The organism is Citrobacter sp. MGH106 (assembly GCF_001037495.1).
Lineage (GTDB): Bacteria > Pseudomonadota > Gammaproteobacteria > Enterobacterales > Enterobacteriaceae > Citrobacter > Citrobacter murliniae.
Genome location: NZ_KQ089822.1, coordinates 1 through 115343, shown reverse-complemented (window position 1 = coordinate 115343; position 115343 = coordinate 1). Strand labels below are relative to the sequence as shown.

Here is a 115343-nt window from a genome sequence, read left to right as displayed (position 1 = left end):
TATTTTACTTTACGCTTTTAAACCGTAAGGCTTATGCGTCACCACCGAAACGACGACGGCCAGCAGAGTCATCACGGCGCGGCGCAGAAGAATCATCGCGGCGCGGACCACGGTTACCTTCACGACGCTCACCGCTGAAACGACGACCATCGCCACGGCCGCCTTCACGACGCTCACCGCTGAAACTACGACCTTCACCACGACCGCCTTCACGACGTTCGCCGCTGAAGCGACCACCGCCACGACGCTCACCACCGGTGTGCGGTACTGCATCGCCAACCAGTTGCATGTTCATCGGTTTGTTCAGGATACGGGTACGGGTAAAGTGCTGCAGCACGTCGCCCGGCATGCCTTTCGGCAGTTCGATGGTGGAGTGGGAAGCAAACAGCTTGATGTTACCAATGTAACGGCTGCTGATATCGCCTTCGTTAGCAATCGCGCCAACGATATGACGAACTTCAACACCGTCGTCACGGCCCACTTCAATGCGGTACAGCTGCATATCACCAACGTCACGACGTTCACGACGTGGACGATCTTCACCACCACGTTCTGGACGGTCGCCACGCGGGCCACGATCGTTGCGGTCACGCGGACCACGATCATCGCGGTCGCGGAATTCGCGTTTCGGACGCATCGGAGCATCTGGCGGCAGGATCAGCGGACGTTCGCCCTGAGCCATTTTCAGCAGTGCTGCGGCCAGAGTTTCGATATCCAGTTCTTCTTCCGGCTGCATTTTTGCCAGCAGAGCACGGTACTGATCCAGATCGCTGCTTTCCAGCTGTTGCTGTACTTTCGCGGCGAATTTTTCCAGACGGCGTTTGCCCAGCAGGTCTGCGTTCGGCAGTTCTACTTCCGGAATGGTCAGCTTCATGGTGCGTTCGATGTTACGCAGCAGACGACGCTCGCGGTTCTCAACGAACAGCAGCGCACGACCCGCACGACCCGCACGACCAGTACGACCAATACGGTGAACGTAAGACTCAGAGTCCATCGGGATGTCGTAGTTAACAACCAGGCTGATACGCTCAACGTCCAGGCCACGAGCAGCAACGTCGGTCGCAATCAGAATATCCAGACGGCCATCTTTCAGACGCTCCAGAGTCTGCTCACGCAGAGACTGGTTCATGTCGCCATTCAGTGCAGCGCTGCTATAACCGCTACGCTCCAGTGCTTCAGCGACTTCCAGGGTCGCATTTTTGGTACGTACGAAGATAATCGCCGCATCAAAGTCTTCTGCTTCCAGGAAACGTACCAGAGCTTCATTTTTACGCATGCCCCACACAGTCCAGTAGCTCTGGCTGATGTCAGGACGCGTGGTTACGCTGGACTGAATACGAACTTCCTGCGGCTCTTTCATAAAGCGGCGGGTAATACGACGAATCGCTTCCGGCATAGTTGCAGAGAACAGAGCGGTCTGATGACCTTCCGGGATCTGCGCCATAATCGTTTCAACGTCTTCGATGAAGCCCATACGCAGCATTTCATCAGCTTCGTCCAGCACCAGACCGCTCAGTTTGGAGAGATCCAGAGTACCGCGCTTCAGGTGATCCAGCAGACGTCCCGGCGTACCGACAACGATCTGCGGGCCCTGGCGCAGGGCACGTAATTGCACGTCATAACGCTGGCCGCCGTACAGGGCAACCACATTCACGCCGCGCATATGTTTAGAGAAATCCGTCATGGCTTCTGCAACCTGAACCGCCAGTTCGCGGGTCGGTGCCAGCACCAGAATCTGAGGTGCCTTCAGCTCAGGATCAAGATTGTTGAGCAGCGGTAAAGAGAACGCTGCAGTTTTGCCGCTACCGGTCTGGGCCATACCCAGAACATCGCGACCGCCCAGCAGATGCGGAATGCACTCTGCCTGGATTGGAGATGGTTTTTCGTAACCCAGATCGGTAAGGGCTTCAAGGATAGGAGCCTTCAGGCCCAGATCTGCAAAAGTGGTTTCGAATTCAGCCATGTAGTACGTGTGCCTCAAAATTAATGGCGGCCAGTCTACATAACTCATCATGAAATTGATCTGCAATTTTCATTGAAAAGTGTGAACCGGCTCAAAGTAGGTGTATTAACGAACAACAACGCCCTCACCCGCGAAGGTGATGGCAATCAAAAAGATTACGGGCTGATGTGTACGTCAGCTATTGCTGGTCCGATTCTGCCAGGTCATCTTGGTCCTGGCCCAGGAGCGATAATTCCAACAATGCGTATCGGTGCTCAACAAAGTTATGAACGTTGTTAGCCACCGCCAGTTTGAACAATGCCGTAGCGTTGTCCAAATCCCCCAGACTTAGGTAGTACTTACCTAAATAGAAGTTGGTTTCACTGAGATGCTCAGCGAGCGAGGTGTTATCCGTTGCGTCCGCCTTCAGGCGTTCCATCAGCGTTGCTTCGCTAATGTTGCCCAGGTAGAACTCGACAATGTTCCATCCCCATTGTTCTTTATCCGATTTCTCGAAGCGCTGCTTTAACGCTTCTTTAGCCTGCTTCTCATCGAGCTTCTGCTCAGCGAGATAAAGCCACAGACTGCGGAAAGGATCATTGGGATCGTCTTGATAAAACGCCAGCAGATCATCTTGCGCTAACTTATCACGACCGCCGTAATACAATGCGATACCGCGATTTAAGTGCGCGTAGTTGTAAGTTGGATCAAGCTCAAGTACAGAATCAAACGCTTCATAGGCAGCATCAAAATTGCCTGCCTGCGTTAAATATATACCTAAGTAATTGAATACTTCAGGCATATCTGGTCGGATTGCCAGCGCTTGTGAAAAATCATTTCGCGCCAGTGCCCTCAGACCGAGACTATCATACAACACTCCGCGCTCATATAAAAGCTGTGCGCGTTCGTCATCGGTTAAAGCCCGACTGGCAAGAATTTGTTCCATACGTGCCAGAATCACTTCCTGCTGTAAAGTCGGTTGCAGTGGTACTGCGAGGACTTCACTCTTACGCCAGGTGGAATTACTGCATCCAGCCAGCGTGAGTGCTGTCGCAACGAAACACCAGCGCAAAAAAGGCTTCATTTCCCACTCCCGAAGACAACGATTGAATGAACGTCCAGTTCCCCGGTTGCTAACAAGGCGTCCTGCCGGGTTAAAGGCCCTCCGCTCACACGGAGGGCAATGGCAACCTTACTCGCCCTGCTGGCTCACCGGTGCTTCCGGTGCAGCTGCGGGTTGAGATTGCTCAGTTGCTTCTTTAATGCTCAGACGTACGCGGCCCTGGCGATCAACTTCCAGAACTTTAACCGGTACTTCCTGGCCCATCTGCAGGTAATCGGTCACTTTCTCTACGCGCTTGTCGGCGATCTGAGAGATGTGTACCAGACCTTCTTTACCGCCACCGATGGCAACGAATGCGCCAAAGTCAACGATACGGGTCACTTTACCGTTGTAGATACGGCCTACTTCGATTTCTGCGGTGATCTCTTCGATACGACGGATAGCATATTTTGCTTTTTCACCGTCGGTCGCCGCGATCTTCACAGTACCATCATCTTCAATTTCGATGGTGGTGCCGGTCTCTTCGGTCAGAGCACGGATAACAGAACCGCCTTTACCGATAACGTCTTTGATCTTGTCCGGGCTGATCTTGATAGTATGGATACGCGGAGCGAACTGAGAAATGTCGCCGCGCGGCGCGTTGATCGCCTGTTCCATCACTCCCAGGATGTGCAGACGCGCACCTTTAGCCTGGTTCAGAGCAACCTGCATGATCTCTTTGGTGATACCTTCAATTTTGATATCCATCTGCAGTGCAGAGATACCGTCGCGGGAACCCGCCACTTTGAAGTCCATATCGCCCAAATGGTCTTCGTCACCCAGGATGTCAGACAGAACAACAAAGTTGTCGCCTTCTTTCACCAGACCCATCGCGATACCCGCAACAGCGGCTTTGATTGGCACACCTGCATCCATCAGCGCCAGGGAAGCACCACACACGGAAGCCATGGAAGAAGAACCGTTAGATTCAGTGATTTCAGACACAACACGTACGGTGTACGGGAATTTGTCCAGGTCCGGCATTACTGCCAGCACGCCGCGTTTCGCCAGACGACCGTGACCAATTTCACGACGTTTCGGAGAACCGACCATGCCAGTTTCGCCTACGCAGTACGGAGGGAAGTTGTAATGGAACAGGAAGTTGTCAGTACGCTCGCCCATCAGTTCATCAAGGTTCTGCGCATCACGCGTGGTTCCGAGGGTCGCAGTAACCAACGCCTGAGTTTCACCACGGGTGAACAGTGCGGAACCGTGAGTACGCGGCAGAACGCCAGTACGCACGTCCAGACCACGGATCATATCTTTTTCACGACCGTCGATACGCGGCTCACCTGCCAGTACGCGGCTACGAACAACGTTTTTCTCGATAGCGTGCAGGATTTCACCCAGTTCGTTAGCGTCCAGGGTTTCGTCTTCTGCAACCAGCGTAGCGATGGTTTCAGATTTGATCACGTCAACCTGAGCATAACGCTCTTGTTTGTCGGTGATGCGGTAAGCATCGCTCAGACGAGATTCTGCCAGCGCTGCAACGCGCGCATTCAGCGCTTCGTTGACGGCTTCTGGCTGCCAGTCCCAACGCGGTTTTCCAGCTTCTTTTACCAGCTCATTGATCGCCTGAATAACAACCTGCTGCTGCTCGTGACCGAACACTACAGCGCCCAGCATCTGGTCTTCGCTCAGCAGTTCAGCTTCGGATTCAACCATCAGTACGGCAGCTTCAGTACCCGCTACAACCAGGTCCAGTTTACTTTCTTTCAGTTCGTCCTGGGTCGGGTTCAGTACGTACTGGTCATTGATGTAACCAACGCGTGCTGCGCCAATCGGGCCGTTGAACGGAATGCCGGACAGAGACAGCGCAGCGGATGCACCGATCATTGCCACGATATCCGGGTTAACCTGCGGGTTAACGGAAACAACAGTCGCGATAACCTGTACTTCGTTTACGAAGCCTTCCGGGAACAGCGGGCGAACCGGGCGGTCAATCAGACGCGCGATCAGGGTTTCACCTTCGCTCGGACGACCTTCACGACGGAAGAAGCTACCTGGGATACGACCAGCAGCGTAAGTACGCTCCTGATAGTTAACAGTCAGCGGGAAGAAATCCTGGCCTGGTTTCGCTTTTTTCTGACCAACAACGGTAACGAATACCGCAGTGTCATCCATGCTAACCATAACGGCGGCAGTCGCCTGACGCGCCATCATGCCGGTTTCCAGCGTTACGGTGTGTTGACCGTACTGGAATTTACGAACGATCGGATTAAGCAAAATAATATCCTTTCTCTATTTTTTTTGACGACACAAATGCGCCATCGTTAATACCCGATCTTCTGCGCATCCTCGCGACTAATGACAACCCTAACCCACGCTTATTGGGTAAAGCCTCTCATTAGCCGCGCGAACCTCTGCAACGGAAGATCATACTTAGCAACAATACATTAGTTTCCAGCGAATTGCTGCCATCTGCTGGAAAAAAGGGGCCATGAAGGCCCCCTCTTTCTGAAACTCGAAAGAATTAGCGACGCAGGCCCAGACGCTCGATCAGCGCGGTGTAGCGTGCAACATCTTTACGTTTCAGGTAGTCGAGCAGTTTACGACGCTGAGAAACCATGCGCAGCAGACCACGACGGCTGTGGTGATCTTTTTTGTGCTCTGCAAAGTGGCCCTGCAGGTGGTTAATCTGTGCAGTCAACAGAGCAACCTGAACATCGGTAGAACCGGTGTCGTTTGCATCACGACCAAACTCAGAAACGATTTTAGCTGTAGCTTCAGTACTTAGAGACATTTTAAAACTCCAAAGTGTTAAGAATGAAAGGACGCCGATCTCTAATTCAGCGATCCCAGTGTATACACTTCATCCTTCAAACTGACTCTGCGTTGGCTGCGTCCGCTCACCTCAGTCACTTACTTAAGTAAGCCCCTGAGGATTCTCAGACTTGCCGCCTTGATGCAGCTCGAATGATTTTGTGTACACGTCGCGCAAACTGTTAAATAATTTGCGCGACGTTAAGCGGCAGTATTCTACTCGCAGCGCCCTTTTATCGCAAGACAGAGAGCGCTACGCAGGATACTCAACCACCAGTCGACGGGGGGCGACACGACCTTCATCGTCTATCTCCCCCATGCCGATAAATTTGCCTTCGTCACCTTCCGTCACGCGAACCAGTCCTTCCAGAGGCACGCCCGTCGTACGCACAGGATTACCATTTTTAAAGTAAACCGATGACGTTAAAGGAAGATTAACAACAGGATAGTCAGACGCCGGGCTGTCCATTGGCATCAGCAGCGGATCAAGCAACTGCGCAGGCGGAATGTTCTGCTGTTCGGCTTGTTCAACCAGACTGCGTAAATGCTCCAGCGTGACCATACGATCTACCGGATATTTGCTGACCGTCAGACGGCGCAGATACGTAACATGCGCGCCGCATCCCAGTTTTTCGCCCAGATCGTCAATAATAGTTCGAATGTAAGTTCCTTTGGAGCAATGCACTTCCAGCTCCAGATCGTTACCTTCATGACGAATAAATAGCAGCTCATAAACAGTAATCGGACGTGCTTCACGCGGTACTTCAATGCCTTGACGTGCATATTCGTACAGTTTTTTACCCTGATACTTCAGCGCCGAATACATCGAAGGTATTTGTTCGATATCGCCGCGAAAAGTGTCCAGCGCATTCGCAAGCTGTTCCGGGGTAAACGTCACCGGACGCTCCTGCACGATTTGCCCATCAGCATCGGAAGTGTCTGTGCGCTGTCCCAAACGGGCAACCACACGATAGCGTTTGTCAGAATCCAGCAGGTACTGCGAAAACTTTGTCGCTTCCCCGAGGCAGATAGGCAACATGCCTGTAGCCAGCGGATCCAGCGCACCAGTGTGACCGGCACGGTTGGCATTGTAGATGCGTTTTACTTTTTGCAGTACGTCATTGCTGGACATGCCCTGTGGCTTATCCAGCAATAGAACACCATGAATGTCGCGACCACGACGACGAGGACGACTCATCAGTCCTCCTTGCTGTCGTCCGCAGGATTCACACGACGTTCATCGTCATGTTTCACCACGCTGGTCACCAGGTTAGACATGCGCATCCCTTCGACCAGTGAGTTGTCGTAAAAGAAAGTCAGCTCAGGCACGATACGCAGGCGCATGGCTTTACCCAGCAGCGAGCGGATAAAACCGGAGGCTTCTTGCAATGCTTTGATTCCGGCTTTAACAGCCGCTTCATCTTTGTCGTTCAGGAAGGTGACAAATACTTTGGCATACGCCAGGTCACGGGACATTTCGACACCTGAAACAGTTGTCATCATACCCAGACGCGGATCTTTAATTTCGCGCTGCAGGATGATTGCGATCTCTTTTTGCATCTCCTGGGCCACGCGTTGCGGGCGACCAAATTCTTTCGCCATAATAAATTCTCCAGAATAAAGACAAAAAAGGGGCCATTAGCCCCTTTTTAAATTTCATTGCCGGGTGGCGCTTCGCTTACCCGGCCTACCTCAAATAAGCTTCTATGGATTGGGCTGTCACAACACATCAACAGCCCAAAAGACGACGAAGATTATGCGATGGTACGTTTGATTTCGATGATTTCGAATACTTCGATCATATCGCCGGTACGTACGTCGTTGTAGTTCTTAACGCCGATACCACATTCCATACCGTTACGGACTTCGTTGACATCATCTTTGAAGCGACGCAGGGATTCCAGCTCGCCTTCATAGATAACCACGTTGTCGCGCAGGACGCGGATTGGGTTGTGACGTTTAACCACACCTTCGGTAACCATACAGCCTGCGATAGCGCCGAATTTCGGTGATTTGAACACATCACGGACTTCAGCCAGACCGATGATCTGCTGTTTCAGTTCCGGAGACAGCATACCGCTCATCGCTGCTTTCACTTCGTCGATCAGGTGATAGATGACGGAGTAGTAACGCAGATCCAGACTTTCAGATTCAATCACTTTACGTGCAGAGGCATCAGCACGTACGTTGAAGCCAACCAGAATCGCGTTGGATGCAGCAGCCAGAGTTGCGTCGGTTTCGGTGATACCACCAACCCCAGAACCGATGATCTTCACTTTTACTTCGTCGGTAGACAGTTTCAGTAAAGAGTCGGAGATCGCTTCTACAGAACCCTGAACGTCTGCTTTCAGTACGATGTTCACTTCGTGAACTTCGCCTTCGGTCATGTTAGCGAACATGTTCTCGAGTTTAGATTTCTGCTGACGAGCCAGTTTAACTTCACGGAATTTGCCCTGACGATACAGTGCAACTTCACGCGCTTTCTTCTCGTCACGTACGACGGTAACTTCGTCACCGGCAGCCGGAACACCGGACAGACCCAGAATTTCCACCGGAATGGATGGACCTGCTTCCAGTACTTCCTGACCCAGTTCGTTACGCATTGCACGAACGCGGCCATACTCGAAACCACACAGAACGATATCGCCTTTGTTCAGCGTACCTTCACGAACCAGAACCGTTGCTACCGGACCACGACCTTTATCCAGGAAGGATTCGATAACCGCACCGCTCGCCATACCTTTACGAACAGCTTTCAGTTCCAGAACTTCGGCCTGCAGCAGGATTGCATCCAGCAGCTCGTCGATACCGGTACCCGCTTTCGCAGATACGTGTACGAACTGGCTTTCGCCGCCCCACTCTTCCGGCATGATACCGTACTGGGACAGTTCATTTTTAACGCGATCTGGATCCGCTTCTGGCTTATCGATTTTGTTGACCGCTACCACAACCGGCACCTGCGCCGCTTTCGCGTGCTGGATAGCTTCGATGGTCTGCGGCATCACGCCGTCGTCTGCAGCGACAACCAGTACAACGATATCCGTTGCCTGAGCACCACGAGCACGCATAGAAGTAAACGCGGCGTGACCCGGGGTATCCAGGAAGGTGATCATACCGTTGTCAGTTTCAACGTGGTACGCACCGATATGCTGAGTAATGCCGCCCGCTTCGCCTGAGGCCACTTTCGTTGAACGAATGTAGTCCAGCAGAGAGGTTTTACCGTGGTCAACGTGGCCCATGATGGTCACTACCGGTGCGCGAGCTTCAGCTGCAGCACCTGTATCACGGTCGCTCATTACCGCTTCTTCCAGCTCGTTTTCACGACGCAGGATAACTTTGTGGCCCATCTCTTCGGCAACCAGCTGCGCGGTTTCCTGGTCAATAACCTGGTTAATAGTGGCCATTGCGCCCAGCTTCATCATCGCTTTGATAACCTGAGAGCCTTTAACCGCCATCTTGTTCGCCAGATCGCCAACAGTGATGGTTTCGCCAATCACAACGTCACGGTTAACAGCCTGAGCCGGCTTCTGGAAGCCCTGCTGCAGAGAAGAACCTTTACGCTGTTTACCACCTTTACCGCCGCGAACTGCTGCACGAGCTTCTTCACGGTCAGCTTTAGATTCAGCGTGTTTGTTGCCTTTTTTCGCCGGACGCGCTGCTTTCGTGCTGCGAGTACGGCCACGGCCGCCTTCTACTTCACGATCGTTCTCGTCTTCTGCCTGGCGAGCATGCTGAGAAGTGGTGACGTGATAATCACTCTTATCTTCTTCCACTTTCTCTTGCTCTGCCCAAACACCGGCATTCTCTTCCGCCATACGACGGGCCTCTTCAGCCACACGACGCGCTTCTTCTTCAAGCTTACGGCGCGCTTCTTCTTCCGCTTTACGCTTCAGTTCAGCGGCTTCATTTTCACGGCGGGCTTTTTCGGCCTGGGCGGTTTTAGTCATATCGTCGGTCTGTTGATTGCTCACTTTGTCTTTTTCCGCAGCTTCACGTTTCGCTTTATCAGCGGCTTCACGTTTAGCTTGTTCTGCGGCCTCACGTTCGGCTTTTTGTTGCGCCTCGCGTTTGGCAGCTTCTTCTGCCTCACGACGGGCTTGCTCTTCCGCTTCACGCTGCGCCTGCTCTTCCGCGGCAAGGCGTTCAGCCTCTTGCGGATCGCGTTTCACAAAGGTGCGTGTCTTGCGGACTTCGATTTGTACCGATTTACTTTTTCCACCGGTACCAGGAATATTGAGAGTACTGCGCGTTTTACGCTGCAATGTTAACTTATCCGGCGCCGATCCATTTTCACGGTTCAGGTGCGCCAGTAAGGTTTGTTTCTCTTGTGCGGACACAGAATCATCAGCAGACTTCGGGATACCAGCATCAGCAAATTGCTGAACCAGGCGATCCACGGAGGTCTGAATCTCTGCAGCCAGCGTTTTTACGGTTACATCTGTCATACTGTTCCTTCCTGCTACAGTTTATTACGCTTCGTCGCCGAACCAGCAAATATTACGGGCAGCCATAATCAGCTCACCGGCTTTTTCGTCGGTCAACCCTTCGATATCAGCCAGATCATCAATGCCCTGTTCAGCGAGATCTTCCAGCGTACAAACACCACGGGCAGCCAGTTTGAATGCCATTTCGCGATCTAATCCTTCCAGATTCAGCAGATCGTCAGCCGGTTTGTTATCACCGAGGCTTTCTTCCTGGGCCAGTGCCAGAGTGGTCAGTGCGTTTTTAGCACGCTCGCGCAGCGCTTCAACGGTCTGCTCATCAAGGCCGTCAATTTCCAGCAGTTCTTTCATTGGCACATAGGCCAACTCTTCCAGCGTAGCAAAACCTTCTTCCACCAGAACCGTCGCGAAATCTTCATCGATATCGAGATACTTGGTGAAGGTATCAATGGCTGCATGCGCTTCAGCCTGATGCTTAGCCTGCAGGTCATCAACGGTCATGACGTTGAGTTCCCAACCGCTCAGTTGTGAAGCCAGGCGGACGTTCTGACCATTACGTCCAATCGCCTGAGCCAGGTTACCGGCTTCAACCGCGATATCCATGGTGTGTTTATCTTCATCCACCACGATAGAAGCGACGTCTGCTGGCGCCATTGCGTTGATCACGAACTGTGCCGGGTTATCATCCCACAGGACGATATCGATACGCTCGCCACCCAGTTCGGTAGAAACCGCCTGAACACGCGCACCGCGCATACCCACACAAGCACCAACCGGATCAATGCGCTTATCGTTGGTTTTCACCGCGATTTTCGCACGAGAACCCGGATCGCGAGCTGCCGCTTTAATTTCGATCACTTCTTCGCCAATTTCTGGCACTTCAATGCGGAACAGTTCAATCAGCATTTCCGGCTTGGAACGCGTAACAAACAGTTGCGCACCACGCGCTTCCGGGCGAACAGAATACAGAACGCCACGAATACGGTCTCCCGGGCGGAAGTTTTCACGCGGCAGCATGTCTTCACGCAGGATCACAGCTTCAGCGTTACTGCCGAGGTCCAGAGAGATGTTGTCGCGGTTTACTTTCTTCACCACACCAGTGACGATTTCGCCTTCGTGTTCACGGAATTGATCAACAACCATCGCACGTTCAGCTTCACGTACTTTCTGCACGATAACCTGTTTCGCGGTCTGGGTAGTGATACGGTCAAAGGTTACAGATTCAATCTGATCTTCAACATATTCACCCACGTTCAGACTTTCGTCTTCGTAACGTGCAGCTTCCAGCGTAATTTCTTTGGTTGGCTGAGTGACTTCTTCCACAATTACCCAACGGCGGAAGGTATCGAAGTCACCGCTTTTACGATCGATCTCTACGCGAACGTCGATCTCTTGTTCATATTTTTTCTTTGTTGCTGTAGCCAGCGCACTTTCCAGCGCTTCAAAAATTTTCTCGCGTGGCAGCGCTTTTTCGTTGGATACGGCTTCAACAACAGCCAAAATTTCTTTGTTCATCGCGGGCTTTTCACCTCAATCCAGACTGTTAAAAGTGGGGAACCAGGTTCGCCTTCTGGATATTACTCAGCGCGAACACTTCATCTTTACCTTCGACTGTGACAGTGATCATTTCACCATCCACCGCTTTGATAACGCCCTGCCATTTACGACGGTTTTGCACCGCCATACGAAGAACCAGCGTGACTTCTTCACCCAGGAAACGCACGTAGTGTTCAGCCGTGAACATAGGACGGTCGAGACCCGGTGAGGAGACTTCCAGGTTATAAGCTACCGTGATCGGATCTTCGACATCCATCACAGCACTTACCTGGTGGCTCACATCAGCACAATCATCAACATTGATGCCATCTTCACTATCAATATAGATGCGCAGTGTGGATGTGCGACCGCGAATAAATTCGATGCCGACCAGCTCGTACCCCAAGGCTTCAACTGGCGCTTTAATCATCTCTGTTAATTTTTGCTCTAATGTGGACAAGCCCACCCCCAAGACATAAAAAAAGGGCCTAAAGCCCAGTTATTCTGTAGTCAGATAACAAAAAACCCCGATAAATCGGGGCTTTAGATAACTGAACCCTATAACCGCACCTGCGGTTCGGAGAACCTTCCGAAAGAATTTTTTTCAAATCCAGCTACGAAGGCTTAAGTCTTCACAGTATATTTGAAAAAGAACTCTAAGGGAAAGTGGTTGCGGGGGCCGGATTTGAACCGACGACCTTCGGGTTATGAGCCCGACGAGCTACCAGGCTGCTCCACCCCGCGCCTGAAACGTGGCAAATTTTACTCGTTTTGGGTAAAAAATGCAAATACTGCTGGGATTTGGTACCGAGGACGGGACGTAAAATCTGCGCACAGTATATTGATTCTTTATACGTTATGTCAACCTTGATACTACTATGCAAATGGATGAATGCTGACGGATGCATAATAAACAGAACGCAATAGCAATAAAATCGCCGTCTACGCCGTTATTTAACGAAATTATCACTAAACTCTTCCTGTCATCCTTAAAAGATGATTAAATGAAAACTCACTTATTTTGCATAAAAATGCAATCAACATAAAAAACCGACCTCTTCACCAGTCTATCAAGCAGGGTTTTATTTTATGACGACGATTCTCAAGCATCTCCCGGTAGGTCAACGTATTGGTATCGCTTTTTCTGGCGGCCTGGACACCAGTGCAGCACTGCTGTGGATGCGACAAAAAGGGGCTGTCCCATATGCATATACTGCGAATTTGGGCCAGCCAGATGAGGATGACTATGACGCCATTCCTCGCCGTGCAATGGAGTATGGTGCTGAGAATGCTCGCCTGGTAGATTGCCGTAAGCAGTTGGTTGCTGAGGGGATCGCCGCAATTCAGTGTGGTGCATTCCACAACACCACGGGTGGACTGACCTACTTCAACACCACTCCACTGGGTCGTGCCGTGACCGGTACTATGCTGGTAGCCGCCATGAAAGAAGATGGTGTGAATATCTGGGGCGACGGCAGCACCTATAAAGGAAACGACATTGAGCGTTTCTATCGTTACGGTTTGTTGACCAACGCGGAACTTCAAATCTACAAACCGTGGCTGGATACCGATTTCATCGACGAACTCGGCGGTCGCCATGAGATGTCCGAATTTATGATCGCCTGTGGTTTCGACTACAAAATGTCTGTCGAAAAAGCCTATTCCACTGACTCTAATATGCTCGGCGCGACCCACGAAGCGAAAGATCTGGAATTCCTGAACTCCAGCGTCAAAATCGTCAACCCGATTATGGGCGTCAAGTTCTGGGATGAAAGTGTGAAGATCCCGGCTGAAGAAGTGATTGTCCGTTTTGAGCAGGGGCATCCGGTTGCACTGAACGGCAAAACCTTCAGCGATGACGTAGAGATGATGCTGGAAGCCAACCGCATCGGTGGCCGTCACGGTTTGGGCATGAGCGATCAAATTGAAAACCGTATTATCGAGGCGAAAAGCCGTGGCATCTATGAAGCCCCGGGAATGGCGCTTCTGCATATCGCTTACGAGCGTCTGCTGACTGGTATTCATAACGAAGATACCATTGAACAATACCACGCTCACGGTCGCCAGCTTGGCCGTCTGCTGTATCAGGGCCGCTGGTTCGACTCTCAGGCGCTGATGCTTCGTGATGGTTTACAACGTTGGGTAGCAAGCCAGATCACCGGCGAAGTGACGCTGGAGCTGCGTCGCGGTAACGATTATTCGATTCTCAATACTGTGTCCGACAATCTGACCTACAAACCAGAACGTCTGACCATGGAAAAAGGTGATTCAGTGTTCTCACCGGACGATCGTATTGGACAACTGACCATGCGTAACCTGGACATCACCGATACCCGCGAGAAACTGTTCGGCTACGCCCAGTCTGGTTTGCTGATTGCATCTTCCACAACTGGCCTGCCACAGGTAGAGAATCTGGAAAACAAAGCGAAGTAATCGCGTTACAAAAATGACAAAAGCCGCGCAAGCGGCTTTTTTATGCGCTGAATTTAAAGTGAGTATCATGCAGGCTGGATAAAGACTTCACCGCCCTTCTTTAGAGAGGAAACCTGTGTTTACACAAACTTCAAATGCAAAAATGGACGCTAATTAGCGTCCATTTTCTTTGGAATTTGGTACCGAGGACGGGACTTGAACCCGTAAGCCCTATTGGGCACTACCACCTCAAGGTAGCGTGTCTACCAATTCCACCACCTCGGCACTGAAATCTTAGCGTGGGATATCGCTGGTCGGCTGAGCCGGAGCAGCTGGCTGAGTTTGCTCGGTTTTCGCCGGTGCACTCAGATTTTCCCACTCACTTCCTTTATTGGTCTTATTGCTGTTCATGTTACCCAGCACCAGACTGATGATGAAGAACAAGGTTCCCAATACAGCTGTCATTCGGGTCATGAAGTTACCAGAACCACTTGAACCAAACAGTGTACCAGAAGCGCCTGCGCCAAAAGAGGCTCCCATATCAGCGCCTTTACCTTGCTGCAGCATGATCAAGCCAACCAGGCCAATTGCCACAATAAGGAAAACTACTAAAAGAGCTTCGTGCATAATCAACCTGTTCCTTGCGGAGTTGCCGCGTACCAATGCTTCGACCAATAAAGCGGGACCGTTATACTGTTTCCCACTGAAGCGGGTGTGAATACTAACCAAAGCGAATAACCTTCGCAAGGGCAATTTGTTTGCATTGTATCAACTGCGGAAAAAATCGCCATATCAATCAAAAACGCAGCAACTTATCCCAGCATCTCTGCATAACTGACCGCTGATCCTCAAGATTAGCCCAGACAACAACCGGGATTTCACTTATCAGCTCTGAATTCTCTGGCCAACAGTGGATAATATCCTGATTCACCAACTCCTCAGCCACCATCGATTCCGGTAACCATGCCATCCCCATATGGCGCAGCACCATTTCTCGTATCGTTTCGCTTAAACCACTCTCAAACACCTTTTTCAACCGTGGTCGCACACACTGTTCTAACGGGTCAATAATACGCCTGACAAAGGTGTAGTCGCTGTAGCATAGCCAAGGGATGTGTACGCCTGGATCATCAAGACTGTCCGCCAGCTGTGCAGAAATTACCGGGATAAAACGCTCATACCGCCACAAGGCTCGTTTTAACCCTCCGGCAATCTCCAGCCCCGGCTGCGACGAGGGCAAATCATAGGTTACCAGTAGATCAATTTGGCGGTTTATCAAAGCATTAAAGTGGTTATCAATCCCCTGAATGCAGGCATTTACCGTAAAATTTAATTGTGGTTCGCTTTGTCGCAGATAGTTGATCATGTCAGGCAGGATATTCACCGACAACGTATGCAAACTGACCATTACCAGCGTGTTATCTGTTGCTGGCATCATTGCGGACAGCTCATGGCGCGCTTCCGTCAATGTACTCAGAACATGCCGGGCATAAGGTTCAAAACGCTCGCCATAGGAGGTCAACGTAACGGGAGTCGTGGTGCGATCGAACAGCGGGACACCCAGCACCTCCTCCAGCGCCTTAATACGCCGGCTTAGTGCTGGTTGAGTGATATGCCGCTGTGTAGCGGCCTGGGAGTAATTCCCATGCTGACTTAAAGCCAGAAAATCTTCTAACCACTTACAATCCACTTCAAACTCTCCGTCATGCCATAACAGTATCCACCGATAACAAATCGGAAATAGTCACAGTTATAGTAATGGCTTTAATGTGGACATCATAACAACAATATTCTGTTTCACCTGCCGAGTCTCCTTCCCCTTGACGTTTGACAGGACTGATATGTTTACTTTACTGACCAATGCCCGTGTATTTTCCCCTGAAGATTTAGGCCTCTGCTCCCTGCTCATACATGCCGATCGTATTGTGGCAGTAGAAAAAGATATTTCACTCTTTGATGGCGTCAAAGACGTCATCGATTGCCGGGGTAAGTGGGTTATCCCTGGTATTATCGATCAGCACGTCCATCTTACCGGCGGTGGTGGTGAAGCAGGGTTTGCCAGCCGAACACCTGCCGTCAAATTGCGCGATCTGATTCTGGCCGGTATTACAACGGTCGTCGGTGTGCTTGGCACCGATGCTATCTCTCGTTCCCCCAAAGATCTCTACGCAAAAATGCAGTCTCTTAACCTGGAGGGACTACGTGCGTTTATGCATACCGGAGCCTATGCGGTACCCAGCCCGACGATTACGCAATCCATTCGCGATGATATGGCATTTATCCCGGCGATTCTCGGTGTGAAAATCGCTCTTGCCGATCACCGTGGCTCATATCCCTCTTTCCAGGAGTTGTTGAGAATAGTCAGCGATATCCGGGTCGCCTCACTGCTGGCAGGTAAAAAAGGGTTACTGCATGTCCACCTCGGCAACCTGCCGGAAGGAATGTCGCAACTTGTGGAGCTTTGTGATGCAGGGATCCCGATCCACCATATTTCGCCAACCCATGTTGCAAGAACAGAGGCGTTGTTCGAACAGGCTACCAATTTCGCGCGTCGCGGTGGCCATATTGACGTGACGTCTGGCGGTAGTCGATTTATGCCTCAGGAAGAAGCTATTCTCCACGCACTGGAAGCTCAGGTTCCAGCCGATCGCATTACCATTAGCTCTGACGGCAACGGCAGTGTGCCACGCTTTAACGCTCAAGGAATTGTTGAAGGATTAAGTGCAGCCCCGGTAGCCGGTAACCTCAATTTGCTTCCTCGCCTGATCGATGTCGGTATTCCAGTATCTCAGGCGGTCGCGATGATGACGGCGAACGTCGCACGATCGTTGGGGATTTCCGGCGGCATGCTTTGCGCTGGAGAACGGGCCGATATTTGCGTACTCAATAACGATCTCTCACTGGCGCATCTGTTTGCCGCTGGCAAGCCGTTACTGCGTGATGGTGAATGCCTGGTTAACGGCAATTTTGAGTGAGGATGTAAAAATGTCATTATTGCTGGCGCTAGTCGCCATTATTTTTGCCGGACGCCTGATCCTGAAAAAGTATCACCCACAATCGGTGCTACTGTTGACCGGGATTGTGCTGCTGCTCATCGCACATTTTAGCGGGCTGACCACGCTCAGTAGTCTGGTGAAAAAAAGCACCGGGTTTGGCCCCTTTGATGCCTTTGAGTTTATACGCGATACCCTGAGCGTTCGCCTCGGCGGTCTCGGACTGCAAATTATGCTGATTGGCGGCTTTGCCACCTATATGTCGGCAATTGGTGCAAGCCAGGTACTGGTTCGTGTCACTTCCCGGCCTTTACAGCGTCTGAACTCCCCTTATCTGCTGCTTGGGCTTGCATTATTGCTGGGGCAATTCCTGTCGCTGTTTATCAGCAGCGCCACGGGCCTGGGATTACTACTGATGGCAACGCTTTACCCATTACTGACTCGTCTGGGTTGTAGTCGTGCTGCGGTAGCAGCCGTGATCGCCAGTACTTGCGCGGTTGAGTTTGGGCCCGGTTCAGGCAACTCTGTGCTGGCGGCTAAAACTGCGGGTATCGAGGTCGTGAACTATTTTGTCCAGGACCAGCTTCCCATCGTCGTACCCGTTATTCTCTTCATCGCCCTGCTCCATATCGTTGTTCAGCGTTTTTTCGATCGCCGGGAAAGTGGGGACCATGTGACTCAGCAGATGCAAACATTAACATCAACCGAAGAAACCAACGCACCGATAGCATGGCTGTTCCTGCCAATGCTACCGCTGGTATTGATGTTGTTATGTAGCGACCTGCTGTTCAGTTCACTAAAAATCACCCTGGATACAGCCGTACTGATAAGCCTGGCCATTACGTTGATTTGCGAGTATTGCCGCCACCGAAAAGCGCGTGATGTAATGGCAGGTGTGCAAAAAGTTTTCGACAACATGGGCAGCGTTTTTGCCACCGTCGTCACGCTGATTATCGCTGGTGAAGTTTTTTCTGCCGGGCTGAAAGCAATTGGCGCAGTCGATGCGCTCCTGTCACTCTCCGGTGAATTTGGTCTCAGTGCCGCTTCGATTATCTTGCTGATGACACTGATCACCTTCGCAATTTCGGCACTAATGGGTTCCGGAAACGCGGCGTTTTTCTCTTTCGCACCGATGGTGCCGGATATCAGTCGCCATATTGGGAGCGACATTGCGGTGATGATGCTGCCTATTCAGATATCAGCGGGCATTGGTCGAACGTTATCGCCGATTGCCGGCGTTATCATTGCCATTGCGGGGATCGCTGGCGTATCACCGGTGGATATTGTTAAACGTACCGCAATTCCGATGCTGGGAGGATGGTTGTTAATGATTGTGCTGACATTTGCACGTTCAGGGCATTTGCTGGCGGTTCTGCCGTGGTTGGCGGGTCTTGTGCTAATAATGGCCGGGGGCTACTTCTGGCAACATCGACGCAAACAGGCACTTTCAGCACAGTAAAAAAAAAGCCGGAGTCCTGTCCTGGACTCCGGCGCTGATTCTTTACAAGCGTTAAACCGCTTTCACAGCATCCGCAATACGGTGAGCGAACTCTGTTACCTGCGCTTCATCTTCACCTTCCACCATCACTCGTATTAATGGCTCAGTGCCTGATTTACGCAGCAGCACACGCCCACGGCTGCCCAATGCTGCTTCAACATCTGCCATCACCGCTTTCACGTTTTCATTTTCCAGCGGATCGCCGCTGCCAGCAGTAAAGCGAACATTAACCAGCAACTGCGGGAACATTTTCATTCCACTGCACAGGTCGTGCAGACTCATATGGTTACGAACCATCGCTGCCAGCACCTGCAGACCCGCCACAATACCGTCACCAGTGGTAGTTTTATCCAGCAGGATCACGTGACCCGAGTTTTCAGCCCCGATGCGCCAGCCTTTTTCCTGCATTTTTTCCAGCACATAGCGGTCACCCACTTTTGCACGGGCAAACGGGATCCCCAGCTGTTTCAGTGCCAGTTCCAGCCCCATGTTACTCATCAGCGTACCGACAGCACCGCCACGCAATTGCCCCTGACGCAAAGCCTCACGGGCAATGATATACATGATTTGATCGCCATCGACCTTGTTACCTTCATGGTCAACCATGATCACGCGATCACCATCACCGTCCAGCGCAATACCCAAATCGGCTTTTTCAGCTATCACGCGAGCCTGCAGCGCACGGACATCGGTAGCACCAACTTCTTCATTGATGTTAACGCCATTCGGCTCACAGCCAATCGCAATCACGTTAGCACCGAGTTCACGCAGTACATTTGGAGCAATGTGATACGTTGCACCGTTAGCGCAATCCACCACGATTTTTAACTCATTCAGACTCAGTTCATTCGGGAATGTGCCTTTGCAGAACTCAATATAACGACCGGCAGCATCGACAATACGGGTCGCTTTACCCAGTTCAGCCGAGTCCACACAGGTAATCGCTTTTTCCATCTCGGCTTCAATAGCCTCTTCAACCGCATCTGGCAGTTTGGTCCCATCGGTGGAGAAGAATTTAATCCCGTTATCATAAAATGGGTTGTGCGAGGCAGAAATAACAATTCCGGCTTCAGCGCGGAAAGCGCGAGTCAGATAAGCGACGGCAGGCGTAGGCATGGGGCCGGTGAAAGAGGCAGACAGACCAGCAGCAGCCAGGCCCGCTTCCAGCGCAGACTCCAGCATATAGCCGGAAATACGCGTATCTTTACCGATAATGATTTTGCGAGAACCATGACGTGCCAGCACTTTTCCTGCCGCCCAACCCAGTTTGAGCACGAAGTCAGGGGTGATTGGAGCATCACCTACGCGGCCGCGGATCCCATCAGTGCCAAAATATTTACGATTACTCATAGCGTTTGTTTTCCTTTGCAGACAATGTGGCTTCCACCACACGCATCGCTTCTACGGTTTCTTTGACGTCATGGACACGAATAATCTGCGCCCCCTGCATTGCGGCAATCACCGCGCATGCGAGGCTACCACTCAGACGCTCAGATGGACCCACATTGAGCAACTGGCCAACCATTGATTTTCGTGACATTCCTACCAGCAGCGGCAGATTAAAATGATGAAACTCTGCCAGGCGTGCCAGTAATGTGTAGTTGTGAGCAAGATTTTTACCGAATCCGAATCCAGGGTCGAGCAGCAATTTATCTTTTGTGATTCCGGCCCTTTCACAACGCGCTATTTGCTCAATAAAGTAACGATTTACCTCAACAAAGACATCTTCATACTTTGGCGCTTCCTGCATAGTTTTCGGCTGTCCCTGCATATGCATCAGGCAAACCGGCAATCCGGTTTCCGCCGCCGCTTCCAGCGCCCCCGGTTCAGAAAGCGAGCGAATGTCATTAATGATATGTGCGCCAACTCTGGTACATTCGCGAATGACTTCCGGTTTCGAAGTATCTACTGAAATCCACACTTCAAAACGTTGAGCAATGGCCTCAACGACCGGGATCACACGCTCCAGCTCTTCTTCCACGCTCACGTCTGCGGCACCTGGACGAGTGGACTCGCCCCCCACATCAATGATAGTCGCCCCTGCGTTAATCATCAGATTTGCGTGTTTCACTGCTTCAACCAGCGTATTGTGTGCCCCGCCATCGGAAAAGGAGTCTGGCGTAACGTTTAAAATTCCCATTACGTGGGGATGACTGAGATCCAGTGAAGAACCCTGAGCAAAGAGTTTCATAGTTTTATCCCTGGTAAAATCTTGAGTAAGCAGATAAGAAAAACCCCGGAGCAAGCCCCAGGGTTTTCAATTAAAACATGGTCATCAACAGCGATAACTTATTTGTCGCCTAACTGCTCTGACATGTTGCCCGCATTCGGCGTACGCGGCTCTTCAGTCGGACGCGGCGCACTCGGGGTGCCATTGTTGCCAGAGTTGTTAGAAGTACCAGACTCTTCCCAGCCAGCTGGCGGGCGCACATCACGACGAGCCATCAGGTCATCAATCTGTGGTGCATCGATAGTCTCATATTTCATGAGCGCATCTTTCATCGAGTGCAGAATATCCAGGTTATCGTTCAGAAGACGACGAGCGCGGTCATAGTTACGTTCAATCAGCAATTTAACTTCCTGATCGATGATGCGCGCAGTTTCATCGGACATATGTTTTGCTTTCGCAACAGAACGTCCCAGGAACACTTCGCCTTCTTCTTCCGCATACAGCAACGGACCCAGTTTTTCAGAGAAGCCCCACTGCGTCACCATGTTACGCGCCAGGTTAGTCGCGACTTTAATGTCGTTCGACGCACCGGTAGAAACATGTTCTGCACCGTAGATGATCTCTTCAGCCAGACGACCGCCGTACAGCGTAGAGATCTGGCTTTCCAGTTTCTGACGGCTGGCGCTGATTGCGTCGCCTTCAGGCAGGAAGAAGGTAACACCCAGCGCACGACCGCGCGGAATAATCGTCACTTTATGCACCGGATCGTGTTCCGGTACCAGGCGACCGATAATCGCGTGGCCCGCTTCGTGATACGCGGTGGATTCTTTCTGCGCTTCCGTCATCACCATGGAGCGACGTTCCGCACCCATCATGATTTTGTCTTTCGCTTTCTCGAATTCAACCATCGACACAACGCGCTTGTTGCCACGGGCAGCAAACAGTGCCGCTTCGTTCACCAGGTTCGCCAGGTCTGCACCGGAGAAGCCAGGGGTACCACGGGCAATGATTGCCGCATCGATGTCCGGAGACAGCGGTACGCGACGCATATGCACTTTCAGGATCTGTTCACGACCACGAACATCCGGCAGACCAACAACAACCTGACGGTCAAAACGGCCTGGACGCAACAGCGCAGGGTCAAGAACGTCCGGACGGTTAGTTGCCGCGATAACGATGATACCTTCGTTACCTTCGAAACCATCCATCTCAACCAGCATCTGGTTCAGCGTTTGCTCACGTTCATCATGACCACCACCCAGACCTGCGCCACGCTGGCGACCTACGGCGTCGATTTCATCGATGAAGATGATGCACGGTGCAGCTTTCTTGGCCTGTTCGAACATGTCACGCACACGAGATGCACCGACACCCACGAACATTTCCACGAAATCAGAACCGGAAATAGTGAAGAATGGAACCTTTGCTTCACCCGCGATGGCTTTCGCCAACAGGGTTTTACCCGTACCCGGAGGACCGACCATCAGGACGCCTTTCGGGATTTTACCGCCCAACTTCTGGAAACGGCTAGGTTCGCGCAGGTATTCAACCAGTTCAGCCACCTCTTCTTTCGCTTCGTCACAACCTGCAACGTCAGCAAAAGTGGTTTTGATCTGATCTTCCGTCAGCATGCGCGCTTTACTCTTACCGAACGACATGGCGCCTTTGCCACCACCGCCCTGCATCTGACGCATAAAGAAGATCCAGACACCAATCAGCAGCAGCATTGGGAACCAGGAAATGAAGATAGAAGCCAGCAGGCTCGGCTCTTCAGGCGGCTCGCCAACAACCTTGACGTTTTTGGTCAGCAGGTTATCAAGCAGCTTCGGATCGTTAACCGGGATGTAGGTCGTGTAACGGTTACTATCTTTCTTGGTAACGTTAATCTCACGTCCGTTGATACGCGCTTCACGAACCTGGTCCTGATTGACCTCTTGCAGGAAGGTAGAGTAATCAACCTTACGGCCATTAGACTCGCTGGGCCCAAAGCTCTGGAATACTGACATCAGCACAACGGCAATGACCAGCCAGAGTATTAGGTTTTTCGCCATGTCACTCAAGGGATTAACCTCATATTACAACTGTGTTAAAAACAGCGTCAGGATACTCTATATCCAGCGTCTTTCAAACTTCCGTTTGAAATCTACCGGTTATGGTTTACGCCCGGTCGCTACAATGTACACTTCACGCGAACGGGCGCGAGAAGAGTCCGGCTTACGAACTTTGACCTTCGTAAACAGGGAGCGAATCTCTCTTAGATACTCATCGAAACCTTCGCCCTGGAACACCTTCACTACAAAACTACCACCTGGCGCTAATACATCACGAGCCATTCCAAGCGCCAGCTCTACCAGATACATGGCCCGGGGAATATCCACCGCCGGTGTTCCACACATATTTGGCGCCATATCAGACATGACAACTTGTACTTTACTGTCACCTACGCGCTCAAGTAACGCTTTCAGGACTAATTCATCACGAAAGTCGCCCTGAAGGAAGTCCACACCAACGATTGGATCCATAGGTAAAAGATCACAAGCGATAATGCGGCCGCTGTTCCCGATCTGCGTAACCGCATATTGCGACCAGCCACCGGGTGCAGCGCCGAGGTCAACAATCGTCATCCCCGGCTTAAAAATCTTGTCACTCTGCTGTATTTCATCAAGTTTAAACCAGGCACGGGAACGTAACCCCTTTTTCTGTGCCTGTTGAACATATTTATCGCTAAAGTGTTCCTGAAGCCAGCGGCTTGAGCTGGCAGAACGCTTTTTACCTGTCATTTCACTTTCCCATCGGGCAGTTCATCGTAACCAATGGTGTAAATTTCTACACAGCTATTTGGCGATATAAGGGAGATGGCGGTAGAATGACCCGTTTTCAATCCCAACGTAAGCAAAAATATACGATGAATCTGAGTACTAAACAAAAACAGCACCTGAAAGGTCTGGCACATCCGCTCAAGCCTGTAGTTATGCTTGGCAATAATGGTTTGACCGAAGGGGTACTGGCCGAGATTGAACAAGCGTTAGAGCACCATGAACTTATCAAGGTGAAAATCGCCTCGGAAGATCGCGATACTAAAACCTTGATCGTGGAAGCTATCGTACGCGAAACCGGCGCCTGTAATGTACAGGTCATCGGCAAAACGCTGGTACTGTATCGCCCGACTAAAGAACGTAAAATCTCGCTGCCACGCTAAGAATATCCCAAAATTGAACACGAAGTTTGTGTAAAACGCGGGAGTTTCTGCTAGCAGGAGAGCAAAATGCCACGCTCTCTTCGTTGATAAAAGGCCGCTATGCGGCCTTTTTCCTTTCTTTACAATACATCAACATCTTGAGTATTGGGTAATTCTTACAGGTATTCTACCTTAATCACTTCATATTCCACTTCACCGCCCGGCGTTTTGATAACCACCACATCATCCTGCTCTTTACCGACCAGGCCACGCGCGATAGGGGAATTCACAGAAATCAGGTTCTGTTTAAAATCAGCTTCATCATCGCCCACGATGCGCCAGGTCTGCTCTTCGTCGTTATCGAGATTCAGCACTGTTACCGTTGCACCGAAAACGACGCGGCCATTGTTTGGCATTTTAGTGACATCGATAACCTGCGCGTTGGACAGCTTAGCTTCGATATCTTTAATGCGCCCTTCGCAGAATCCCTGCTGTTCACGGGCCGCGTGATACTCCGCGTTCTCTTTAAGATCACCGTGCTCACGAGCATCGGCGATAGCGGCGATAATTTCAGGGCGGCGCACAGATTTCAGAAAATCCAGCTCTTCGCGCAGTTTTTCAGCACCACGTAAGGTCATAGGGATAGCTTGCATTTGTTATACCTCTTGAACATTCCTGTAGGGGGCGCTTGTCTTCACCCCGGCTGCTAAGCCCACCCTGGCATACGCCATGCCAGAGTCAGAAGCAAAAAAATACCGACCCGGGGCACAAAGCTCCAGGTCAGCTACGATTTTCTATTTGATGATCATTTTACCCTGGAGTTCCCTATGGGTCATCGTTTACTTTTTGGGGCGTTGCGCCGTAGTATGACGGCCTGTTTCCAGGTTGTTAGCGCGAGATTATGCGATTTTCCAGATTTACCATTGGATTGACTGCCACTATAGCGGCGTTCAGCGTTCAGGCTGCGAATGTTGACGAGTACATCAACCAGCTTCCTGCTGGGGCCAACCTCGCCCTTATGGTACAGAAGGTCGGGGCCCCTGCACCCGCGATTGATTACCATAGCCAGCAGATGGCGCTACCCGCCAGTACCCAAAAAGTTATCACCGCCCTCGCGGCATTGATTCAGCTTGGGCCTGACTTTCGTTTTACCACGACGCTTGAGACAAAAGGCAATGTGGAAGGCGGGATATTGAAGGGTGACTTAGTAGCGCGATTTGGTGCCGATCCGACGCTAAAACGCCAGGATATTCGCAATATGGTGGCGACCCTGAAAAAAGCAGGCGTAACGCAAATTGACGGAAATGTCCTTATTGATACGTCCATTTTTGCCAGCCATGATAAAGCGCCAGGCTGGCCCTGGAACGACATGACGCAGTGTTTCAGCGCCCCGCCTGCAGCAGCAATTGTCGATCGTAACTGTTTCTCTGTTTCGCTTTACAGCGCACAAAAACCAAACGACCTCGCCTTTATTCGCGTAGCATCTTACTACCCGGTCACCATGTTCAGTCAGGTACGCACGCTGGCACGTGGTTCTGCGGAAGCCCAATATTGTGAACTGGATGTGGTTCCTGGCGATCTGAACCGCTTCACGCTGACTGGTTGTCTGCCTCAGCGCGCCGAACCTCTGCCTCTCGCGTTTGCCATTCAGGATGGTGCCAGCTATGCCGGAGCCATTATCAAAGATGAGCTGAAACAAGCAGGTATAACCTACAGCGGTACACTGCTGCGCCAGACGCTGGTCAACGAGCCAGGCACTGTTGTTGCCAGCAAACAGTCAGCACCTTTGCACGATCTGCTTAAGATTATGCTGAAAAAATCGGACAACATGATTGCCGACACCGTTTTTCGTATGATTGGCCACGCACGATTTAATGTGCCGGGAACCTGGCGTGCAGGCTCCGATGCCGTACGCCAGATCCTGCGCCAGCAAGCAGGTGTTGATATTGGCAACACCATCATTGCTGATGGTTCAGGACTGTCGCGTCATAACCTGATTGCGCCCGCCACCATGATGCAGGTGCTGCAATATATTGCGCAGCATGATAATGAGCTGAACTTTATCACGATGCTGCCGCTGGCAGGCCATGATGGCTCTCTGCAATACCGTGCTGGTCTGCATCAGGCAGGCGTCGATGGCAAAGTCTCTGCGAAGACAGGCTCTTTACAAGGGGTTTATAACCTCGCCGGGTTCATTACCACGGCAAGTGGGCAACGGATGGCGTTTGTGCAATACCTGTCTGGCTATGCGGTTGAGCCGGCAGACCAGCGCAACCGCCGTATTCCTTTGGTACGCTTCGAGAGTCGGCTGTATAAAGACATTTATCAGAACAACTAAGAACATTTCTTGCCGGATAGCGGCTCACGCCCTATCCAGCCTACGGAAAAAAAACGGGCCGCATAAGCGGCCCGTTAGCTATTCATCGGATGACAAAATTAACGCTTGTAGATGAACTCAACGCCTTCTTCGTCGTCTTCGTCCCAGTCGTCATCCCAGTCATCTTCCGCTTCGTCTTCGACCTCTGCGAGCTGCTGACGGTGATAATCGTCCCACATGAACTCCACTTTCTCCGGCTGTTTCGCTTCTTCAGCCTGAACAATCGGGTTCTCAATGATGAAGGTCATCACATCCCAGCAAAGATCTTTCACACCCAACTGACTGGCGGCAGAGATCAGATAATATTTACCTTCCCAACCCAGCGCTTGCGCGATCGCTTTCGCTTTTTCTTCCGCTTCAGTCTTGTCCATCAAATCAATTTTGTTAAACACTAACCAACGCGGCTTAGAAGCCAGATCCTGACTGTATTTTTCCAGTTCACCGATAATGATACGGGCGTTTTCTACCGGATCTGAACCGTCAATTGGATCGATATCGATGAGGTGCAGCAGCACGCGACAACGTTCCAGATGTTTCAGGAAGCGGATCCCCAAACCTGCGCCTTCAGCAGCCCCTTCAATCAAACCCGGGATGTCGGCAACCACAAAGCTCTTTTCGTTGTCCATACGCACAACACCCAGGCTAGGAACCAGGGTGGTGAACGGATAATCCGCGACTTTCGGCTTCGCTGCAGATACCGCACGAATAAACGTCGATTTACCGGCGTTTGGCATGCCCAGCATACCCACATCCGCTAACAGCATCAGCTCCAGCATTAGATCGCGCTTATCTCCCGGTGTACCCATCGTTTTCTGACGTGGAGTACGGTTAACCGAGGATTTAAAACGGGTGTTACCCAGGCCGTGCCAGCCGCCTTTCGCGACCATCAGACGTTGCCCGTGTTTGGTCATGTCACCCATGGTTTCGCCCGTACCCTGATCGATAACGCGCGTACCTACAGGGACTTTGATGGTGACGTCTTTACCACGCTTACCGGTGCAATCACGGCTCGCGCCATTCTGACCACGTTCCGCACGGAACGATTTTTCAAAGCGATAATCGATCAGCGTGTTCAGGTTTTCGTCGGCTTCCAGCCATACGTCACCACCATCACCGCCATCGCCGCCATCCGGGCCGCCTTTCGGGATATACTTTTCGCGGCGGAAGCTGACGCAACCATTACCGCCATCACCTGCAACGACCAGGATCGATGCTTCATCAACAAACTTCATTTTACTCTCCGTAAATCATTCGCCTGAGCGGGGTTGCGAAACCACCGTTTCATGCTTACGTAAACCGCCCCAAATACGATGACCAATGGCGGAATACATCGCGCCCGCAACCACGATAAACGCACCGAGATAACCTAAAAGGTTTAGCATCGGTCTGGCGAAGAAATCGGGCCAGGCCAGTGATAATAAATCTGAAAATAACAGCGTAAACAGCGGCGTGAGCGTAATAATGGCGCTCACCTGCGCCGCCTGCCAGCGTGCCATCGCTTCCGCGAGGGCGCCGTATCCTACCAGCGTATTCAGGCCGCAGAACACCAGACAGGCAAGCTGCCAGTCGCTAAGCTGCGCTATTACACCGGGTTTAGCCAAGGGCAATAGCGCCATCGTACATAAAGTGTACAGTAAAAACAGGATCTGCGGTGAAGCCAGGCGACGCAATAACACCTTTTGCGCAACCCCATAGCTCACCCAAACCATCGCCGCGCCGACACCAAAAATCACACCCCAGGTGTAATCGGTCAGCTTGGTGAAAATTTCGATCAGACTGGTATTAAAAAACAACACCAGCCCGCTCAGAAGCATAATGGCGCCAATAACCTGCGTACCACGCATCTTTTCTTTCAGAATAAAGACGCTGGCGATCATCATGCCAACCGGTGACAGTTGACCGATAACCTGCGAAGCCGTTGGGCTCAAATATTGCAAAGAAGAACTAAACAGAATGAAGTTACCGAACAGCCCACCCGTGGCGATAGCCAGTAGTACCAGCCAACGCGCTTTACGAAAAATACGCAAAGGTGGGAGCTTTTTTTTAACCGCAAGAATAGCTCCAAGGCCAATGCTTGCCATTAAAAAACGGTAGAACACCACGGTAGGAGGCTCCATCACCTCCAGCACTTGCTTCATCGCTATTGGTAAAGCACCCCAACAGACTGCGGTCGTGAGTGCCAAAAGAATACCAATACCTGCCTGCTGCTTCATGCCGTATTCCCTGCAAGGGCTCGTTCCGGATTGCGACGGTACAACGAGCATATTTACCGGTCGTCGAATGTAAAAAGCCCCGCAACGTGTTGCGGGGCTTTTATCCGTTACCGGGACGCGAAAAACTTATTCAGCAACAATGCTGATGAATTTACGGTTTTTCGGGCCTTTCACTTCAAATTTCACTTTACCGTCTGCTTTAGCAAACAGAGTGTGGTCTTTGCCGCAACCAACGTTAGAGCCAGCGTGGAATTTAGTACCACGTTGACGAACGATGATGCTACCAGCCAAAACTGTTTCGCCGCCGAAGCGTTTTACGCCCAGACGTTTAGCTTCTGAATCGCGACCGTTACGAGTCGAGCCGCCAGCCTTTTTATGTGCCATTTAACCTGCTCCCCTTAACTTAAGCGCTGATGCCAGTGATTTTCACATCAGTGAACCACTGACGATGGCCCTGCTGCTTACGATAGTGTTTACGACGACGAAACTTAACAATCTTAACTTTCTCGCCACGACCGTGAGCAACAACTTCAGCTTTGATAACGCCGCCATCAACGAAAGGAACGCCGATTTTGACTTCTTCACCGTTTGCGATCATCAGAACTTCTGCGAATTCAACAGATTCGCCAGTTGCGATGTCCAGCTTTTCCAGGCGAACGGTCTGACCTTCGCTTACTCGGTGTTGTTTACCACCACTTTGGAAAACCGCGTACATAAAAAACTCCGCTTCCACGCACACCTTTTTGATGATTCAGAGTGCGCTATAAATATTCACAATAGGGCGCGAATATTACGCAAAACGCGAGCCTTTGACAAGTGCTACCGTCAATACATGAAGAAAAAAAACACAACACGTACGGCAACGTTTATCTGTGGCGTTTTTTCAGTACAATCAGCATATATTTCTAACCCTAAACCCGACGTTACCTTGTCATACTGTGAGGTAATCGGGGCGAGAAGCCCGGCTTTTGCGATGAATTTAGAAAAAATCAATGAGTTAACCGCGCAAGATATGGCGGGTGTCAATGCAACAATCCTTGAACAGCTCAATTCCGACGTTCAGTTGATCAATCAGTTGGGGTACTACATCGTTAGCGGTGGCGGAAAACGTATTCGCCCGATGATCGCCGTACTCGCTGCTCGCGCCGTTGGCTATCAGGATAATGCACACGTTACGATCGCGGCCCTAATCGAGTTTATCCACACCGCGACTCTGCTTCATGACGATGTTGTGGATGAATCCGATATGCGCCGAGGCAAAGCAACGGCGAATGCCGCATTTGGTAATGCGGCCAGCGTGCTGGTCGGCGATTTTATCTATACTCGCGCCTTTCAAATGATGACCAGCCTCGGTTCACTGAAGGTGTTGGAGGTTATGTCGAAAGCGGTAAACGTCATTGCCGAAGGTGAAGTTCTGCAGTTGATGAACGTAAACGACCCGGACATTACCGAAGAAAACTATATGCGCGTTATCTACAGCAAGACTGCGCGTCTGTTTGAAGCAGCGGCCCAATGTTCTGGCATTCTGGCCGGTTGTAACGCTGAGCAGGAAAAAGGGTTGCAGGATTATGGCCGCTATCTCGGCACCGCTTTCCAGCTAATTGACGATTTACTGGATTACAGCGCAGATGGCGAACAGTTGGGTAAAAACGTCGGCGATGACCTCAATGAGGGTAAACCTACACTTCCGCTGCTACATGCCATGCGTCATGGTACTCCAGAACAGGCGCTGATGATTCGCCAGGCTATTGAGCAAGGGAATGGTCGTCACCTTCTGGAGCCCGTTCTTGAAGCTATGAATGCCTGCGGTTCACTGGAGTGGACTCGCCAGCGTGCAGAAGAAGAAGCCGATAAGGCCATTGCCGCACTTCAGGTTCTTCCTGATACGCCGTGGAGAGAAGCCCTGATCGGCCTGGCACATATCGCGGTTCAGCGCGACCGTTAATCCCCCCTGAATCATACATTATCCCGTGCCACGCACGGGATAATCCTATAAGTTCCAATAAACACCTTTTGCACTATCCCTCTGACAGAACCAACGCTAGCCCTCCTGGCATATTCTGAATATTCTCAAACATTACACGAACATTTTAGAGCATTCATTCTCTGAGCGTATAGTGTTTAGACAGGATTATTGTGACAGCGTAAGTGGTTAACCAAAGGAGTGATGGATTTATGGAAAGCAAACTCATTGACTGGCATCCGGCAGACATCATCGCAGGGCTACGCAAAAAAGGAACGTCAATGGCAGCAGAGTCGCGAAAAAACGGATTAAGCTCATCGACACTGGCGAATGCGTTAACACGACCATGGCCAAAAGGAGAAGTGATTATTGCGAACGCGCTAGGAACGGATCCCTGGGTTATTTGGCCATCGCGTTATCACGATGCAAAGACACATGAATTCATCGACAGAACGCGCATGATGAGAACCCGCAAAGAGAAAAAGAGTCTCGAGTGAGTCGGGCAGTCCCCTCCATATCAAAGATATGGGGGGACAAGAAGCGTTAACGATTACTCGCCTTTCACACGCTCAATGTTTGCGCCCAGCGCACGCAGTTTATCTTCGATGCGCTCATAGCCGCGATCGATGTGATAAATACGATCGACAACCGTCGTACCTTCTGCAATACATCCAGCCAGTACCAGACTTGCTGACGCACGTAAATCTGTTGCCATAACTTGCGCACCAGAGAGTGTTTCAACGCCGTGGCAAATAACGGTATTGCTTTCGATTTCCGCGTGAGCGCCCATACGGCTCAGCTCCGGCACGTGCATAAAGCGGTTTTCAAACACCGTTTCCGTGATGAAGCCAGTCCCTTCCGCAACCAGGTTCAACAGCGTGAACTGAGCCTGCATATCGGTAGGGAACGCCGGATGCGGCGCAGTACGCACGTTAACCGCTTTCGGACGCTTACCGTGCATGTCGAGACTAATCCAGTCTGCACCAACTTCAATATCGGCGCCCGCATCACGCAGCTTAGCCAGAACAGCATCCAGCGTGTCCGGCTGAGCGTTACGGCAGATAATTTTGCCACGAGAAATCGCCGCTGCAACCAGGAAGGTCCCGGTTTCAATACGGTCAGGTAGAACGCGATACACGCCGCCACCAAGGCGTTCAACACCCTCAATGGTAATACGATCGGTACCCTGACCACTTACCTTCGCGCCCAGTGCAATCAGGAAATTAGCGGTATCCACAATTTCCGGTTCGCGTGCGGCGTTTTCGATGATGGTGGTACCTTCTGCAAGCGTTGCCGCACACATGATGGTTACCGTCGCACCGACGCTAACTTTGTCCATCACGATGTGCGCGCCTTTCAGACGACCATCAACGGACGCTTTCACATAACCCTCTTCCAGCTTGATGGTTGCACCCAATTGCTCAAGGCCAGTAATGTGCAGATCAACCGGACGCGCACCAATAGTACAGCCACCCGGCAGTGAAACCTGGCCCTGACCAAAGCGGGCTACCAGCGGCCCCAACGCCCAGATGGACGCACGCATAGTTTTAACCAGGTCATATGGCGCGCAGAAGACGTTTACGTCACGAGCATCAATGTGCACGGAACCATTGCGTTCAACTTTCGCACCCAACTGGCTCAGCAACTTCATTGAGGTGTCAACGTCTTTCAGTTTTGGGACGTTTTGGATCTCTACAGGTTCTTCTGCCAGCAACGCCGCAAACAGGATCGGCAGTGCAGCGTTTTTAGCGCCTGAAATGGTGACTTCGCCCTGGAGCTTAGTTGGCCCCTGAACACGGAATTTATCCATTATTCTGTTCTCTGTTAAGAATTCATATTCGCTACCGGTGCAGCACCCGTAGCTCAAAAACCGTTAAGTTTGCGATCGCGCGCCCATTCCGCTGGGGTAAATGCTTTGATCGACACAGCATGAATGCGGTTATCCGCAATGTATTCCATCAACGGGCCATAGACTGATTGCTGCTTCTTGACCCGGCTCATGCCTTCAAACATCTCACCCACGGCAATAACCTGAAAGTGACTGCCATCGCCAGAAACGTGGACTTCCTGGAGGGAGAGTGCATTCATCAGCACGCTCTGAATTTCATTATTTTCCATGGGATCTTCATTCGTCAGATAGTGAAAACAGCCCAACATCTTAGAGCAAAGTTGCGCTGTCATAAATAAGCAAAAGGCCTGGCTGGTGGATCATGACCGCAAAATTACCGGATGGCGACGCTAACGGGTCTTATCAGGCCTACAGGATCAACGTGAATATGTAGGCCGGATAGGCGCTTACGCCACCATCCGGCATTGATTACAGGCGGGGAAGGACATCGTCGGGCAGATTGTAAAGCTGCGCCAGTGTGTAAACCTTTTCGTTAACACCGCTGAGCGAAACGCTATTTCCCTGCTGCTTGCCCTGGTCAATCAGGTGTAGCAATAATGCCAGTCCACCGGTATCAACCCGGGAAACCTGGCTCAGGTCAATGCAGGTTACCCCTTTCATCGCTTCAACACGCGCATCCCAGAGCGGATTTAGCACGTCCTGATCCAGTTCTCCCTTGAGTACCAGCTTGTCACCTTCACGCGCCCAGGTGAGTGACTGCGTCATTATTTTTTCTCTTCCAGAGTGATTTTCTGCTGAGAAATAGATTTCAGCTGCGCTGTCAGGCCATCGATACCTTTGGTACGCAACAGGTCACTCCACTCATTCTGTTTCGTGGTGATCATGCTGACGCCTTCGGCGATCATGTCATATGCCTGCCAGTTACCGGTCTGGGAATTTTTACGCCACTGGAAATCCAGGCGCACAGGAGGGCGGCCATTTGGATCGTTGATGGTCACGCGGATCGGCACGATGGTCGCATCGCCCAGTGGTTGTTCCGGGGCGATCTGATAGGTCTGGCCGTGATACATTGCCAGCGCCTGGCCATAGGCTTGCTTCAGGTACTCACGAAATGCAGTGAAATACGCGTCACGCTGCGCTGGCGTCGCATCTTTGTAATAACGGCCCAGTACCAGTGCTCCGGCATATTTTACCTGAACGTACGGCAGCAGTTCCTGATCGACGATAACGCGCAAGTATTCCGGATTAGAACGAATTTTTGGTTGCTCGTTTTTCAGACGGTCAAAAGTTTTCTGCGCCGCCTCATTCATCTGTTTGTAAGGATTAGTCTGATCCGCTGCATTTGCGGCGCTAAGTGGGGCAATAACCAGCATAGCCACCATCATCAATCGTTTAAACATACGTCGATTCTCCTGAGATTACTTCGTTGCGCCCGCAGGCGTAGTGGCTTCATTATTGCCTTCTGCCGCAGATGACGCATCGCCAGAATTCTTATTGTCATCACCTTTACTGTTGCTGTTGTAAAGGAACTGACCAATCATATCTTCCAGCACCATCGCGGATTTGGTGTCCTGAATCGTACCGCCATCTTTCAGGATAGACGTTCCCAGCTCAGGATCTTCAAAACCAACGTTCAGGGCCAGATACTGCTCACCCAACAGGCCGGAGGTACGGATACTCAGTGAACTGGTATCGGGAATATGGTTAAAGCGCTCTTCAATTTCCAGCGTTACACGTGGCAGGTACGTTTTCGGATCTAACGAAATGTCTGCAACGCGTCCAACCACTACCCCGCCAATCCGTACCGGAGAACGCTCTCTCAAGCCGCCGATATTATCAAAGGTCGCATAAATCGTGTAGGTCGGCTCGGTACGCATGGAAGTGACATTGGCTGCTTTCAGACAAACAAACAACGCCGCCAGCAGCGCAACCAGCAGGAATAACCCGACCCAAATCTCATTTTTTTTCGTTTGCATGAACTCAATTCCCAAACATCAATGCGGTCAGCACAAAATCCAGCCCCAAAACGGCAAGAGATGCGTGCACAACGGTGCGTGTCGTTGCCCGGCTAATGCCGGCAGAGGTCGGAATAGCATCATAACCATTGAACAATGCAATCCATGTGACCGTAATGGCGAACACCACGCTCTTAATCAAACAGTTGACCAGATCCAGACGCCAGTCGACGGCATTCTGCATCGCAGACCAGAAAAAGCCTGCGTCAATCCCCTTCCAGCTTACGCCAACCAGTGAGCCGCCCCAGATACCCACTGCGACAAAAATAATCGTCAGCAGCGGCAGCGAAATGACTCCAGCCCAAAAACGCGGAGAGATCACGCGGCGCAGTGGATCGACCGCCATCATTTCCATACTGGAAAGCTGCTCGGTCGCCCGCATCAGGCCGATTTCTGCGGTTAAGGCAGAGCCAGCTCGTCCGGCGAAAAGCAACGCCGCAACGACCGGCCCCAGCTCGCGCAGCAATGAAAGCGCCACGAGCATACCAAGGCTGGTTTCCGCGCTGTAAGTCGTCAGTACCAGATATCCCTGCAACCCCAGCACCATACCGATGAACACGCCAGAAACAATAATGATAAGCATCGATAAGACGCCGACATTATAGAGCTGACGGATCAGCAGCGGCGCATGTTTGCGAAACTCCGGCTTGCCGACTACCGCATTGAACAACATTAATCCGGCGCGCCCGAACGTCCGGAGGGTTTTTATCCCTCGATGCCCGAGTGATGCCAGCGCATTTAACAGCATGGGTGGCTTAACTCCCTGTTTTGAGTAAATCAGTGTGGTAATCGCCCGCCGGGTAGCGGAATGGAACCGGCCCATCGGCAATACCGTCAAGGAACTGGCGCACCCGCGGATCGGCATTTTCTTGTAGTGCCTGAGCACTACCGTAGGCCACTATTTTTTTGTCCGCCATAATATAGGCGTAATCCGCAATACTCAGTACCTCTGGCACATCATGAGACACCACTACACAGGTAACGCCCAGTACGCTGTTCAGCTCTGAAATCAGCTTCACCAACACGCCCATGGTAATGGGATCCTGACCGACAAACGGTTCATCAAACATGATGAGGTCTGGCTCCAGCGCGATAGCGCGTGCTAATGCCGCACGCCGCGCCATCCCACCAGATAATTCAGAAGGCATTAATTTTGCCGCACCGCGCAGGCCGACAGCCTCCAGTTTCATCATCACCGTGCTTCTCAGCAACGGCGCGGGTAACGTTGTATGCTCACGCAGGGGATAGGCAACGTTATCAAACACATTCATGTCGGTAAACAACGCACCTGACTGAAACAGCATGCTCATACGCTTACGCACGGTGTACAAACGCGAACGAGACATAGCAGGGACGTTCTCGCCATCAAAAAGTATCTCGCCGTTATCCGGGGGGATCTGTCCGCCAATCAAACGCAACAGCGTTGTTTTACCGATGCCTGATGGCCCCATGATCGCCGTTACCTTTCCGCGCGGCACCGTCAGGGAAATATTATCAAAAATGCAGCGATCGCCTCGGGAAAAGCTGACATCGCGCATATCGACTAGATTCGCCACAGACTGACCCATTGATTCATCCTTTACTATTGCCTCGTTGTTCGAAGAGTTTGGCGCTCAATTTAGCCCTGAACCCAACATATTTACAGATTATTACCCACCCTGGTTAGCGAAAGCTGGCATTTGTTTTACTTTTTAGCCGCATAAAGTCAAAATTAAGAATTCGTCACGGCTTCCAGAAGATCCTTCAGTGGACCGGCGAGTATACCTGAAGAAAGGACTTTAGATGCTTTTAGCGACGGCGCTGTTAATAATTGGTTTACTTCTGGTGGTCTACGGTGCCGACCGTATGGTGTTTGCCGCATCCATTTTATGCCGAACGTTTGGCATTCCCCCGATCATCATTGGGATGACAGTCGTCAGCATTGGTACATCATTACCTGAGATTATTGTCTCCGTTGCCGCATCGATGAATGGGCAGCTCGACTTAGCCGTCGGTACAGCTATCGGCTCCAACATCACCAACATTCTTCTCATTTTAGGCCTGTCAGCACTGATTCACCCTTTTACCGTGCATTCTGATGTTCTGCGTCGGGAATTACCGCTAATGTTGCTGGTGAGCATACTCGCTGCATCCGTACTGTATGACGGGCAACTAAGTCGCAGCGATGGTTTTTTTCTGCTGCTTCTTGCCGTGCTATGGCTGCTATTCATTGTTAAAATCGCGCGTCTGGCAGAGCGGCAAGGAAATGACAGCCTTACCCGGGAGCAAGTGGCGGAGCTGCCTCGCGAAGGCGGACTGCCCGTCGCATTTTTATGGTTGGGTATTGCGCTGATTATTATGCCGATGGCAACACGTATGGTGGTGGATAACGCCACTGTGCTGGCGAATTACTTTGCCATGAGCGAACTCACTATCGGTTTGACGGTGGTGGCCATTGGCACCAGCCTGCCTGAACTGGCAACGGCAATCGCAGGTCTGCGCAAGGGTGAAAACGATATCGCCGTTGGCAATATCATCGGCGCGAACATTTTTAATATTGTAATCGTCCTCGGACTGCCCGCACTGATCACACCGGGCGAGGTCAATCCGATGGCCTTCAGCCGTGATTATAGCGTCATGTTGCTGGTGAGCGTTATTTTTGCATTACTCTGCTGGCGACGTCCGCGCCAGATAAGTCGAGGCGCTGGTGCGCTATTGACTGGCGGTTTTATCATATGGCTGGCGATGCTGTATTGGTTATCGCCACTTCTCGTTGGATAACTGGAAACGCATTATGTCGCACTTAGAGTTGCAACCGGGTTTTGACTTTCAGCAAGCAGGTAAGGAAGTCCTGGCAATTGAACGTGAAGGCCTGGCGGAGCTTGATCAGTATATCAACCAGAATTTTACCCTCGCATGTGAAAAAATATTCGGTTGCCCGGGCAAAGTTGTGGTCATGGGGATGGGAAAATCTGGGCATATCGGGCGGAAAATGGCCGCCACTTTTGCCAGCACTGGCACCCCGTCATTTTTCGTACATCCTGGCGAAGCCGCGCATGGCGATCTGGGTATGGTATCGCCGCAAGACGTCGTGATCGCCATTTCTAACTCAGGCGAATCAAATGAGATTGCAGCGTTAATCCCGGTTCTAAAACGCCTTCACGTGCCGCTTATCTGCATGACCGGTCGTCCGGAAAGCAGCATGGCACGTGCGGCAGATGTGCATCTATGTGTTAAAGTGCCTAAGGAGGCCTGCCCGTTAGGTCTGGCACCGACCAGTAGTACAACCGCGACGCTGGTGATGGGTGATGCACTTGCTGTTGCATTATTAAAAGCTCGCGGCTTTACCGCAGAAGATTTTGCGTTATCTCACCCGGGTGGCGCATTGGGTCGTAAGCTTTTATTACGCGTTAACGATATTATGCATACGGGCGACGAGATCCCGCATGTGAACAAGCGCGCCAGCCTGCGTGATGCCTTACTTGAGATCACTCGTAAGAATCTCGGTATGACCGTCATCTGCGATGACAAAATGAAGATTGACGGCATCTTCACGGATGGCGACTTACGCCGTGTTTTTGATATGGGTGTCGATGTACGTCAGTTAGGCATTGCTGATGTCATGACACCTGGAGGCATTCGTGTGCGTCCAGGCATTCTTGCCGTTGATGCCCTGAACTTAATGCAGTCCCGCCATATCACTTCGGTAATGGTTGCTGATGGCGACCAGTTACTCGGTGTGTTACATATGCATGATCTGCTGCGTGCAGGCGTAGTGTAGAAATTCAAGGATAAAAGAAATGAGTAAAGCAGGTGCGTCGCTTGCGACCTGTTATGGACCCGTCAGCACTGAAGTCATCACCAGGGCAGAAAATATTCGTCTGCTCATCCTTGACGTGGATGGCGTTCTGTCTGACGGTCTGATTTATATGGGCAACAATGGCGAAGAGCTGAAAGCATTTAACGTTCGTGATGGCTACGGAATTCGTTGTGCGCTCACTTCAGGTATTGAGGTTGCCATTATTACCGGACGAAAGGCTAAACTTGTAGAAGATCGTTGTGCCACTCTGGGGATCGCTCATCTCTACCAGGGGCAATCTGACAAACTGGTCGCCTTTGACGACCTACTCAAGAAACTGGCGATTGCACCTGAAAATGTAGCGTACGTTGGCGACGATCTGATCGACTGGCCGGTGATGGAAAAAGTGGGATTAAGCGTAGCGGTAGCGGATGCACATCCTTTGCTGATCCCGCGTGCCGACTATGTCACCCACATCGACGGGGGGCGTGGCGCTGTACGTGAAGTCTGCGATTTATTACTCCTGGCGCAGGGCAAACTGGATGAGGCCAAAGGGCAATCGATATGAGCAAAACCAGACGTTGGGTTATCATTCTACTGTCGCTGGCTATCCTTGTGCTGATTGGTATTAACCTGGCAGACAAAGACGACACCACTGAAGTAGTGGTGAATAGCAATGAGCCAACCTATAAGAGCGAACATACCGATACCGTTGTATATAGCCCGGAAGGCGCACTAAGCTATCGCTTGATCGCTCAACACGTTGAATATTATTCAGATCAGGCTGTTTCGTGGTTTACTCAACCAGTATTAACCACATTTGATAAGGATAAAGTACCGACCTGGTCAATCAAGGCCGATAAAGCCAAATTAACCAATGATCGTATGCTCTATCTGTATGGCCACGTTGAAGTCAACGCGCTGGTTCCTGACTCTCAACTACGCAGAATTACTACCGATAACGCGCAGATTAACCTGGTGACGCAAGATGTTACTTCGGATGATCTGGTTACGTTGTACGGAACAACATTTAACTCCAGCGGACTGAAGATGCGCGGCAACTTACGCAGCAAGAACGCCGAGCTGATTGAAAAGGTTAGAACCTCATATGAAATTCAAAACAAACAAACTCAGCCTTAACCTTGTGCTTGCCAGCTCACTTCTGGCCGCCAGCATTCCGGCATTTGCCGTAACCGGCGATACCGAGCAACCGATCCACATTGAATCGGATCAACAATCCCTGGATATGCAGGGCAACGTGGTAACGTTTACCGGTAATGTGGTCGTGACCCAGGGCACCATCAAAATTAATGCCGATAAAGTCGTCGTGACCCGCCCCGGCGGTGAAGACGGTAAAGAAGTGATCGATGGTTATGGTAACCCGGCAACGTTTTACCAGATGCAGGATAACGGTAAACCCGTTAACGGCCACGCGTCACAAATGCACTATGAACTGGCAAAAGATTTCGTCGTGCTGACTGGCAAAGCTTATCTGGAGCAGGTAGACAGCAATATCTCCGGCGACAAAATAACCTATCTGGTTAAAGAGCAGAAAATGCAGGCCTTCAGTGATAAAGGCAAACGCGTCACCACTGTACTGGTGCCGTCACAACTGCAGGATAAAGGCAAAACCAAGGCTCCGGCAGAGAAAAAAGGTAACTGATTCGTTATGGCAACATTAACTGCAAAGAATCTTGCAAAAGCCTACAAAGGCCGCCGCGTAGTGGAAGATGTCAGTTTGACCGTCAACTCCGGGGAGATCGTTGGTCTGCTCGGCCCTAACGGTGCGGGTAAAACAACGACCTTTTACATGGTTGTCGGCATTGTGCCGCGCGATGCTGGCAACATCATCATTGATGATGAAGACATCAGCCTGCTGCCGCTGCATGCGCGCGCACGTCGCGGCATCGGCTACTTACCGCAGGAAGCCTCTATTTTTCGTCGCCTGAGCGTATTTGATAACCTGATGGCAGTGCTGCAAATTCGTGACGATCTTTCCAGTGAACAACGTGAAGATCGCGCCAACGAACTGATGGAAGAATTCCATATCGAACATCTGCGCGACAGCCTGGGGCAATCGCTGTCCGGCGGTGAACGGCGCCGTGTGGAAATCGCCCGTGCGCTGGCTGCAAATCCGAAATTTATCCTGCTGGATGAACCCTTTGCCGGCGTTGACCCGATTTCCGTTATTGATATCAAACGCATCATTGAACACCTGCGAGATAGCGGACTGGGCGTGCTGATTACCGACCATAACGTTCGCGAAACGCTGGCGGTCTGTGAGCGAGCCTACATTGTGAGCCAGGGGCATCTGATCGCACACGGTACGCCTACCGAAATACTGCAAGACGAACACGTTAAGCGCGTATACCTTGGGGAAGACTTCAGACTCTGATAGGGTAGAAGACTTCACGTTACCGCGGGAGAAAACAACTCTGAACATGAAGCAAGGTTTGCAACTCAGGCTTAGCCAACAACTGGCGATGACGCCTCAGCTTCAACAGGCTATCCGTCTGTTGCAGCTGTCCACGCTGGAACTTCAGCAAGAACTTCAGCAAGCGCTGGAAAGTAACCCACTGCTCGAGCAAACCGATCTTCACGACGAAATTGACACCCAGGAAAAACAGGACAGCGAATCTCTCGATACTGCAGATGCACTCGAACAAAAAGAGATGCCGGAAGAGCTACCGCTAGACACCAGTTGGGATGAAATTTACACCGCGGGTACGCCGTCTGGGGCCAGCGGGGATTACATTGACGACGAACTGCCGGTGTATCAGGGTGAAACCACGCAATCGCTACAAGATTATCTAATGTGGCAAGTGGAGCTGACTCCATTTTCGGATACCGATCGCGCCATTGCGACGTCAATTGTAGACGCGGTGGATGATACAGGGTATCTCACGGTTTCTCTGGACGAAATTCTCGAAAGCATGGGCGATGATGACATCGGTATGGATGAAATCGAGGCCGTGCTTAAACGCGTTCAACGTTTTGATCCTGTTGGTGTTGCGGCAAAAGATCTCCGTGACTGCTTACTGATCCAACTTTCGCAGTTTGACAAAGCCACACCATGGCTGGAAGAAACTCGCCTGATCATCAGCGATCATCTTGATCTGCTCGCCAATCACGACTTCCGCACGCTGATGCGCGTGACCCGACTGAAAGAAGATGTACTGAAAGAGGCTGTAAATCTTATCCAGTCGCTCGACCCAAGACCCGGACAGTCGATCCAGACGGGTGAACCGGAATACGTGATCCCGGATGTGCTGGTACGTAAGCATAACGATCGCTGGGTCGTCGAACTGAACAGCGACAGCATTCCGCGCTTACAAATCAACCAGCACTACGCCGCCATGTGTAACGGTGCGCGTAACGATGCAGACAGCCAGTTTATCCGTAGTAATCTGCAGGATGCGAAGTGGCTGATAAAAAGCCTGGAAAGCCGTAATGACACACTGTTGCGCGTCAGTCGCTGTATTGTTGAGCAACAGCAAGCCTTCTTTGAACAAGGCGAAGAGTTTATGAAACCGATGGTGCTGGCGGATATCGCCCAGGCCGTCGAGATGCACGAATCGACCATTTCCCGAGTGACCACGCAAAAATACCTGCACAGTCCGCGCGGCATTTTTGAATTGAAGTATTTCTTCTCCAGTCACGTAAATACTGAAGGTGGAGGCGAAGCCTCTTCTACAGCGATACGCGCGCTGGTGAAGAAATTAATTGCTGCGGAGAACCCTGCGAAACCGCTGAGTGACAGCAAGTTAACCTCTATGCTGTCAGAACAGGGTATCATGGTGGCGCGCCGCACCGTTGCGAAGTACCGAGAGTCTTTATCCATTCCGCCGTCTAACCAGCGCAAACAACTGGTCTGACCCAACCGATAAGGAAGACACTATGCAGCTCAACATCACTGGAAATAACGTCGAAATTACTGAAGCCCTGCGCGACTTTGTTACCACAAAGTTCGCCAAACTTGAGCAATATTTCGACAGGATTAATCAGGTTTATATTGTGTTGAAAGTGGAGAAGGTTACACACATCTCGGATGCAACACTGCATGTGAACGGTGGCGAAATTCATGCCAGCGCGGAAGGTCAGGATATGTACGCCGCCATTGACGGTTTAATTGATAAACTGGCTCGGCAGCTAACAAAACATAAAGATAAACTGAAACAGCACTAACTTGTCCGGGCAGTTAGCGGGTGCAGGACGGCCTGTTGTGAAGCACAACAGGCCATTTGTACAGTTAGCGCTTAGGTGAAATTATGACAAATAACGATACGACTCTACAACTGAGCAATGTTCTTAACCAGGAATGTACACGCGCGGCCGTTCACTGCCAAAGTAAGAAACGCGCACTGGAAATCATTAGCGAACTGGCGGCAAAGCAGCTCAGCTTGCCTCCTCAGGTGGTGTTTGAAGCCATTCTGACGCGTGAGAAAATGGGCAGTACCGGCATCGGCAATGGTATTGCAATTCCGCACGGTAAGCTGGAAGAAGATACGTTACGTGCGGTCGGCGTGTTTGTTCAACTCGAAACCCCCATCGCTTTCGACGCCATTGATAATCAGCCTGTTGATCTGCTTTTCGCTCTGCTGGTCCCTGCCGATCAAACCAAAACGCATTTGCATACGCTGTCACTGGTTGCAAAACGCCTGGCAGATAAAACCATCTGTCGTCGCCTGCGCGCCGCACAAAGCGACCAGGAGTTGTATCAAATCATCACGGACACCGAAGGTGAACAGGATGAAGCATAATAACCCAATGGCATCTTTTTCTGTCGTTGTGAGGAGAAACAGTACATGGTACTGATGATCGTCAGCGGTCGCTCAGGGTCGGGAAAATCTGTCGCCCTGCGAGCGCTGGAAGATATGGGTTTTTACTGCGTGGATAACCTCCCCGTCGTGTTGTTGCCCGATCTGGCTAGAACGCTTGCCGATCGCCAAATTTCTGCGGCTGTCAGCATTGATGTGCGTAACATGCCTGAGTCACCAGAGATTTTCGAACAGGCGATGAATAACCTGCCAGAGGGCTTCTCACCGCAGCTGTTGTTCCTTGATGCTGACCGTAACACGCTGATTCGCCGCTACAGCGATACGCGACGTCTGCACCCGCTCTCCAGCAAAAACTTATCTCTGGAAAGCGCGATTGATAAAGAAAGTGATTTACTGGAACCACTGCGTTCCCGCGCAGACTTGATCGTTGATACCTCGGAAATGTCCGTGCACGAACTGGCGGAAATGTTACGTACCCGACTGTTGGGTAAACGTGAACGTGAACTGACGATGGTATTCGAGTCCTTTGGTTTCAAACACGGTATCCCAATAGATGCGGATTACGTCTTTGATGTGCGATTCCTGCCTAACCCACACTGGGATCCAAAACTACGTCCGATGACCGGTCTTGACAGGCCTGTCGCCGCCTTCCTCGATCGACACACAGAAGTACACAATTTTATCTACCAGACTCGCAGCTATCTTGAGCTATGGTTACCCATGCTGGAGACGAACAACCGCAGCTACCTCACCGTAGCCATCGGCTGTACCGGCGGGAAGCACCGTTCGGTGTATATTGCAGAGCAACTGGCAGACTACTTCCGCTCACGCGGTAAAAACGTACAGTCACGCCATCGTACGCTGGAAAAACGTAAATCATGACCGTGAAGCAAACTGTTGAAATCACGAATAAGCTGGGCATGCATGCCCGGCCCGCAATGAAACTGTTTGAATTAATGCAGGGTTTTGAAGCAGAAGTACTGCTACGTAATGATGAAGGAACGGAAGCCGAAGCAAACAGCGTTATCGCATTGCTAATGCTGGATTCCGCCAAAGGCCGTCAGATAGAGATTGAAGCCTCTGGCCCACAGGAAGTTGAAGCCCTTGCAGCGGTTATTGCGTTGTTTAATTCAGGGTTTGACGAAGAGTAGTCCGGAAGGTCGGATAAGGCGTTTACACCACCATCCGACACCACCGATTAATACAGCTTATTTTCCCGCATAAACGACTCACCGCCAAGCTGGCGCATTTGACGCATGATCCACGCCTGACGGCTACGAACATAGCCTGACGGTGCATTCGCCTTAAAACGCAGAGGATTTGGCAATACCGCCGCCAGTAATGCCGCTTCTGACAGACTCAACCGGCTGGCGGGCTTATGGAAATACCGCTGCGCCGCCGCTTCCACGCCAAATACACCATCGCCAAACTCAGCAATATTCAGATAGACGGTCAGAATACGTTTCTTGCTCCAGACTGTTTCCATACCCAGCGTCAGACCAGCCTCCAGACCTTTACGCACCCAGCTACGCCCATCCCACAGAAAAAGATTTTTTGCCGTCTGCTGCGACAACGTCGACGCGCCGCGAATACGCTTTTCGTTACGTTCGTTGTGCTCCAGCGCTTTCTCTATGGCGGAGACATCAAATCCCCAGTGTTCGGGAAATTTTTGGTCCTCGGCTGCAATCACCGCCAGCCCCATCAGTGGCGATATATCGTCCATGCTGACCCAGTCTGAATGCGCCACATAGCTGAAATGTCCCTGTAACCATGCTCCAAGCTGCCGCTCGACCATCACTGCCGAGAAAGGCACTGGCACCACGCTAAATAGCGCGATGCCGCCGCCCCAAAAAACGGCGAGGACAACAACCACCCGCAGAAAAATACGCCGCAAAAAGGCGGCGACCCCTTTTCTCATTCAGCCAGCACCAGCACACGCGCCACCAGCTTATCGATACCGCTTGCGGCCTGGGCTATATCCTGCGCCAGCATATAAGCCGGTGTAGTGACGATTTTGTTGTCTTCATCGACCACGATATCATCAACCGGACAAGGCACATGTTCGCCCCCCATATCTTCCAGCACTTCCGCGGTGTCAATATCGGTGCCAATTGTCAGACGCAGTGGGAAATCAAAGATTTTTGGCAGCATCGCCGGAGCAATACACATAAATCCCAGCGGTTTTCCTGACTGATGCATAGCGACCGCCAGCGCGGCCAAATCGCTATCAACCCGACATTCGCTGCCCTGGCTGGCAAAATTACTCAGATTCTTCGCCGCGCCAAACCCACCAGGAACAATCAGCGCATCAAGTTCAGCAGAAACAGCCTGGGCCAGAGGACGGATATCACCCCGCGCAATACGTGCTGCTTCAATCAGGACGTTGCGTGCTTCCTGCATCGGCTCACCCGTCAGATGATTAATGACATCCACCTGCTGTTTATCCGGTGCAAAACAGATAGCCTGAGCACCGCTGCGAGCTATCGCCAGAAGGGTTAGCACGGCTTCATGGATCTCTGAACCGTCATATACACCACATCCACTGAGCACAACGCCAACTTTTTTCATCGAGATACTCCTTTCGCAACTGACTGAAGCATATTAATAATTCTTATTAAAATGCTACGCTTCACACATTTAACTGATTCATGTAACAAATTATTTAAGATTTGCTATCTTAACTGCGTGTGGCCTGAAATTTAGGGCTGCGCCCTTGTAAACAATGATAATAATTTACGGCGCAGCCACGATTTCCCTGGTGTTGGCGCAGTATTCGCGCACCCCGGTTAAGCCGGGGTCATTTTTTTTCCACGCTCGCTACCCAGGCTCTTAATACCGCCACGTCGTGTTGCCACTCTTGCTTCATCTCTTCAATCCATTCAGCCACGTTATCTTCCCAGGCAGGAAGATCTGGTGATTGAATTTGCTGTCCCAGTTGCTGCAGATGTCGCAGGCCAACCGATCCCGCAGCACCTTTGATTTTGTGGCCTTCTTCAACAACGCCTTTTTTATCACGCGCAGTCAGATTGGACTCCAGGACGCTCAAATATCCCGGCATCATCTTCTCAAACACCGCCAGCCCATCGGTAATCAACTTCGGTCCCACCAGCTCGAGGTATTGTTCCAACATGGGAATATCTAACAGCGCTTGCGATTTACTGCTTTCTTCAGATGTCACAGTGCTCTCCTCTTTGTTTCGGGTATCCCAGTATTTTTTGATCATGGCGGTTAACGCCGGAACCGATAATGGCTTACTCAGCACGTCATCCATTCCCGCATCAAGATATTCTTTCTTATCCTTCAGTACGTTGGCAGTAAGCGCCACCAGCGGCGGCAGGTCTTCACGCGCGTATTTTTGGGTAAGCTCTCTGGAGATATCCAGCCCCGTCATATCCGGCAACTGAATATCCAGCAGTACCAGGTCGTATTCCCCCGGCTTGAACATTTCCAGCGCAGCTTTCCCGGTCATCGCGACATCCACGCTGTTGCCTAGTTTTTCCAGCACTGAACGCGCAACAATCACATTCAGTTCAATATCCTCTACCAGCAACACATTCAGAGCTGGCAACGGCATATCATCCTCTTCAAAGGCGTCTTCAATCTCTTCCGCTACGGCAGGCGCATGAACGGTTAGCGTAAAGACTGAACCTTTTCCTGGCTGGCTGGAGACCGTGATATCCCCCCCCATATTCTTCGCCAGACGGCGGGATACCGCGAGACCAATCCCGGTACCTGTTGCCGGTTTACCACCGTTACTGTCTTTCACCTGATAATACATGGCGAAGATCTTATCCTGCTCATCCTGCGGAATACCGATCCCGGAATCTTCAACTTCAAAATGCAGAATACTTCCTTCGTCATAACGCGCCCGAACGGTGACCTGTCCTTGCTGGGTGAACTTCACGGCATTACTGATCAGGTTCCACAGGATCTGACGTAAACGCGTCCCGTCTGTGATGACCTTATGCGGCAGAGGCAACGTCGGTTCCAGGACAAAGCGTAGCCCTTTTTGTTGCGCCTGAAGGCCTGACAGGTTTTCCAGATCCGCCATAAAGCTGGTGAAATCAATCGGCTGGTTATCCAGTTGGACTTTACGCCGTTCCATCTTATCCATGTCGATAATATCGTTGAAAATATTACCCAACGTGACGGCAGAAACGTGGATGGTTTTGAGGTATTTTTCCTGCTCGGCGGTCAGATCTGTATCCAGCAGGATCCGGCTTAAACCGACAATGCCGTTCAGTGGTGTTCTCAGCTCGTGGCTGATAGTCGAAATGAAGGTGGTCTTATCGCGACTGGCACGCTCAAGTGCGTCCTGATAACGCTTACGCTCGGTAATATCGCGCCCAAAGCCCATCAGACCATGTCGCTTACCAACTCGGTCGTAATAAGGCACTTTACGAATTTCAAAGCAGGCTTTACGTCCGTCCGGATAATCCAGCCATTGTTCATAAGTGAGCGAAACATTATGGCGGAACACTTTCTCATCAGTTTCGATAACCTTCTCTGCCGCCTCAGGGGAATAAACGTCAGCCGGTTTTAAATTTACCAGTTGCTTTTCACTCTTGCCGGTCAGCAATTCCATCGCACGGTTACAGCCGGAAAATTCTTTATCCTCATTGCGATAAAAAACCAGATCCGGCGACGCATCGAGGAAAGAACGCAGAAAAGAGGACTGTTGTTCAAGCTGGATCTGCGCTTCTTCGCGCTCTTTAATTTCCACCTTAAGCTGCTCAAACGTTTCCTGGCGCTCCGCTTCTGCCTTTTCACGTTCTACGATCTGCTGATTGAGCTGAGCAATATTGTCCTTCAGTTGTACATTAAGCTTGAGATCGCGCTCACGCATCTCTTCCAGCTTCTGTACCAGTCGTGACAGGCGCTGTCGGGACTCCTCCAGTTGTTCCACTACCACTGACAGGAAATAGACGGCCCACGGGGTAATTAACAGACCAAAAAAGATTGAACGGATAACATCAATACTTTCTACCTGACCATGCAGCACCATGGTGACAGCCATCTGCACCACAATTGCCAACACGACCAAAGCCAGCGCCAATAGCAGCGAAAAGCGCACCAGACCTAACTTCATCATCAGGTCGACATAATATTGCGCCAGCATACGAATTTGCTTCATAGAGGGTTCCTTCACGACAACTTGGCACAATAATACTCAATTCTCAGCGCGACGTTTAAGATTGTGCCAAAAATGCGTAGTTTCCCTCATCGCGCTACACTGCCGGCGGGTTCCAGGGCCGTCCCAGAGCTGACCCCTGTACGCCATATTCGTTAAGGTACTTATCCAGTTCGACCATCCCGGTCCAGCGATTTTCACACCATAATGGGGCTAATAACGTCGGGCGACGGGCGCTGGCAGAAATTCGGTGATAGATAACCTCTGGCGGAGTGTGGCGAATCATCTCTCCCGCCGTCACTGTGTAATCACCCAGCTCAATACCGCTCAGGCGCCCGGCCTCCCAGGCTTTCGCCATAATGCTGCCCTTCACGATATGCAGGGGATGCAGCTTAATTCCATCGACTCCGGTATCCACCACGCGTTCCAGCGTTTGCAGACATTCCATTTGCCCTTCTCCCGGCAGACCGACAATAAGGTGCGAACACACTTTCAACCCACGTTCACGCGCTAACTGAGTGGTTCGCTGATAGCAGGAAAAATCATGTCCACGATTGATGCGGTGCAGGGTTTTATCATGCGCAGTTTGCAACCCCAGCTCCAGCCACACCTCATATCCCTGATCGTTATATTCGCAAAGCAGATCAAGCACCGCTTCCGGAACACAATCGGGGCGCGTCCCAACGCACAGACCAACAATATTGGCCTGACTGACCGCCTGCTGATACATAGAACGCAGCACCTGCACTTCCGCAAAGGTGCTGGTATAGGCCTGGAAATAGGCCAGATAGCGATTAGCGCGATTCACCAGGTGCGCCTGATGTTCAAGCTGTTCGGCAATGGAATGATGCTGTTGGGCCTCATCGGCAAAAGAGGCCACATTACAGAAAGTACATCCACCGCGTCCGATGGTACCATCGCGATTTGGGCAGCTAAACCCACCGTGCAGCGTGAGTTTATGAACTTTTTGCCCATAACGACGAGAAAGATCCCCACCAAACATATTGACTAATTTCTGTAACTGCATAATCTGATAGACCGCGCCTTGAAAAGAGGCCAAAGCCTGCCATTTTTAGCCCCCGTTGGCGATGACCTGGATCAATCGCCCTGGCGTGCCTTTATTTATTGCATAACAAATCAAAATAACCGAAATTTCATTCAATCCAAATGTAATTATTTTTCCTTATATCCCGCTATTTTTTTTATGTTCTTTTAGCTCTTGTATAAAAAAAGTATCTTTAAGACGCCAAAACTCTAAAATCCAGCATAAAATGCCAGTCATCACGATAAACAAAGGGAGGACGAGGGATAACAGGCCTTTCTGACAGTGAGACAGATCACACTTCACCATCCATTCCACACACGTTAAATCAATGTAAAAACGCCTTTAATTTCAATATATTCATAAAGTTAATCTTCCTATAGCACATTTTTGTATAAATAAGATTGCCATTTGACCTGTGTGTGGATTCCCGATAACTTGGAAATCCGCTGGAAGCTTTCTGGATGAGCAGTCTGCTCATCATATTTATGCAGTAATTGAGATTCCCTCTGAAGCAAGTCCTCAAACTTGTTTGACCTGTGCGAAAAGGATAAAGAGGGCGAATGCGAGGTAAGCGTATGACACGCAAACCCCGTCGCCATGCTCTTGGTGTGCCCGTGCGCAACGGTTCAGATGGGGATCTCGCAGAGCCTGGGGAGGTTCACTGATATGTTGTACGATAAATCCCTTGAGAAGGATAACTGTGGTTTCGGCCTGATCGCCCACATAGAAGGCGAACCTAGCCACAAGGTAGTGCGTACCGCCATACACGCGCTGGCCCGTATGCAGCACCGTGGCGCAATTCTTGCCGATGGTAAAACCGGCGATGGTTGCGGCCTGCTGTTACAAAAACCTGACCGTTTTTTTCGTATCGTTGCTCAGGAGCGCGGCTGGCGTTTAGCCAAAAACTACGCCGTCGGCATGATCTTTTTAAATAAAGACGCTGAACTGGCGGCTGCATCTCGTCGCATTGTTGAAGAAGAATTACAGCAGGAAACCTTGTCGATTGTTGGTTGGCGCGAAGTACCCACCAACGAAGGTGTCCTCGGTGAAATCGCCCTCTCCTCCCTGCCTCGAATTGAGCAAATTTTTGTTAACGCCCCTGCGGGCTGGCGACCACGTGATATGGAACGCCGCCTGTTCATCGCGCGTCGCCGTATCGAAAAACGCCTCCAGGAAGATAAAGACTTCTACGTCTGCAGCTTGTCTAACCTGGTCAACATCTACAAAGGTCTGTGTATGCCGGCGGACCTGCCGCGCTTTTACCTGGACCTGGCGGACCTGCGTCTGGAATCAGCTATCTGTCTGTTCCATCAGCGCTTCTCCACCAACACCGTACCACGCTGGCCGCTGGCGCAACCGTTCCGCTACCTGGCGCACAACGGTGAGATCAACACCATCACCGGTAACCGTCAGTGGGCCCGCGCACGTACCTATAAATTTCAGACGCCGCTGATCCCTGATCTCCATGATGCCGCTCCTTTCGTCAACGAAACCGGCTCCGACTCCAGCTCAATGGACAACATGCTGGAGCTGCTTCTGGCAGGCGGCATGGACATTATCCGGGCCATGCGCCTGCTGGTGCCACCAGCCTGGCAGAACAACCCTGACATGGACCCGGAACTGCGCGCATTCTTTGACTTTAACTCCATGCACATGGAGCCATGGGATGGTCCGGCAGGTATTGTTATGTCTGACGGCCGCTTTGCCGCATGTAACCTGGACCGTAACGGCCTGCGCCCGGCACGCTACGTGATCACCAAAGACAAGCTCATCACCTGCGCCTCTGAAGTGGGGATTTGGGACTATCAGCCGGATGAAGTTGTCGAGAAAGGCCGCGTCGGTCCGGGCGAACTAATGGTTATCGATACCCGCAGTGGGCGCATTCTGCACTCAGCCGAAACCGATGACGATCTAAAAAGCCGCCACCCGTACAAAGAGTGGATGGAGAAAAATGTCCGCCGTCTGGTACCGTTTGAAGATCTGGCTGACGATCAGGTCGGTAGCCGCGAGCTGGACGATGACACCCTTGCCAGCTACCAGAAGCAGTTTAATTACAACGCTGAAGAGCTGGATTCCGTCATCCGCGTGCTGGGTGAAAATGGTCAGGAAGCGGTTGGCTCAATGGGTGACGATACCCCGTTTGCTGTACTCTCCAGTCAGCCACGCATTATTTATGACTACTTCCGCCAGCAGTTTGCGCAGGTGACTAACCCGCCTATCGATCCGCTGCGTGAAGCGCATGTGATGTCACTGGCCACCAGCATCGGTCGTGAGATGAACGTCTTCTGCGAAGCGGAAGGCCAGGCTCACCGTCTGAGTTTCAAATCGCCGATCCTGCTGTACTCCGATTTCAAACAGCTCACCACTATGAAAGAGGAACACTATCGCGCGGATACGCTGGACATAACCTTTGACGTGACTGAAACCACGCTTGAAGAGACCGTCAAAGCACTGTGCGACAAGGCCGAGCAGATGGTGCGTAACGGCACGGTGCTGCTGGTACTTTCCGACCGTAACATTGCCAAAAACCGCTTGCCAGTCCCGGCACCAATGGCGGTCGGCGCAGTGCAAACGCGTCTGGTAGAACAAAGCCTGCGCTGTGACGCCAACATCATCGTTGAAACTGCCAGCGTACGCGATCCGCACCACTTTGCAGTCCTGTTGGGCTTTGGCGCGACGGCGGTCTATCCATACCTCGCGTATGAGACGCTGGGGCGCCTGATCGATACGCAGGCGATAGCCAAAGATTACCGGACCGTGATGCAGAACTACCGTAACGGCATCAACAAAGGCCTGTACAAAATCATGTCCAAAATGGGCATTTCGACGATCGCCTCTTACCGCTGCTCTAAGCTGTTTGAAGCCGTTGGTCTGCATGATGACGTCGTTGCGCTCTGCTTCCAGGGCGTAGTCAGTCGCATCAGCGGTGCTGGATTTGCCGATTTCCAGCAGGATCTGCTGAATCTCTCCAAGCATGCCTGGCTGGCACGTAAACCGATTAGTCAGGGCGGCCTGCTGAAGTACGTTCACGGCGGTGAATACCACGCTTACAACCCAGACGTGGTACGTACTCTGCAACAGGCGGTACAAAGCGGGGAATATAGCGACTATCAGGAATATGCAAAACTTGTAAATGAGCGCCCGGCGGCAACGCTGCGCGACCTGCTGGCAATCACGCCTGGTGATGAAGCCATAAGCATTAACGACGTAGAACCAGCAACAGAACTGTTTAAACGCTTTGATACCGCAGCGATGTCTATCGGCGCATTAAGTCCGGAAGCGCACGAAGCGTTGGCCGAAGCAATGAACAGCATCGGCGGCAACTCTAACTCCGGTGAAGGCGGTGAAGATCCGGCGCGTTACGGCACCAACAAGGTGTCACGCATTAAGCAGGTCGCTTCCGGCCGCTTCGGAGTTACCCCGGCGTATCTGGTTAACGCCGATGTGATTCAGATTAAAGTCGCACAGGGCGCGAAGCCGGGTGAAGGTGGTCAGTTGCCGGGTGATAAAGTGACTCCGTACATCGCCAAACTGCGTTATTCGGTACCGGGCGTGACGTTGATCTCCCCGCCGCCGCACCACGATATCTACTCAATCGAGGACTTAGCGCAGCTGATTTTCGACCTGAAACAGGTCAACCCGAAAGCGATGATCTCCGTCAAACTGGTTTCCGAACCTGGCGTCGGCACCATCGCTACCGGTGTGGCAAAAGCGTATGCGGATCTCATCACCATCGCAGGCTATGACGGCGGCACCGGAGCCAGCCCACTCTCGTCAGTAAAATATGCGGGTTGTCCGTGGGAACTGGGTCTGGTTGAAACCCAACAGGCACTGGTGGCTAACGGTCTGCGCCATAAGATTCGTTTGCAGGTTGATGGCGGACTGAAAACTGGCGTCGATATCATCAAAGCGGCAATTCTGGGAGCGGAAAGCTTCGGCTTCGGTACCGGTCCGATGGTGGCGCTGGGCTGTAAATATCTGCGTATTTGCCACCTGAACAACTGCGCAACTGGCGTGGCGACTCAGGACGAAAAACTGCGTAAGAATCACTATCATGGTCTGCCGTTCAAAGTCACCAACTACTTTGAATTTGTTGCCCGTGAAACCCGAGAGCTGATGGCGCAACTGGGCGTGAAACGCCTGGTAGACCTGATTGGCCGTACCGATCTGCTCACCGAGCTGGAAGGATACACCGCCAAACAGCAGAAACTGGAGCTGTCCCGGCTGCTGGAAACCGCCGAGCCGCATCCGGGTAAAGCGCTGTTCTGCACCGAGAACAACCCGCCGTTTGATAACGGCGTGCTGAACGCACAATTACTGCAGCAGGCGAAACCGTTTGTCGATGATCGCCAGAGTAAAACTTTCTGGTTCGATATCCGCAACACCGATCGTTCTGTCGGCGCATCATTGTCTGGCTATATCGCACAAACGCACGGCGATCAGGGGCTGGCCTCCGATCCTATCAAAGCGCATTTCAGCGGTACTGCAGGACAAAGCTTCGGTGTATGGAACGCAGGTGGCGTTGAGTTGTATCTGACCGGCGATGCCAATGACTATGTCGGTAAAGGTATGGCGGGTGGCTTGCTGGCTGTGCGCCCACCGGTGGGGTCTGCCTTCCGTAGCCATGAAGCAAGTATCATCGGCAACACCTGTCTGTACGGTGCTACCGGTGGTCGTTTATTCGCCGCGGGTCGAGCAGGTGAACGATTCGCCGTACGTAACTCAGGCGCGATTACCGTAGTAGAAGGCATTGGTGACAACGGTTGCGAATATATGACCGGCGGCATCGTCTGTATTCTTGGGAAAACAGGCGTCAACTTCGGTGCGGGTATGACGGGCGGGTTCGCCTACGTGCTGGACGAAGACGGCGAATTCCGCAAACGCGTAAACCCTGAACTGGTCGAAGTGTTGAGTGTGGACTCTCTGGCTATCCATGAAGAGCATCTGCGCGGGCTTATTACCGAACACGTACAGCATACCGGTTCTTCACACGGCGAAGAGATCCTGGCCAACTGGCCGGCATTCTCGGCGAAATTCGCGCTGGTTAAACCAAAATCCAGTGATGTGAAAGCACTGTTGGGTCACCGTAGTCGTAGCGCAGCTGAGCTGCGTGTGCAGGCGCAGTAAGGGGTAGCAGCAATGAGTCAGAACGTATACCAATTTATCGACCTGCAGCGCGTTGATCCGCCGAAGAAACCGCTGAAGATCCGCAAGATCGAGTTTATCGAAATTTACGAGCCATTTTCCGAAGGTCAGGCCAAGGCGCAGGCGGATCGCTGCCTGTCCTGCGGTAACCCATACTGCGAATGGAAATGCCCGGTACATAACTACATTCCGAACTGGCTGAAGCTCGCCAACGAGGGACGTATTTTTGAAGCAGCGGAGCTGTCTCACCAGACTAACACGCTGCCGGAAGTCTGCGGCCGTGTCTGCCCACAGGACCGTTTGTGCGAGGGTTCCTGTACGCTGAACGACGAGTTTGGCGCGGTAACTATCGGCAACATTGAACGTTATATCAACGATAAAGCGTTTGAGATGGGCTGGCGTCCGGATATGACTGGCGTTCGCCAGACCGACAAACGCGTGGCGATTATCGGCGCCGGTCCGGCTGGTCTGGCCTGTGCTGACGTGCTGACCCGTAACGGCGTGAAGGCCGTGGTGTTTGACCGCCATCCAGAGATCGGCGGCCTGCTAACCTTCGGTATTCCGGCCTTCAAGCTGGAGAAAGAGGTCATGACCCGCCGCCGTGAAATTTTCACCGGCATGGGCATAGAGTTCAAACTCAACGTTGAAGTCGGTCGCGACGTACAACTCGACGATTTGCTGAAGGATTACGACGCCGTGTTCCTTGGCGTAGGCACCTATCAGTCGATGCGCGGCGGACTGGAAAACGAAGACGCCGATGGCGTGTTTGACGCCCTGCCGTTCCTGATTGCCAATACCAAGCAACTGATGGGCTTTGGCGAAAGCAGCGACGAACCATACATCAGCATGGAAGGCAAACGCGTGGTTGTGCTGGGCGGTGGTGATACGGCGATGGACTGTGTGCGTACTTCTGTTCGTCAAAACGCGTCACACGTTGTCTGCGCCTATCGTCGCGACGAAGAAAACATGCCGGGTTCTAAACGCGAAGTGAAAAATGCGCGTGAAGAGGGCGTGGAATTCCAGTTCAACGTCCAGCCATTAGGTGTTGAAGTCAACGCCAACGGTAAAGTCTGCGGCGTAAAAATGGCGCGTACTGAGATGGGCGCACCGGATGCCAAAGGTCGCCGTCGCGCGGAGATCGTCGCGGGTTCCGAGCACGTTGTTCCTGCTGATGCGGTTGTTATGGCGTTTGGTTTCCGCCCGCACAGCATGGAGTGGCTGGCTAAACACAGCGTCGAACTCGATTCGCAGGGGCGTATTATTGCTCCGGAACGCAGTGACAACGCCTTCCAGACCAGCAACCCAAAAATCTTCGCCGGTGGTGACATCGTGCGCGGTTCGGATTTGGTGGTAACGGCGATAGCCGAAGGCCGTAAAGCTGCTGACGGGATTATGAATTACCTGGAAGTGTAATCCAGCTTCTTCTGGTATCTCATCTGCATCCGTGGATGAGATACCAAACTCCTGCCGCAATACCATCAAGCACTGTCATGTAAGCCAGCATGACAACACGATTTTCAACGGGAAAAACTCTCCGAATCAATCCCCCAACACATCAATACCGCGAATGAAAACAAAGTAATAATTAGACGGAAACGTTTGCTTTACTCTGGAAACTGTATATTATGCGGCGGATTTTTTGGTCCAAATTCAAGGAGGCGTTGTGTCGCAAGATAACAATTATAGCCAGGGCCCCGTCCCTCTGGCGGCGCGAAAAGGCGTGGTTCCACTGACGTTTGTGATGTTGGGGTTAACGTTCTTTTCAGCAAGTATGTGGACCGGAGGCACACTCGGTACCGGTCTTTCCTATAATGATTTCTTCCTGGCAGTTCTCTTCGGTAATCTCCTCCTCGGTATTTACACTGCATTTCTCGGTTACATTGGCGCAAAAACAGGGTTATCCACCCACCTCCTCGCACGTTACTCATTTGGTATAAAAGGTTCCTGGCTTCCCTCGATGCTACTGGGCGGTACGCAGGTGGGCTGGTTTGGCGTTGGCGTGGCAATGTTCGCCATCCCGGTTGGCAAAGCGACGGGAATTGACGTCAATATCCTGATTGCCGTTTCCGGCCTGTTGATGACAATGACCATCTTTTTTGGCATCTCGGCATTGACGGTGTTATCTGTCATCGCCGTACCCGCTATCGTTATTCTTGGCAGCTACTCGGTCTGGCTGGCGGTGAGCGACGTAGGTGGTTTGGATCATTTAAAAACGATTGTGCCGCAAACGCCGCTGAATTTTTCAACCGCACTGGCGCTGGTGGTAGGCTCGTTTGTCAGCGCAGGTACACTGACCGCCGACTTCGTCCGCTTTGGCCGTAATGCCAAAGGCGCGGTGCTCATTGCCATGGTGGCATTCTTCCTTGGCAACTCATTAATGTTTATCTTCGGTGCAGCAGGCGCCGCCGCCGTAGGGCAGGCGGATATCTCTGACGTGATGATCGCCCAGGGGCTGCTGCTGCCAGCAATTGTGGTTCTCGGCCTGAATATCTGGACGACTAATGACAACGCGTTATACGCATCCGGTTTAGGTTTTGCCAATATTACCGGTCTTTCCAGCCGTACGCTTTCGGTAGTAAACGGCATTATTGGTACACTGTGCGCGCTGTGGCTTTACAATAACTTTGTCGGCTGGCTGACCTTTCTGTCGGCGGCGATCCCCCCTATTGGTGGGGTGATTATCGCCGATTATCTGTTGAACCATCGCCGGTATGCCGATTTCAACAACGCGCGGTTTATTCCCGTAAACTGGGTGGCTATTCTGTCCGTTGCACTGGGCATTGCCGCCGGACACTATATCCCCGGCGTTGTGCCGGTCAACGCCGTACTCGGCGGCGTATTCAGCTACATCCTGCTGAATCCACTTTTCAATCGCAGCCTTGCTAAATCCCCGGAGGTCAGCCATGCAGAATAATACCCTCACCATTCGTCAGGCGCGTTTACAAGGACGCGAAGGATTGTGGCAACTCACCATTGAAAACGGGCGTTTTAGCCGTATTGAACCTCAGGACGCTGCATCTTTACCGCAGAGTGAAGTTCTTGATGCTGAAGGCGGTCTGGCCATTCCGCCGTTCGTTGAGCCGCATATCCATCTGGACACCACGCAAACCGCAGGTGAACCAAACTGGAACCTGTCGGGTACGTTGTTTGAGGGTATTGAGCGCTGGGCTGAACGTAAGGCGATGCTCACTCACGAAGATGTGAAGACCCGCGCAATGCAGACCCTGAAGTGGCAGATGGCCAATGGCATCCAGTATGTTCGTACTCACGTTGATGTTTCAGACCCCACGCTCACGGCACTGAAAGCCATGCTGGAGGTGAAACAAGAGGTCGCGCCATGGGTGGAACTGCAAATCGTTGCGTTCCCGCAGGAAGGCATCCTTTCTTACCCCAACGGTGAAGCGCTGTTAGAAGAAGCCGTGCGTCTGGGGGCCGACGTCATTGGCGCAATCCCCCACTTTGAGTTTACGCGTGAATATGGCGTTGAGTCGTTGCATAAAATTTTCGCCCTGGCGCAAAAGTACGACCGACTCATCGATGTGCACTGTGACGAAATTGATGACGAGCAATCACGCTTTGTTGAAACCGTAGCGGCACTGGCACATCGCGACGGAATGGGAGAACACGTGACCGCCAGCCATACCACGGCAATGCACTCCTATAACGGCGCGTATGCTTCCCGCCTTTTCCGCCTGCTGAAAATGTCGGGCATTAACTTCGTTGCTAATCCGCTAGTGAATATTCACCTGCAAGGGCGTTTTGATACTTATCCGAAGCGCCGTGGTGTAACTCGCGTCAAAGAGATGCTGGAGGCGGATATCAATGTCTGCTTTGGTCATGATGACGTCTTCGATCCGTGGTATCCGTTGGGAACCGCGAATATGCTGCAAGTGCTGCATATGGGATTACACGTGTGCCAGTTGATGGGATACGGACAAATTAATGATGGGCTGAACCTCGTCACTACCCATAGCGCGAAAACCCTGCATTTGCAGGACTACGGCCTGAGCGTGGGAAATTCCGCTAACCTGGTGATTTTACCTGCTGAAAACGGGTTTGATGCGGTTCGTCGCCAAACGCCGGCACGTTATTCAATTCGCCACGGGCGAGTCATTGCCGAGACGAAACCAAGCCAGACAACGTTACATCTGACACAGCCGGAAGCGGTAACGTTTAAACGGTAGGTTGTTGTTTCAAATATTGCCGCAGGCGCTCAGACTGCGGCCCCCCATATACAACTGTTTCCTATCAAACATGTAATAAGCTGGCACGTACCTTAATCACGACCTTTTTGATTTCCGCAGGAGTCTCGACCGCGCAGCCCGGTTTATGAGGCTCGCCCGGCATAAAAATCGCAAACATCCCGGGTTTCAACGTGATCATTTGCTCATCGATAATCTGATTGCAAAGTTGATAATCCTCTTCAACATGAATCGCCTCACACTGACGAGCAGAATCTGTCGTACCAAACAGAATGCGCTCTTTACCCTCCAGCAACACCTGGATATCAATGTATTGCTGATGCAGCTCCGCTTTCTTTTGTTCTGGATGCTGCGTGACGAACTGCATGACATTCATAAAAATATCATCACCCTGCAGCTCATAGCTTCCGGGCGCTTTTTCCTGCGGTATTGCCGCAACGGCCAGCATTAATGCCTCATGTAATACCGGGTGTAATCCGGCAGAAGGTAGCGTACGCAAATCACCTGACATCATAATCATTCTCCCTGGGCCAACAATGCAGCCCCCAGTAATCCAGCGTCATGGCGGTAATGTGCCGCCTGTAATTTCACGTGATAGGCCAGGGGAGCTTGTGCCAGATAAGACTCCACCAGCACCAGATACCCTTCAGCCAGCCCGACACTGCCGCCAATGACCACGCACTGGCAGTCGGTTGTCGCTTTCACATCGGCTATCAATCGCGCGACAACCGCTGCAGAATGCGCAACCAACCGCATAGCCTGCTCATGCCTCTGGGCTGCACGCACAAAAATAGTTTTCGCATCACATCCGGCGAGATCATCCCGAGCGGCGGCGGCAATCCCGCGACCTGAGGCAATAGCCTCCACGCAGCCCACGCGTCCACAACCGCAGAGCGGCCCGTGCGGATCGGCCAGCGTATGCCCCAGGTGCCCGGCCAGGCCACCGGACCCGGTAAGTAATTTACCGTTGCTGACTACACCGCCACCAACGCCGGTCGAAACGGTGATAAACGCCATATCACTTATTTCATCAGCAAGAGCGCGATATTCCGCCCACGCAGCTGCCTGTGCATCATTAACCGCCATCGTCGGCAAACCAGTCAGATCATTTAACGTCTGCACCAGTGGAAAGTGCACCAGCCCACCAAGATTTAACGGATTAATCGCCAGCAGTACCCCATCACGGATAATGCCAGTCGAGGCAATGGCTACGTGCGTTGCCTGCGTCTGCAGCGGCTCAACCAGCGCTTTTAGTGCGGCCCGCAGCGCATCCGGTGTTTTACTGGCTGGCGTAGGTAATTCACGGCGATCGCGGATTTGCAGGTCGCTATCCACCAGCGCGGCAGCCAGTTTAGTGCCGCCGATATCAATCGCCAGCGTAGTCATAACATCGCCTTCTTCATTGCTGTGATGTACCACTGGCAAATGTGTTCCAGTCGGGTAATGGCAGAGCCGACCGTGACGGCCCATGCACCATGTTGCACCGCTTCAGCAGCCTGTGCAGGAGAGTTGTAACGCCCTTCAGCAATCACCCGGCAACCAGAATCACTCAACGCTTTCACCAGTGCCAGGTCTGGTTCTTCCGGTGTTTCTGCCGTTGTATAACCAGAAAGCGTGGTACCGATAATTTCAGCCCCGAGTTTTTGGCATGTCAGACCATCTTCCAGCGAGGAGCAGTCTGTCATCGCCAGCCTTTGATGCTGATGGATGCGTGCCAGCAGCGTTGCAACAGGTACAGGCCGCACACGATCGGTACCATCAATGGCAATAATGTCCGCGCCAGCCAGCACCAGCGCATCAACATCCTCTAAAAAAGCGGTAATACGTACCGGGGAATCATCCAGATCGCGTTTAAGAATGCCAATAATCGGCAGCGAAACCACTGCGCGAGTAGCACGCAGGTTTTCCACACCTTCGATACGCAGTGCCACTGCGCCGGCCTGCTCTGCCGCCAGCGCCATGGCAGCAACGATTTCAGGTTTATCCAGCGGGCTGTCAGGAACAGGTTGGCAAGAAACAATCAGTCCGCCGTTAGCGGCAATTTTTTTATCCAGTTGTTCAAGTAACGACATACTTCTTCCCTTACGAAAATTGCCCGGCTCAGGACCGGGCAAACGGATTAACCTTTTGATTTCACGAAAGCACTTTTATCACCGCCAAACGGCACAGCTCCACTGAACGGTTTACCATCAATGGCATCATGCGTGCGCAGCGCTTCCGGTCGCAGCCAGCGCTGCACGCGGGACGGCATATCGAGGCCTATCAGCAGGATCACCACAAAGGTCAGGCTAAACGAAAGCGATCCCAGCGCAGTCCCTAGATCCAGACGTTGTGCAATCAGCGCCCCGATGATCGGTGCCAGCGCTCCACCCAATGCACCGACGTTATAGGTAAAGCCCAAACCCGCCGCACGCTGATCGGTATCGAAATAACCGCCAATCAGTTTCGGTAAGATCCCGGAGATCCCTTGCCCAAGCATTTGCTGGAAAAACAGTAGCAACCCCAGTACCCAGACGTTTGTACCACCAATCGCAAACACCGGAATAATCAGCAATTGCGATGCCAGCAGACTACAGACATAGGCTTTTCGGGTCCCCAGCCAGTCACCAAGAAAGCCGCCGACGCAACAGCCAACCGCCGCGCCAAAGCCGCTAAAGAACAGCACCCTGGCAACCGTTGAAGGGTCGTACATCAGTTCAGTTTTAAGATAGGTTGGCAACAGCGCCTGAATCGGCCACGAATAGAGGAAGGCAAACAGCACAACCACCATCAACATCACGCCCGTTGGCCAGCGCTTACCGCTGCTTTGCACCATAAAGCTAATGAAGATGACGGCGCATATCAGCCCGAGGATCGCCACGATTGCCGCGTTTTGCAGGTTACCCGCGAAGCAGAACCACAGCGCGGTCGCAGCAGCGAGGGTCATCAGTATATTGATAACCCGATGTTCACCCCGATAGAGAATGTCCACCATTGTGCGCACTGGCGCTTTGCCTTCGTGTTTTTCTTTCCAGTCTTCAGCTTCCGGAATATTTTTGCGCAACCAGAGGGCGAAGATAATCGGTACGATGCCAATGAAGAACAGCGCGCGCCATCCCCAGACCGGAACCACCAGGCTGTAAACCTGAGCGGCTATCACCGCCCCCACAGAAAAACCAGAAATCAGGAAACCGCTGGCTTTGTTGCGTAGGTGTTTAGGCCAGCTTTCAATAACATAGGTCGCGCTGGAGCCATATTCACCCGCCATCCCCATACCGATAACCAGACGAGCGATAAACATAGTGGTGTAACCCGGCGCAAAACCACAGGCCAGTGTTCCCACAGAGAAGAGAATAATACTGGTGACCATTGCCAGACGACGCCCGTAACGGTCGCCCATCGCCCCCAGCATCAGTCCACCAAACCAGCGAGAAATAAAGGCTGCTGAAATCAGGCTGGCAGCCTGCACCGTCGTCAGCCCGAATTCACCTTGTACTTCCGTCAGCACAAGGGCGATTAACACAAAATCAAAACCATCCAGCAAATATCCCAGCCATGCAGCTGAGAATGCCCGCCATTGCGCACGGTTGAGATGGCGATACCACGGGATGCTCTGGGTAGAAGTACTCATTTTACTCTCCCGACGATTTTTGTTGTTGTGCCGGATGACGGCGTTGCCTTATACGGCCTACGATCGACATATGTAGGCCGGGCAAACGAAGCGCCCCCGGCTATACACTGTTACGCCTTTTCCGCCAGCAGTTGGTTAGCCAATGCTTTCAGTTCTGGCAGGTATTTTTCATCTACAGGAGCAAACGGTTTACGGCACAGCGGTACGGAGACCACGTCCATAAAGTGCAGGACCGTTTTCAGACCACGGAATACGCCGACTTTAATGAGCAGATCGATAACCTTATTGCACTCGGTTTGCAGCTTTTGTGCAGTCCGGACGTCGCCTTCTTTGAGCGCTTTCACAATTCCCTGGTAACGCCATCCCATGATGTTGTAGGTACTGCCGATTCCGCCATCAGCGCCAGCCAGCAGGCCAGAAGCGAAAATTTCGTCATAACCGTTGTAAAGCACCAGATCAGGATGCGCACGACGGATCTGCTCCATCTGATAGAGATCGCCAGAGGTTTGCTTCAGTGCGCCAACACCCGGCAGCGTCACCAGTGTGTTGATCTGATCCAGCGTCAGTTTGACGCCACTCAGTGCTGGAATGTTATACACCACCATTGGTAAGCCATCAGCGGAATCAATGATTGCGCGATAGTGATCGCAATGTTCTTCGAAGCTGAACGGATAGTAAAACGGAGTGACTGCGGAGACTGCATCAAAGCCGTAGCGATGCGCGGCGCTCGCCAGTTGTTGACTCTCTTCGGTACTGATTGTGCCAACGTGCGCGATTAAAGTGACTTTACCTTTCGCTTCTTCAGCAACAATTTCCAGCACCTGCTCTCTTTCAGCACGGCTCTGTACAAAGGCTTCACCGGTAGAACCACCGACATAAAGCCCATCAATACCCTGCTCAATGTTGAAGCGCACCAGACGACGCAAACTCTCAGTGTCCAGTCGCTGTTGGTTGTCGAACGGAGTCAACAACGCCGGCATTACGCCTTTTAAATCTCTTGCCATAACTACCTCTGTCGATGATTAGTGTTATCTGACTGCATACCTTTATACCTGTTATACCAGATCAAATAAGCAGCAATACAATACAGAACGCTTATAGTGCGATCTGCCTCACTAAACGATCGTCAGGATCGCGATCACTTTCGCAATTTTTTATTTTTACCGAAAGCGTGCCAGGTGGCGGATACGCTGTTGAGGTGTTCTTGTAAGGCGCGGTCAGCTTCATCAGGATTGTGCTGGCGAATGGCCTCGACAATAGCAATATGCTGCTGATAACTCACGCTATTGTGTTCATGCAATTCCTGATCGGCAACGGTTGGACGAGCCGCAATCAGCCAGTCCAGCAGCGCGACATGGATCGCCATAAAGATAGGATTACCAGGGATCTCCGCCAGTACTCGGTGAAAATCAACGTCCGAACGAATGAACAACGTATTGTCATCCAGCGACTGGCTGTTGATCTCCAGCGCTTTCGCCAGCCGATCGATTTGCTCGTCAGTGGCATGTTCCGCAGCGTAACGCACCAGGCTGGATTCAAAGAACAACCGTAGCTGTTCAAAGTGAGCGATGCCTCCCGGATGCGAGAGGAAATCTTTCGCCATCCCGGACAGTTCACTGATGATAGTATCTGCAGAGGGGCGCGAAACGCGGGCACGTTCGCCATTGTTGATTTGCACCAGACCTTTACGCTTTAACGCAGCAAGCGCTTCCCGCACGGAAGGACGACCCACGTTGAAGAAAGCCATCAGCTCTCGTTCCGACGGCAACTGCTCACCTTCGCCAAATTCCCGGCGACGAATCATCTGTTCCAGCTCTTCTTCAACCATTTCAGACAGTTTTTTACGCGCCAGTGGACGGTTACGTAAGCTACGGCCAATGGTCGATGGAGAGTCTTCAGCTTGCGAATCAAATGCGTTCATAGGGTCCATTCCGCTAAGTCGAGGTGACAAACAACAGCGAGTTCATCCTAACACAGGATCGAAAGCAGGGTGTAATGATGGTCGCCCGGCAAAGCTGGCACATTGTGAATATACAAAATAGAAATATTATTTATCATAAAAACATTCAGGTTAAATTTAATTACAGAACACTATATTTTATTTATGAAATTAGCGAACATGATCGTGAAAAATTATCATAACCATCTATTTTAAAACGAAAAATATTTTAAACTCTGAATAAAAAATAAGATATCCACTCCATAAAAAGGCGCAGAAAAAATATAACATCCGCATTTATAACAATGTAATTACCGGATTTATGTTCTTCTCTGCCATGGAGTGAAAAAATGTTCGGCACCATTATCTCTGTCATCGTTTTATTAACGATGGGTTATCTGATCCTCAAAAACTACAAACCACAAGTGGTACTGGCAGCTGCCGGGATCTTTCTAATGATCTGCGGGGTCTGGCTGGGCTACGGTGCGTTGGTCGCGCCTGATAAAAGCAGCGGCTATTTGCTGGTCGATATTTATAACGAAATTCTGCGTATGCTCTCAAGCCGGGCCGCAGGACTTGGACTGTCAATCATGGCGGTGGGCGGTTATGCCCGCTATATGGACAGGATGGGAGCCAGTAGAGCCATGGTTAGCCTGTTAAGTCGACCTCTTAAGGTTATCCGATCACCTTACATCGTTCTGGCCGCCACCTATGTGATCGGCCAGATCATGGCACAGTTCATAACCAGCGCCTCCGGGTTAGGCATGCTACTGATGGTCACGCTCTTCCCGACATTAGTCAGCCTTGGTGTGAGCCGTTTGTCTGCGGTGGCAGTTATTGCCACTTCAATGTCGATTGAATGGGGCATTCTGGAAACCAACTCAATTTTTGCCGCACAAGTGGCAGGAATGAAAATCGCCACCTACTTCTTCCATTACCAGTTACCAGTGGCTTCCTGCGTAATTATCGCCGTTGCCATTGCGCATTTTTTCGTGCAGCGCCAGTTTGATAGAAAAGCGTTACCGGATAGCGCAGGTTTCGCCGAACAAAAGAGGCTCGAAGATGTACCACCGCTCTATTATGCCATTTTACCAGTAATGCCGCTGATCCTGATGCTGGGTTCGCTGTTCCTTGCACATCAGGGATTGATGAAAGCAGAACTGAATCTGGTGGTGGTGATGCTGTTGAGCATGACAGTGACCATGTTTGTAGAGTTCCTTCGCAAACACAATCTGCGCGAAACAATGGACGATGTGCAGGCTTTTTTTGACGGCATGGGCACGCAGTTTGCGAATGTCGTTACGCTGGTGGTGGCAGGCGAGATCTTTGCTAAAGGGTTGACCACTATCGGCACCGTCGACGCGGTTATTAAAGGTGCGGAACACTCCGGGCTCGGCGGTATCGGGGTGATGATCATTATGGCTGTGGTTATTGCTGCCTGCGCAATCGTAATGGGGTCCGGCAACGCGCCGTTTATGTCTTTTGCCAGCCTGATCCCGGATATCGCTGCCGGGCTGCATATTCCGGCTGTCGTAATGATTATGCCTATGCATTTCGCCACCACGCTGGCACGCGCAGTTTCACCGATCACCGCAGTCATTGTCGTGACATCAGGCATCGCTGGGGTATCGCCTTTTGAAGTGGTTAAACGTACGGCGATCCCAATGGCCGTAGGATTTGCGGTGAATATGATCGCCACAATCGCGCTGTTTTACTAATTCCGAACGCAGAAAACAAAACAGGCCCAAAGGGCCTGTTTTTTTTATTTAACTACGCGTAGCGCTGGACGTCCACCACGAGGAGGCGGTGGAGTATCATCCGGGTCATTGTCGTCGCCGTTGTCAGGTTTATCACCATCAATGACGGACATGACCGTTTCGCTCTCAAAGCCAGGAGCTTCGTTGTCGTCATCGTTTAGGCTGGCGACATCTTCGTCATAGGCGGATTCTGGCTCAAACATCGTACCGGCACCGTTTTCACGAGCATAAATTGCCAGAACAGCAGCCAGCGGCACAGAAACCTGACGTGGTACTCCGCCGAAACGCGCGTTAAAGCGCACTTCATCGTTAGCCAGTTCCAGGTTCCCAACTGCACGCGGTGCAATATTCAGAACAATTTGCCCATCACGCGCATATTCCATAGGAACCTGCACGTCCGGGAGCGTCACATCCACCACCAGATGCGGCGTAAGCTGGTTGTCTAGCAACCACTCATAAAATGCACGCAGCAGATACGGACGGCGCGGTGATAGTTGTGGCAAATCCATACAGATTAACCCCGGCCCAGGCGCATTTCACGTTCAGGCTCAGTCAGAGAAGCCAGGAATGAGTCACGTTCGAAGACGCGAGTCATATATCCTTTCAGCTCTTTCGAACCTGCACCGCTGAATTCAATACCCAGCTGCGGTAAACGCCACAGCAGTGGTGCCAGATAGCAATCTACCAGGCTGAACTCATCGCTCAGGAAATACGGTTTCTGACCAAATACTGGCGCAATCGCCAGCAACTCTTCGCGCAGTCGCTTACGAGCGACATCAGCTTCAGAAGCAGAACCGTTCACGATGATGTTCATCAGCGTGTACCAGTCTTTTTCGATACGCTGCATGTACAGGCGGCTCTCACCACGCGCAACCGGGTAAACCGGCATCAGCGGCGGATGCGGGAAACGCTCATCCAGGTATTCCATAATGATGCGAGATTCCCACAGGGTCAGCTCACGATCCACCAGTGTCGGTACGCTCTGATTCGGGTTGAGGTCGATCAGATCCTGAGGTGGATTGTCCTTCTCCACATGCTCAATCTCGAAACTAACACCTTTCTCAGCCAGCACAATGCGGACCTGATGGCTATAGATGTCAGTAGGACCAGAAAACAGCGTCATTACCGAACGTTTGTTGGCAGCGACAGCCATGAAAACCTCCAGGTATATTCAGAATTTTACTGCTACCAGCCACTATATATGGCCAGTCAGAAGTGGTGTCACCCATATTCGGGAAAGCCATTATTGCTCAAAATACAAACAAAAAATGAACGATACCGGACATTTGGGCAGAAAATTGGATGATAGTTTACCAGATTTTGTGACCTTTGTGGTGAGTCGATTCTGGAAATGGGGAAAAAGAGGTGGCAATCAGCACATTACCGTGGATCTTCGCGGCGAGTATACATAAAAAAACCCGCCGAAGCGGGTTTTTTCGCAAATTGAGCTCTGCCGAAGCAGAAACCAATTAACGTTTGGAGAACTGAGGACGACGACGTGCTTTACGCAGACCGACTTTCTTACGTTCAACCTGACGAGCATCACGGGTAACGAAGCCAGCTTTACGCAGTTCGCCACGCAGGGACTCATCATACTCCATCAGAGCGCGGGTGATACCGTGACGGATCGCACCAGCCTGACCAGAGATACCACCACCTTTAACAGTGATGTACAGATCCAGTTTCTCAACCATGTCGACCAGTTCCAGCGGCTGACGAACTACCATGCGGGCAGTTTCACGACCGAAGTACTGTTCCAGAGAACGTTGGTTGATTACGATTTTACCACTGCCCGGTTTGATGAAAACGCGAGCTGCGGAACTTTTGCGGCGACCAGTGCCGTAGTATTGATTTTCAGCCATTGCCTATAATCCCGATTAGATGTCAAGAACTTGCGGTTGCTGTGCCGCGTGGTTGTGCTCGTTGCCAGCGTAAACTTTCAGTTTACGGAACATAGCACGACCCAGCGGGCCTTTTGGCAGCATGCCTTTAACCGCGATTTCAAGCACACGCTCAGGACGGCGAGCAATCATCTCTTCAAAGGTCGCTTGTTTGATACCACCGATGTGACCGGTGTGGTGATAGTACACTTTGTCAGTACGCTTGTTGCCGGTTACAGCAACTTTGTCAGCGTTCAGAACGATGATGTAATCACCGGTATCTACGTGCGGAGTGTATTCCGCTTTGTGCTTGCCGCGCAGGCGCAGAGCCAGTTCGGAAGCCAGACGGCCCAGAGTTTTACCGGTCGCGTCAACAACATACCAGTCGCGTTTTACGGTTTCTGGTTTAGCTGTAAAAGTTTTCATTAAAAGCTTACCCAAATAAATAAGTTACACGTTGGTGAACACCCAAACGTTTTGTCAGTTGAGGTTCACACGACATTGTCCAGCAAACCTACCCCTTCGAATAGCCTATGCCGGCACATAGAAAGTTTTGGGAAAAAAACTCTCTCGTAACGTGGGGTCGCAAGATTATAGAGAAGTCAGGGTCAAAGATCGACCCCTTTATGTGATTTGCGGCGGGTTTAACCCGCTAAATGTTCCCGTTTCAGATACTCTTCGCTTTGCATCTCTTGCAAACGCGACAAGCAGCGCTGGAATTCAAACTTCAGGCGTTCACCCTGGTAGATCTGATATAAGGGGGATGCCGCACTCACGACCAGTTTGACATGGCGCTCGTAGAACTCATCAACCAGCGCGATAAAACGCCGTGCTTCGCTCTCCATCAACGGTGTCATCACTGGTACATCAGACAACAGCACCGTATGGAACAGGCGCGACAACGCAATGTAATCGTGCTGACTACGCGCATCGACGCAGAGCGTGGTAAACGAAATCGCCAGCGTTTGGTTTTCTACGGCTAACGTCGGCATCGGGCGATGGTTTATCTCCAGCGTCGGAGCATGCTCACCTTTCGCGCCCGCTAACGCCAGCCACAGTTTATCCATCTGCTGCTGAGTTTCATCATTAAGTGGCGATAACCATAAATGCGCCTGCGTTAACGTACGCAGACGATAATCAACGCCAGCATCTACGTTCATGATGTCGCAATACTGTTTGATTGCCTCGATAGCGGGCAGAAAACGTGCGCGTTGCAAGCCATTACGGTACAGCTCATCAGGCGGAATATTAGAGGTCGCAACCAGCGTGATACCACGGGCAAACAGCGCTTTCATTAATCCACCGAGCAGCATCGCATCGGTAATATCTGAAACAAAAAACTCGTCAAAGCACAGCACATCCGTCTGGGCTTTAAAACGGTCGGCAATCACCTCCAGCGGGTCACTTTGACCTTGCAGAGCGGTAAGTTCTTCATGCACGCGCAGCATAAAGCGGTGAAAGTGCAGACGCTGTTTACGTTCACCCGGCAGGCTATGGTAGAACAGATCCATCAGCCAGGTTTTCCCACGCCCCACTCCCCCCCACATATACAGCCCGCGTACCGGCATATTTTCCGTCGGCTCACGTTTACCCAACAATTTACCAAAACGGGCCATCAGCCCACTCTCCTGCGGCACAGGACGTGTTCGGGTTGTGAGTTCCTGGAAAATAGTTTCCAGCCGATTCACAGCTTCTTGTTGTACGTTGTCAGGTTGATGGCTGCCGTCGTTGAGGGCCTGCAGGTAACGCGATGTCGGGGAAAGGCTTTGCATGATGTTATTGTTATTCCTTGAGAATCGATGTGCCGTCGCTCACGGTTGACGAAAAAAAGGCCGTTCTACACTACGCGATATAAAGACGGGATTCCACTTCTACGGGATTAGCGGTTATAGTGGCATAATCAGGCGCAGGCATGGAGCCTAAAGCCAACACCCTACGGAAACAAAAGACAACGGGAGATGTTCATGACCTGGGAATATGCGCTAATTGGGTTAGTCGTCGGTATCATTATTGGTGCTGTAGCCATGCGTTTTGGTAATCGTAAATTACGCCAACAGCAGGCATTGCAGTACGAACTTGAAAAAAACAAAGCTGAGCTGGAAGAGTACCGTGAGGAACTGGTGAGCCACTTTGCCCGCAGCGCTGAGCTGCTGGACAACATGGCGGACGACTATCGTCAGATCTATCAGCATATGGCGAAAAGCTCCAGCAACCTTCTTCCAGGTATGTCACCGGAATCCAACCCATTCCGTAATCGTCTGGCAGAGTCTGAAGCAGGAAACGATCAGGCTCCGGTTCAAATGCCGCGTGACTATTCCGAAGGGGCGTCCGGCCTGCTGCGTAGTGGCGCAAAGCGCGACTAACTGCACATCGTTAAGAAATTTATTGGGCGCAGCAATTGCGCCCTCCGCTTATCTTCCCTTCCCAGCTATTATTTAGTCGTTAGCCGCATTGTGACCAAACCCAAAATTCAATAACATCAAACTGTTTTGAATCATCTTCCGTTTACTCAAGGTACGAGAGCAGGATCAATGAAAAAACAAACCCAGCTGTTGAGTGCATTAGCGTTAAGTGTCGGGTTAACTCTCTCGGCGCCGTTTCAGGCCATTGCGTCGATACCCGGCCAGGTTCCCGGTCAGGCAGCGCTCCCCAGCCTCGCCCCAATGCTGGAGAAAGTGTTACCTGCTGTCGTTAGCGTGAGGGTCGAGGGTACCGCCGTTCAGGGACAGGGACAGAAAGTCCCGGAAGAATTCAAAAAGTTTTTTGGCGATGAACTGCCAGACCAACCTTCGCAACCGTTCGAAGGTCTGGGGTCGGGGGTTATTATTGACGCCGCAAAAGGCTATGTTTTAACCAACAATCACGTCATTAATCAGGCACAAAAAATCAGTGTCCAGCTTAATGATGGCCGCGAGTTCGACGCCAAGCTTATCGGTAGCGACGAGCAGAGCGATATCGCGCTACTGCAAATTCAACACCCCAGCAATCTGACGCAAATTGCCATCGCCGACTCCGACAAACTGCGTGTAGGTGATTTCGCCGTAGCAGTCGGTAACCCGTTCGGACTGGGACAAACGGCAACTTCAGGTATCGTATCGGCGTTAGGCCGTAGCGGTCTGAACCTGGAGGGTCTGGAAAACTTTATTCAGACCGACGCATCTATTAACCGCGGTAACTCCGGCGGCGCATTGCTGAACCTGAATGGTGAGCTGATCGGTATTAATACCGCCATTCTGGCTCCGGGCGGCGGCAGTATCGGTATTGGCTTTGCTATCCCAAGCAACATGGCGCGCACGCTGGCTCAGCAGTTGATGCAGTTTGGTGAAATCAAACGCGGCCTGCTGGGTATTAAAGGCACGGAAATGACTGCCGATATTGCCAAAGCGTTCAAACTGGATGTGCAGCGCGGCGCGTTTGTCAGTGAAGTTCTGCCTGGCTCCGGCTCTGCGAAGGCTGGAGTGAAATCCGGTGATGTCATTACCAGTCTCAACGGCAAACCGCTCAACAGTTTCGCTGAACTGCGTTCGCGCATCGCGACAACCGAGCCGGGTACCAAAGTTAAACTGGGACTGCTACGTAACGGCAAACCACTGGAAGTTGAAGTCACCCTGGACACCAGCACATCGTCATCTGCCAGCGCAGAAATGATTGCACCTGCGCTACAGGGGGCAACGCTCAGCGATGGTCAGTTAAAAGACGGCACTAAAGGCATCAAAATTGATAACGTCGAAAAAAGCAGCCCTGCCGCGCAGGCCGGTCTGCACAAAGATGACGTTATCATCAGTGTTAACCGCGATCGCGTGAACTCGATTGCTGAAATGCGCAAAGTTCTGGAAGCGAAACCATCGATTATTGCTCTGCAGGTGGTACGCGGTAACGATAATATCTATCTGCTCCTGCGTTAACCTATGCGAACCGGACATCAGCCTGCCGTGTGATGTCCGGTAAACTCGTGATATGCTGCTGCCGTTCCCTTTTTTAATGACGCCGCCATCATGTTTGTGAAGCTTTTACGTTCGGTCGCGATTGGTTTAATCGTCGGCGCCATTCTGCTGGCCGCGATGCCCTCTCTGCGCAAAATTAATACGCTTTCCGCACCACAGTTCGACAGTGCAGATGAAACACCCGCCAGCTATAATCCGGCGGTTCGTCGCGCTGCGCCTGCCGTGGTTAACGTTTACAACCGCAGTATGAATAGCACGACGCATAACCAGCTCGAGATCCGTACACTCGGCTCGGGCGTTATCATGGATCAACGCGGCTATATCATTACCAACAAACACGTTATCAATGATGCCGACCAAATCATCGTCGCTTTACAAGATGGGCGTGTGTTTGAAGCCCTGCTTGTCGGCTCCGACACGCTGACCGACCTTGCGGTACTAAAGATCAACGCTTCTGGCGGACTGCCAACCATCCCAATAAATAACAAGCGCGTTCCGCATATTGGCGATGTCGTTCTCGCCATCGGGAACCCGTACAACCTTGGGCAAACAATCACCCAGGGGATCATCAGCGCCACCGGTCGTATTGGTTTGAACCCAACAGGGCGGCAAAATTTCCTGCAAACAGACGCCTCCATCAACCACGGTAACTCGGGCGGCGCGCTGGTCAACTCGTTGGGTGAGTTGATGGGTATTAACACGCTGTCATTTGATAAAAGTAATGATGGCGAGACACCTGAAGGGATTGGTTTTGCCATTCCGTTCCAGCTGGCAACCAAAATCATGGATAAGCTGATTCGTGACGGACGCGTTATTCGTGGGTACATCGGTATTAGTGGTCGTGAGATTGCTCCGCTGCATGCTCAGGGCAGTGGGATGGATCAAATTCAGGGGATAGTGGTTAACGAAGTCGCCCCGGATGGTCCGGCAGCGCAGGCAGGTATTCAGGTTAACGACCTGATTATCTCGGTCAACAATAAACCTGCGGTATCAGCCCTGGAGACCATGGATCAAGTGGCTGAAATTCGCCCCGGGTCGGTTATCTCAGTCATTGTGATGCGCGATGATAAACAGTTGACGCTCCAGGTGACGGTTCAGGAATACCCGGCAACAAACTAGTATAATTGGGATGTAAAAAAACCGGAGATTACTCCGGTTTTTTTATACGTCAAACCTGATGGCAACGCAGAAGCGTCTTATCTGGTCGACACGAAAGCATTACTTAACGAACTCTTCGCCCAAAGTAATATCTTTCTTCAGCGTGTCCAGCATACCTTCCAGCGCATTCTGTTCAAATGCACTCAGTTTACCGATGGACTTGCGCTCTTCCACACCATTTTTGCCCAGCAGCAGCGGCTGAGAGAAGAAGCGCGCATACTGGCCATCGCCTTCAACGTACGCACATTCCACTACGCCTTTTTCGCCATTCAGGGCACGAACCAGTGACAGACCAAAACGTGCCGCAGCCTGACCCATAGACAGGGTTGCAGAACCGCCACCAGCTTTAGCTTCCACAACTTCGGTACCCGCGTTCTGGATACGTTTGGTCAGGTCAGCAACTTCCTGCTCGGTGAAGCTCACACCAGGAATTTGTGACAGCAGTGGCAGAATGGTCACGCCAGAGTGTCCACCAATTACCGGGACTTCAACATCGGCAGGCTGTTTGCCTTTCAGTTCCGCAACAAAAGTGTTGGAGCGGATGATGTCCAGCGTAGTTACGCCAAACAGTTTGTTCTTATCGTAGACGCCTGCTTTTTTCAGCACTTCTGCAGCGATAGCAACGGTCGTATTCACCGGGTTAGTGATGATACCAATACATGCTTTTGGACAGGTTTTAGCAACTTGCTGCACCAGGTTTTTCACGATGCCTGCGTTAACGTTAAACAGGTCGGAACGATCCATACCCGGCTTACGCGCGACACCCGCAGAGATCAGAACCACATCAGCACCTTCCAGTGCAGGGGTGGCATCTTCACCGCTGAAGCCTTTGATTTTCACAGCAGTAGGGATATGGCTCAAGTCAACGGCCACACCAGGAGTTACTGGAGCGATGTCGTACAGGGAGAGTTCTGAACCTGAAGGCAGTTGGGTTTTTAACAGTAATGCTAGCGCCTGACCGATACCACCAGCAGCGCCGAGGACTGCAACTTTCATCCTAAACTCCTTATTATATTGATAAGCAAAATGTCTATTGCTCCGCGGCGGCGACCTTAATTCACAAATCCAACGAATTCAATAACCACGCGTCAAGAATGCGTAGTCACGCAAATTTGGCTTTTATGCATTTAACTTACGTAAAATAAATCCTAAGTTACGTAATTCAAAACAACCGCCCAGTAGAGCAACTTTCCAACAGGTGTTGACAATATACCCTACCGCCCTCTCAAAACAACATCAATTTGATAACATTTAATTTACTTTTAATCTTATTTGCGAGCCGTGACACAGGCATGTTTCTTGATAACGAAATTTGATAAAATTCCGCTCTTTCATAACATTATTTCAGCCTTGAACGAGGCAGACCGTTTGCATAAAAATTCATCTGTATGCACAATAATGTTGTTTCTACCGCCATATTACGGGTGACTTATGCGAAGCTCGGCTAAACAAGAAGAATTAGTAAAGGCGTTTAAAGCGCTGCTCAAAGAAGAAAAATTCAGCTCTCAGGGCGAAATCGTCCTCGCGTTGCAGGATCAGGGCTTTGATAATATCAATCAGTCCAAGGTTTCACGCATGCTGACCAAGTTTGGCGCAGTGCGTACCCGCAATGCAAAAATGGAGATGGTGTACTGCCTCCCGGCAGAACTGGGGGTTCCAACAACCTCAAGCCCGCTGAAAAATCTGGTACTGGATATCGACTATAACGATGCTGTCGTGGTCATTCATACCAGCCCAGGCGCAGCACAATTAATTGCCCGCCTGCTGGACTCATTGGGTAAAGCGGAAGGTATCCTCGGGACGATTGCCGGAGACGATACCATCTTCACCACCCCAGCGATGGGCTTTACGGTAAAAGATCTGTACGAAGCTATTCTGGAGCTCTTCGAACAAGAGCTGTAACCCCTTCCCCGTCGCATCATGCGGCGGGGGAAAAACCTTCCTTTCATACCCACGCCACTGTTTTTCACTACTAATCATTTAACAGATAGTGCGTTTAACCGCTATAAAGCATTCACATAGTGAATGATAATCATCAAAAACGCACAAATTGCAAAATCACATATCAATATGATTTTATTGAACTTATTTTAATCCCGGTGTACTGAAGCGTATTTTTAATTCCGTTTGGTTATAAAAAATATATTTTTTAACCCATAATACCCGACGAAACCATTAGCGTGGTATTAATTTACTGAGTGATTAGTGTATACTTGATTCTGTGATGAGGGTCACGAAACGAAGACCCCAATAAAAGTATTCGACGAGGTAAATATCATGAAAATCAAAACTACTGTTGCAACCTTAAGCCTTCTGTCTGTTATCTCTTTCGGCGCAAGCGCTGCGGTAAATCAGGTGAACTCACAAGAAGCACAGAATCTGCAATCCATGGGTACTATCTCTGTGTCTCAGATTGGTAGCTCACCAATGGATATGCGTCAGGAAATTGTCGCCAAAGCAGAAAAAGCGGGCGCCAGCAGCTATCGCGTTACTGAACTCCGTGAAGGGGCTCACTGGCACGCAACTGCTGAACTGTACAAATAAACCCTCGTCGTCTAGTCCGACGACTTGCCCCCGCTGCCGGGGGCTTTTTTTATCTCTTAAGATGAGTGACGAACGTTAAAGCGCAATTGCCCTTCCAGCTCTTCTTCCGCTTCATCAAACAGCAAAATCAGCGCGCCATAGCGTCTGCGTTGCTTATCCGGCAAATGCACAAACTCAATCTCCAGCGGCAACGGCAATACTTCCCCGACAACCACTTCCCACAGAGAATCTAAGTCACTGACCTTTTCCCGGGCCAGGCCGAAGGTACGCGTAAACTCCCGGTAGAAATCACTTTGATCTTCAATCTCGTCAAAATCAAACGTATAGATATTCATCTATAGCCACCATCCCGCCGTCGGTTACTCTACAGACCACCAATATGCAAGGTCTTCACTTGCAGAAACTCTTCTAATCCAAGCACCGATCCTTCACGCCCTAACCCCGACTCTTTTACCCCACCAAATGGCCCCAGCTCGGTTGAAACGGCACATTCGTTGATACCAATCATGCCGCTTTCAATGGCCTGCGAAACGCGGAATACACGCTGCAGGTTTTGCGTATAGAAATAAGCAGCCAGCCCAAAAGGAGTATCGTTAGCGCGCTGAATAACTTCGTCTTCACGACTAAAGCGGAAACAGGCCGCGACGGGTCCGAAAGTTTCTTCACGGGCAAGTTTCATCTCTTCGTTGCAATTGCTCAGTACCGTTGGCTGCCAGAAGTTACCGCCCAACGAATGCGCTTTTCCTCCCGCCAGAACCGTCGCACCTTTTGCAATAGCATCTTCAACATGTTCCCGCACTTTATCTACTGCCGAAGGCTCGATCAGCGGGCCAACCACCACACCGTCATCCAGACCATTACCCACCTTCAGCGCCTGGACAGCATCCGCCAGTTTGCGGGTAAATTCGTCATAGATGGATTCCTGAATATAGAAGCGGTTAACACTAACGCACACCTGACCCGCATTACGGAATTTGTTAGCGATGGCCCCCTGCACCGCGGCATCAATATCGGCATCATCAAACACAATGTATGGGGCGTTGCCGCCCAACTCCATCGAGACTTTTTTCATCGTGTCGGCCGCGTTACGCACCAGCGTTTTTCCGACAGTGGTGGAGCCGGTAAAGGAAATTTTACGCACTTTATGGCTAGCCATAATTGCATCACTGATTTCCGGGGTATTGCCCGCGACAGCGTTAAGCACCCCATCGGGCACACCAGCCTTTTTCGCCAGCGTTAGCAGCGCAAACGCGCTGAGCGGCGTATTGTTGGCCGGCTTAATCACCCCGGTACATCCCGCAGCCAGCGCGGGCCCAAGTTTGCGTGTCAGCATCGCCATCGGGAAGTTCCACGGAGTGATCGCAGCGACTACACCAACAGGTTCACGGGTAGCGAGAATTCGCGAGCCTGGTTTAATCGGAGGGATAATCTCACCATTAGCGCGTTTGGCCTGCTCCGCAAACCACTGAATAAAGCTGGCGGCGTACTCAACTTCACCTTCGGCTTCTTTCAGCGGCTTCCCTTGTTCAATGGTCATCAGACGCCCCAGCCAGCTTTTGTTTTCGAGGATCAGTTCATACCAGCGATAGAGGATTGTCGAACGCTCTTTCGCCGTTTTTTCGCGCCACGCCGGAAAAGCGTTTGCGGCAGCAGCAATCGCCTCTTCAGTCTGCTGCTTACCCGCCTTCGCCACCTTTGCAATGACCTCCCCCGTCGCCGGATTTACCACATCAAAGGTGGTATCCAGGGTCTTCCACTGCCCATTAACCAGATATCCCGTCTGAAAAAGTTCACTCTCCTGCAGTCCAGGCATAGTTTTTTCCTCCTGATGTCATGGCTTACGCACATCGAATAAGTATAGCCATAAAAAAACCGACGCTTCTGGCGTCGGTTTTTAACTCTTAACTGCTGGTCAGGGCGTGCTGATATTTGTGCAGCATACCCGTAAGCCGTTTTACAGGCTCCGTCACCTGAGGCGGGGCTTCCCAGATGTTTAATTTTTCCTGATAGATATCAAGCTCCTCAAGCAGCTGACTAAAGTAGCGTCGGCGTTTGTCGTCATTTCCAGCTGAAATAACGTGATCGGCAGTACGACGGAGCTGACGATGAAACGCAGATAAATCCTCATTTACCGGTACAGGTGCATCACGCAGACGCTGGTGAGCGATGATCATCGTCAGCGCCAGACGAAACTTCGCCAGATCGCCGGGAAATTTATTCATCAGTAAAAACAGTTGCTGATAGAGCGCCGGAAGGTGATTCTCTTTTCGACGAACCACATTAGTGGTCATAGCGGAGACTGCGGCTGAAACAAACTGATTGAGCAGCACGCGGCCTGTTCTGTCACGGGAGTTATCACGCACCAACAGAATCACAATAAACGCCAGCACACATCCCACAAGCTGCCCCAGCGCACTGTCGAGGAACTGGCTAAAATGGAACGTCATCGGGTTATCCAGCACGATAATGTTAATCGTGCTCGCCAGCGCCCCCATGGAGCCCAAACGCCGCTTCTGTACCTCGATACCGAGGAAAAATCCCAGCACAGCAAGGCTCAGGCACAGTAACAACATACTTTGCTGGGTATTGGGGATAATCACCAGAAAATAGAGCGCCCCCAAAGGTAATGCTGCCAGCGTGCCGTAGATAAAGTCTATCGCTACCATACGTGGATTGGGTAAACGCATTGCCAGTGAGGTAACGACCGCAATCATCACCATCGCGCCACTACCTGACGTCCAGCCGGTCCACAGCCAGAACAAGGTTCCCAGCACACAGGAAAGCGTGGTACGCCAGAAGTTGACCATCGCATGGTGACGTTCGGCGGATTCCACTTTCACTACCGGCTCACCCTGCAGGATCTCTTCTTCAATCGCACTAATTTTGGTATTGCTGACAACACCGCGTTTGAGCAGCAGGTAGCGTGTCGCAGCACCTGCCCAGCTATATATCGTCACCGGCGTGTCACGCTCGCCGGTCCAGACAATCACGCGCCGCATCCGCTTGAGTTGCTTATGTACGTCCTGCACCGTTTGAACTGGCGTATCAAACAGCTCACGGAAGGTGTCCGTAATCAGGTCCGGTCGCGTGTTCTGGATAAGATAGGTTTCACAGGATTGAGTAATGAGCGTCAGCGACAACGTGTTCAATGCTTTAAGTCTGCGGTTGGCGCGTACCCAGCGTGAGGACTCCATGTTCAGGTTGCTGCGCATACCATCCAGCGCCGCAGTACGACGGACTAAATCCCCCCAGGCTTTATCCACTTCTTCACTGTCGCCGTGCTTAATGCACAGTTGCATAAGTTGATACTGCGCCACCAGAAGGCTGTCCAGTTCGACATCGATCTCCTGCTTCACTGAACGGGGTGAAAAGAGCAGATCGGCTACAATAGCGCAGACGATCCCCATCACGATCTCGCTGCAGCGTTCGAGCGCAAATTGCGGCGTCAGCAATGGTTCCGCCTGAATGGTAATGACGATTATCAGCGCCGTGTAGCCCGAAAGCCCCCAGGCATAGGAGTTCTCGATCTTCACCAGCGAGGAGAGCCAGGTACAAAAACCGGCCCAGATGCAGCACACCAGGATCATCAGCAGCGGCGCACGGATCATGCTGATAATAATGATCAGTGCGGCAATACAGCCAATAAATGTTCCGACAATACGAAGCATACCGCGATAACGGATAGCGCCGGAATAGGGTTCTCCACCCGCAGCAAAGGCCGGGCCAGCCGCCACAATTGCCGCAGTCAACACCGCCCAGCGCGGTGTCTCAAGTTGAAAGTGAAAGCCAACAAACAGCGCCAGCACAATGGCGCATGCCAGTTTTACCGCAAAGCGGATATGCTGATTGGCAATGGAGAAAATACCCATCACGATTAACCAAACTCGCGCAGGCGATGCGCTATTTTACGGAAAAACGACTCCTGGCTGGCATCGCGATCCTGCTTACCAGTAATGACGACGGTGGCCGTAGTACCGGCCGGCCACAGGGTGCCTTGCTGCTCATCCAGACGAATACGCACCGGCACACGCTGTGCCAGACGTACCCATTCAAGATTGGAATCAATGGTCGCCATACCTTTTGCATCCTGCGTACTGCTGGCATTCGTTACACCAGCCGCTACGCTATCAACGGTGCCTTTCAATACCTTATTACTGCCAAGTGGTGTTATTTCAGCACGATACCCCGGACGAACACCTTCCAGCTTGGTCTCTTCCATATAAGCCAGCACATAAAAAGAGTGCTGTTTTACCAACGCTACCGCCGTGGAGCCGCGGGTAATAAACTCGCCAGAATAGACGTTAAGGTTAGTCACCCAACCGTCGGCTGGGGCGCGAATGACCGTTCGTTCAAGATCCAATTTCGCCAGGTCGCGTGTCGCCTGCGCCTTTGCAAGCTGGTGCAATACGGTTTGCAATACGTTATTGGACTGGTCAATCTCTTCACGAGACATTGCCTGAACGCCAAGCCGGTTACGACGACCCGCTTCCTGGCGCTTTTCCTGTGCCAGTACCTGATAATAGGCGACATCCGCTTCAGCCTGTTCGAGGGCTTTCTTATAGCGCGGTTGGTCGATAGTGAACAGGACCTGATCCTTTTTCACCAGTTGGTTATCATGAACGTTAACATCAGTGATTAAGCCCGCGACATCCGGTGCAATTGCCACAACATCAGCACTGAAACGTGCATCACGCGTCCACGGCGATTCGGTGTAGTAGACCCATGCGCGGAAAATGGCGATAAAGGCCAGAATGACCAGTATGAGAGTCATGGCCGTGCGGGAGAGTTTTCTTGTTAGTGTTTTCACTTCAACCTCAAACGAACAGGCGCGTTATTAAATAGAAAAGACAGCAATACAGCGCAGTATTAAACAGAGCCGGATGCCAGACAAAATCATAGATGCCAGTCGGAACTAGCATCCGGCGCACCAGCCAGAAAATCGCCAGTGACAAAAGCAATTCGAAAAATATCGGTGGGAAGGAAAGACCAAACACCACGATAACGGGAAACAGACTCATGTTGACCTTGGTAGCTTAAGAGAGTGCAGATGATTGATTTTTTTAGCGTATGTCACCGCAGAGAAGGGCAAGGATTAGCCAGGCGAGAGCGACACAGCAGTTATTTGAATAATAATATATTAACGTAACTGTTATGCTGTTATCTATATTATGTGATCTAAATCACTTTTAAGCCAGAGTGAACAATGGAACGATTAAAACGAATGTCGGTGTTTGCCAAAGTTGTCGAGTTAGGCTCCTTCACCGCCGCCGCGAGACAGCTTCAAATGAGTGTTTCATCGATAAGCCAGACGGTATCAAAACTGGAAGATGAGCTACAGGTTAAGCTGCTAAACCGCAGCACACGTAGCATTGGGCTTACCGAGGCGGGTAAGATTTATTATCAGGGCTGCCGCAGAATGCTGCACGAAGCGCAGGATGTTCACGAGCAGCTTTATGCCTTTAACAACACGCCAATTGGTACCCTGCGAATTGGCTGTTCTTCAACCATGGCACAAAATGTCCTTGCCGGACTGACGGCAAAAATGCTGAAAGAGTACCCTGGCCTGACGGTAAATCTGGTCACCGGCATCCCGGCACCAGACTTAATCGCCGATGGCCTGGACGTCGTTATCCGTGTGGGTGCGTTGCAGGACTCGAGTCTTTTTTCGCGTCGCCTGGGGACCATGCCGATGGTGGTCTGTGCCGCGAAAAATTACCTCGCCCAATTCGGTACCCCGGAAAAACCAGCCGACCTCAGTAATCATTCCTGGCTGGAATACAGCGTACGACCCGATAATGAATTTGAGCTTATTGCCCCGGAGGGGATTTCTACTCGCCTCATCCCACAGGGACGCTTCGTAACCAATGACCCTATGACGCTGGTGCGCTGGCTGGCCGCAGGCGCGGGAATTGCCTATGTCCCACTGATGTGGGTGATCAATGAGATCAATCGTGGCGAAGTGGAGATCCTGTTGCCCCGTTATCAGTCAGACCCGCGTCCGGTCTACGCCCTGTATACCGAAAAAGACAAGCTACCACTCAAGGTGCAGGTGGTGATTAACTATCTCACGGATTATTTTGTCGATGTGGCACAGTTGTTTCAGAGGATGTATGGCAGGGGCAAAGAAAAATAGAGAACTGTCCAGCCGGAGCAGCATTTATGTCCCCCATCCAGCAAAATGCCCGATAGCACAATGCTTATCGGGCATACAGCAGGTATGAATCCGGAGATTTAAGCAGTGCCGCCCACGGTCAGGTTATCCACCTTCAGCGTCGGCTGACCAACGCCCACCGGCAGACTCTGCCCTTCTTTACCGCAAACACCAACGCCGTTATCCAGTTTCAGATCGTTACCCACCATGGAAATCTGCTGCATCGCTTCAATGCCAGAACCGATAAGCGTCGCGCCTTTCACCGGTTTGGTGACTTTACCGTTTTCAATCAGGTACGCTTCAGAGGTTGAGAAAACAAACTTCCCGGAAGTGATATCCACCTGACCGCCGCCGAAGTTAGGTGCATAAATCCCATATTCGACAGACTCGATAATTTCCTGCGGCGTGGATTTACCTGGCAGCATATAGGTGTTGGTCATACGCGGCATTGGCAAGTGCGCATAAGATTCACGACGTCCGTTACCTGTCGGCGCCACACCCATCAGACGCGCATTCAGTTTGTCCTGCATGTAACCTTTCAGAATACCGTTTTCAATCAGTACGTTGTACTGGCCAGGAGTCCCTTCATCATCAATGGCTACCGAACCACGGCGATCCACCATCGTACCGTCATCAACGACTGTGCACAGTTCAGACGCGACCAGCTCCCCCATATGACCGCTGAATACCGAAGTACCTCGGCGGTTAAAGTCACCTTCCAGACCATGACCGACCGCTTCGTGCAGTAGCACACCAGGCCAACCTGCGCCCAGCACTACAGGCAGCGTTCCTGCCGGAGCGGCTACCGCAGAGAGATTCACCAGCGCCATGCGCACGGCCTCTTTCGCCCACGCATCGGCCCGGACTTCGCCATCAAGGGAGGCGAGGAAATAGTCATAACCAAAACGACCGCCGCCACCGCTGGCACCACGTTCACGTTTGCCGTCATCTTCTACCTGCACGCTGACAGACAAGCGCACCAGAGGACGAACATCCGCCGCCAGCGTTCCGTCTGTCGCTGCCACCAGGATCAACTCGTAGACGCCGGTCAGACTTGCAGTCACTTCCTGCACGCGCTTATCAGCCGCACGTGCAACACGATCGACACGCCTGAGAATGTCCAGCTTCTCTTCACGACTCATGCTTTGTAACGGATCAACCGAGGTATAGAGAGCTTGATGTTCGACTGCGCCCAGCGTCTTTACTTTGCCATCGCCGCTGTCGCGCACAATCGTACGGGCAGCATGAGCGCTTTGCTCTAACGCCAGCAGGCTTATCTGGTCTGCATAGGCAAACCCTGTTTTTTCGCCGCTGATGGCGCGCACACCAACGCCCTGGTCGATATTGTAAGAACCATCTTTAATGATGCGGTCTTCTAAAACCCAGGATTCGTGATAGCTCGACTGAAAATAGAGATCGCCGTAATCAAGACGGCGTTCGGCCAGTTGGCCCAGAATGGCAAACAGATCCTGATGTTTCAGGCCATTCGCCGCTAGCAATTGTTCACTTACCAGGTTCAGACTCATCGTTTTGCTACTCATTAGTTGCTGCGGTAGGGAGATCTATTTACTGAGATTGGGGCAATTACTCGCCCCCGTCAAATCATTGCTTTCTTTCTTTTCGCGGCTGGCGCAGGACTTCGTTAATCTGCGGCTTATCAACCGGACCGGTGATGCGATAGCGCAGAATCGAGACTTTGCTCCATAACGGTCCCAGTACTTTACTGGCAGCAAATACAGCGGCACCGACAATCGGGTTGACGGCAAACGCGGCGGCAACACCCACGGTGGCAGAAATTTCCGGTGCGACAACAGCTTCCATATCCAGCTCACGCCGCACAAGGTTAACTGAACCTTTCATCGCGATATCCGCTTCCAGTCCGTCCACCAACGTATCATCGGTATGCATTACGCCATCTTTAATCCATGCCGTGCTGCGAATGGAGTCAAAATAAAAGCCTTCACTGAAGGTATCGCTAAAATCAAAACGCAGTTTACGCAGCAACGCATCAAAGCTCAGCAGGCGCAGCAGTTGTCCCGCATGTCCGGTGCTTAACTCAGTAAGCTCGCCTTTACCCAAACGGGTACGCAAAATTCCATTAAGCGAGGCTTCATCAGGATCCCAGGGGGGATTGCGCCAGTGCAGATCGTACTCAACGTTGAATGAAGAGTTTCGTATCGGCGTCGATACGCCAAAGAAACCCGCGGCAGAGTCAATTTTATTACCGTTTAGTTTTCCCTTCAGCGACGTACGCTCTTTACCCGGCACGTTAACCCATTCACCGTCCAGAGTCAGTCTGGCAAAACCTGTATCTAACAAACCACTGCTCAACGTCAACGTATCGCCTTTAATCGCCACATCGGCGTCAATACGCCCGTATTTCTGCCCCCACATCCAACACTCTGCGCAGCGCAACTGAACATCCGGCCAGCCACGGAAGCTAACTCTGCCAATGTCAGAAAACGGCGAGGCGGATGCTGTTTTCTGTGACGACTTTGCAGTGCCTGGGTTGTAGTAAAGATACTTAATAAACGCCTGCCACGGCGCGTTATTGCGCATGGCCAACGTCGCGTTAATCTCACGTCCTTGCGCCTGTATGTTCGCCCCGTTAAGCGCAGGTTCAGACACAATGCTCAGATTGTTCCACTGCTGGCCTCCCAGTGATAAAGATGGCGTACGTACCGTGATGCGTTGGGGGAAGTTCGCGTTAGTACCGACGTTATCCGCCGCACCTTTCTGGAACAACGCCAGCCACTGCGCACCATCCATTGGCGGAAGGTTAAGTTCAACGCCCTGCTGGTCAGGCAGCGCAGGCACGGTACGGCTTTCAGAAGTCCAGATGGCACGGTCAAGCGTCAATTTCTGGTTCAGCAACCAGTGGCTGTTAAAGTGGTTTTTATTTCCGGCGTTGCCAGTCAGATCAAAACTGCGCAGATTGCCGTCCGCCTTAACGTTAACCGGCAGCGACTCACCGCGCGCTTTGTTCAGCGGTGCAGGTAAGTGACTGCTTACATTTTTCAGGTCACTCTTTAACTCAATGTTGTATGTTGCCCCGGCATGATACGGAAGTTCGATACCAACTTTACCATTCCACGCCATGCTGCCGCTTAAAGCATCGTTCACCTGCGTCGGCAAAATCCCCATCCGGGTTGGTTGCCAGTCCCCCTTCAGATTCACAGCGACCTGATAAGCTTTAGTGCCTTCAGTAGTGGAAAAATCGACATCCAGAGGCTGATTAAACCAGTTTGCCGTCATCGGCTCGCTTTTGAGATCCCCGTTTACAAAGCTGAATTTGCCGTTCAGGTTCTTCAGCGTACTGTCGAGTGGCTTAATAAACAGGCTGTTATTACGCAGCATGACATCACCTTTGGCGGTGACCAGCGAACCATCAAGTGGGATATCAAGATGTAAGCGAGCATTCACATCGCCGTCAATCTGGAGCTGTTCCAGTGTGGCACCGAGAGAGTCCTTCAACGGGGTATCATCAAAATACGGTCCGACCGCCTTTCCCGGCCCGTTGATATCCGCATCAATCAGCAGCTTTTCTTTCTCATAGTCGGGAATATTGGCGGTCAGGTTACTGGCTTTCACTCCACCTAACTGGACGCCGTCGGTTTTCATCCACAGACCGTCGTTAAGGAAGTTCAGCTCAATATCAAGGTCTGTTAACGCAGGCCAGTCTGGCTGGAAGGCAAACGTTGCATTGCGCAGCGGCACCAGCACCTGAAACTGACCTTCGTTGTGTTTATACGGGAATAAGTGCGGATTACCGCCATAGACCAGCGTGGCGTTATCCGCCTCACCACCCTGAATTGCGCTGCTGAGGTAGTCAACCAGCTCCTTACCCATCAGGTTTTCCGGAAAATAACGCCAGGCCTGAGAGCCGTCGTTGGTACTGATACCCGCCAGAATGCCCAGCCATGGCTCATCACCCGTCGGTTGCAGATAGCGAAAACCACCGCGTGCATGTACTGCTGTCGCTTTAACATCAATATCACGCCCATCTAACTGAAAACCTTTGTCATTTTTCAGCCAGCTAAGCGTAGCCACACCCTCTTCAATTTCCAGCGGAGCGCGGAAGACCGTTTCATAGGGCATTTTTGCCTGTTTCATGGAGGCGGTGAGCAAACCATTTTCAACACTGCCCGCAAGCGTTCCGGAGAAATGTTCTGCACCCGGTAACAGCTTCCACTGTTTCCAGGCCAGATTGGTCCACGAGGACTGGAAGCGGGTTTTTTCTGTCGCCTGCAACGGAATATCGAGCGCCAGCACATCTATCTTGCCGCTCGGTTGCGTTGCCTGCCAGATATCACCCAGCGCCGGAGATAACTTTGCCGCCATCGAACGCAGCCCCTCTAATCCAGCTAACTCCAGATTACTGGCACGAATGCGCAGCTCATCACTGCGTTTGTTATTTTCACCGCCCACTTCCTGCTCAGGGATCCAGGCAAGGGTTAACGCTCCGCTCGGCCAGGGTTTATCGTCCAGAGTTATCCGTGTATCGGGAATAGAAAATTGCCAGCCAGGCTGTTCACGGCTAATGTGTGCGGTCAGATTATCAACAGCGAGCGTGTGCGTATGGTTATCGCCCTGCCAGCTTGCACCACCTTTCTTCAGCCAGATATCTCCACCGGAGATTTCCCCTTTGCTGAGCGTCATCCATCCTTCGAGGCTAAAACGCGCGGTTTGCAGCGCGACGTTATCCTGCATCCATTTCCCCAACCACGGCTTCACATCGATGTCATCAGCCTGTAGCCAGACGCGACCATTATTCAGCAGTCCGTCATCGTCACGCAGATCCATTCGCACCTGCATGACGCCGTGCTGTCCGGTGAGGCTGGAGAGACTGACCTGACCTTCGGCGCGGTGTCTGTTTTTACCGTTCAGCCAGGTAAGCTGTGGTATCGCCAGCTCTGCACGCTGGCCAGAGAGGGTTAAAAAGCTGATCTGACTATCGCGAAGATCGAAATGATCAAACTGACGAAGGAAAAGATCGCTAAGGTGACCGGCTTCAATGCCATCGTCGCTGTCGCTGCGCTGGATAGGAGTATTAGTGCGCAGTTGCAGTTGCCAGAAGGTAAGATCGCGAAACTGCCAGCGCATGTGCAGCAGACTTTGCCAGACATCCAGCGCCAGCGTGACGCGCTTAACTGAGAATTCTCCGCCATCGTTTAGCTGCGCATGGATATCGCGCGCCTCGAGCGTCGGGCCAAAGTTTTGCCAGTTGGCGGTGAACTGAGTGGCAGAAACGGGCATACCTGTTGCGGATTCAATCTTGCCAAGAATGGCGGGACGCCAGGTATCGAGATGAGGCAAAGCAAGGCGCAGCCCACTAACCAGCAGCGCTGCGATGACAACGAATGCGGCTCCAGTGAGCAGTAATATCCCCGGCAATCGCCTCACGCGCCTCTCCTTGTCTGCCAAAAAATGTGACTCACAAACCTGAAGTGAATCTTGCCGGATGGCAGCGCTTGCGCCAAATCCGGCCTACAAGCACTGACGCCGCAGGCCTGCTCACATCATTACCACGTCAAACTGCTCCTGGTTATAGAGCGGCTCGACTTGTACTTTGACCTGTTTGCCGACAAAGATTTCCACTTCCGCCAGCGCATGTGACTCTTCACCTTTCAGAGTCTCTGCCACTGCCGGAGAAGCATAGACCAGGAAACGATCGGAGTCGTAAGCATGATGCACGCGCACAATTTCACGCATGATTTCATAGCATACGGTTTCTACCGTTTTCACCGTGCCGCGCCCGTGGCAAGTTGGACACTCGTTACAAAGCACATGCTCCACGCTTTCGCGCGTACGCTTACGCGTCATCTCCACCAGCCCCAACTGTGAAAAACCGTTAATGCTGGTTTTTACGCGGTCCTTACTCAGGGCCTGCTCCAAAGAGTGCAGCACCCGACGACGGTGATCCTCATTATTCATGTCGATAAAATCGATAATGATAATGCCGCCCAGGTTGCGCAGACGCAGTTGACGCGCAATGGCCTGCGTCGCTTCAATGTTGGTATTAAAGATAGTGTCATCGAGATTACGATGTCCAACAAACGCGCCGGTGTTTATATCAACAGTGGTCATCGCTTCGGTCTGATCGATAATCAGATAACCACCGGATTTCAGTTCAACTTTACGTTCCAGCGCGCGTTGAATTTCATTTTCAACATCAAAGAGATCGAAAATAGGCTGCCGTCCACTGTAGTGTTCCAGCTTGCTGGTCATCTCCGGGATGTATTCCGCGGTAAACTCCAACAACGCTTCATAGGTCAAACGGGAGTCCACTCGGATTCGGTCAAGCTGAGCATCAGCAAAATCGCGCAGTACACGCTGCGCAAGCGCCAGTTCGCCGTACATCTGATAGCGCGTTTGCGGACGCTTTTTGCGCTCCATAACTTTGGTCCAGACGCGCTTCAGGTAAGCGGCATCGGAGGCCAGATCCTCTTCGCACACACCTTCTGCCGCCGTGCGAATAATAAATCCGCCCTGCTCATCGCAGTAATCCGCCACCACTTTTTTCAGACGTTCACGTTCGGTTTCACTTTCGATACGCTGGGAAACCCCAACGTGTGATGCACCAGGCATGAAAACAAGGTAACGGGAAGGAAGCGTGATATCCGTCGTCAGACGGGCGCCCTTAGTGCCAAGCGGATCTTTTACCACCTGCACCATCAGGTCTTGTCCCTGGCGCACCAGCTCGGAGATGTCGCGCACAGTGAACTGCTTTTGCTCTTCACCTGCCACACATTCTGTATGTGGCATGATGTCTGAAGCGTGAAGAAATGCGGCTTTATCCAGTCCAATATCTACAAAAGCCGCCTGCATACCCGGAAGTACACGACTTACACGACCTTTGTAGATATTGCCTACGATTCCGCGTCGCGCCTCACGTTCAATATGAATTTCCTGCAGAATTCCGCCATCAATGTACGCCACGCGCGTTTCCGATGGCGTTACGTTTACCAACAATTCAGCCGTCATGTTTATCCCTTTTCTCACGCAGTGCGTTAAAATTGCTCAGCAACTCATACGTTTCTACCAGCGGTAAGCCGACTACGGCGTGATAGCTGCCATTTATCTTCCTGACAAAACAGCCACCCAACCCTTGAATACCGTATGCACCTGCTTTATCCATAGGCTCACCGCTGGCAACATAGCCCGCAATGTCCTCATCAGTTAGTGCTCTGAATGTCACTTCCGTTACAACCAGGCAGTCCAGACTGTGCTGGCGATCGGCTAACGCCACTGCCGTCATGACCTGATGTGTTTTGCCTGACAGCTTGCGCAGCATCGCTGCAGCATGGGCGGTATCATGCGGTTTTTCCAGCACTTCGCCATTCAGAATAACAATGGTATCTGCACCCAACACCGGCAGATCACGAAGAGCCAACGCAACGCCTGCCTGCGCCTTCTCCCGCGCCAGACGAACAACATACTGCTGTGCGCTTTCTTGCGAATGCCGCTGTTCCTCAATCCCGGGAACCAGCCGCTCAAATTTCACACCAAGCTGAGTCAACAGTTCCTGCCGGCGTGGGGAACCTGAAGCCAGATACAGAGTATTCATATCAACCTTATTGCACCGCAAACTGCTGGCGGACTTTACGCATCAGTAAGAATAACCATGGCCAAAGCACACCGTTTACTACACTACTCCAGAACACTTCGGGTCTGAAAGAGACATTGATCACTAAAAACTCGGCCCAGAAAACAATAATATCCACGACCAGTGATAGCAACATGACCACCAGCGCCTGTTGCCAGAGCGCGAGGTTACGGAATAGTTGGAATTTCAGCGCGACCAGATAAGCAATGATACTCATCGACAAAGCCCGTACGCCAAGCGTGGAACCACTAATGAGATCCAGTATGGCACCCACCACAAATCCTGTGCCCACATTTACGCGATGCGGCAGTGCCAGGATCCAATACAGCAGGATGAGCAGCACCCAGTTTGGCCGGAAAACAAGAATGTCATCCGGCCAGGGCATGACTTGCAATAACAGTGCAATAAGGAACGAGAGCCAAATTACCCAACGTCCCTGGCTACGATAGCTTGCCACTTACTGCCCTCCCGGCTTACGCGGAGAAGGTACTGGCTGCGCTGTATTCGCAGGTGCAGGAGTAACACCTGTTGCCGGTGCTGGAACAGGGGCTGGCGGGCCCATCGTATCCGGCGACGGCAGCACCTGAGGCATCATTTGCATCAGACGTTCATTGGCTACGCGGTGCACTTCCTCCGGAGTCATCGGATTTGCACCATTACGGTCGGCTCCCCACAACAGCAACAGGTAGCGCAAACGCTGTAAACCAGCAGTCGGACGCGCCTGAATCACGGTGTAAGCACGTTGGGTGTCCAGCTTAACGGAAGAGACAACGGCGACCGGATACCCTTCAGGGAAACGTCCGCCCAGGCCCGATGTGACCAGCACATCGCCAACACGAATATCGGTATTGGCTGGCAGGTGTTCGAGCTGTAGATCGTCCGTGCAGCCGTTACCGGCAGCAATCACACGAATGTCGTTACGCAGAACCTGGATCGGCAACGCGTGGGTTGCATCGCAAATCAGCAGTACGCGACTGGTCAGTTTTGCCACGGCAACGACCTGACCCACGACACCTTTATCACTGATTACCGGCTGACCTTCGTAAACACCGTTTACGCTCCCTTTATCGATCACAACCTGATCGCTGTAAGGGTCATTAACCGTTGAGATGACCTGCGTCACCATCTTTTGTTCATCCTGACGCAGCGGCGATCCCAGCAGCTCGCGCAAACGCGCGTTCTCCTGTTTATATTGCCCCAGCATCAGCAACTCGCTGTTTTTCAGCAGCAGTTCCTGACGCAGCGCCCGGTTTTCAAGTTCGAGTTGGTCACGCGAAGCCAGCGTTTGCGACACGCCGTCGAGTAATTCACGGGGACCATTAGAAATAAAGTAGAAAGGACTGACGGCGGTATCCATGTACGTTCGGATTTGGCTAAACGTACCCAGGCGGCTGTCGGCGATAATAACGCCGAGCGCCACCAGCACCGCCAGAATAAGGCGAATCTGTAGCGACGGGCCACGGCTAAAAATTGGCTTCATAGGCTATGCGTATTCTCGTGTCAGTGCGGAAGGGCAACCTGTTGGTCACCCTACCTGCATCCGACTACTCTTCGCTGAACAGGTCGCCGCCGTGCATATCAATCATTTCCAGCGCTTTGCCGCCGCCGCGCGCCACACAGGTCAGCGGATCTTCAGCAACAACAACTGGAATACCGGTTTCTTCCATTAACAGACGATCAAGGTTACGCAGTAATGCGCCACCGCCGGTAAGCACCATGCCGCGTTCGGAGATATCAGACGCCAGCTCTGGCGGGCACTGTTCCAGTGCAACCATCACCGCGCTCACGATACCGGTCAGCGGTTCCTGCAGCGCTTCCAGAATCTCGTTAGAGTTCAGGGTAAAGCCACGTGGAACACCTTCAGCCAGGTTACGACCGCGAACTTCGATTTCGCGTACTTCATCACCCGGATAAGCAGAACCGATTTCGTGCTTAATACGTTCTGCGGTAGCTTCACCGATCAGAGAGCCGTAGTTACGACGCACATAATTAATAATGGCTTCGTCGAAACGGTCACCACCGATGCGTACGGAAGAAGAGTAAACCACGCCGTTCAGGGAGATAACTGCGACTTCAGTGGTACCACCACCGATGTCCACAACCATAGAACCGGTTGCTTCGGAAACAGGCAGACCCGCACCGATCGCTGCCGCCATCGGCTCTTCGATCAGGAACACTTCACGCGCACCTGCTCCCTGAGCGGATTCACGGATCGCACGACGTTCAACCTGAGTTGCTCCAACCGGTACACATACCAGTACGCGCGGGCTTGGGCGCATGAAGCTGTTGCTGTGCACTTGTTTGATAAAGTGCTGGAGCATTTTTTCAGTCACGAAGAAGTCAGCAATAACGCCATCTTTCATTGGGCGAATTGCAGCAATATTACCCGGTGTACGACCCAGCATCTGCTTCGCATCATGACCTACTGCGGCCACGCTTTTCGGCGAACCGGCACGATCCTGGCGAATGGCCACAACAGAAGGCTCATTCAATACGATGCCTTGTCCTTTTACATAAATAAGGGTATTCGCGGTACCCAGGTCAATGGACAGGTCATTGGAAAACATGCCACGAAATTTTTTCAACATACTAAGGGATAATCCTGAAAGCTGGGGCGGAAAACAAAATCCGCTTACTTTACCAACCACACGCAGCAGCGACAAGGCGGAAAAATCATCTGCTACGGTGAAAATTAGTGCAGTTCGTTTCCTTTGTTACAAAACCGGCCTGAGTCCATCAGGGCTGAATAAATCAGCAGCAATCCTCGCCTCATTTGCAACCTGTCAAAGGTCATTCACCTGCATGTTTGCTGTTACAGCCTGGCGGGCAGACAAGCACACCCCCAGAAGGCACAGCGCGCGTTATTCTACGTGAAAACAAATTAAACGGCAGGTTAAACCGAATATCTTTGCGAATATTTTTTCACGTTGGTGTCAAGTGGCTGTGATGCGGCAAAAAAATCACCTTGTCCACCCGAGACTCCACGTTCGGTCAACGTACGCCACTCGCTACGCGAACGAACACCGGTGGCATAAACCAGCGTGGGTGTTCCTGAACAGGCTTCCACCAGGCTCTGCACAAGAAGCTGATTTTCCGTTCGCTTATCAATATTTCTTACCAGGCTTGGATGAAGTTTCAATAATTCGACATTGAGTTCTTTTATCCAACTGGTGCTAACCAGTGTTAAACCTGCCTGCGTAACGGCGATACGAACACCCAGCGCATCCATCAATCGAATCACAGGCTGTAACCGGCTGATATGTTGACAGACATCCGCCTCCGCAAGTTCAATAATTATGCGTTTACGCAGCGATTTTTCGCACTGCATCAGCGTATCACGCAACCAGCGCTGAAAACGCGGGCGAATAAGCGACTCTACTGTCGCCTGCATCGCCAAACTTTCCTGTGGCCAATAGCCCAATAACAAGATCAGACGGCTAATCTGCAAGCGGTCATATTCTTCCGCCAGGCCAAATTGCAGCACCATCGGCATATATTCTGCCGAGATGACCTCTTCGCTCCCATCAAAAATGCGGCACATTAATTCCCGATGGTGCACCCGCCCTTCACATGTCACAGCAGGTTTTTGGTAAATTCTCGGACCGCCCCGGCTGAGCATCTGTTCTATAAGCGTTCGCCAGCGTACATTACCCCGGCCTTTTTCGGGTAGAGAGTCGTCATAGACTGACCAACTGTTCCCACCTTGCAATACCGAATTACGGGTTGCCGCTTCGGCGTGATCCATAACCTGTTCAGTGGATTGACCGCTGCGGCAAACGCAAATGCCAATATGAATCATATCGGCACGATCGATCATTTTGTTAGTCGGAAGTGCGTCTACCGCCTTTAACAATTGCCCGGCAATACTTTCCGCTTCTTTTAACGTGCGGTGCGGCAGCAAGATGGCAAAATCACTACGGTGGTAGCGTGCCAGCAGCGCTCCCGGATAGCGCATAATAAAGGTCGACAACAAATTGATGAGCGCGGAGATTTGTTCTTCAGCAAGCTCAACTCCCCAACTATCACGCAACAGGGTAAAGTCCGGCAGACGAACCATCATCACAACCCCGTGCGATCCTACTTTCTCTTGATCTTCCAGCAGCGTCGCCAATTGGTTATCAAAGAACAGCCGGTTGCTAAGCCCGGTTTTTGTATCCTGCGCAACATAGGATCGGATCAGCGTATCCAACCTGCTTCGCTGCTCGCGGGCATTCTGAATTTCGGTAAGCAGCATATCAAGCGCACTACTGGTACGCGCAGGCCATTCATAGACTGTACCCCGGACGTTCGGCCCTCGTTCACCGTTCAGGATCCGCGTTGAACGAATCTCCAGCAGCTCCTGTCCGGAAAGCTGACGCTGAAGCCAGCGTACCGACAAGAATAGCATCAGGATAATAAAACCAATCGATAGCGTGAGCGGCGCTGTCGTCATCAGCGAATGGAAATAATTGCCCATTGGATCCTGATAGACCAGACGCAGCGACATCCCAGGATGCTTGACCAAAGGAACCGTGATATCGCGATAGAGATTGTTCGTCCCTGCAGGGCGATAGCTACTGGTTCGGGAATGGCGATAAACAATATTCTCACCCTGAAGCAACTCAACGCGGACGATATCGACTGAGATCATTAACTCATCTATTTGCGGCGTTAAGGAAACAGCATCTTTGGAGACAAGATGGGTGTCAATCGCCGTCGCTACGGCCTGGACGCGAGCGGTGAACTTGTATTGAATCGCGTTGTAAAAACTCAGTGAGCAGCCAATCAAAGTCACGAAGATCGTTAACCCGGTAAGCAGCGTCACAAAAGCTGAGAATTTCGTCGTTAATCGCATCCTTGTGTTAACTCCGACAGTTATGAATCAAGCGTGAAAATGAAAAAGCGACACGAAAATGCGAAATTGAACGCGAAATCCGTCAATTTACACAAATAATGTGGGCATACTACCAAATCAGGTATTTCTGGCAATTTATTGCGCAGAATCGGCATCATGTTTTGTTTAGCGAGTATAGTCTTCATAAATAATTTTCCAATCCACTATATGAATTGAGGACAGGTTATGCAGGCTTTGATCTTAGAACAGCAGGACGGAAAAACCCTCGCATCCGTTCAACCCCTCGACGAAAACCAGCTACCGGAAGGCGATGTGACGGTGGATGTTCACTGGTCGAGCCTGAACTATAAAGACGCGCTGGCCATCACAGGCAAGGGTAAAATTATCCGTAATTTTCCGATGATTCCTGGTATCGATTTCGCTGGCACCGTTCGCAATAGCGAAGATCCCCGTTTTCATGCAGGCCAGGAAGTCTTGCTAACCGGCTGGGGCGTGGGGGAAAACCATTGGGGTGGACTGGCAGAACGTGCACGCGTGAAAGGTGACTGGTTGGTTGCTCTGCCAAAAGGACTGGATGGCCGTAAAGCCATGGTCATCGGCACCGCCGGTTTTACCGCCATGCTGTGCGTAATGGCGCTTGAAGACGCCGGTATTCGCCCGGAAGATGGCGAGATTGTTGTCACCGGCGCCAGCGGTGGTGTGGGCAGTACTGCCGTCGCGTTGCTGCATAAACTGGGTTATCAGGTTGCGGCGGTATCCGGTCGCGAAAGTACGCATGACTATCTGCGTAGCCTGGGCGCCAACCGAATCCTCGGTCGTGATGAGTTTGCTGAATCTCGCCCGCTGGAAAAACAGCTCTGGGCCGGTGCGATTGATACCGTTGGCGACAAAGTGCTGGCAAAAGTCCTCGCTCAGATGAACTACGGCGGCTGTGTCGCTGCCTGTGGTCTGGCCGGCGGTTTTGCACTCCCAACCACAGTGATGCCATTTATTCTGCGTAATGTGCGCTTACAGGGTGTTGATTCCGTGATGACGCCCCCGGCTCGTCGTGCGCAAGCCTGGCAACGTCTGGTCAATGACTTGCCAGAATCATTCTATGCGCAAGCTGCAACAGAAATCACTCTGGCTGATGCGCCAAAGTTTGCCGATGCCATCATCAATAACCAGGTGCAAGGCCGCACATTGGTAAAGGTACGTTAAGCTGTCGCAGATAAAAACTTACATTTAATTAACTATTTTTTTATACACATTGACGGACTCCCTGCCATAGTAACTACGCGCCAATATGAGTCATCGCGCGTATGCCGGGAGTCTATTATGAAGAAAATACGTCAATTTACCGAAGCCGATGTAACCGCAGAATCGGCTTTTTTTATGCAGCGCCGCCAGGTGCTGAAAGCACTGGGTATCAGTGCCGCCGCATTGTCTTTGCCTTTGTCTGCACAGGCTGACCTTCTCAGTTGGTTTAAAGGTAATGACCGTCCACCCGCACCTGCTGGTAAACCGCTTGATTTCAGTAAACCTGCTGCCTGGCAAAATACGCTTCCTTTAACACCAGAAGATAAAGTGTCTGGCTATAACAATTTTTATGAGTTTGGCCTGGACAAAGCAGACCCGGCAGCCAACGCTGGCAGTCTGAAGACCAATCCCTGGACGCTGAAAATCAGTGGCGAAGTGGCCAAGCCCTTCACACTCGATCACGATGCACTAACCACTCGTTTCCCGTTGGAGGAACGTATTTATCGGATGCGCTGTGTAGAGGCCTGGTCAATGGTCGTGCCGTGGATTGGCTTTCCTTTACATAAGCTGTTGGCACTGGCCGAACCCACCAGCAATGCAAAATATGTCGCTTTCGAAACGCTCTATGCGCCGGATGATATGCCGGGACAGAAAGATCGCTTTATTGGCGGGGGGCTGAAATATCCCTACGTTGAGGGACTGCGCCTTGATGAAGCCATGCATCCGCTCACGCTACTCACCGTAGGTGTTTATGGTAAGGCGCTTCCCCCGCAGAATGGCGCACCGATCCGCTTAATCGTGCCATGGAAATACGGTTTTAAAGGCATTAAGTCGATCGTCAGTATCAAACTCACACGTGAACGCCCACCGACGACCTGGAATATGGCCGCACCTGATGAATATGGTTTTTATGCCAATGTGAATCCACATGTCGATCATCCTCGCTGGTCGCAAGCGACTGAGCGTTTTATTGGTTCAGGCGGGATTCTGGACGTACAGCGACAACCTACGCTGCTATTTAACGGTTATGCCGATGAAGTCGCCTCGCTGTATCGCGGCCTCAATTTACGGGAGAACTTTTAAGTGCGCCTGACTGCAAAAAACATTACCTGGCTGAAAGTGTGCCTGCATCTTGCCGGTATTTTACCTTTTGTCTGGCTCTTTTGGGCGGTAAATCATGGGGGATTGAGCGCCGATCCCGTTAAAGACATTCAACACTTTACCGGTAGGACAGCTCTGAAATTTTTACTGGCGACCTTGCTGGTCGCGCCGCTGGCGCGCTACGCTAAACAGCCATTATTGATACGTACTCGTCGCCTGTTAGGGTTATGGTGTTTTGCCTGGGCTACGTTGCATTTAACCAGCTATGCCCTACTGGAACTGGGCATTAATAATCTTGCACTGTTAGGACGGGAATTAACAACGCGTCCTTATTTGATGTTGGGCATTATCAGTTGGGTCATATTATTTGCCCTCACATTAACGTCAACACAGGCAGTACAGCGAAAACTGGGCAAATATTGGCAGTTCTTACACAACTTCGTCTATCTGGTGGCGATCCTGGCGCCTATTCATTACCTGTGGTCGGTAAAGATTTTATCTCCACAACCGATCATTTATGCAGCGCTCGCTACCGTGCTTTTAGCCTGCCGTTATAAGAAGTTCCGCCAGTGGTGGCGGTAGTTTCACGATATGTGCAGTGCGTTGCAAAACACAGACGAACCCATGTTCTTTACATGCCAACGGTTGATTATCTTCCCTGATAAGACCAGTATTTAGCTGCCAATTGCTACGAAATGGTTATAATGTGCGACCTTGCTTTCCCCGAGAGCGTTTTTACACCGCTGAAAGGGTGACAATCGCGCATTGAAGGTATATTTTGTTTTTTACCCGAAAATGGCAGAAGATAGCCACACAATGACTGACAAGTCATGAAATCTCATTTAATGGTTGCGGCACGCAGTGCAACGCCAGAGATGCGTGGCATCTTGTCACCAACAGTTATTCAAATGCTATACAGACGGCGATAAAACGCCTGTCACAATCTCACTAAACAAAGAGTACGGAACCCACTCATGGATATTCGTAAGATTAAAAAACTGATCGAGCTGGTTGAAGAATCAGGCATCTCCGAACTGGAAATTTCTGAAGGCGAAGAATCTGTACGCATCAGCCGTGCAGCGCCAAATGCAGGTTTTCCAATGATGCAACAGGCTTATGCTGCACCAATGATGCAACAACCTGCTCTGTCTAACGCTGTCGCTCAGACTGCAACTCCAAGCATGGAAGCCCCAGCCGCAGCGGAAATCAGTGGTCACATCGTACGTTCCCCGATGGTTGGTACTTTCTACCGCACCCCGGGTCCTGACGCCAAACCGTTTATCGAAGTGGGTCAGAAAGTGAATGCGGGCGATACCCTGTGCATCGTTGAAGCCATGAAAATGATGAACCAGATCGAAGCCGATAAATCCGGTGTGGTGAAAGCGATCCTGGTCGAAAGTGGTCAACCGGTAGAATTTGACGAGCCGCTGGTCGTCATCGAGTAACGAGGCGAACATGTTGGATAAAATTGTTATCGCCAACCGCGGCGAGATTGCCTTGCGTATTCTTCGTGCCTGTAAAGAACTGGGCATCAAGACCGTCGCTGTGCACTCAAGCGCGGATCGCGATTTAAAACACGTATTACTGGCAGATGAAACGGTCTGTATTGGCCCGGCTCCATCTGTAAAAAGTTACCTGAACATCCCGGCTATCATCAGCGCCGCTGAAATCACCGGCGCGGTGGCAATCCATCCGGGTTATGGCTTCCTCTCTGAGAACGCCAACTTTGCTGAACAGGTAGAACGCTCAGGCTTTATCTTCATTGGCCCAAAAGCCGATACCATCCGCTTGATGGGTGACAAAGTGTCCGCCATTACTGCGATGAAAAAAGCTGGCGTACCAACCGTTCCCGGCTCTGACGGCCCGCTGGGCGATGATATGGACGCTAACCGCGCTCATGCCAAACGCATCGGCTATCCGGTAATTATCAAAGCTTCCGGCGGCGGCGGCGGTCGCGGTATGCGCGTTGTACGCGGCGATGCTGAACTGGCCCAATCCATTTCCATGACGAAAGCTGAAGCGAAAGCCGCTTTCAACAACGACATGGTTTACATGGAAAAATACCTGGAAAACCCACGCCACATCGAAATTCAGGTGCTGGCAGACGGTCAGGGTAACGCGATTTATCTGGCAGAACGCGACTGCTCCATGCAGCGTCGTCACCAGAAAGTGGTCGAAGAGGCGCCAGCACCTGGCATTACTCCGGAACTGCGTCGCTATATCGGCGAGCGTTGCGCCAAAGCATGTGTTGATATCGGCTACCGTGGAGCGGGTACTTTCGAGTTCCTGTTCGAAAACGGTGAGTTCTACTTCATTGAAATGAACACCCGTATCCAGGTAGAACATCCGGTTACCGAAATGATCACCGGCGTTGACCTGATCAAAGAGCAGTTGCGTATTGCAGCAGGTCAGCCGCTGTCTATCAAGCAGGATGAAGTTATAGTTAAAGGCCATGCGGTAGAATGCCGTATCAACGCCGAAGACCCGAACACCTTCCTGCCAAGCCCGGGTAAAATTACGCGTTTCCACGCACCGGGTGGCTTTGGTGTGCGCTGGGAGTCACATATTTACGCAGGCTACACTGTCCCTCCGTACTATGACTCAATGATCGGTAAACTGATTTGCTATGGCGAAAACCGTGACGTGGCAATTGCCCGCATGAAAAACGCCTTGCAGGAACTGATCATCGACGGCATCAAAACTAACGTTGATCTGCAGATCCGCATCATGAATGACGAGCACTTCCAGCGTGGTGGTTCTAATATCCACTACCTGGAGAAAAAACTCGGACTTCAGGAAAAGTAAGCACGCGTTAACTGAAAAGGCCGGGAATTCCCGGCCTTTTGTTTTTCTCCCCTCCGGTACGTCCCATAATGTACAATCCCCGCTTTCTTTATCCACAAGGGACAAAAAATGGACGCTCGTTTTGTTCAGGCCCATAAAGAGGCGCGCTGGGCGCTGTGGCTGACCCTTTTCTATCTTGCCACATGGTTGGTGACCGCTTACTTACCAGATTCCACACTGGGCTTTACCGGCTTGCCACACTGGTTCGAGATGGCGTGTCTGCTGACACCATTGGTTTTCATTTTGCTGTGTTGGGCAATGGTGAAATTTATCTATCGCGATATTTCTCTGGAGGATGACGATGCAGCTTGAAGTCATTTTGCCGCTTGTCGCCTATCTTCTGGTGGTGTTTGGTCTTTCCGTTTACGCAATGAGAAAGAGAACGACTGGCACCTTCCTGAATGAGTATTTCCTCGGCAGTCGCTCCATGGGCGGTGTCGTGTTGGCCATGACGCTAACTGCAACCTACATTAGCGCAAGCTCGTTTATTGGCGGCCCCGGCGCGGCATATAAATACGGGTTGGGATGGGTATTGCTGGCAATGATCCAGTTGCCTGCCGTCTGGCTGTCGTTAGGTATTCTCGGTAAGAAATTCGCCATTCTGGCGCGCCGTTACAATGCCGTAACCCTCAATGATATGCTGTTTGCCCGCTATCAGAGCCGTTTACTGGTATGGCTGGCGAGCCTCAGCCTGCTGGTGGCTTTTGTCGGAGCGATGACCGTGCAATTCATCGGCGGCGCACGTTTGCTGGAGACTGCTGCGGGTATTCCTTACGAAACCGGCCTGCTGATCTTTGGTATCAGTATCGCGTTATATACGGCATTCGGCGGATTTCGCGCCAGCGTGCTGAATGACACCATGCAGGGCATGGTGATGCTGATTGGTACTATCGTCTTGCTGGTGGGCGTAGTCCACGCCGCAGGCGGCCTCAGTCAGGCAGTAGAAACCCTGCAAACCATCGATCCTAAGCTGGTGACACCGCAGGGTGCTGATGACATTCTGTCTCCAACCTTTATGACATCATTCTGGGTACTGGTGTGCTTTGGGGTGATTGGTCTGCCGCACACGGCGGTACGCTGCATTTCCTATAAAGACAGTAAAGCCGTACATCGCGGGATTATCATTGGCACCATTGTAGTGGCGATCCTGATGTTTGGGATGCATCTGGCAGGCGCACTGGGACGTGCGGTAATCCCTGATCTGACAGTTCCGGATTTGGTTATCCCTACCCTGATGGTAAAAGTTTTGCCACCTGTTGCTGCCGGTATCTTTCTCGCCGCACCGATGGCAGCGATTATGTCGACGATCAATGCTCAATTGCTGCAAAGTTCCGCTACGATCATTAAAGATCTTTACCTGAACCTTCGCCCGGAACAACTACAAAATGAAACTCGCCTGAAGCGAATGTCTGCGGTGATCACCCTGCTGTTGGGGGCGTTACTGTTGCTGGCTGCCTGGAAGCCGCCAGAGATGATTATCTGGCTTAACCTGCTGGCGTTCGGCGGCCTGGAAGCCGTTTTCCTGTGGCCTCTGGTACTTGGCCTGTATTGGGAACGAGCGAATGCGACAGGTGCATTGAGCGCCATGATTGTCGGTGGGGTACTCTATGCCGTACTCGCCACCTTTAACGTTCAGTATCTGGGCTTCCATCCGATTGTGCCTTCGTTACTGCTAAGTTTGCTGGCTTTCCTGGTCGGAAACCGTTTTGGTTCTGCCGCCCCGCAAGCCGTCATATTGACTACTGATAAATAAAGAGTTTTGCCATGCCATGGATCCAACTGAAACTGAACACGAGCGGTGCAAACGCTGAAGAGTTAAGTGATGCACTGATGGAAGCGGGTGCCGTTTCTATCACCTTCCAGGATACACATGATACGCCGGTGTTTGAACCGCTGCCGGGCGAAACTCGCCTGTGGGGTGATACCGATGTTATCGGCCTGTTCGACGCAGAAACCGACATGAAAGAAGTTATTGCCCTTCTGGAACAGCACCCGCTGTTGGGCACTGGCTTCGTGCACAAAATCGAACAGCTTGAAGATAAAGACTGGGAGCGCGAATGGATGGATAACTTCCACCCAATGCGCTTTGGCGAACGTCTGTGGATTTGCCCTAGCTGGCGCGATGTGCCGGACGAAAACGCCGTCAACGTGATGCTGGATCCTGGCCTGGCGTTTGGCACGGGTACTCACCCAACGACCTCTCTGTGTCTGCAATGGCTCGACAGCCTCGATCTTAACGGTAAAACAGTTATCGACTTTGGCTGTGGCTCCGGCATCCTGGCGATTGCAGCGCTGAAACTGGGCGCGGCGAAAGCCATCGGTGTGGATATTGATCCTCAAGCCATCCAGGCGAGCCGCGATAACGCACAGCGTAACGGCGTTTCTGACCGCCTGGAGCTCTATCTGCCAAAAGACCAGCCAGAGGCCATGAAAGCCGATGTAGTGGTCGCAAACATCCTCGCCGGCCCATTGCGTGAATTGGCACCATTAATCAGCGTACTGCCCGTTGAGGGTGGCTTATTGGGCCTTTCCGGTATTCTTGCCAGCCAGGCGGAAAGCGTCTGTGAAGCCTATGCCGATCTCTTTACACTCGATCCGGTTGTCGAGAAAGAAGAGTGGTGTCGTATTACCGGTAAGAAGAAATAGTCCCCTTTCGTTACCGTTGGTAACGTTAAGATCGCTCTTTTTTTCGCAAAAGGATTTGCGGAAATGAGAGCGAGATCGCATTCGAAAGCCATTATTTGTTCATAAAGACAGCGTTTTATCCTGTTCAACTTACCCTGATAGTAATAAAAAAAGAGAAGTTTTCGGAATTTATAAATGGATGCCAAATTACCGATTTATTGTATCCGCATGATTATTAAATACTTTATTTTGAAACTGTCCACTCAACCAGCAATTCATTGATCCACCTCAGGGGATTGGTCAAAGTTTGGCCTTTCATCTCGTGCAAAAAATGCGTAATATACGCCGCCTTGCAGTCACAGTATGGTCATTTCTTAACTCATGCGCATCGGACAATATCAGCTCAGAAATCGCCTGATCGCAGCACCTATGGCTGGCATCACTGACAGACCATTCAGGACGCTGTGTTATGAGATGGGAGCAGGATTGACGGTATCCGAGATGATGTCTTCTAACCCACAGGTTTGGGAAAGCGACAAGTCTCGTTTACGTATGGTGCACGTTGATGAGCCAGGAATTCGCACGGTGCAAATTGCCGGCAGCGATCCTGTTGAGATGGCCGATGCCGCACGTATTAACGTGGAAAGCGGCGCCCAAATTATTGATATCAATATGGGGTGTCCGGCTAAAAAAGTGAATCGTAAGCTCGCAGGTTCAGCCCTCTTGCAGTACCCGGATCTAGTGAAGTCGATACTAACCGAGGTCGTCAATGCAGTGGACGTTCCTGTCACACTCAAGATTCGCACCGGCTGGGCTCCGGAACACCGTAACTGCGTAGAGATTGCCCAACTGGCTGAAGACTGTGGCATTCAGGCTCTGACCATTCATGGACGCACCCGCGCCTGTTTGTTCAATGGAGATGCTGAGTACGACAGTATTCGGGCAGTTAAGCAGAAAGTTTCCATTCCGGTTATCGCGAATGGCGACATTACTGACCCGCATAAAGCCAGAGCTGTGCTCGACTATACGGGGGCGGATGCCCTGATGATAGGACGTGCAGCTCAGGGAAGACCCTGGATCTTTCGGGAAATCCAGCATTATCTGGACACTGGGGAGCTGCTGCCCCCGCTGCCTCTGGCAGAGGTGAAGCGCTTGCTTTGTGCGCACGTTCGGGAACTGCATGACTTTTATGGTCAGGCAAAAGGGTACCGAATTGCGCGTAAACACGTATCCTGGTATCTCCAGGAACACGCTCCAAATGACCAGTTTCGGCGCACATTCAACGCCATTGAAGATTCCAGCGAACAGCTGGCGGCGTTGGAGGCATACTTCGAAAATTTTGCGTAAACAGAAATAAAGAGCTGACAGAACTATGTTCGAACAACGCGTAAATTCTGACGTACTGACCGTTTCTACCGTTAACTCTCAGGATCAGGTAACTCAAAAACCCCTGCGTGACTCGGTTAAACAGGCACTGAAGAACTATTTTGCTCAACTGAATGGTCAGGATGTTAATGATCTCTATGAGCTGGTACTGGCTGAAGTAGAACAGCCCCTGTTGGACATGGTGATGCAATACACCCGCGGTAACCAGACCCGTGCTGCCCTGATGATGGGCATCAACCGTGGTACGCTGCGTAAAAAACTGAAAAAATACGGCATGAACTGATACTAATCAGCGATATGTTTGTTTTAAAAGGCGCTACTCGGCATGGGGAAGCGCCTTTTTTATTTGCATCACACGGAGGCTTTGGCGATGAAGGCGAGATGTGAGCCTGTCTATTTTGGCGATGAATCGAAAAAGATAATCCAGGGTGATGCGCTAACTGAACTGCAAAAGCTCGCACCCGAAAGCGTCGATCTCATTTTTGCCGACCCACCTTATAACATCGGCAAAGACTTTGACGGAATGGTGGAATCCTGGGACGAAGAGACCTTCCTGGTCTGGTTGTTTGAGTGTATTGAAGAGTGCCATCGCATTCTTAAGCCACAAGGCACTATGTACATCATGAACAGCACAGAGAACATACCGTATATCGACCTCAAATGCAGACAGCTTTTTACCATTAAAAGTCGCATCGTGTGGTCATATGATAGCTCTGCAGTCCAGGCCAAAAACTTCTTTGGTTCCATGTATGAACCGATCCTGATGATGGTAAAAGATCAGAAAAGCTATACATTTAATCGTGATGATATTCTGGTTGAAGCCAAAACAGGAGCCAAACGCGCGCTTATCGATTACAGAAAGAACCCGCCCCAGCCGTACAATCAGAAAAAAGTACCTGGCAATGTTTGGGAGTTCCCGCGCGTTCGCTACCTGATGGATGAATACGAAAATCATCCAACCCAAAAACCTAAGGCCCTGTTAGAGCGTATCATTCTGGCATCCTCTAACTCAGATGACGTGGTGTTGGATCCGTTTGCAGGCAGTTTCACCACCGGGGCTACTGCAGTGGAACTGGGTCGCAAATTCGTTGGGATTGAGATCAATGATGAATACGTAAAAATGGGACTCAGGAGACTGGGTGTCAGCTCCCATTTTTCAGAGAATGAGCTTGCAAAGATAAAAAAGCGAAAGACCAATAATCGGTCTAAAAAGAGTCGATTAACTGAAAATAGCGGCAAGATCTCAACAAAGTAAAAGCATTGTAAGTCTGCTTTTCAGCTTTTGGATTTCGTGTATATTCCCAGCACACTTGGGCATGAATACACAGGATTTGGTAATGATTCGCAAGTATTGGTGGCTGGTTGTTTTTGCGGTCTTCGTTTTTCTTTTTGATGCGCTGCTCATACAGTGGATAGAGTTGATGACAACAGAGCACGATAAGTGCCGGAATATGAATTCAGTGAATCCCCTCAAGCTGGTCAATTGCGTCGACCTCGAATAGCACGCACGGTAACAGATGTTTTATAGCAGCCGTCAGGCCATGGCGGCTGAAACTACCCAACCTGATTTTCACTCTTGATCAACTGCATCACACAGCCATCAGGGCTTAGCATTTTTAATACGTTATCCACTAATACCGGCGCTTGCCCATACAGATCATAACTTGCTGGATTCATTAGCCAGTTTTTTATTATCCCACTGAAACTCCCATGGAGAATAATTATAATAACGTCTAAATCCAGACTGCTTGCGATAAGGTTTTCATCCATACATTCCTGTAAAGATTTACGGATACTCTGATGACTTAGCCCTATTTTATCGCGAATTTCCTGCTCTGATATCATATCGCTATTGAATTCACACTTATGATATAGAATCTGCATTAATGCCTGCTGACGAGGTATCTCAGCAATATACTGCAAACCAACGACCAGTTTTTCTCGCAATCGCTGTAACGGATTATTACCCCAGCGTCCAATGAGTCTGTCCTGAATAAGATCGCGCAAAGGGGGTTGCTGTAGCCATAACTCATTAAACAGTTGGATCTTATTTTCGAAATGCCAATAGATTGCGCCTCGCGTCACGTTGGCGGCATCCGCAATGTCGTTTAGCGTCGTATTGCCTACACCACGTAGAGCAAACTGTACAATCGCTGTTTCAATGAGATGCTGTCGTGTTTTGAGGGCATCAGCTTTCGTTTTTTTAGCCATGGTTTCAAATGCCTGGGACAGAATAGGAATTGATAAACTTTCTTATCAAATATTTGCCATATGGAGCAAATGTATCACTTCGCATTTATTTAGACGAGATCTAAAATATTTCATTACGTGCAACATACATAAATAATCAAAACAAATAAAAATTAGTTAATATATTCATTGGGCAAATGTTTATTTCAATATGTGTTTACCTGCATCAGGTCATTGCATACTTCCTGCTAACGAAAAAGTAGCTGATTAATCTTTTTTTGTTTTTATGTGCCGTGCATCGTACAGCAAAATAAGTATTACTTACATCGCAAGCTAATAATTTGTAGGATAGCCAACTATTATTTTATTTGCGCGCGTTATCGCCTTGCCGTTATCCGGTAAATAACGAGCTTTCGGTTTTTAAGGAAAAGTAATGACGAAAAATGCCAGGCTCTCACTCCTGCCCTCATTCATTATCATCTCCACTGCATTACTCGCCGGTTGTAACGATCAGGGAGAAACACAAACTCATCCTGCCGAGCCACAGGTTACTGTCCATGTTGTGGAATCTGCCCCCTTAGCCGTTACGACTGAATTGCCGGGCCGTACAACAGCCTTCCGTATTGCAGAAGTTCGCCCTCAGGTCAGCGGGATTGTGCTGAAAAGGAATTTCACTGAAGGGAGTGATGTTGAAGCAGGCAAGTCGCTTTATCAGATTGATCCCGCAACTTATCAGGCCGACTATGATAGCGCCAAAGGTGAACTGGCAAAAAGCGAGGCCGCAGCGGCTATCGCCCATTTAACAGTAAAACGTTATGTCCCGTTGGTCGGAACAAAGTACATCAGCCAGCAAGAGTACGATCAAGCCATTGCTGATGCTCGTCAGGCCGACGCCTCCGTCATCGCCGCCAAAGCTGCGGTCGAAAGCGCTCGTATCAATCTCGCTTACACCAAAGTGACATCGCCCATTAGCGGACGTATCGGTAAATCTAACGTTACCGAAGGTGCGTTAGTTACCAATGGTCAGGCGACAGCGTTAGCCACTGTGCAACAGCTTGATCCCATTTACGTCGACGTGACGCAGTCCAGTAGCGATTTTATGCGGCTCAAACAGTCTGTTGCACAAGGTAGCCTACATAAAGACAACACCAGCAGTACCGTTGAACTGGTGATGGAGAATGGCCAGTCATACCCGCTGAAAGGCTCTTTGCAATTTTCTGACGTGACGGTTGACGAGAGTACCGGATCCATCACCCTGAGAGCCGTTTTCCCTAACCCACAGCACTCTCTACTGCCAGGCATGTTTGTACGCGCCCGCATCGATGAAGGTATCCAACCTAACGCCATTCTTGTTCCACAACAGGGTGTGACACGTACACCTCGCGGAGATGCAACCGTGATGGTCGTCAATGATAAGAACCAGGTCGAAGCTCATGCCGTTGTAGCCGTACAAGCCATTGGTGACAAATGGCTCATAAGCGAAGGCTTACAACCGGGCGACAAAGTTATCGTCAGCGGATTACAAAAAGCTCGTCCGGGAGTGCAGGTAAAAGCGACCGCCGATACCGAAACTCCAGCCGCGAAAGCCACACAATAAGGTAACCGGACATGGCAAACTTTTTTATTAGGCGACCTATCTTTGCCTGGGTACTGGCCATCATTCTGATGATGGCGGGCGCTCTGGCAATCATGCAACTGCCCGTGGCGCAGTACCCAACTATTGCCCCCCCTGCCGTAGCGATTTCCGCGACCTACCCAGGCGCGGATGCACAGACGGTGCAGGATACCGTAACGCAGGTTATCGAACAAAACATGAACGGTATCGATAACCTGATGTATATGTCCTCCACCAGCGATTCGGCCGGGAGCGTAACCATTACGTTAACGTTCCAGTCCGGCACCGATCCCGATATCGCACAGGTTCAGGTACAAAACAAACTGCAGCTCGCGACACCTTTACTGCCTCAAGAAGTTCAACAGCAGGGTATCGCCGTTGAGAAATCAAGTAGCAGCTTTTTGATGGTCGCGGGGTTTGTTTCTGACAACCCGCAGACAACTCAGGATGACATCTCTGACTATGTCGCTTCCAACATTAAAGACTCTATCAGCCGTCTGAACGGCGTAGGTGACGTGCAGCTGTTTGGCGCGCAGTACGCCATGCGTATCTGGCTGGATGCGAATTTATTGAACAAGTATCAACTCACGCCGGTTGATGTCATTAACCAGTTGAAAGTACAAAACGACCAGATCGCCGCAGGTCAGTTAGGGGGTACACCTGCCTTACCTAACCAACAGCTCAACGCCTCTATCATTGCGCAAACGCGACTGAAAGATCCTGAAGAGTTTGGCAAAGTGACCTTACGCGTGAACAGCGACGGTTCTGTTGTTCACCTCAAGGACGTTGCACGCATTGAGTTGGGGGGTGAAAACTACAACGTCGTTGCACGTATTAACGGTAAACCGGCATCCGGTCTGGGTATTAAGCTGGCAACCGGTGCAAACGCTCTGGATACCGCCAACGCAATCAAAGCAAAACTGACTGAATTACAGCCGTTCTTCCCTCAGGGAATGCAGGTAGTCTATCCGTACGACACCACACCGTTTGTTACCATCTCTATTCACGAGGTGGTAAAAACGCTGTTTGAAGCGATCGTACTGGTTTTCCTGGTGATGTACCTGTTTCTGCAAAACATTCGCGCAACGCTAATTCCGACTATCGCTGTGCCTGTGGTGCTGTTGGGGACATTCGCCGTACTTGCTGCATTTGGCTACTCGATAAACACCCTGACAATGTTCGGCATGGTACTCGCCATCGGCCTGCTGGTCGATGATGCGATAGTCGTAGTAGAAAACGTGGAGCGCGTGATGATGGAAGACAATCTGCCGCCCAGAGAAGCGACAGAAAAATCCATGTCACAAATACAGGGGGCGCTGGTTGGTATTGCCATGGTGCTATCTGCGGTGTTTATCCCAATGGCCTTCTTTGGAGGTTCAACCGGGGCAATTTACCGACAGTTCTCTATTACTATTGTTTCTGCAATGGCGCTTTCAGTACTGGTGGCGTTGATTCTGACTCCCGCCCTTTGTGCAACATTGCTCAAGCCGGTATCTGCAGAGCACCACGAGAAAAAAAGTGGTTTCTTTGGCTGGTTTAATACCAAATTCGATTACAGCGTCAACCACTACACCAATAGCGTCAGCGGTATAATTCGTAAAACGGGTCGCTATCTGGCGATCTATCTGATCATTGTTATTGGCATGGCGGTGCTGTTTATACGCCTGCCTACCTCCTTCCTGCCAGAGGAAGATCAGGGTGTGTTCCTGACGATGATTCAGCTACCAGCCGGTGCAACACAAGAGCGTACTCAGAAAGTGCTGGATCAAGTTACCCACTACTATCTGAATAATGAGAAAGCCAACGTCAAAAGCGTCTTTACGGTTAACGGCTTTAGCTTCAGTGGACAGGGGCAAAACTCAGGGATGGCATTTGTCAGCCTCAAACCCTGGGAAGAGCGTAGCGGCGATGAGAATAACGTTGAATCTGTAATTGCCCGAGCAACTCGGGCATTTAGTCAGATTCGTGATGGCCTGGTATTCCCCTTCAACATGCCAGCCATTGTTGAATTGGGCACCGCAACCGGCTTCGATTTTGAGCTGATTGATCAGGGAGGGCTGGGACACTCAGCCTTAACGCAGGCACGTAATCAGCTGCTGGGCATGGTGGCACAACATCCTGATTTGCTGGTACGTGTACGCCCCAACGGCCTTGAGGATACTGCGCAGTTTAAGCTGGATGTTGATCAGGAAAAAGCGCAAGCGCTTGGTGTTTCCTTGTCAGATATTAACGAAACCATCTCCGCTGCGCTGGGCGGCTACTACGTCAATGATTTCATTGACCGCGGTCGCGTGAAAAAAGTGTATGTTCAGGCAGATGCAAAATTTCGTATGTTGCCGGAAGACATCAATAATCTGTATGTTCGCAGCGCCAATGGCGAAATGGTACCTTTCTCCACATTCAGTTCAGCGCACTGGATTTACGGCTCACCGAGACTGGAACGCTACAACGGTATGCCATCTATGGAGCTGTTAGGCGAAGCGGCACCAGGCAAAAGTACCGGTGAAGCAATGGCGCTGATGGAAAGCCTGGCGGGAAAACTGCCTAACGGTATTGGCCATGACTGGACGGGAATGTCCTATCAGGAACGACTGTCAGGTAACCAGGCACCAGCGTTGTATGCCATCTCGCTAATCGTTGTCTTCCTTTGCCTTGCAGCACTGTATGAGAGCTGGTCGATTCCATTCTCCGTCATGCTTGTCGTCCCGCTCGGTGTCGTTGGTGCGCTGCTGGCGGCATCGCTTCGCGGGATGAATAACGATGTGTACTTCCAGGTCGGCCTGTTAACAACTATCGGCCTCTCTGCCAAAAACGCCATCCTGATTGTCGAATTTGCTAAAGACCTGATGGATAAAGAGGGCAAAGGGTTGATTGAGGCGACTCTGGAGGCCTCCCGTATGCGTCTGCGTCCTATCCTGATGACATCTCTGGCCTTTATTCTGGGGGTTATGCCTCTGGTTATCAGTAATGGTGCAGGTAGCGGTGCGCAGAATGCCGTCGGCACAGGTGTTATGGGGGGCATGCTCACGGCTACATTGTTGGCGATCTTCTTCGTTCCCGTCTTTTTTGTTGTCGTTAAACGGCGTTTTAGCCAGCATCGCGATTAAATTGTAAAATAAAGGCGTCTCCGGGCGCCTTTTTTACCTGATAATGACCTCTTTATTTATTAATAAGATAGCCATTCTTTTTTTTAGCACATGGTTCCAAAATTCCCCGATCTATTCATTATGTTTACAATCCACATGAATTGAGATTATTCCTCATGTCAGTCTTTTTTTAAGAAGTGGTAAAATAACCCTCGATTTCGCAGATAGCTTAGCGCCTGTCTTTGCTTTTTTAGCGAAACGTTTATTTTAGAGGTAACACCATGAAAAGATTAATATCCGTTGCATTGCTTACAGCATTTCTGGCGGGCTGTGCACACGATTCTCCTTGCGTACCTGTATATGACGACCAGGGCCGTCTGGTTCATACCAATACCTGTATGAAAGGCACCACGCAGGATAACTGGGAAACAGCAGGTGCGATCGCCGGTGGTGCAGCCGCTGTTGCCGGTCTGACACTTGGGATAGTTGCCTTGACGAAATAAATCATGTTAAAAGCGCGGTAATAGCCGCGCTTTTAACAATAAAGAAGATATCTTTATATAAGACAAAATGATGGTTTAAAGCTTTGGCCCTGAAATAAAATCATTATAGATTCCCCTCACATATTCACGACTGAAAATTAGCATTTTTTCAGCTTTTCGTAACAACACGTCTTCTTATCATTATTCTCACGCGGTCAATATTCACGCCCGAAATTGTTATCAGGCATCCTGTTTAAATTTTTGCGCTGAAATGTGGCGTACGTTTCAATTTTGCACCACTTCAGGGCGCTGCATTTATTTTTTCCTGTCTACACTCTGCTTATTGCGCCGAATATTCGAGCGCAAAAACCTGGCACTACCTTTGCTTAAAAGAGTATGGCCAAAGCCACAGACAGGTAAAAGACGTTTCCATAACAATAATTCCTCCACACAGGATGCTCTATGAAAAAGATGATAATAGCCAGCCTGGCTGCGGCCGGCGTGCTGCTTGCGATTACAAATCAGGCACATGCCGGCGCAACGCTTGATGCCGTAAAGAAAAAAGGATTTGTGCAATGCGGAATCAGTGACGGCTTACCAGGCTTTTCCTATGCCGACGCAAGCGGTAAGTTTTCAGGTATTGATGTAGATGTATGTCGTGGTGTTGCCTCGGCCGTATTTGGTGATGACACGAAAGTAAAATACACCCCGCTCACCGCTAAAGAACGCTTCACCGCTTTACAGTCTGGTGAAGTCGATATGCTCTCCCGTAATACCACATGGACCTCCTCACGTGATGCAGGAATGGGGATGTCCTTTACTGGCGTGACTTATTACGATGGCATTGGCTTTCTTACCCACAACAAAGCGGGTCTGAAGAGCGCAAAAGAACTCGATGGTGCAACGGTTTGTATTCAGGCAGGCACGGATACTGAACTGAACGTGGCCGATTATTTTAAGGCCAACAATATGAAGTATACCCCCGTCACCTTCGATCGCTCCGATGAATCCGCTAAGGCTCTGGAATCAGGCCGCTGCGATACGCTTGCTTCGGACCAGTCTCAGTTGTATGCCCTGCGAATCAAATTGAGCAACCCTTCAGAATGGATTGTTCTGCCAGAAGTAATCTCTAAAGAACCACTGGGGCCTGTCGTACGCCGCGGCGATGATGAATGGTTCTCTATTGTTCGCTGGACGCTGTTTGCCATGTTGAATGCTGAAGAGATGGGTGTTAACTCGAAAAACGTTGATGAAAAAGCCGCTAATCCCGCAACACCGGATATGGCACACCTGTTAGGCAAAGAGGGAGACTATGGTAAAGATCTGAAGCTGGATAATAAATGGGCTTACAACATTATTAAGCAGGTAGGAAACTATTCGGAGATCTTTGAACGTAACGTGGGATCGGAAAGTCCACTGAAGATCAAACGTGGGCAAAACAACCTCTGGAATAACGGCGGCATTCAGTATGCGCCACCGGTGCGCTAATGCGAAGTGATGTAACGGGCGCCGCAACTGCGGCGCTCAACCCAGAGTCATTGTTACCGAGGTTTTCTTATGTACCATCGCCGCTCAACCGTAAAAGGATCACTCTCCTTTTCTAACCCTGCGGTCCGCGCCTGGTTATTTCAAATTCTTGCCATCATCGCGGTCGTTAGCATTGCGATCTATCTCATTCACAATACGATTAATAACCTAAGCAGTCGCGGTATCACCTCGGGGTTCTCTTTTCTCGATCGCAGTGCCGGATTTGGTATTGTTCAACATCTGATTGATTACGAGCAGGGCGATACCTATGGGCGTGTCTTTCTGGTCGGTCTGCTTAATACGCTGCTTGTCTCAGCACTATGTATTGTTTTTGCTTCATTTCTCGGCTTCTTTCTTGGACTGGCACGTTTGTCAGATAACTGGTTGCTGCGTAAGCTATCTACAATTTATATCGAAACGTTCCGCAATATTCCGCCGCTGCTGCAAATCTTCTTTTGGTATTTTGCCGTACTACGCAATTTGCCGGGTCCCCGTCAGGCCGTCAGTGCGCTGGATCTCGTTTTCCTGAGTAACCGGGGACTCTATATTCCGGCGCCGCAGATGGGAGAAGGTCTTTTTGCCTTTTGCGCTGCACTCATGATTGCTGCAGTCGTAACTATTGGGCTATTTCGTTTCAATAAAATGTACCAGACAAAAACAGGTCAATTACGCAGAACGTGGCCAACAGCACTGGCGCTGATCGTGTTTTTGCCGATGATTTCACAATGGATTTTTGGCGCAGCGCTCCACTGGGATATACCCGAACTGCGCGGTTTTAACTTCCGCGGCGGCATGGTACTTATCCCAGAACTGGCGGCGTTAACACTGGCGCTTTCAGTGTATACATCTGCATTTATTGCAGAAATTATTCGGGCCGGTATTCAGGCAGTTCCTTATGGTCAACATGAAGCAGCCCGTTCTTTGGGCCTTCCCAATCCGGTAACGCTCCGTCAGGTGATCATCCCGCAGGCGCTCCGCGTCATCATTCCACCACTGACCAGCCAGTATCTGAATATCGTAAAGAATTCATCCCTTGCTGCCGCCATTGGCTACCCGGATATGGTTTCACTGTTTGCCGGAACCGTACTGAATCAAACCGGGCAGGCCATTGAAACCATCGCCATCACTATGTCGGTTTACCTGATCATCAGTCTGAGCATTTCTCTGTTAATGAATATATACAACCGTCGTATCGCACTCATTGAGCGCTAAGGAGTCATGATGACAAAAGCACTACTGTCTCACCCCTCGCGCCAGAGCAGTAATCATGCTGGCCGCGTGATATTTTGGGTGCGTAAAAATCTATTTTCCAGTTGGTCAAACAGTTTGCTCACTCTGTTATGCATATGGCTCATGTGGATGTTCATTCCCCCATTGCTGAACTGGGCATTTCTGCAGGCCAACTGGATAGGTTCTACCCGGGCAGATTGTACAAAAGCGGGAGCGTGCTGGGTGTTTATCCATGAACGCTTCGGACAATTCATGTATGGGCTCTATCCACACGATCAGCGCTGGCGGGTTAATCTCGCTCTGATTATCGGCCTACTCTCTATCGCGCCGATGTTCTGGAAAGCGATACCTCATCGTGGTCGCTATATCGCCGTCTGGGCGGTGGTTTATCCGGTTATCGTCTGGTGGCTGTTGTACGGTGGTTTTCTCGGTCTCGATCGCGTGGAAACCCGCCAGTGGGGTGGACTGACACTCACCTTGATCATAGCCTCTGTTGGTATTGCAGGCGCGCTCCCATGGGGGATCTTACTGGCGTTGGGGCGCCGTTCTCATATGCCTGTCGTGCGGGTTTTATCCGTCATTTTCATTGAGTTCTGGCGTGGTGTGCCGCTGATCACTGTCCTGTTTATGTCGTCAGTCATGCTCCCGCTGTTTATGTCGGAAGGCACCAGCATCGACAAACTTATTCGGGCGCTGGTCGGTGTAATTCTTTTCCAGTCAGCTTATGTCGCAGAGGTGGTGCGTGGGGGATTGCAGGCCCTCCCGAAAGGCCAGTATGAAGCCGCCGAATCACTGGCGCTTGGCTACTGGAAAACCCAAGGGCTGGTCATACTTCCGCAAGCCCTCAAACTGGTTATCCCCGGCCTGGTTAACACGATCATCGCCCTCTTCAAGGATACCAGTCTGGTCATTATTATCGGTCTGTTTGACCTTTTCAGCAGCGTACAACAAGCCACCGTCGACCCTGCCTGGCTTGGTATGTCGACAGAAGGATATGTTTTTGCCGCGCTGATTTACTGGGTTTTCTGCTTCAGCATGTCACGTTATAGCCAGCATCTGGAAAAACGTTTTAACACCGGGCGTACACCGCACTGAGGAAATTATGAGCCAATTATTAATACAATCTAACGACGCGATGATTACGCTGGAAAACGTCAACAAATGGTATGGACAGTTTCACGTTCTGAAAAACATAAACCTGGAGGTAAAACAGGGAGAACGTATCGTATTATGCGGACCTTCTGGATCCGGTAAATCAACAACGATCCGTTGTATTAACCATCTGGAAGAGCATCAGCAAGGGCGTATTGTGGTAGATGGAATTGAGCTCAATGAGGACATCCGCAATATTGAACGCGTCAGACAAGAAGTTGGAATGGTCTTTCAACACTTTAATCTCTTTCCTCATTTAACAGTCCTGCAAAACTGCACACTGGCTCCTGTCTGGGTTCAGAAGATGCCAAAGAAAGAGGCTGAAGCTCTGGCAATGCACTACCTTGAACGAGTGCGTATTGCTGAACATGCGCATAAATACCCTGGACAAATTTCCGGTGGGCAGCAACAGCGCGTGGCCATTGCGCGTTCACTGTGCATGAAACCCAAAATCATGTTGTTCGATGAGCCCACATCAGCACTGGACCCTGAAATGGTAAAAGAAGTACTCGATACCATGATAGGCCTGGCGCAATCGGGAATGACAATGCTTTGTGTTACTCATGAAATGGGGTTTGCCCGAACAGTTGCAGACAGGGTGATCTTTATGGATCTTGGCGAGATTGTTGAACAGGCGCCACCAGACGAATTTTTTGCCCATCCGAAATCCGAGCGTACCCGAGCGTTTTTATCACAGGTCATACATTAAAACCTGCAAGCCGGATAAGCTGTTTACGCCGCCATCCGGCATACTCCACAATTCGCAAATGCAAAAAGGCCCATCCTGACGGATGGGCCTTTTCACTTATTTGATGTCTGGCAGTTCCCTACTCTCGCATGGGGAGACCCCACACTACCATCGGCGCTACGGCGTTTCACTTCTGAGTTCGGCATGGGGTCAGGTGGGACCA

General features: G+C 51.2%; 106 protein-coding genes, 2 tRNA genes and 1 rRNA gene. 48 read left to right on the top strand and 61 right to left on the bottom strand.

All coding sequences use genetic code 11. The features are described 5' to 3' along the window. Positions 1-31: 31 nt before the first annotated feature. From SK36_RS00540 to SK36_RS00495, 11 genes are all read right to left on the bottom strand, one after another. Positions 32-1963, bottom strand: coding sequence for a DEAD/DEAH family ATP-dependent RNA helicase (locus tag SK36_RS00540; RefSeq protein WP_045448009.1), 1932 nt, complete (start codon positions 1961-1963; stop codon positions 32-34). Continuing rightward, positions 1956-2036, bottom strand: a complete 81-nt coding sequence (gene yrbN, locus SK36_RS24515) for a protein YrbN (RefSeq protein WP_010723222.1) — start codon at positions 2034-2036, stop codon at positions 1956-1958. Before yrbN ends, SK36_RS00540 begins: the two co-directional genes overlap by 8 nt. 105 nt (positions 2037-2141) lie before the next feature. Beyond that, entirely contained in the window at positions 2142-3026 is an 885-nt protein-coding gene (gene nlpI / locus SK36_RS00535) for a lipoprotein NlpI (RefSeq protein ID WP_040234121.1), read from the bottom strand. A 108-nt stretch (positions 3027-3134) separates the two neighbouring features. Then, positions 3135-5270, bottom strand: a complete 2136-nt coding sequence (pnp, locus tag SK36_RS00530; RefSeq protein WP_045448013.1) for a polyribonucleotide nucleotidyltransferase — start codon at positions 5268-5270, stop codon at positions 3135-3137. Between the two features lie 247 nt (positions 5271-5517). Further along, complete coding sequence (rpsO, locus tag SK36_RS00525) at positions 5518-5787, bottom strand: 30S ribosomal protein S15 (RefSeq protein ID WP_000059465.1); 270 nt, start codon at positions 5785-5787, stop codon at positions 5518-5520. Between the two features lie 273 nt (positions 5788-6060). Next, positions 6061-7005, bottom strand: a complete 945-nt coding sequence (truB, locus tag SK36_RS00520) for a tRNA pseudouridine(55) synthase TruB (RefSeq protein ID WP_045448017.1) — start codon at positions 7003-7005, stop codon at positions 6061-6063. Beyond that, the gene (rbfA, locus tag SK36_RS00515) at positions 7005-7409 is read right to left on the bottom strand and encodes a 30S ribosome-binding factor RbfA (protein WP_013364561.1); all 405 of its coding nucleotides are present in this window, start codon (positions 7407-7409) and stop codon (positions 7005-7007) included. Before rbfA ends, truB begins: the two co-directional genes overlap by 1 nt. A 152-nt stretch (positions 7410-7561) precedes the next feature. Further along, positions 7562-10252 (bottom strand): translation initiation factor IF-2, encoded by a 2691-nt coding sequence (gene infB, locus SK36_RS00510; RefSeq protein WP_045448023.1) that lies wholly within the window; start codon positions 10250-10252, stop codon positions 7562-7564. A gap of 24 nt (positions 10253-10276) precedes the next feature. Next, the gene (nusA, locus tag SK36_RS00505; protein ID WP_045448026.1) at positions 10277-11764 is read right to left on the bottom strand and encodes a transcription termination factor NusA; all 1488 of its coding nucleotides are present in this window, start codon (positions 11762-11764) and stop codon (positions 10277-10279) included. Between the two features lie 28 nt (positions 11765-11792). Continuing rightward, complete coding sequence (gene rimP, locus SK36_RS00500; protein WP_045449801.1) at positions 11793-12245, bottom strand: ribosome maturation factor RimP; 453 nt, start codon at positions 12243-12245, stop codon at positions 11793-11795. A gap of 207 nt (positions 12246-12452) precedes the next feature. Next, positions 12453-12529: transfer RNA gene (locus SK36_RS00495), tRNA-Met, on the bottom strand. 345 nt (positions 12530-12874) lie between these two features. On the opposite strand from SK36_RS00495, the gene argG reads away from it, so the two are divergent. Then, positions 12875-14218 carry an argininosuccinate synthase gene (argG, locus tag SK36_RS00490; RefSeq protein WP_048220491.1) on the top strand — a complete coding sequence of 448 codons (1344 nt, stop codon included), beginning with the start codon at positions 12875-12877 and terminating at the stop codon, positions 14216-14218. Between the two features lie 177 nt (positions 14219-14395). Here the strand turns inward: argG and SK36_RS00485 are convergent. The 3 genes from SK36_RS00485 to SK36_RS00475 all read right to left on the bottom strand — a co-directional run bounded on the left by SK36_RS00485 (position 14396) and on the right by SK36_RS00475 (position 15887). Beyond that, positions 14396-14482, bottom strand: a tRNA-Leu gene (locus SK36_RS00485). A gap of 9 nt (positions 14483-14491) precedes the next feature. Then, positions 14492-14824, bottom strand: coding sequence for a preprotein translocase subunit SecG (secG, locus tag SK36_RS00480; protein ID WP_003025000.1), 333 nt, complete (start codon positions 14822-14824; stop codon positions 14492-14494). Between the two features lie 169 nt (positions 14825-14993). After that, on the bottom strand, positions 14994-15887 hold the full coding sequence (locus SK36_RS00475; protein ID WP_048220490.1) for a LysR family transcriptional regulator: 894 nt from the start codon (positions 15885-15887) through the stop codon (positions 14994-14996). A 151-nt stretch (positions 15888-16038) separates the two neighbouring features. Between SK36_RS00475 and iadA the strand changes: the two genes are divergently transcribed. Together iadA and dcuC (SK36_RS00465) are read left to right on the top strand one after the other, a co-directional pair. Beyond that, entirely contained in the window at positions 16039-17172 is a 1134-nt protein-coding gene (gene iadA / locus SK36_RS00470; protein ID WP_048220489.1) for a beta-aspartyl-peptidase, read from the top strand. 10 nt (positions 17173-17182) lie between these two features. After that, a complete protein-coding gene (dcuC, locus tag SK36_RS00465) occupies positions 17183-18649 on the top strand; it encodes a C4-dicarboxylate transporter DcuC (RefSeq protein ID WP_048220487.1) in 1467 nt (488 codons plus the stop codon). A gap of 51 nt (positions 18650-18700) precedes the next feature. Here the strand turns inward: dcuC (SK36_RS00465) and glmM are convergent, their stop codons facing one another. The 4 genes from glmM to rlmE form a co-directional block, all read right to left on the bottom strand. Then, entirely contained in the window at positions 18701-20038 is a 1338-nt protein-coding gene (gene glmM / locus SK36_RS00460) for a phosphoglucosamine mutase (protein WP_048220486.1), read from the bottom strand. Continuing rightward, a complete protein-coding gene (gene folP, locus SK36_RS00455; RefSeq protein WP_048220485.1) occupies positions 20031-20879 on the bottom strand; it encodes a dihydropteroate synthase in 849 nt (282 codons plus the stop codon). The genes glmM and folP overlap by 8 nt, the downstream gene beginning before the upstream one ends. Before the next feature lie 98 nt (positions 20880-20977). Next, entirely contained in the window at positions 20978-22909 is a 1932-nt protein-coding gene (gene ftsH, locus SK36_RS00450) for an ATP-dependent zinc metalloprotease FtsH (protein ID WP_045448044.1), read from the bottom strand. A gap of 99 nt (positions 22910-23008) precedes the next feature. Next, complete coding sequence (gene rlmE / locus SK36_RS00445; RefSeq protein ID WP_004106110.1) at positions 23009-23638, bottom strand: 23S rRNA (uridine(2552)-2'-O)-methyltransferase RlmE; 630 nt, start codon at positions 23636-23638, stop codon at positions 23009-23011. Positions 23639-23763: 125 nt separating this feature from the next. Here rlmE and yhbY point away from each other — a divergent pair, with 125 nt between their 5' ends. Then, the gene (gene yhbY, locus SK36_RS00440) at positions 23764-24057 is read left to right on the top strand and encodes a ribosome assembly RNA-binding protein YhbY (protein WP_003025016.1); all 294 of its coding nucleotides are present in this window, start codon (positions 23764-23766) and stop codon (positions 24055-24057) included. Between the two features lie 155 nt (positions 24058-24212). On the opposite strand, the gene greA is transcribed toward yhbY, so the two are convergent. Next, positions 24213-24689 carry a transcription elongation factor GreA gene (gene greA / locus SK36_RS00435; RefSeq protein WP_045448047.1) on the bottom strand — a complete coding sequence of 159 codons (477 nt, stop codon included), beginning with the start codon at positions 24687-24689 and terminating at the stop codon, positions 24213-24215. Between the two features lie 248 nt (positions 24690-24937). On the opposite strand from greA, the gene dacB reads away from it, so the two are divergent. After that, the gene (dacB, locus tag SK36_RS00430) at positions 24938-26374 is read left to right on the top strand and encodes a serine-type D-Ala-D-Ala carboxypeptidase (protein WP_045448049.1); all 1437 of its coding nucleotides are present in this window, start codon (positions 24938-24940) and stop codon (positions 26372-26374) included. Between the two features lie 98 nt (positions 26375-26472). Here dacB and cgtA read toward each other — a convergent pair whose 3' ends face one another. The 4 genes from cgtA to rplU all read right to left on the bottom strand — a co-directional run bounded on the left by cgtA (position 26473) and on the right by rplU (position 29341). After that, entirely contained in the window at positions 26473-27645 is a 1173-nt protein-coding gene (gene cgtA, locus SK36_RS00425; RefSeq protein ID WP_045448051.1) for an Obg family GTPase CgtA, read from the bottom strand. A gap of 15 nt (positions 27646-27660) precedes the next feature. After that, positions 27661-28626 (bottom strand): DMT family transporter, encoded by a 966-nt coding sequence (locus SK36_RS00420; RefSeq protein WP_048220484.1) that lies wholly within the window; start codon positions 28624-28626, stop codon positions 27661-27663. A gap of 126 nt (positions 28627-28752) precedes the next feature. Continuing rightward, positions 28753-29010 (bottom strand): 50S ribosomal protein L27, encoded by a 258-nt coding sequence (rpmA, locus tag SK36_RS00415; protein ID WP_003025030.1) that lies wholly within the window; start codon positions 29008-29010, stop codon positions 28753-28755. 19 nt (positions 29011-29029) lie between these two features. Continuing rightward, positions 29030-29341, bottom strand: a complete 312-nt coding sequence (rplU, locus tag SK36_RS00410) for a 50S ribosomal protein L21 (RefSeq protein ID WP_003025032.1) — start codon at positions 29339-29341, stop codon at positions 29030-29032. Between the two features lie 258 nt (positions 29342-29599). Here rplU and ispB point away from each other — a divergent pair, with 258 nt between their 5' ends. After that, positions 29600-30571, top strand: coding sequence for an octaprenyl diphosphate synthase (gene ispB / locus SK36_RS00405; RefSeq protein WP_048220483.1), 972 nt, complete (start codon positions 29600-29602; stop codon positions 30569-30571). Between the two features lie 230 nt (positions 30572-30801). Continuing rightward, positions 30802-31086, top strand: coding sequence for a DNA-binding transcriptional regulator SfsB (gene sfsB, locus SK36_RS00400; protein ID WP_045448058.1), 285 nt, complete (start codon positions 30802-30804; stop codon positions 31084-31086). Positions 31087-31139: 53 nt separating this feature from the next. Here sfsB and murA read toward each other — a convergent pair whose 3' ends face one another. The 7 genes from murA to mlaF all read right to left on the bottom strand — a co-directional run bounded on the left by murA (position 31140) and on the right by mlaF (position 36021). Further along, positions 31140-32399 (bottom strand): UDP-N-acetylglucosamine 1-carboxyvinyltransferase, encoded by a 1260-nt coding sequence (gene murA, locus SK36_RS00395; RefSeq protein WP_045448061.1) that lies wholly within the window; start codon positions 32397-32399, stop codon positions 31140-31142. A gap of 53 nt (positions 32400-32452) precedes the next feature. Then, positions 32453-32707: a BolA family iron metabolism protein IbaG gene (ibaG, locus tag SK36_RS00390; RefSeq protein ID WP_003025040.1), complete on the bottom strand. Its 255-nt coding sequence runs from the start codon at positions 32705-32707 to the stop codon at positions 32453-32455. A gap of 199 nt (positions 32708-32906) precedes the next feature. Beyond that, entirely contained in the window at positions 32907-33203 is a 297-nt protein-coding gene (mlaB, locus tag SK36_RS00385; RefSeq protein ID WP_048220482.1) for a lipid asymmetry maintenance protein MlaB, read from the bottom strand. Beyond that, a complete protein-coding gene (gene mlaC / locus SK36_RS00380) occupies positions 33203-33838 on the bottom strand; it encodes a phospholipid-binding protein MlaC (protein ID WP_045448067.1) in 636 nt (211 codons plus the stop codon). The genes mlaB and mlaC overlap by 1 nt, the downstream gene beginning before the upstream one ends. Before the next feature lie 18 nt (positions 33839-33856). Next, on the bottom strand, positions 33857-34414 hold the full coding sequence (gene mlaD / locus SK36_RS00375; protein WP_045449803.1) for an outer membrane lipid asymmetry maintenance protein MlaD: 558 nt from the start codon (positions 34412-34414) through the stop codon (positions 33857-33859). Between the two features lie 4 nt (positions 34415-34418). Next, the gene (gene mlaE, locus SK36_RS00370; protein ID WP_045448070.1) at positions 34419-35201 is read right to left on the bottom strand and encodes a lipid asymmetry maintenance ABC transporter permease subunit MlaE; all 783 of its coding nucleotides are present in this window, start codon (positions 35199-35201) and stop codon (positions 34419-34421) included. 7 nt (positions 35202-35208) lie between these two features. Continuing rightward, entirely contained in the window at positions 35209-36021 is an 813-nt protein-coding gene (gene mlaF / locus SK36_RS00365) for a phospholipid ABC transporter ATP-binding protein MlaF (RefSeq protein ID WP_045448073.1), read from the bottom strand. Positions 36022-36235: 214 nt separating this feature from the next. Between mlaF and SK36_RS00360 the strand changes: the two genes are divergently transcribed. From SK36_RS00360 to npr, 11 genes are all read left to right on the top strand, one after another. After that, positions 36236-37213: a calcium/sodium antiporter gene (locus SK36_RS00360; RefSeq protein WP_045448076.1), complete on the top strand. Its 978-nt coding sequence runs from the start codon at positions 36236-36238 to the stop codon at positions 37211-37213. 13 nt (positions 37214-37226) lie between these two features. Further along, positions 37227-38213, top strand: coding sequence for an arabinose-5-phosphate isomerase KdsD (gene kdsD / locus SK36_RS00355; RefSeq protein ID WP_048220481.1), 987 nt, complete (start codon positions 37227-37229; stop codon positions 38211-38213). A 19-nt stretch (positions 38214-38232) separates the two neighbouring features. Beyond that, positions 38233-38799: a 3-deoxy-manno-octulosonate-8-phosphatase KdsC gene (kdsC, locus tag SK36_RS00350; protein WP_045448081.1), complete on the top strand. Its 567-nt coding sequence runs from the start codon at positions 38233-38235 to the stop codon at positions 38797-38799. After that, the gene (gene lptC / locus SK36_RS00345) at positions 38796-39371 is read left to right on the top strand and encodes an LPS export ABC transporter periplasmic protein LptC (RefSeq protein ID WP_045448083.1); all 576 of its coding nucleotides are present in this window, start codon (positions 38796-38798) and stop codon (positions 39369-39371) included. The genes kdsC and lptC overlap by 4 nt, the downstream gene beginning before the upstream one ends. Next, positions 39340-39894 (top strand): lipopolysaccharide ABC transporter substrate-binding protein LptA, encoded by a 555-nt coding sequence (gene lptA, locus SK36_RS00340; RefSeq protein ID WP_045448086.1) that lies wholly within the window; start codon positions 39340-39342, stop codon positions 39892-39894. Before lptC ends, lptA begins: the two co-directional genes overlap by 32 nt. A 6-nt stretch (positions 39895-39900) precedes the next feature. Further along, complete coding sequence (gene lptB / locus SK36_RS00335) at positions 39901-40626, top strand: LPS export ABC transporter ATP-binding protein (RefSeq protein WP_040234138.1); 726 nt, start codon at positions 39901-39903, stop codon at positions 40624-40626. A gap of 46 nt (positions 40627-40672) precedes the next feature. Continuing rightward, entirely contained in the window at positions 40673-42106 is a 1434-nt protein-coding gene (rpoN, locus tag SK36_RS00330; protein WP_045448089.1) for an RNA polymerase factor sigma-54, read from the top strand. Between the two features lie 22 nt (positions 42107-42128). After that, positions 42129-42416, top strand: a complete 288-nt coding sequence (gene hpf / locus SK36_RS00325; protein ID WP_005121327.1) for a ribosome hibernation promoting factor — start codon at positions 42129-42131, stop codon at positions 42414-42416. A gap of 83 nt (positions 42417-42499) precedes the next feature. Next, positions 42500-42991: a PTS IIA-like nitrogen regulatory protein PtsN gene (gene ptsN, locus SK36_RS00320; RefSeq protein WP_045448092.1), complete on the top strand. Its 492-nt coding sequence runs from the start codon at positions 42500-42502 to the stop codon at positions 42989-42991. 45 nt (positions 42992-43036) lie between these two features. Next, entirely contained in the window at positions 43037-43891 is an 855-nt protein-coding gene (rapZ, locus tag SK36_RS00315; protein ID WP_003025085.1) for an RNase adapter RapZ, read from the top strand. Beyond that, positions 43888-44160 carry a PTS phosphocarrier protein NPr gene (npr, locus tag SK36_RS00310; protein WP_045448095.1) on the top strand — a complete coding sequence of 91 codons (273 nt, stop codon included), beginning with the start codon at positions 43888-43890 and terminating at the stop codon, positions 44158-44160. Before rapZ ends, npr begins: the two co-directional genes overlap by 4 nt. Before the next feature lie 47 nt (positions 44161-44207). On the opposite strand, the gene mtgA is transcribed toward npr, so the two are convergent. The 4 genes from mtgA to SK36_RS00290 form a co-directional block, all read right to left on the bottom strand. Continuing rightward, complete coding sequence (mtgA, locus tag SK36_RS00305) at positions 44208-44927, bottom strand: monofunctional biosynthetic peptidoglycan transglycosylase (RefSeq protein ID WP_048220480.1); 720 nt, start codon at positions 44925-44927, stop codon at positions 44208-44210. Continuing rightward, the gene (gene elbB / locus SK36_RS00300; protein ID WP_045448101.1) at positions 44924-45577 is read right to left on the bottom strand and encodes an isoprenoid biosynthesis glyoxalase ElbB; all 654 of its coding nucleotides are present in this window, start codon (positions 45575-45577) and stop codon (positions 44924-44926) included. The genes mtgA and elbB overlap by 4 nt, the downstream gene beginning before the upstream one ends. A gap of 229 nt (positions 45578-45806) precedes the next feature. Continuing rightward, complete coding sequence (gene arcB / locus SK36_RS00295) at positions 45807-48143, bottom strand: aerobic respiration two-component sensor histidine kinase ArcB (protein WP_045448104.1); 2337 nt, start codon at positions 48141-48143, stop codon at positions 45807-45809. A gap of 94 nt (positions 48144-48237) precedes the next feature. After that, positions 48238-49167 (bottom strand): tRNA modification radical SAM protein MnmL/YtqA, encoded by a 930-nt coding sequence (locus SK36_RS00290; RefSeq protein ID WP_136345577.1) that lies wholly within the window; start codon positions 49165-49167, stop codon positions 48238-48240. Between the two features lie 684 nt (positions 49168-49851). Between SK36_RS00290 and gltB the strand changes: the two genes are divergently transcribed. The 4 genes from gltB to SK36_RS00270 all read left to right on the top strand — a co-directional run bounded on the left by gltB (position 49852) and on the right by SK36_RS00270 (position 58514). Beyond that, entirely contained in the window at positions 49852-54312 is a 4461-nt protein-coding gene (gene gltB / locus SK36_RS00285) for a glutamate synthase large subunit (RefSeq protein WP_136345578.1), read from the top strand. Positions 54313-54324: 12 nt separating this feature from the next. Next, on the top strand, positions 54325-55743 hold the full coding sequence (gene gltD / locus SK36_RS00280; RefSeq protein ID WP_048220478.1) for a glutamate synthase subunit GltD: 1419 nt from the start codon (positions 54325-54327) through the stop codon (positions 55741-55743). A gap of 250 nt (positions 55744-55993) precedes the next feature. Further along, on the top strand, positions 55994-57244 hold the full coding sequence (gene codB / locus SK36_RS00275; RefSeq protein ID WP_045448109.1) for a cytosine permease: 1251 nt from the start codon (positions 55994-55996) through the stop codon (positions 57242-57244). Then, complete coding sequence (locus tag SK36_RS00270) at positions 57234-58514, top strand: cytosine deaminase (protein ID WP_048220477.1); 1281 nt, start codon at positions 57234-57236, stop codon at positions 58512-58514. The genes codB and SK36_RS00270 overlap by 11 nt, the downstream gene beginning before the upstream one ends. A 64-nt stretch (positions 58515-58578) precedes the next feature. On the opposite strand, the gene nanQ is transcribed toward SK36_RS00270, so the two are convergent. From nanQ to nanR, 6 genes are all read right to left on the bottom strand, one after another. Next, complete coding sequence (gene nanQ / locus SK36_RS00265; protein ID WP_045448113.1) at positions 58579-59046, bottom strand: N-acetylneuraminate anomerase; 468 nt, start codon at positions 59044-59046, stop codon at positions 58579-58581. 2 nt (positions 59047-59048) lie between these two features. Then, the gene (gene nanK, locus SK36_RS00260) at positions 59049-59918 is read right to left on the bottom strand and encodes an N-acetylmannosamine kinase (protein ID WP_048220476.1); all 870 of its coding nucleotides are present in this window, start codon (positions 59916-59918) and stop codon (positions 59049-59051) included. Then, entirely contained in the window at positions 59915-60604 is a 690-nt protein-coding gene (locus SK36_RS00255) for an N-acetylmannosamine-6-phosphate 2-epimerase (protein ID WP_048220475.1), read from the bottom strand. Before SK36_RS00255 ends, nanK begins: the two co-directional genes overlap by 4 nt. Before the next feature lie 47 nt (positions 60605-60651). After that, positions 60652-62142 (bottom strand): sialic acid transporter NanT, encoded by a 1491-nt coding sequence (gene nanT / locus SK36_RS00250; RefSeq protein ID WP_045448119.1) that lies wholly within the window; start codon positions 62140-62142, stop codon positions 60652-60654. Between the two features lie 110 nt (positions 62143-62252). After that, positions 62253-63146 (bottom strand): N-acetylneuraminate lyase, encoded by an 894-nt coding sequence (gene nanA / locus SK36_RS00245; protein ID WP_048220474.1) that lies wholly within the window; start codon positions 63144-63146, stop codon positions 62253-62255. A 134-nt stretch (positions 63147-63280) separates the two neighbouring features. Then, the gene (gene nanR / locus SK36_RS00240) at positions 63281-64072 is read right to left on the bottom strand and encodes a transcriptional regulator NanR (RefSeq protein WP_045448125.1); all 792 of its coding nucleotides are present in this window, start codon (positions 64070-64072) and stop codon (positions 63281-63283) included. Positions 64073-64431: 359 nt separating this feature from the next. Here nanR and dcuC (SK36_RS00235) point away from each other — a divergent pair, with 359 nt between their 5' ends. Beyond that, entirely contained in the window at positions 64432-65799 is a 1368-nt protein-coding gene (dcuC, locus tag SK36_RS00235; protein WP_048220473.1) for an anaerobic C4-dicarboxylate transporter DcuC, read from the top strand. Between the two features lie 44 nt (positions 65800-65843). Here the strand turns inward: dcuC (SK36_RS00235) and sspB are convergent, their stop codons facing one another. The 5 genes from sspB to zapE form a co-directional block, all read right to left on the bottom strand. Further along, a complete protein-coding gene (gene sspB, locus SK36_RS00230) occupies positions 65844-66347 on the bottom strand; it encodes a ClpXP protease specificity-enhancing factor (RefSeq protein ID WP_048220472.1) in 504 nt (167 codons plus the stop codon). A 5-nt stretch (positions 66348-66352) separates the two neighbouring features. Beyond that, positions 66353-66991 carry a stringent starvation protein SspA gene (sspA, locus tag SK36_RS00225; RefSeq protein WP_045448133.1) on the bottom strand — a complete coding sequence of 213 codons (639 nt, stop codon included), beginning with the start codon at positions 66989-66991 and terminating at the stop codon, positions 66353-66355. A 316-nt stretch (positions 66992-67307) separates the two neighbouring features. Beyond that, the gene (gene rpsI, locus SK36_RS00220) at positions 67308-67700 is read right to left on the bottom strand and encodes a 30S ribosomal protein S9 (protein ID WP_003025138.1); all 393 of its coding nucleotides are present in this window, start codon (positions 67698-67700) and stop codon (positions 67308-67310) included. Between the two features lie 15 nt (positions 67701-67715). Further along, positions 67716-68144, bottom strand: a complete 429-nt coding sequence (rplM, locus tag SK36_RS00215) for a 50S ribosomal protein L13 (RefSeq protein ID WP_003025141.1) — start codon at positions 68142-68144, stop codon at positions 67716-67718. Between the two features lie 218 nt (positions 68145-68362). Further along, on the bottom strand, positions 68363-69490 hold the full coding sequence (zapE, locus tag SK36_RS00210; protein WP_045448136.1) for a cell division protein ZapE: 1128 nt from the start codon (positions 69488-69490) through the stop codon (positions 68363-68365). A 192-nt stretch (positions 69491-69682) separates the two neighbouring features. On the opposite strand from zapE, the gene zapG reads away from it, so the two are divergent. The 3 genes from zapG to degS all read left to right on the top strand — a co-directional run bounded on the left by zapG (position 69683) and on the right by degS (position 72781). Then, positions 69683-70081 carry a Z-ring associated protein ZapG gene (gene zapG / locus SK36_RS00205; RefSeq protein WP_045448139.1) on the top strand — a complete coding sequence of 133 codons (399 nt, stop codon included), beginning with the start codon at positions 69683-69685 and terminating at the stop codon, positions 70079-70081. Positions 70082-70249: 168 nt separating this feature from the next. Further along, positions 70250-71623: a serine endoprotease DegQ gene (degQ, locus tag SK36_RS00200; protein ID WP_048220471.1), complete on the top strand. Its 1374-nt coding sequence runs from the start codon at positions 70250-70252 to the stop codon at positions 71621-71623. A 90-nt stretch (positions 71624-71713) separates the two neighbouring features. Continuing rightward, positions 71714-72781, top strand: a complete 1068-nt coding sequence (gene degS / locus SK36_RS00195) for an outer membrane-stress sensor serine endopeptidase DegS (protein ID WP_045448145.1) — start codon at positions 71714-71716, stop codon at positions 72779-72781. Positions 72782-72880: 99 nt separating this feature from the next. Here degS and mdh read toward each other — a convergent pair whose 3' ends face one another. Next, complete coding sequence (gene mdh, locus SK36_RS00190; protein WP_048220470.1) at positions 72881-73816, bottom strand: malate dehydrogenase; 936 nt, start codon at positions 73814-73816, stop codon at positions 72881-72883. Between the two features lie 435 nt (positions 73817-74251). Between mdh and argR the strand changes: the two genes are divergently transcribed. Together argR and yhcN are read left to right on the top strand one after the other, a co-directional pair. Beyond that, a complete protein-coding gene (gene argR, locus SK36_RS00185) occupies positions 74252-74722 on the top strand; it encodes a transcriptional regulator ArgR (protein ID WP_045448150.1) in 471 nt (156 codons plus the stop codon). 375 nt (positions 74723-75097) lie between these two features. Further along, on the top strand, positions 75098-75364 hold the full coding sequence (gene yhcN, locus SK36_RS00180; protein WP_045448153.1) for a peroxide/acid stress response protein YhcN: 267 nt from the start codon (positions 75098-75100) through the stop codon (positions 75362-75364). Between the two features lie 56 nt (positions 75365-75420). On the opposite strand, the gene SK36_RS00175 is transcribed toward yhcN, so the two are convergent. The 5 genes from SK36_RS00175 to aaeX all read right to left on the bottom strand — a co-directional run bounded on the left by SK36_RS00175 (position 75421) and on the right by aaeX (position 80382). Then, entirely contained in the window at positions 75421-75699 is a 279-nt protein-coding gene (locus tag SK36_RS00175; RefSeq protein ID WP_045448157.1) for a barstar family protein, read from the bottom strand. Between the two features lie 29 nt (positions 75700-75728). Further along, entirely contained in the window at positions 75729-77177 is a 1449-nt protein-coding gene (locus SK36_RS00170) for an NAD-dependent succinate-semialdehyde dehydrogenase (RefSeq protein WP_048220469.1), read from the bottom strand. Between the two features lie 88 nt (positions 77178-77265). After that, positions 77266-79233, bottom strand: coding sequence for a p-hydroxybenzoic acid efflux pump subunit AaeB (aaeB, locus tag SK36_RS00165; protein WP_048220468.1), 1968 nt, complete (start codon positions 79231-79233; stop codon positions 77266-77268). A gap of 5 nt (positions 79234-79238) precedes the next feature. Further along, complete coding sequence (gene aaeA / locus SK36_RS00160; RefSeq protein WP_045448166.1) at positions 79239-80171, bottom strand: p-hydroxybenzoic acid efflux pump subunit AaeA; 933 nt, start codon at positions 80169-80171, stop codon at positions 79239-79241. 7 nt (positions 80172-80178) lie between these two features. Further along, positions 80179-80382 (bottom strand): p-hydroxybenzoic acid efflux pump operon protein AaeX, encoded by a 204-nt coding sequence (gene aaeX / locus SK36_RS00155; RefSeq protein ID WP_003828816.1) that lies wholly within the window; start codon positions 80380-80382, stop codon positions 80179-80181. Between the two features lie 185 nt (positions 80383-80567). On the opposite strand from aaeX, the gene aaeR reads away from it, so the two are divergent. Further along, on the top strand, positions 80568-81497 hold the full coding sequence (aaeR, locus tag SK36_RS00150; RefSeq protein ID WP_045448175.1) for an HTH-type transcriptional activator AaeR: 930 nt from the start codon (positions 80568-80570) through the stop codon (positions 81495-81497). Between the two features lie 98 nt (positions 81498-81595). Here the strand turns inward: aaeR and tldD are convergent, their stop codons facing one another. The 8 genes from tldD to csrD all read right to left on the bottom strand — a co-directional run bounded on the left by tldD (position 81596) and on the right by csrD (position 93955). Next, positions 81596-83041: a metalloprotease TldD gene (tldD, locus tag SK36_RS00145; RefSeq protein WP_048222523.1), complete on the bottom strand. Its 1446-nt coding sequence runs from the start codon at positions 83039-83041 to the stop codon at positions 81596-81598. A gap of 76 nt (positions 83042-83117) precedes the next feature. Next, complete coding sequence (yhdP, locus tag SK36_RS00140; RefSeq protein ID WP_045448178.1) at positions 83118-86918, bottom strand: AsmA2 domain-containing protein YhdP; 3801 nt, start codon at positions 86916-86918, stop codon at positions 83118-83120. A 111-nt stretch (positions 86919-87029) separates the two neighbouring features. After that, positions 87030-88499 (bottom strand): ribonuclease G, encoded by a 1470-nt coding sequence (gene rng, locus SK36_RS00135; protein ID WP_003828822.1) that lies wholly within the window; start codon positions 88497-88499, stop codon positions 87030-87032. After that, complete coding sequence (locus SK36_RS00130) at positions 88489-89082, bottom strand: Maf family protein (RefSeq protein ID WP_048220467.1); 594 nt, start codon at positions 89080-89082, stop codon at positions 88489-88491. Before SK36_RS00130 ends, rng begins: the two co-directional genes overlap by 11 nt. A 7-nt stretch (positions 89083-89089) precedes the next feature. Then, complete coding sequence (gene mreD, locus SK36_RS00125) at positions 89090-89578, bottom strand: rod shape-determining protein MreD (protein ID WP_003025196.1); 489 nt, start codon at positions 89576-89578, stop codon at positions 89090-89092. Further along, positions 89579-90601, bottom strand: coding sequence for a rod shape-determining protein MreC (gene mreC / locus SK36_RS00120; RefSeq protein ID WP_045448184.1), 1023 nt, complete (start codon positions 90599-90601; stop codon positions 89579-89581). Between the two features lie 64 nt (positions 90602-90665). Further along, positions 90666-91709, bottom strand: coding sequence for a rod shape-determining protein MreB (gene mreB, locus SK36_RS00115; RefSeq protein WP_000913396.1), 1044 nt, complete (start codon positions 91707-91709; stop codon positions 90666-90668). A gap of 305 nt (positions 91710-92014) precedes the next feature. After that, positions 92015-93955 carry an RNase E specificity factor CsrD gene (gene csrD, locus SK36_RS00110; RefSeq protein ID WP_045448201.1) on the bottom strand — a complete coding sequence of 647 codons (1941 nt, stop codon included), beginning with the start codon at positions 93953-93955 and terminating at the stop codon, positions 92015-92017. Positions 93956-94180: 225 nt separating this feature from the next. Here csrD and acuI point away from each other — a divergent pair, with 225 nt between their 5' ends. The 12 genes from acuI to SK36_RS23145 all read left to right on the top strand — a co-directional run bounded on the left by acuI (position 94181) and on the right by SK36_RS23145 (position 104652). Next, the gene (gene acuI / locus SK36_RS00105; protein WP_045448204.1) at positions 94181-95155 is read left to right on the top strand and encodes an acrylyl-CoA reductase (NADPH); all 975 of its coding nucleotides are present in this window, start codon (positions 94181-94183) and stop codon (positions 95153-95155) included. A gap of 117 nt (positions 95156-95272) precedes the next feature. Then, entirely contained in the window at positions 95273-96277 is a 1005-nt protein-coding gene (msrP, locus tag SK36_RS00100; RefSeq protein WP_048220466.1) for a protein-methionine-sulfoxide reductase catalytic subunit MsrP, read from the top strand. Further along, the gene (gene msrQ, locus SK36_RS00095; protein ID WP_048220465.1) at positions 96278-96877 is read left to right on the top strand and encodes a protein-methionine-sulfoxide reductase heme-binding subunit MsrQ; all 600 of its coding nucleotides are present in this window, start codon (positions 96278-96280) and stop codon (positions 96875-96877) included. A gap of 392 nt (positions 96878-97269) precedes the next feature. Beyond that, a complete protein-coding gene (gene accB, locus SK36_RS00090) occupies positions 97270-97740 on the top strand; it encodes an acetyl-CoA carboxylase biotin carboxyl carrier protein (RefSeq protein WP_045448210.1) in 471 nt (156 codons plus the stop codon). Between the two features lie 10 nt (positions 97741-97750). After that, positions 97751-99100 carry an acetyl-CoA carboxylase biotin carboxylase subunit gene (accC, locus tag SK36_RS00085; RefSeq protein WP_045448212.1) on the top strand — a complete coding sequence of 450 codons (1350 nt, stop codon included), beginning with the start codon at positions 97751-97753 and terminating at the stop codon, positions 99098-99100. A gap of 108 nt (positions 99101-99208) precedes the next feature. Continuing rightward, the gene (locus tag SK36_RS00080; protein ID WP_048220464.1) at positions 99209-99451 is read left to right on the top strand and encodes a YhdT family protein; all 243 of its coding nucleotides are present in this window, start codon (positions 99209-99211) and stop codon (positions 99449-99451) included. Beyond that, positions 99441-100892: a sodium/pantothenate symporter gene (panF, locus tag SK36_RS00075; protein WP_048220463.1), complete on the top strand. Its 1452-nt coding sequence runs from the start codon at positions 99441-99443 to the stop codon at positions 100890-100892. Before SK36_RS00080 ends, panF begins: the two co-directional genes overlap by 11 nt. An 11-nt stretch (positions 100893-100903) precedes the next feature. Next, positions 100904-101785, top strand: a complete 882-nt coding sequence (gene prmA, locus SK36_RS00070; RefSeq protein ID WP_048220462.1) for a 50S ribosomal protein L11 methyltransferase — start codon at positions 100904-100906, stop codon at positions 101783-101785. A gap of 360 nt (positions 101786-102145) precedes the next feature. Next, positions 102146-103111 carry a tRNA dihydrouridine synthase DusB gene (gene dusB / locus SK36_RS00065; RefSeq protein WP_045448220.1) on the top strand — a complete coding sequence of 322 codons (966 nt, stop codon included), beginning with the start codon at positions 102146-102148 and terminating at the stop codon, positions 103109-103111. A gap of 25 nt (positions 103112-103136) precedes the next feature. Further along, complete coding sequence (gene fis, locus SK36_RS00060) at positions 103137-103433, top strand: DNA-binding transcriptional regulator Fis (RefSeq protein WP_000462905.1); 297 nt, start codon at positions 103137-103139, stop codon at positions 103431-103433. A gap of 87 nt (positions 103434-103520) precedes the next feature. Then, a complete protein-coding gene (gene yhdJ / locus SK36_RS00055; protein WP_048222520.1) occupies positions 103521-104405 on the top strand; it encodes an adenine-specific DNA-methyltransferase in 885 nt (294 codons plus the stop codon). 82 nt (positions 104406-104487) lie between these two features. Next, positions 104488-104652, top strand: a complete 165-nt coding sequence (locus SK36_RS23145) for a DUF2556 family protein (RefSeq protein ID WP_003025279.1) — start codon at positions 104488-104490, stop codon at positions 104650-104652. A 52-nt stretch (positions 104653-104704) separates the two neighbouring features. On the opposite strand, the gene envR is transcribed toward SK36_RS23145, so the two are convergent. Then, a complete protein-coding gene (gene envR, locus SK36_RS00045) occupies positions 104705-105361 on the bottom strand; it encodes an acrEF/envCD operon transcriptional regulator (RefSeq protein WP_045448222.1) in 657 nt (218 codons plus the stop codon). Between the two features lie 412 nt (positions 105362-105773). Here envR and SK36_RS00040 point away from each other — a divergent pair, with 412 nt between their 5' ends. The 7 genes from SK36_RS00040 (at position 105774) to SK36_RS00010 (ending at position 115141) form a co-directional block, all read left to right on the top strand. Then, positions 105774-106937 carry an efflux RND transporter periplasmic adaptor subunit gene (locus SK36_RS00040; RefSeq protein WP_048220461.1) on the top strand — a complete coding sequence of 388 codons (1164 nt, stop codon included), beginning with the start codon at positions 105774-105776 and terminating at the stop codon, positions 106935-106937. A gap of 11 nt (positions 106938-106948) precedes the next feature. Further along, positions 106949-110062 carry an efflux RND transporter permease subunit gene (locus SK36_RS00035; protein ID WP_048220460.1) on the top strand — a complete coding sequence of 1038 codons (3114 nt, stop codon included), beginning with the start codon at positions 106949-106951 and terminating at the stop codon, positions 110060-110062. 260 nt (positions 110063-110322) lie between these two features. Beyond that, complete coding sequence (locus SK36_RS00030; protein WP_003025292.1) at positions 110323-110544, top strand: lipoprotein; 222 nt, start codon at positions 110323-110325, stop codon at positions 110542-110544. A gap of 441 nt (positions 110545-110985) precedes the next feature. Continuing rightward, a complete protein-coding gene (locus tag SK36_RS00025) occupies positions 110986-112011 on the top strand; it encodes an amino acid ABC transporter substrate-binding protein (RefSeq protein ID WP_045448227.1) in 1026 nt (341 codons plus the stop codon). 69 nt (positions 112012-112080) lie between these two features. Next, the gene (locus tag SK36_RS00020; protein ID WP_045448229.1) at positions 112081-113262 is read left to right on the top strand and encodes an amino acid ABC transporter permease; all 1182 of its coding nucleotides are present in this window, start codon (positions 112081-112083) and stop codon (positions 113260-113262) included. 9 nt (positions 113263-113271) lie between these two features. Then, positions 113272-114375 carry an amino acid ABC transporter permease gene (locus tag SK36_RS00015; protein WP_048220459.1) on the top strand — a complete coding sequence of 368 codons (1104 nt, stop codon included), beginning with the start codon at positions 113272-113274 and terminating at the stop codon, positions 114373-114375. Positions 114376-114382: 7 nt separating this feature from the next. Then, positions 114383-115141 carry an amino acid ABC transporter ATP-binding protein gene (locus tag SK36_RS00010; RefSeq protein WP_045448233.1) on the top strand — a complete coding sequence of 253 codons (759 nt, stop codon included), beginning with the start codon at positions 114383-114385 and terminating at the stop codon, positions 115139-115141. A 105-nt stretch (positions 115142-115246) separates the two neighbouring features. On the opposite strand, the gene rrf is transcribed toward SK36_RS00010, so the two are convergent. After that, positions 115247-115343 (bottom strand): 5S ribosomal RNA (gene rrf / locus SK36_RS00005); the annotation flags it as partial.

Coding starts and splice junctions, on each gene's coding strand:
- acuI (WP_045448204.1), top strand. CDS start 94,181: ATGCAGGCTTTGATCTTAGAACAGCAGGACGGAAAAACCCTCGCATCC.
- zapE (WP_045448136.1), bottom strand. CDS start 69,490: ATGCAAAGCCTTTCCCCGACATCGCGTTACCTGCAGGCCCTCAACGAC.
- nanT (WP_045448119.1), bottom strand. CDS start 62,142: ATGAGTACTTCTACCCAGAGCATCCCGTGGTATCGCCATCTCAACCGT.
- dacB (WP_045448049.1), top strand. CDS start 24,938: ATGCGATTTTCCAGATTTACCATTGGATTGACTGCCACTATAGCGGCG.
- infB (WP_045448023.1), bottom strand. CDS start 10,252: ATGACAGATGTAACCGTAAAAACGCTGGCTGCAGAGATTCAGACCTCC.
- SK36_RS00030 (WP_003025292.1), top strand. CDS start 110,323: ATGAAAAGATTAATATCCGTTGCATTGCTTACAGCATTTCTGGCGGGC.
- SK36_RS00255 (WP_048220475.1), bottom strand. CDS start 60,604: ATGTCGTTACTTGAACAACTGGATAAAAAAATTGCCGCTAACGGCGGA.
- argG (WP_048220491.1), top strand. CDS start 12,875: ATGACGACGATTCTCAAGCATCTCCCGGTAGGTCAACGTATTGGTATC.
- dusB (WP_045448220.1), top strand. CDS start 102,146: ATGCGCATCGGACAATATCAGCTCAGAAATCGCCTGATCGCAGCACCT.
- SK36_RS00360 (WP_045448076.1), top strand. CDS start 36,236: ATGCTTTTAGCGACGGCGCTGTTAATAATTGGTTTACTTCTGGTGGTC.
- mreB (WP_000913396.1), bottom strand. CDS start 91,709: ATGTTGAAAAAATTTCGTGGCATGTTTTCCAATGACCTGTCCATTGAC.
- rplM (WP_003025141.1), bottom strand. CDS start 68,144: ATGAAAACTTTTACAGCTAAACCAGAAACCGTAAAACGCGACTGGTAT.
- accC (WP_045448212.1), top strand. CDS start 97,751: ATGTTGGATAAAATTGTTATCGCCAACCGCGGCGAGATTGCCTTGCGT.
- kdsC (WP_045448081.1), top strand. CDS start 38,233: ATGAGTAAAGCAGGTGCGTCGCTTGCGACCTGTTATGGACCCGTCAGC.
- aaeB (WP_048220468.1), bottom strand. CDS start 79,233: ATGGGTATTTTCTCCATTGCCAATCAGCATATCCGCTTTGCGGTAAAA.
- lptB (WP_040234138.1), top strand. CDS start 39,901: ATGGCAACATTAACTGCAAAGAATCTTGCAAAAGCCTACAAAGGCCGC.
- yhbY (WP_003025016.1), top strand. CDS start 23,764: ATGAATCTGAGTACTAAACAAAAACAGCACCTGAAAGGTCTGGCACAT.
- cgtA (WP_045448051.1), bottom strand. CDS start 27,645: ATGAAGTTTGTTGATGAAGCATCGATCCTGGTCGTTGCAGGTGATGGC.
- SK36_RS00130 (WP_048220467.1), bottom strand. CDS start 89,082: ATGAATACTCTGTATCTGGCTTCAGGTTCCCCACGCCGGCAGGAACTG.
- argR (WP_045448150.1), top strand. CDS start 74,252: ATGCGAAGCTCGGCTAAACAAGAAGAATTAGTAAAGGCGTTTAAAGCG.
- nlpI (WP_040234121.1), bottom strand. CDS start 3,026: ATGAAGCCTTTTTTGCGCTGGTGTTTCGTTGCGACAGCACTCACGCTG.
- mlaC (WP_045448067.1), bottom strand. CDS start 33,838: ATGTTTAAACGATTGATGATGGTGGCTATGCTGGTTATTGCCCCACTT.
- tldD (WP_048222523.1), bottom strand. CDS start 83,041: ATGAGTCTGAACCTGGTAAGTGAACAATTGCTAGCGGCGAATGGCCTG.
- rplU (WP_003025032.1), bottom strand. CDS start 29,341: ATGTACGCGGTTTTCCAAAGTGGTGGTAAACAACACCGAGTAAGCGAA.
- sspB (WP_048220472.1), bottom strand. CDS start 66,347: ATGGATTTGCCACAACTATCACCGCGCCGTCCGTATCTGCTGCGTGCA.
- envR (WP_045448222.1), bottom strand. CDS start 105,361: ATGGCTAAAAAAACGAAAGCTGATGCCCTCAAAACACGACAGCATCTC.
- degQ (WP_048220471.1), top strand. CDS start 70,250: ATGAAAAAACAAACCCAGCTGTTGAGTGCATTAGCGTTAAGTGTCGGG.
- dcuC (WP_048220473.1), top strand. CDS start 64,432: ATGTTCGGCACCATTATCTCTGTCATCGTTTTATTAACGATGGGTTAT.
- SK36_RS00040 (WP_048220461.1), top strand. CDS start 105,774: ATGACGAAAAATGCCAGGCTCTCACTCCTGCCCTCATTCATTATCATC.
- SK36_RS00175 (WP_045448157.1), bottom strand. CDS start 75,699: ATGAATATCTATACGTTTGATTTTGACGAGATTGAAGATCAAAGTGAT.
- rpsI (WP_003025138.1), bottom strand. CDS start 67,700: ATGGCTGAAAATCAATACTACGGCACTGGTCGCCGCAAAAGTTCCGCA.
- SK36_RS00080 (WP_048220464.1), top strand. CDS start 99,209: ATGGACGCTCGTTTTGTTCAGGCCCATAAAGAGGCGCGCTGGGCGCTG.
- rpsO (WP_000059465.1), bottom strand. CDS start 5,787: ATGTCTCTAAGTACTGAAGCTACAGCTAAAATCGTTTCTGAGTTTGGT.
- dcuC (WP_048220487.1), top strand. CDS start 17,183: ATGTCATTATTGCTGGCGCTAGTCGCCATTATTTTTGCCGGACGCCTG.
- rapZ (WP_003025085.1), top strand. CDS start 43,037: ATGGTACTGATGATCGTCAGCGGTCGCTCAGGGTCGGGAAAATCTGTC.
- aaeR (WP_045448175.1), top strand. CDS start 80,568: ATGGAACGATTAAAACGAATGTCGGTGTTTGCCAAAGTTGTCGAGTTA.
- accB (WP_045448210.1), top strand. CDS start 97,270: ATGGATATTCGTAAGATTAAAAAACTGATCGAGCTGGTTGAAGAATCA.
- SK36_RS00420 (WP_048220484.1), bottom strand. CDS start 28,626: ATGAAGCAGCAGGCAGGTATTGGTATTCTTTTGGCACTCACGACCGCA.
- SK36_RS00170 (WP_048220469.1), bottom strand. CDS start 77,177: ATGCCTGGACTGCAGGAGAGTGAACTTTTTCAGACGGGATATCTGGTT.
- SK36_RS00540 (WP_045448009.1), bottom strand. CDS start 1,963: ATGGCTGAATTCGAAACCACTTTTGCAGATCTGGGCCTGAAGGCTCCT.
- mlaB (WP_048220482.1), bottom strand. CDS start 33,203: ATGACGCAGTCACTCACCTGGGCGCGTGAAGGTGACAAGCTGGTACTC.
- SK36_RS00015 (WP_048220459.1), top strand. CDS start 113,272: ATGACAAAAGCACTACTGTCTCACCCCTCGCGCCAGAGCAGTAATCAT.
- sspA (WP_045448133.1), bottom strand. CDS start 66,991: ATGGCTGTCGCTGCCAACAAACGTTCGGTAATGACGCTGTTTTCTGGT.
- lptC (WP_045448083.1), top strand. CDS start 38,796: ATGAGCAAAACCAGACGTTGGGTTATCATTCTACTGTCGCTGGCTATC.
- npr (WP_045448095.1), top strand. CDS start 43,888: ATGACCGTGAAGCAAACTGTTGAAATCACGAATAAGCTGGGCATGCAT.
- rpmA (WP_003025030.1), bottom strand. CDS start 29,010: ATGGCACATAAAAAGGCTGGCGGCTCGACTCGTAACGGTCGCGATTCA.
- glmM (WP_048220486.1), bottom strand. CDS start 20,038: ATGAGTAATCGTAAATATTTTGGCACTGATGGGATCCGCGGCCGCGTA.
- elbB (WP_045448101.1), bottom strand. CDS start 45,577: ATGAAAAAAGTTGGCGTTGTGCTCAGTGGATGTGGTGTATATGACGGT.
- fis (WP_000462905.1), top strand. CDS start 103,137: ATGTTCGAACAACGCGTAAATTCTGACGTACTGACCGTTTCTACCGTT.
- csrD (WP_045448201.1), bottom strand. CDS start 93,955: ATGCGATTAACGACGAAATTCTCAGCTTTTGTGACGCTGCTTACCGGG.
- arcB (WP_045448104.1), bottom strand. CDS start 48,143: ATGAAGCAAATTCGTATGCTGGCGCAATATTATGTCGACCTGATGATG.
- sfsB (WP_045448058.1), top strand. CDS start 30,802: ATGGAAAGCAAACTCATTGACTGGCATCCGGCAGACATCATCGCAGGG.
- yhdJ (WP_048222520.1), top strand. CDS start 103,521: ATGAAGGCGAGATGTGAGCCTGTCTATTTTGGCGATGAATCGAAAAAG.
- ptsN (WP_045448092.1), top strand. CDS start 42,500: ATGACAAATAACGATACGACTCTACAACTGAGCAATGTTCTTAACCAG.
- SK36_RS00290 (WP_136345577.1), bottom strand. CDS start 49,167: ATGCAGTTACAGAAATTAGTCAATATGTTTGGTGGGGATCTTTCTCGT.
- secG (WP_003025000.1), bottom strand. CDS start 14,824: ATGCACGAAGCTCTTTTAGTAGTTTTCCTTATTGTGGCAATTGGCCTG.
- mlaF (WP_045448073.1), bottom strand. CDS start 36,021: ATGGGTCAGTCTGTGGCGAATCTAGTCGATATGCGCGATGTCAGCTTT.
- SK36_RS00270 (WP_048220477.1), top strand. CDS start 57,234: ATGCAGAATAATACCCTCACCATTCGTCAGGCGCGTTTACAAGGACGC.
- lptA (WP_045448086.1), top strand. CDS start 39,340: ATGAAATTCAAAACAAACAAACTCAGCCTTAACCTTGTGCTTGCCAGC.
- gltD (WP_048220478.1), top strand. CDS start 54,325: ATGAGTCAGAACGTATACCAATTTATCGACCTGCAGCGCGTTGATCCG.
- panF (WP_048220463.1), top strand. CDS start 99,441: ATGCAGCTTGAAGTCATTTTGCCGCTTGTCGCCTATCTTCTGGTGGTG.
- SK36_RS00010 (WP_045448233.1), top strand. CDS start 114,383: ATGAGCCAATTATTAATACAATCTAACGACGCGATGATTACGCTGGAA.
- folP (WP_048220485.1), bottom strand. CDS start 20,879: ATGAAACTCTTTGCTCAGGGTTCTTCACTGGATCTCAGTCATCCCCAC.
- msrP (WP_048220466.1), top strand. CDS start 95,273: ATGAAGAAAATACGTCAATTTACCGAAGCCGATGTAACCGCAGAATCG.
- truB (WP_045448017.1), bottom strand. CDS start 7,005: ATGAGTCGTCCTCGTCGTCGTGGTCGCGACATTCATGGTGTTCTATTG.
- SK36_RS00025 (WP_045448227.1), top strand. CDS start 110,986: ATGAAAAAGATGATAATAGCCAGCCTGGCTGCGGCCGGCGTGCTGCTT.
- murA (WP_045448061.1), bottom strand. CDS start 32,399: ATGGATAAATTCCGTGTTCAGGGGCCAACTAAGCTCCAGGGCGAAGTC.
- SK36_RS00020 (WP_045448229.1), top strand. CDS start 112,081: ATGTACCATCGCCGCTCAACCGTAAAAGGATCACTCTCCTTTTCTAAC.
- ftsH (WP_045448044.1), bottom strand. CDS start 22,909: ATGGCGAAAAACCTAATACTCTGGCTGGTCATTGCCGTTGTGCTGATG.
- SK36_RS00035 (WP_048220460.1), top strand. CDS start 106,949: ATGGCAAACTTTTTTATTAGGCGACCTATCTTTGCCTGGGTACTGGCC.
- greA (WP_045448047.1), bottom strand. CDS start 24,689: ATGCAAGCTATCCCTATGACCTTACGTGGTGCTGAAAAACTGCGCGAA.
- nusA (WP_045448026.1), bottom strand. CDS start 11,764: ATGAACAAAGAAATTTTGGCTGTTGTTGAAGCCGTATCCAACGAAAAA.
- mreC (WP_045448184.1), bottom strand. CDS start 90,601: ATGAAGCCAATTTTTAGCCGTGGCCCGTCGCTACAGATTCGCCTTATT.
- mdh (WP_048220470.1), bottom strand. CDS start 73,816: ATGAAAGTTGCAGTCCTCGGCGCTGCTGGTGGTATCGGTCAGGCGCTA.
- rng (WP_003828822.1), bottom strand. CDS start 88,499: ATGACGGCTGAATTGTTGGTAAACGTAACGCCATCGGAAACGCGCGTG.
- iadA (WP_048220489.1), top strand. CDS start 16,039: ATGTTTACTTTACTGACCAATGCCCGTGTATTTTCCCCTGAAGATTTA.
- ibaG (WP_003025040.1), bottom strand. CDS start 32,707: ATGGAAAATAATGAAATTCAGAGCGTGCTGATGAATGCACTCTCCCTC.
- mlaD (WP_045449803.1), bottom strand. CDS start 34,414: ATGCAAACGAAAAAAAATGAGATTTGGGTCGGGTTATTCCTGCTGGTT.
- nanR (WP_045448125.1), bottom strand. CDS start 64,072: ATGGACCCTATGAACGCATTTGATTCGCAAGCTGAAGACTCTCCATCG.
- nanA (WP_048220474.1), bottom strand. CDS start 63,146: ATGGCAAGAGATTTAAAAGGCGTAATGCCGGCGTTGTTGACTCCGTTC.
- mlaE (WP_045448070.1), bottom strand. CDS start 35,201: ATGCTGTTAAATGCGCTGGCATCACTCGGGCATCGAGGGATAAAAACC.
- SK36_RS23145 (WP_003025279.1), top strand. CDS start 104,488: ATGATTCGCAAGTATTGGTGGCTGGTTGTTTTTGCGGTCTTCGTTTTT.
- degS (WP_045448145.1), top strand. CDS start 71,714: ATGTTTGTGAAGCTTTTACGTTCGGTCGCGATTGGTTTAATCGTCGGC.
- nanQ (WP_045448113.1), bottom strand. CDS start 59,046: ATGATGTCAGGTGATTTGCGTACGCTACCTTCTGCCGGATTACACCCG.
- rpoN (WP_045448089.1), top strand. CDS start 40,673: ATGAAGCAAGGTTTGCAACTCAGGCTTAGCCAACAACTGGCGATGACG.
- hpf (WP_005121327.1), top strand. CDS start 42,129: ATGCAGCTCAACATCACTGGAAATAACGTCGAAATTACTGAAGCCCTG.
- mtgA (WP_048220480.1), bottom strand. CDS start 44,927: ATGAGAAAAGGGGTCGCCGCCTTTTTGCGGCGTATTTTTCTGCGGGTG.
- yhcN (WP_045448153.1), top strand. CDS start 75,098: ATGAAAATCAAAACTACTGTTGCAACCTTAAGCCTTCTGTCTGTTATC.
- aaeX (WP_003828816.1), bottom strand. CDS start 80,382: ATGAGTCTGTTTCCCGTTATCGTGGTGTTTGGTCTTTCCTTCCCACCG.
- gltB (WP_136345578.1), top strand. CDS start 49,852: ATGTTGTACGATAAATCCCTTGAGAAGGATAACTGTGGTTTCGGCCTG.
- ispB (WP_048220483.1), top strand. CDS start 29,600: ATGAATTTAGAAAAAATCAATGAGTTAACCGCGCAAGATATGGCGGGT.
- yrbN (WP_010723222.1), bottom strand. CDS start 2,036: ATGAAAATTGCAGATCAATTTCATGATGAGTTATGTAGACTGGCCGCC.
- rbfA (WP_013364561.1), bottom strand. CDS start 7,409: ATGGCGAAAGAATTTGGTCGCCCGCAACGCGTGGCCCAGGAGATGCAA.
- kdsD (WP_048220481.1), top strand. CDS start 37,227: ATGTCGCACTTAGAGTTGCAACCGGGTTTTGACTTTCAGCAAGCAGGT.
- zapG (WP_045448139.1), top strand. CDS start 69,683: ATGACCTGGGAATATGCGCTAATTGGGTTAGTCGTCGGTATCATTATT.
- rlmE (WP_004106110.1), bottom strand. CDS start 23,638: ATGACAGGTAAAAAGCGTTCTGCCAGCTCAAGCCGCTGGCTTCAGGAA.
- prmA (WP_048220462.1), top strand. CDS start 100,904: ATGCCATGGATCCAACTGAAACTGAACACGAGCGGTGCAAACGCTGAA.
- nanK (WP_048220476.1), bottom strand. CDS start 59,918: ATGACTACGCTGGCGATTGATATCGGCGGCACTAAACTGGCTGCCGCG.